Genomic DNA, 115,343 nt, shown 5'->3' with positions numbered 1-115,343 from the left:
GGAACCACAGCGGAGGATGAATACTATCTTCCCAGGCAGCTCTCCAAAGAGGTATATGAGGCGAGAATAAAAATCCACCGTGCGGAATATATCACGGAGAGGGATTTTACAAGGATCAAATCCATGGGGATGGATGCGGTCAGGATTCCGGTGCCGTATTTTATCTTTGGCGACAGGGAACCTTTCATCGGCTGTGTAGAGGAGCTGGACAAAGCATTTTGCTGGGCAGAGAAATACGGGCTGCAGATATTGATCGACCTGCACACTGCGCCGGACAGCCAGAACGGATTTGACAACGGGGGAATCTCCGGCGTCTGCAAATGGTCCCAGGAGCCGGACGAGGTGGAATTTGAGTTAAGCGTTCTGGAACGGCTGGCGAAGCGCTATGGAACCAGACCGGGTTTGTGGGGCATTGAAATTCTCAATGAGCCCATCCTGGAGGATATGTGGACAACCATGGATGTGGCAAACCGCTATAAACCGGCCGACCCGGAAAAGGCGCGGGGCAGCAGGCCGAACACCATGGAATTTATCCGCAGCTTCTATCTGGAGGCATATGACAGAATCAGAAAATATATGCCGGATGAAAAATATGTGGTGATCCATGACGCCTTTGAGTTAAAAGCCTGGAAAGAGTTCATGCGCGAAGACAAATACAAAAATGTGGTGCTGGATACACACCAGTATCTGATGGTGGCGGAGGCCCTTGGCTGTGAACAGAACGTGGAATCCTACACTGCCTACATCCGCGGGACACTGGCAAAAGACATAGAGGAAATGCAGCAGTATTTTCCGGTCATCTGCGGAGAATGGTGCCTGTTCAACTCTCTTGCCTGCGGCTGTGACACAAAGGGCGGCCAGAGTGTGTTAAACGGTGTGGAAGGAGCACCTGCGGAGGTTGTAAGCCCGGAGGAGAAAAAGCGTATCTACAGCGCGCTTGCCAAAGAACAGTTAGATGCCTGGAAAAAAGGCTCGGGATATTTTTATTGGAGCTATAAGCTTCTGGTGGATACCGTGAACGATGCCGGATGGATCGGATGGGACAGCTGGGATTTCGGAAGATGTACGGATTTCGGATGGTTTCCTAAGGAAGGATAAGCCTTTTGGATAAAATAAAATGCAGTTAAAGGAGAAAAACAGATTATGAAGACAGATATGAATCCCAATGCAAAGTTGTCATTTGTGGAGCGGTTTGGTTACGGAGTGGGAGATTATGCGGGGAACCTGGTGTACTCAGCTATCAGTGCATTCCTGCTTGTGTATTATACCAATGTAGTGGGGGCAAACGCGGCGGCAGCGGCTTCTATCATTGCCATATCGAAAATATTTGACGGGATCTCAGACCTGGTCATGGGATATATCATTGACCATACACACAGCAAATGGGGCAAGGCCCGCCCCTGGATCGCAAGACTCTGTATTCCCCTGGCGGTCTGCACGGTCCTCATGTTCAGTGTGCCTTCCTCTTTTGTGGGAAAAGCACAGCTTGCCTACATGTTTTTGACATATAATCTGGTTTCCACCATTTTCTATACCGGAATCAACGTGCCTTACGCCACCATGAACGGCCTGATGACCACTAACCAGTATGAGAGAGGGCTTCTGGGCAACTTCAGGATGCTGCTGGCAACAGCGGGAACCATGACCATCAACACAGTGGTACTGAAACTGACCACAGCCTTCGGCGGCGGTGACGCTTACAGCCAGAAGGGATGGACACTGACCTTTGTGCTCTTGATGCTGGTATTTGTAGGGCTGAACCTTTTCATGTTCGGTGTCTGCAGAGAACGCGTGGTGGAACAAAAGAAGACAGAGCAGGCCGAAAAGGAGCAGGTGTCTTTTGTAAAAGGGCTGGCAGGCCTTGTGAAGAACAAATACTGGGTCTTACTTGTCATTGCCCTGTTTGCCATGTATTTCATGATGTCAAGCTTCTTTGGCTCCGCTGTATACTATGCAAAATACAATATGGGGGATGAGAGCTATTATGCGTCCATCTCCAACTGTCTGTCTGTGGCGCAGATCGCCACCATGTTTGTGACGCCTTTTATCATGAAAAAGACAGGGAAACGCAATGTGTTTCTCATGGGCATGCTCATATCCATGGCAGGTTTCCTGCTGACAGGGTTTACCACGGATCTGACGCTGGTATGTGTGCTTTCTGTTGTAAAAGGAATCGGGTTCGGGTTCGGCGCCGCCACTATGTTCGGTGCCCTGCAGGATGCCATCACCTACGGGGAGTGGCTGAACGGCTACGGAACAGCCGGCATGGGAAATGCAGCCTCCTCCTTCTGTATGAAGGTGGGCTCCGGTTTCGGAACCGCGGTTCTCGGATGGGTGTTAAACGCCGGAGGATTCAAGGCGGATGCGGCCGTACAGTCTGCGGCATCACAGTCCGCGATCACCTGGTCTTTTGTGTGGATCCCCGCTGTATCCGTCCTGATTGCAGCCATCTGCCTGTGTTTCTTTGACCTGGATAAAAAGTACGAAAAGGCAGTAACAGACCTGGCAAAAGGAATACATAAAAGTGATTATGAAAAATAGGAGGGAATGCTATGATCCAAAATCCCATACTTCCCGGATTTCATCCGGACCCCTGTATCTGCAGAAAAGGGGATGATTACTATCTTGCGGTTTCCACCTTTGAATGGTTTCCGGGCATTCCCGTATACCATTCAAAGGACTTAAAGCACTGGGAACTGCTAACACACGTATTGACAGATGATGAGAAAGTGGATTTGAAAAAACTGCCCTCGGCAAAGGGCATCTGGGCACCCTGCCTGACTTACTGTGAGAAGGAGGATATGTTTTATGTGGTCTACGGGGTGATGAACTCCATGAATGCCAGGTACTTTGATGTGGACAATTACCTGATCTGTGCCAGTGACATAGAAGGGCCCTGGAGTGAGCCGGTCTATCTGCATTCAGCCGGATTTGACGCTTCTTTGCTGCACGATACGGATGGGCGCAAATGGATCGTCTCCCTGGAGTGGGAGACCAGAGAGGGCTATGAGAAACCGGGCGCCATCTGTCTGGCAGAGTATTCCCCGGAAAAAAAGGCAGTCATCGGTTATCCAAAACGTATCTGGAACGGCGGGACAGACAGGGGATGTATCGAAGCGCCTCATCTTACAAAAAAAGACGGGCGGTATTATATCATGTGCGCGGAGGGCGGCACGGGATACAATCACTGTGTGACTATGGGAAGGGCAGAGAATGTCTGGGGACCTTATGAGAAAGATCCTGAAAATCCCATTGTGACCTCCGCTCCCGGTGTATCCAATGAGCGTCATGACCCGGACCACTTAAAGCCCCAATACTATAACCCGGATTCCGTACTGCAGAAATCAGGTCACGGAAGCTATGTGGAGACCCCAAATGGGGAAGTGTATCTGGTGCATCTGACCGCCAGGCCGTTTGTACCGGAGCTTCGCTGCACACTGGGCAGGGAGACGGCTATCCAGAAAATGGTATGGACAGAGGATGGCTGGCTTCGCATGGCTGACGGCGGCAGGCTGGCAAAGATGCAGGTGCCTGAGAGCGGCCTTCCAAAGTGTGAGATGCCGAAGATACCGGATTACGACGACTTTGACGCGGACACCCTTGGAAACTGGTATTACGCACCCAGGATCATGCCCCAGTCCTTTGCGGATGTGACAGCCAGGCCGGGATATGTGCGGCTGAGAGGCCAGGAATCCAGAACCTCCTTAAACCGCGTCAGCATTCTGGCTAGAAAGCTCACCTCCCTTCACGCGCGCATCACCACGAAAATGGAGTTTCATCCTGAGATTTACCAGCACAGCGCAGGTCTTATCCTCTATTATGACAATATGAACTATATCAATCTGAGAAAGTATTACAGCCAGACCCTGGGACAAAGTGCCCTGTCTGTTATTTGCCTGGAGAATGGGGAGAAGACGGAATTTACAGATACCAGAACACCTGTGGGGGAAGGACCGGTCTATCTGCGGCTGTATGTGGAGCAGAGGAAAACATGGTTTGAGTGGAGCTGTGACGGAACGGAGTTTCAGAAGATCGGCCGGGTATTCGATACCTCCCATTTTTCTGATGAATACTGCAGGTACGGGGAATTTACCGGAACCATGGCAGGTCTGACCTGTGCGGACAGGATGTTTCACAGACATTACGCGGATTTTGATTTCTTTGAATACACGGAATCCTATTCCTGATAAAGATAGATTCACTGCCACATGGGCGTCCGGTCTGCCGGGCGCCTTTTGACGGTTTTCTTTTGACTGTGTGTAAGGTATTCATTGTAATTACAGAATAATTATATTATAATAATATCATATTTTTTGGTAATGCGCGCGGTGGAGAAAGCGTATGTTGGAGGTTTTATATGGAGGCAAAAGCAGTTGTCAACAGTAATAATATCAGCGGTCTGATCGAACGGACGCTGAACTATGTGGACCCGAGGCTGGTGGACCACGGAAAAAGGGTGGCATCCCTGGTCTACGGAATGCTGGCAGTGCAGAAAAAGTATTCTGCAAAAGATATCCAGGACATTTGTATCCTTGCCATGCTGCATGATATCGGCGCTTACAAGACCGAGGAGATCAACCGGATGGCCCAGTTTGAATCCGAAGATATCTGGGAACATTCCATCTACGGATATGTGTTTCTTGATAATCTCTCTCCCTTAAAAAACTGGGCCAGGGCAGTCATGTTTCATCATGTGGCAGCAGTCCATCTGCCGGATACGCTGGAAGACAGAATAAGGGAAGCAGCCCAGATGATCAGCCTTGCTGACCGAGTTGACATATACCTTCAGGAACATCCGGATTCCCATAACCTGTTTGGATATCTTGACCGGGTAAGAGGAAGCAAATTTGACGGCAGCATTCTGGATCTGTTTTATGAGGCGGATAATCAGTTCTCTATGCTTGCATGTCTGGATGAGGAGAAAGACTTTCATAAAATCCTTCCGGATGTCCGTCTGTCAGAGCAGGAATGTGAGGATTATTTGAGAATGATGATATATGCCATTGATTTCAGAAGCCAGCATACAGTGACCCACACCATCACAACGACACGCATAAGCTGCTGTGCTGCCAGACATATGGGGCTGTCAGAGGAACAGATACATAATATTTTCTATGGGGCGCTTCTGCATGATCTGGGGAAGATCGGAATCCCGGTGGAGATACTGGAGTACCCGGGAAGGCTGAGCAATCAGGCTATGGCTATCATGCGGACCCATGTGGACCGGACGGAGGAAATCCTGGGAGGCACCATAGAGGAAGGGATAACAAGAATCGCCCTCAGGCATCACGAGAAGCTGGACGGAAGCGGATATCCCAGAGGGCTTTGCGGGGAGGAGCTGACCATAGAGGAGCGGATCGTGGCGGTATCGGATATTGTCAGTGCGCTTTTGGGGACCCGCAGCTACAAGGAGGCATTTTCCAAGAACAGGACTCTGTCTATTATAGAGGAGCAGGCCCGGGAAGGAAAGATTGACAAAAGTGTGGTGGAGGTTCTGAGGGAAAACTTCGATGTGGTTCTGGAGGAAGTGGAAGAAAGCTGCAGACCGATTCTGGATACCTATTACGGCCTGCGAAAGGAATACCAGTATCTGCTGGGAAAATATCTGTATGACGGTGCCAAGACCGCAGATAAGGGCAGGAAGGAGTCATAATGCATTGGGACAGGACATAGAATATACTATCCAGAGAGAAGGAGGCACTGCCCATGTCCGTAAATTATAAAGTATCTTATTTTCTCGACCGCTTTGATTTCCCGGTTCCGCAGCAGCTTGTGGAGAAGTATTACAGGTATAAACTGGGACACCCCTGTTTTCTGATGAAACAGAACGGAAGATGGACGATCGTGCCTGTCCGGCAGTAGCAGACAAAAACGGGAGACAGCTATCAGCTGTCTCCCTTAAAATACTTTATTTTTCATGTAAAGACCGCTGTGCCAAAAGCTCCTGGAGATTTTCAATCTCCTGTTCGCTTAATCGGTCTTTTTCAATAAAATTGGCCAGCATGGAGGACAGGCTTCCGTTATAAAATCGTTTTAAAAAGGAACTGTTCTCATGATCCAGATATTCGTCCTTCTGAACCAGCGGTGTGTAGACAAATACGCGTCCTTCCTTTACATATGTCAGAGCACCTTTCTGGACCAGCCTTTTGATCAGTGTCTGGATGGTTTTGGGGCTCCAGCTTGTAGTCTTTAACAGCATTTCTGTGATTTCATTGGTGTTAATGGGAGCATTCTTCCACACAACCTTCATAACTTCATATTCGGCCTCAGATATCTGGGGTAAATCTTTCATGGTTCAGCCTCCTGGTTTGATAAAGAGATTATAAATATTATATTCTTACGGCATAAGCTTGTCAATCGCAGACGCGTATGGCGATCCTGCCCTTCTAATCCGGCAGAAGCTGCATCTGAGCCAGAATCTCAAGGGCGATCCTGCTGGCAGTCGCCCCGTCAGCGTGGTCTTCCCCCCGGATGTTTACGGCAAAGAAGCTTGGAACACCATGGGTCTCCACATAGCCTGTGAACCAGCCGTTTTTGTCTTTGCCATCAATATTGCCGGTCCCCGTTTTCCCGTAGAGCGTATAGCCGTTTTCCTCTGCAATACACAGGGCATCCTTCACTGCCTGTATGGAGGATTCCTGAAATCCGAATGTATTGTCATAGAGATCAGCAAGCAGTCTGACCTGCTCAATGGGTGAGATTTTCAGGGAGGATTCCATCCAGAAGGTTTCGGGACCTGCCGACACATCGCTGTTTCCGTACCCGATCTGATCTAAAAAGCCCTGTATGGAAGATAGACCGGCTCTGCTGTCTAACTCCTGAAAATACCAGTTGACTGAATTTTTCATAGCAGATTTTAGATCCTGGTCCTGATTCCAGCTTTCAAAAGGATACACCTCTTCCTTCCAGGGAAGGATTGAAGAATCCGGGGTGATGGTTCCTTTTTCAAGGGCGAGCAGCGCGCTGTATATTTTGTATGTGGAATCCGGGGATATACGTGTACGGCTTTCCTCCTCCCCATAGATGCTCCAGGTGTTCGAGGAGGGCTGATACAGCACGAAACTGCCTGCATAGCCTTCAAAGAAAGTATCCAGTTCCAGGGCTTTCGTTTTGCCCTTGGGGGATGTGGAAACGGTCTCTCCCCATGTGGTCACAGACAGGAAAGGCGTGTTTGCCAGTACAAGTATGGCTGCCAAAAATAAAAAGGCAGTGTTCTTTATCCGGACGGTTCCTGTTTCTTTCCGATAAGTGACAATGCCCAGGATTCTTTTCTTCATCTGTTTTTGATTCTCCGCGAATCCGGTGGTCATGGAATATTCAGAGCGGGAGGCATTTGCCGTGTGATGTAAGAGCACAGAGCCATATTCCCGGTAACACCCCTCCTGCAGGATTCCCAGCACGGACGCATCGCAGGCCAGTTCCCTGTCCGCCCGCATCTTCCTGCCTGCCAGCCATACTGCGGGGTTAAACCAGTAAATGATACAAAACAGATTCATAAAAAGATTCACCGCGTGATCCCTGCGGCGGCAGTGCTGGATCTCATGCAGCAGGATATAAGAAAGCGCTTTTGAATCTTCCTCTGACAGATACGCCATGGGAAGAATGATACAGGGGCGAAAGGCCCTGGCAGATACAGGAGATTGGATAAAAGCGCTGGCAAGCAGAGGGAACGGCCTTTTTTGGCCGCATTGCTTCAGGCATTTTTTATAAAGCGTGCGTACCGCCTTATTTTGCACAGGGAGGGCGGTTTTGAAAAGCTGATGCAGCTTTTTTGCTGAACGTGCAGTATACCAGAGCATCAGGCATGCACCCAGGAGCCAGACAGCAGATAAAACCAGCAAAAGCGTACTCCCACCGGATTTTTCTGCCTCCAGCGCGTAATCCTGTATCTGCAGGGTGCTTTTTGCTGCAGGCGCGGCAGCGGCAGTCAGAGATTCCACAGCTCTGCCTGCATTTGAAGATAATCTGTTCAGAAAGCCTGCCGGGAAAAAGGTCCGGTTCCGAAATGGCAGAAAAGGAATCGTGAGCATTATAAGATAGATGATCCAAATCTGATATTGTCCCCGTGCCGGAATCTGCTTTTTAAAAAGGCGTTTCATAAGGAAAAAGACCAGGGTGACCAGCATAATGATCACATTGCTGAGCAGAAAACGGAAAATAAATGCCTGTGATATCACCATAATTTCACTCCTTTCGGGGTGCCCGTAAATCATAACGGAATCCTGTTATATTACATTCGTAATAATAAATCTGACTCTATTATAATATAAATGCCGGAAAAGTCAAACGGCATCTGCGGCCAGGTGTTTTTTTACGGTTCAGTGCCCTCACAGTTACAGGCAGTCATCCATGCAAAACGCCCTGGTGCCATGGGATGACAGCTACACCTTTTCTACTTAAAACATCGAAAGAGTTTAAAGCAGACAGAGATGGTAAGAACCAGAGCGCCTGCGGCCACAAGAAGATACTGTACCGGAACATAATCTGCCAGAGGGCCGAAAAAGGCCATACCCAGAGGCAGCGCGCAGGAAGTGGAGATCTGCATGAAACTGAAAATCCTGCCATGCATGCCTGGTTCCACTTTTTCCTGGATGGTCACATTGATGGGGGTGTTGTAGCAGGGGGAGGTAACGCCTATCATGGTATTCATGACCAGGTATATGAAAAATACAGGCGCCGTCCCCAGACCGATCATGATCGCCCCGTACACACCTCCGGCCAGAAGAGTGGTCTGCAGATGGTTTTTAAATCCGCCCCAGGAGGCGATGAGGATGCCGCCCAGGACCATGCCGAGGCTGTAGGTCATTTCACTGACCGTGAGCCGCCATACCTCCGATCCGAAGGTCCTGCTCACCATAAGAGGTGTGAGGAAGGCGGAGGGGCTGATCAGAAACAGGATGATGATCTGAAACAGCATCAGTCTTCTGATAAAAACATGGTTCTTAATGTAGGAAATACCGCCTGTTATTTTCTGCAGACTGGATTCCTCCCCGGCAGATGATTTTGCGTAGGGCGGTATTTTAATGGTAAAAGTGATACTGATGCCGATCATGGCTGTGATCACGTCAATAAAAAGTGCCGCCTCCAGAGGCGCTGCGGAGAGAACGGCACCTCCGGCTGCCGGTGATAAGAACATCATGAAGGAGGACAGGGTACTGTTGATTCCGTTCATCCTCATGAGATGTTCTTTGGGAACAAGCTGCGGAAAGATGGCGTTCACCGCAGGTGTCTGGATTCCGGTGCCGGCTGAACGGATGATCAGCACAGCAAACAGAAACCAGATGTTCTTATGCCCTGACAAAAAAGCCAGAGCCAGTATAAGCGTAGAACATGCAATAACGCCGTCTGAGAGCATGATCAACAGCTTCCTGTCATAGCGGTCAATCCATACCCCTGCAAAAAGGGAAATGATGATCTGGGGAAGGAAGCCGCAGAGGGTGGAGATGGTGAGCATTTTTCCTGAAGATGTTGTCAGTGTAATATACCAGACAATCGCGTACTGAACCAGGGAGGAACCGAACAGGGAGATAGTCTGGGCTGTTAAAAATCGAAAGGTCTTTCCTTTCCATGTATTCAAATTCATATTGTAAATACCTCTTTCTGTAAATGATAAAATCTGCTGCCACCCGCATACGGGTACTGTACAGATGCCTCTGCCGGGCAGCAAAAAAGGCAGAGGACATCATAAGCCTCTGCCTGTCAGTCTGCAGACAAAAGGCTGCGGCGAACACATCGCCGCAGCCAGATACAGAACAAGGGTATTCACGGAAAACAGGTACACAAACAAACGCATCAGATAATCCGATACGCATCATACCTGTTTCCCGGTGAATACAGCAGCTCTGCCGCTATCTGAACTCCGTACAATGTTTCACCGGAAACGTTATCTGTACGGAGCTGATTCGTCTTCTCAATTTATCAGTCAAAATAAAGTTCATAAAAGCCACCTCATTGGGATGATTTGCTTGTCCTAATGATTACTATAGCATGTAAAAAAGTTCCTTGTCAATGAAGAGTTCGTATATGTTATAATGGACGAAAACGGACACCAGGTGTCATATCGTTCAAGATTTCTTTTTTCCGAAATGCTACAATAGTGAAAATGAAAGGAGGAGGACAAGAAATGCACGCGGAACAAGAACAAAGGCATGTGTATTATGACCATGACCTGGGAATCGAAGCATATAATTTGAGCGGGATTGTCCAGAAATTTCCAAACCATTTTCATGATTATTATGTGATTGGGTTTGTGGAGGGAGGAAAGAGGCATCTCTGGTGCAAAGGAATGGAGTATGACCTGAATGCCGGAGATTTGATCTTGTTTAACCCCAGAGACAATCACTTCTGTGCGCCCATCAATGGTGAAATTTTAGATTACCGTGCGGTCAATATTAATATGGATGTGATGCAGAGAGCTGTTAAGGAAATTACGGGAAAGGATTTTATCCCGCATTTTACTAAAAACGTGGTATATCAAAGTGACATTACGCAGTCCATCGGTGATCTGTATGATGCCATTCTCGCCCACGAACCCAAGCTGAAAAAGGAGGAGGCATTTTTCTTCCTTCTGCAGCAGATCCTGCAGGAACACGCAGCGCCTTTTGACGAGGCGGATATATCAGAGCCGAATCAGCAGATCAAGACGCTCTGCAGTTATATGGAGGAGCATTTTTCGGAAAATATCACGCTGGATGATCTGCTCTCCATGACCAGTTTCGGAAAATCGTACCTGCTGCGTTCTTTTACCAAACAGGTGGGAGTTTCTCCGTACCGCTATCTGCAGACTGTGCGCCTTAAGAAAGCCAAGGAGTTCCTGGAACAGGGTGTGGCACCCATTGACGCGGCAGATATGGCCGGTTTTGCGGACCAGAGTCATTTTACTAATTTTTTCAAAGAATTTATCGGATTGACACCAAAACAGTATCAGAAAATCTTTACAGATAAACCGCTGCCTGTCACTCCGGCAAAGGAGTGGCCGAATGAATAAGACAATACATGGGCATATAGCAGCCCTTCTTACCATTTTAATCTGGGGAACTACGTTTATCTCCACAAAAGTGCTTCTTATAAGTTTTGAACCGGTGGAAATATTATTTATCCGTTTTATGATCGGGTATTTTGCGCTCTGGTGTGTCTGCCCCCGCAGGCTGAAGGTACGCAGGAGGAAACAGGAATGGTACTTTGCCGCAGCAGGACTCTGCGGTGTGACACTGTATTATCTGTTTGAAAATATTGCGCTGACCTATACACTGGCCTCCAATGTGGGTGTCATCATCTCTATTGCGCCTTTTTTTACAGTGATTTTTTCTTGTCTGTTTCTGCACGACAGGAGGCCGAATATACGGTTCTTCGCCGGGTTTTTGATTGCCCTTGCGGGTATCTTTCTGATCAGTTTCGGAGGGGAGAAGAACCTGCAGTTAAATCCCGTGGGAGATTTGCTGGCTGTGATAGCGGCAATGATCTGGGCTGCGTTTTCGACGATCACGAAAAAGATCAGTGGGTTTGGATATAATACCATTCAGACTACAAGGCGTACGTTTTTCTATGGGCTTATCTTTATGGTCCCGGCCTTGCTTCTGATGGATTTTCATATGGAACTTCAGCAGTTTGCCAGCCTGAAAAACGTGCTGAATCTGCTGTTCCTGGGATTCGGAGCTTCTGCGCTCTGCTTTGTGACCTGGAATCTTGCGGTTAAGATCCTGGGTTCCGTGAAGACCAGTGTCTATATTTACATGGTTCCTGTCATCACGGCAGTTACGTCGGCTCTTATCCTGCATGAGAAATTAACACGGACGATCGTCTCAGGCATTGTCCTGACACTGATTGGCCTGTTCTTATCTGAGGACAGAAAAACTGAGAAGAATACAGCAAAGGAGTATAAGGCATATGCAGGCACAAAGTGATAAATGCGTCATGGTACTGGACAAAGACCTGCCCCTTGGCATTCTGGCCAACACCGCGGGAATCATGGGAATCACACTGGGAAAACACATCCCGGAGACAGTGGGGCCGGATGTGATGGATAAAAGCGGGAAGGAACATCTTGGGATCATAGAGCTTCCTGTTCCGATTCTGAAGGCGGATCAGGAGAAAATCAGAGAGATCAGGGAGCAGCTCTACCGGCCGGAATACGCGGACCTGGTGGTGGTGGATTTTTCAGATGTTGCGCAGAGCTGTAACGTCTATGAGGAGTATATAAAAAAAGCAGCAAGTGTGGCAGAAGAGGAAATGACTTACTTTGGCATCGGTATCTGCGGTGCCAGGAAGCTGGTCAATAAACTGACAGGCAGTCTGCCGCTGCTGAGATAAATAGAAGACAGAAGATAATGAGCCGGTCACGTCTGCGCGGACCGGCTCGTCTGTTATGTGCGCCTGGCGGCGCACGTTTCCAACGAGTGAAAGTCTCGAATCCGCCCGGTAGTGGGAAGGATATAGCCGAAAGCAAGGGTGTCCGCCGTGAGACGGAATCGGAAGGAAGCTGGATATGGGGAACATACTAACCCATGGGCAAATCTCCGGTCTGACGAACAGAAATCACATAAAAGGTTATGCATGAGGGTAAGGCTGCATAACAAGTCGAAGCCCAATAACTACACGGAATCATGCATGATAAATGTGGCAGATAGATGGAGAGAAGGAAACGTGTGGTACCCAGGGAGGTCTGTGTGGAATGCTCTGAAAGGAGTAACCATAACTGTAAGGTTATGCTGAACGCACAGAAGTCAGCAGAGGTCATAGTAGTCGAAAGATGAAGGACCGAATCAATAGGAGCCTTGAGTATGACCGAGAAAGGGAGGAATGACTTACAATGACAGAAAACATGAACAATGGCTGTTCGCAAAGAGATAATGCGGAACATGAAGGGTATGCGAAAGCGTCTAGGTCGTTCAATCGGATATGGAAAGAAAGAGACAGTGCACAGCCGAAACTCTTAGAGGCGATACTGTACAAGGGCAACATGAACAGAGCGTACAAAAGAGTAAAGGCAAACAAGGGAGCGGCGGGAATTGACGGAATGACCGTTGAAGAAGCACTCCCATATTTAAGGGAACATCAAAAGGAGTTGACAGACCGAATATTAAGAGGGAAATATACTCCGTCTCCAGTAAGGAGAGTTGAAATCCCAAAAGCAGATGGTGGTGTGCGAAAGCTAGGCATACCGACAGTGATAGACCGAACCATACAACAGGCAATAGCACAACAGCTAATGCCAATCTATGAACCACTCTTTAGCGAAACGAGTTACGGATATCGCCCGAACAGAAGCGCAAAAGACGCAATCCTTAAGGTAAAAGAGTATGCAGAACAAGGCTATACCTATGCGGTATCGCTGGATTTATCGAGATATTTTGATACGTTAAATCATGAACTGTTATTAAACCTTTTACGCAAGAATGTAAAAGATGAAAGAGTAATCCAACTCATAAAACGATATCTGAAAAGTGGTGTAATGGAAAATGGAGTGGTAATGGAAACGGAAGAAGGTTCTCCGCAAGGTGGAAATCTTTCGCCGTTACTGGCAAATATCTATCTGAATGAGTTTGACCAAGAGTTCTTTAAGAGAGGTGTGCCTTGTGTCAGATATGCTGATGACATAGTGTTGTTAGCAAAGAGCAAGCGAGCATCAGAAAGACTGTTGGAAAGCAGTACGAAATATCTCGAAGAGAAACTGAAACTAACAGTGAACAGAAAGAAAAGCCGTACTGTCAGTGTGTTTGCAATCCGAAAATTTAAGTTCCTTGGCTTTACGTTGGGAAGGAATGGTAGTGGCATATATGTCCGAGTTCATCCAAAGTCATGGAAGAAATTTAAGTCAAAACTGAAAACCTTATCTTCCCGTAAGAAGTGTCAGAGCATAAAACCGAGTCTTGAAGAGATAAAGGTGTATGCTAGGGGCTGGCTGAATTACTACGGAATCGCAAGCATGAAGAACAACATAGAAGATATCAACGGATGGCTCTATCACAGAATACGCATGTGTATATGGAAACAGTGGAAGCTGCCTAAAACGAAAAAGAGAAATCTAATCAGAATGGGAATTCCAGAATACTATGCACATATAGCGGCTAACAGTCGAAAAGGACATTGGTTCTCTTCAAATCTTACGACAGTAAAGAGAGCTATGTTAAAAGAAAGACTGATAAACAGTGGCTTTTATGATTTAGCCACAGCCTATCAGTCTGTGCATGTCAACTATTGAAACCGCCGTGTACCGAACGGTACGCACGGTGGTGTGAGAGGACGGGAGCTAGTCACTCCCTCCTACTCTATTTCGGAAGGAAACAACAGGGTTCTTTTGTATGGAGGAGTGTAAGACTGTGCATGGCTCTTGTGCAGGCAATATAGAGCAGGCTGCGGTCGTATTCCGAAAAATACGTTTCCTTTCCCGCATCCGGTATGAGGACCGCGTCAAATTCCAGCCCTTTTGACATGCGCACAGAGGTGATGGATATCCCGTTTTTAAAGCTTGTGCTGTGGGGGGATATCAGCTCTACAGGGTATGTGGGATGCAGGTGTTTAAAGAGCGCTTCAGCGTCTTTGTCCGTCTTCAGGATTATGCCCATGGAGGCGTCTCTGCCTTGTAAAAAATTTCGGATCTCCGATTCTATTTTCAGGAGTTCTTCCCCGGGAGTCTGACAGAAGATGACAGACGGAGCCTTTCCATGGCGCTTTACAGGCCGGATTTTTGTATCTTTCAGGATGGATTTGGCAAAGTTCATGATTTCCCAGGTGGAACGGTAACTGGTGTTCAGCTCGGTAAATTCTGCCTTTTCATACATGGCCCGCAGGTCATCCAGAGTATGGCTGTGGTTCGGGTTCAGTATCTGTCCGAAGTCGCCTAGAATGGTTTTGGAACACGGAAAAAGCAGATTTATCACTGCGTACTGGATGGGAGCGTAGTCCTGCATCTCATCAATCACCAGATGTCTGGTGATCCTGCTCTCTTTCAGGCCTTCAAAGGCAGCGTGAAGGTAGAGAAAGGGATATACGTCTGCCCATTCCAGTGTCTTTTTGGAAGGCATGACAAACAGATGAGGGATGCCGGAGTCTTGGCAGAATTTTTTATATAAGGCCAGTGTGCTGCGGACGGCAAGCATGGAGGTGAGGCTTTTTAGGATGGCACGCGGCTGCGGCAGTTCTTGTTCCATGATATTATCATCCTCAAAGCTGCGGCATATATCATCTGCGATCATGGGAAGCCTCTGTTTTATGGGATAGTTTCCATAGGCTGCAAAGCGTTTTGCAATCCAGTCTCTGTCTGCTTTGAAAGGACCGAACGTGTAGTCAGAAGGAAGAAAAATTGTGTCATTCAGCTTTTCTATATAGGAGTCCAGCATTCGTACAAATTCCAGCGTTGATTTAAAGCGGACTCTCCGGGACCATTTTTCATCCGGAACATCCGGAGGACTGCTTTCTTCCTCAAAACCAATAATACCTTCCAGCTGAATCTCTGCAATATCGGAAAAGCTGAGTTCATAGATAGGCTCCTCCCCAAGTTCCGGAATGACATTGGAAATGTAATCCCCAAACACTTTGTTCGGGGAGAGAATCGTCACATTTTGGGAAGAGAGACGGTCTTTGAAGCGGTAGAGCAAAAATGCGATCCGGTGCAGGGCGATGGAAGTTTTGCCGGAGCCGGCAGCGCCCTGGATGATCAGTGTGCCTGTATTTTCATTCCGGATAATTTTGTTCTGCTCCTTCTGGATGGTGGAGATGATGGATTTCATCTTCTCATCGGAAGTGTGGGAAAGTTCTTTTTGAAGCACATCATCCTGGATATTGGCAGCGCTTTCCAGGGCATATTCCATGATGCAGTTTTTGATCTTAAACTGTCTTTTTCTGGTCAGATATCCCTCAATCCTTCCGGCAGGGGCATCATAGCCCGCCGGGCCTGTTTCATAGTCGTAAAACATACCGGATACAGGGGCGCGCCAGTCATAGATCAGCATTTCACCCCTGCAGCGGAAGGTAAAGCGGCCGATGTATACAATCATTTCTTCCCCGTCATCGCATTTAAAATCAATCCGGGCAAAATAAGGGGAGTCTTTTAGTTTTGCCAGCCTATCCCTTGAGGCTGCGGCAATGGTGCCGGTGTGGTCTGTCTGCTTTAACAGCAGTTCGTTTTGAAACATTTCATGGGGATCTAATTCGCCCCGGTACTGTGCCATATAACGTTTGGCATTCTTATAGTCTGTGTCAATCCTCTCCACATCCGCGTCGGCTTCCTGTAAAGCGGCATCCAGTTTCTGGAGGATTTCTGCAAGGCGGGCTGTTTCATCAGGAAATGGATGCATCGGGTCCCTCCTTTGGCAGGATAAAACGCTGGGTGGGATAGCCGAATTCCACCAGCAGTTCCGCTTCGGCAAATCCCAGATTTTTAATCTCCCTGCGGTGCCCGGTATCGGCCCGGTCCCCCTCCCGGTATGTTGTTATGCTGATCTCTTTACCAGCGGCAAGCTCCTGCATTACCTTATCCAGAAACGCTTTGGGAATGCCCTTTTTCCTGTATAAAGGATGGGTGCCCATAAAGTCTATACTTCCTGTCTCCCTGGAAAAAAGCAGGATGCCGATGGCGGTTTCTTGGTCCTTCAGGATAAGGGCCTGTCTGTCGGCAATGCTTTGTTTCAACACCTGTAAGTAGTCCTTTTCCCTGAGATGCGGAAAACCGTCTATGACCAGCCGCACAAGATCCATCCAGCACGGAATGTCGGAATCCTGGGCAAATGTGATTTTTTCTGAGGCGTTTTCATAACTGTCCAGCATGTGATAGCTCCCTTCTAATTCAAATTTTAACTGCAGGGGGTAGAATTTCTCATTCTCCCGGTATCTGCTGGGAGGCTGCTTGTACATGGCGGTGAATATTTTGGTAAAAGCCTGCTGGCTTTCATATCCGGCCCCAAGCGCAATGTCCAGAACCGGTCTGTCGGAGAAAACAAGAAGCTTGGCAGCCTCTGTCAGACGACGGCGCAGAACATATTCATGTATGGTCATACCCACAGTATTTGTGAACATGCGGTGCAGATGGTATTTGGAATAGTGAAGTGCTTCCGCAACCGTATCCAAATCTGTTTTTTCCATCAAATGTGTTTCAAGATATTGAATGGCTGCGGTGATTTTTTCTATGGTTTGATTTGGCATGGTGAACCTCCTTTCAGACAGCTATTATATCCTTTCCAGATGGATCATGTTTAATCGTTCTTGCGGTTTTATACTGCGTTGCGTTTGTTCTTGAAATCGCACTTAAGGTCTTGTAATTTCTTAAATTCTATGGCGCTGACTTTTCGGTTGGCGCTGTCTGTCTTTGATTTGTTCCCATGATAACATCCGCTCTATGGATTGTGAAGAAAAATATTTCCTGTTTTGGTTGACAGAACCCGCAGGGGATGATAGTATGAACATATACCGACAGACAGTCGGTCTATAGGAGGGAAGAATGGTATGCGGGTAGTAAAAGAAGCAAATGAGAGAAAAAATGAGATATTAGACGCAGCAGCAATGCTGTTTGCAGAGAAGGGTTTTGATAATACCAGCACAAATGAGATCCTGGAGGCGGTAGGGATTGCCAGAGGAACGCTTTACCACCATTTTAAATCAAAAGAAGATATTATGGACGCGATTATAGACAGACAGAGCGGGCGGATGCTGGCACGGGCCCGGCAGATTGCAGAGGATGACAGTATCCCTGTTGAAGAACGCATGATTCGTGTTGTTATGGCTCTTCGCCTGGAAGAGACGGAAGGAGCGGGAGGGAAAGACATGATCAAACATCTGCACCGGCCTCAGAACGCATTGATGCATCAGAAGTCAAAAAGGATCATTATGAATCAGGTGCCGCCTATTCTGGCGATCGTGTTGGAGGATGGCATCAAACAGGGACTTTTTGACACGCCCTATCCTTTGGAATGTATGGAGATGGTGGTGGCGTATCTGAACACTATATTGGATGACGGTCTCGTTGTACTGACAGAGGAAGAGCGTCTTATGCGGATAGAATCATTCATTTTCCATATGGAAAGGCTTCTGGGCACAGAGAAGGGGCATCTTGATTATATTATGAAAATGTTTGAAAGCGGGGAATAGCATGAAGCAGGCAGACAGCTCTTTCAGAAAGTTTCTGACACTCTGGGCAGGGGATTTTATCTCCTCAGTAGGAAGCGGGCTGACATCCTTTGGTCTGGGTGTCTATATTTTCCAGCAGACAGGGAAGGCGTCCTATATGGCGCTTGTCACTCTGCTTGCGTTTCTTCCGTCCCTTTTGCTGAGTGTACCAGCGGGGGTGCTGGCGGACCGGTATGACCGCAGGATACTGATGGTACTGGGCGACAGTCTTTCCGCAGCCGGACTGCTGTTTATTCTGGCCTGTCTTATGGACGGGGAGGCACAGGTGTGGCAGATTTGTGTGGGTGTGACGATTAGTTCGATATTTACTTCCCTGTTAGAACCGGCATACAAGGCCACCATCACGGATCTGCTGCGGCCGGAGCAGTACAGCAGAGCCAGCGGCATGGTCCAACTGGCAGGTTCGGCGAAATATCTGATTTCCCCGGTGCTGGCAGGATTTCTCCTTGGAATCGCGGATATCCGCCTTCTGTTGCTATTAGATATGGGTACCTTTTTCGTGACAGTGGTGACGACTCTGGCGGTGCGCAGAGGAATCGAAAGCCGGGTGTCCGGAGGACGGATATCATTTCTGCCGGAAATCAAAGAAGGATGGAAGGCCCTGACGGGCAGAACAGGAATGCCTGCCCTTGTTTTCATGGGCGCGCTGATTACGTTTTGTCTTGGGATGATCCAGACTTTAGCGTCCCCCATGGTGCTCAGCTTTGCAGACAGTACATCCCTTGGGACACTTATGACAGTCATTGCTTTCGGAATGCTGGTATCCAGTATGATATTGGGAGGCTTCTCCATAGAAAAAGGGTATGTCAGGCTTCTTTCCGCGTCTTTGTTCGGGGCGGGGATTTTTATGGCACTGTTCGGACTGCGTGAAAATATGGTATGGATCGGAGCGGCCGGATTTTGTTTTTTTGCCATGCTTCCCTTTGCCAATACCTGTCTGGACTGCCTGATACGCGGTAATATAGACAATAAGATACAGGGCCGCGTGTGGGGGCTTGTGGGACTGATCTCCCAGCTTGGATATGTGGCTGCCTATGCCGTTTCCGGTGTATTGGCAGATTACCTTATGACCCCGCTGCTGCTGCCCGGAGGGAAACTGGCCGGGAGTGTGGGGAAGATACTCGGAACAGGCGACGGCAGGGGAATCGGATTGCTGATCATACTGTCAGGACTGCTGCTCTGTGTGACAGCGGCCCTTCTTCCCGGTATAAAATCTATTCGTCTGCTGGAAAACAGAGGTGTATATGAATCGTAAAATTATTCAAAGAGACATTGCAGGAAATAAAGCAGTATCCTTTCTTACCGTATTATTTATTACCGCCGCGGCTATGCTTCTGTCCCTGGCCGGAATCCTTGTCACCAATCTTTTCGGTTCTATTGACCGGCTTATGGCGGATGCGAAGACGCCGCATTTTATGCAGATGCATACAGGAGATGTGGATTTTGGAGAACTGGAAGCATTTACTGCGGGAAACAGCGCAGTAGAGGATTTTCAGGTTCTGGAGTTTTTAAATGTGGGCGGAGAAAAAATCAGGCTGGGAGAAAATTCCCTGGCACTAAGTGTTCAGGACAATGGATTCAGCGTACAGAGCAGCCGCTTTGATTTTTTGCTGGATGAGAACAACAGGCCCGCACAGCCAAAAGACGGTGAACTCTGGGTCCCGGTCTGCTATAACAGGGATCATACCGTACAGGCGGGGGATAAGGCTGTCATAAACAGAAAGACCTTTGTGGTAACCGGCTTTGTCCGGGATTCCCAGATGAATTCCACACTTGCCTCTTCCAAGCGGTTTGTTGTAAGTGCGGGAGATTATGCGCAGTTAAAAGAAGGGGGAAGCGTGGAGTATCTGATAGAATTCCGTCTGAAGGATTTGTCAGACTTAAGTGAGTTTGAGAGTGCCTACAGTGCATCCCAAATGCCGGCCAACGGGCCGACTCTTTCCTGGCCGCTGTTCCGGATGATCAGCGCGGTCTCCGACGGGATCATGATCGCTGTGATCCTGCTGGTCAGCGTGATCGTTATACTCATAGCCCTGCTCTGCATCCGGTTTACCCTGCTTGCAAAAATAGAAGATGACTACCGGGAAATCGGGGTTATGAAGGCAGTGGGAATCCGTGTGTCTGACATACAGAGTATTTATCTGGCGGTCTATGCCGTTCTCGCTGCAGCCGGATGTATCATGGGATTTCTTCTGTCACTGGCGCTGCGTGGTCCGCTGCAGGAGAGTATACGCGCTAATCTGGGGGAAAGCGGGAATGATGGGCTGTCTTTCCTTCTTGGTATGGCAGGAACCCTGCTTCTGTTCTTTTTTATCCTATTCTTCATCAGACGGATCCTGAAAAGATTCCGTAGGATATCACCGGTGCAGGCAATCCGCCAGGGAAGCGAACAGGAAAATGTCCGCGGAGGAAAAAGCCTCAGGCTTTCAAAGAACAGATGGTTAAGCGCCAACCTGTTTCTGGCTGTGAAAGATATAGCTGCGCGGAAGCGTCTCTATTTAACCATGCTGTTTGTGATCATTCTGGCGTGTTTTATCATGGTGGTGCCTCAGAATCTGTATCATACGATCTCGGACAGCAGTTTTGTCACTTATCTGGGTGTGGGGCGCTGTGATCTGCGGATGGATATACAGCAGACAGAGGAGCTGGAGGAAAAGGCAGGCAGTGTGGGAGAATATCTGGAACGGGATTCAGCGGTTGAGACGTATGCTGTTTTCGTAACAGAACTTTTTGACCAAGAGCAGGAAGACGGAACGACAGAGCAGATCAAAGTGGAGCTTGGGAATCACGGTGCTTTTCCCCTTCAGTATGTGGACGGAAGGCTGCCTTCCCGTGACAGTGATATTGCATTGTCTGTGTTATACGCAGAGGAGATGGATAAAAAAGTCGGTGATAAAATGATTCTGCTTACGGACAAAGGGGAAAAACAGCTCACAGTCTGCGGTATTTACTCAGACATTACCAATGGAGGAAAAACCGCAAAGGCGGCCTTCCAGCCGGGTACCCGGGAAGCTGCCTGGAGTACGGTCTGTGTGAATCTGAAACAGCCCGGTGTGCTGGCGGAAAAGACAGAAGAGTACAGCCGAAAGTTTCCGTATGCAAAGGTTTCCGGTATGGAAGACTATGTGGCACAGACTTTCGGACAGACGCTTCGCGCGGTTCGGACAGCGTCGGTGGGAGCCGGTTTTGTGGCTGTTGTTGTGACACTTTTGGTCATATTGCTTTTTATGAAACTGCTGACAGCAAAGGACCGGTATTCCATAGCTGTGCTTAAGTCTGTTGGATTTACCGGCTCTGATATTTCCAGGCAGTATATATGGCGTTCGGTACTGGTTGTGATCCTGGGGATTCTTCTGGGAAGCGTACTTGCCGGGACGCTTGGAGAAAGGATAGCGGGAGCTGCCATTTCCTCTCTGGGGGCAGCAGCCTTTCAATTTACAGAAGACCCTCTGTCTTTCTTTGTCCTGTCACCGGTTGTTCTGCTCTTTACCGCGCTGGCGGCAACCATAGCAGGAACGGCAAAAGCGGGGAACCTATGTATATCACAATCAATAAAGGAGTAAGGTATGGAACAGTTATTAGACGGAAAAGAAATCGTAAAATCATATGGGGAGGGCAGGGAAAAGCAGTTGGTGCTTGACCATGTATCTCTGGAAATGGAGAGAGGAGGATTCGTTTCCGTGATGGGGCCTTCCGGGTCCGGTAAATCCACCCTGCTCTACACACTGAGCGGCATGGATTCTGATTACAGCGGAACCGTAGTTTTTGACGGCAGCACCATGTCCGGTCTTAAGGAGGAAACTCTGGCGGACCTGCGCAGGACCAAAATGGGATTTGTCTTTCAGCAGCCGGCCTTTTTAAAGAATCTGAACCTTCTGGACAATATCATTCTGCCTGTCATGCGGGAAAACAGAAAGAATGGAAAAGCGATAACCGTAAAAGCCAGGGCACTTATGAAAAAGGTGGGAATAGAAGGACTGGAAGAGCGGGATATCGCCCAGGTATCAGGGGGGCAGCTTCAGCGCGCAGGCATATGCAGGGCGCTTATGAGCGAACCGGAGATTATTTTCGGGGATGAACCCACAGGCGCGCTGAACTCCAGGTCTGCTCAGGAGATCATGGAGCTTTTAAAAGAGATCAATGAGGAGGGCACTGCGGTCCTGGTGGTTACCCACGACGCGAAAGTGGCAGCAAAAACAAAACGTGTGCTGTTTATGCAGGATGGGAAGATAGTCAGTGAGCTGGTATTCGGAAAAGAGGAGGGGGATGACCTGGATATACGGGCAGAAAAGGTTATGCGGCGGATGCGGCAGATTGGAATTTAAAGGCATAGTTTCCATTGGAATGATGGATTTTGCACAGGTGCACTTCTGCTGTATAGGAAGTGCACCTGTCATGCTAGAACGTGTTTTGCCGGCAGCCAACATAAGTAGCTGTAAAATATAAAAGGTAAATCAGCAGAAACAGTCCCAAACCGATGGATACGGAGGTCCAGAAAACGGCAGTCGTAATCATTTCCAACAGGATATTCTTTACACAGGCAGCAATAAATACGGACAACGGGATGGGCAGCAGCAGCGGAATTCCGAAATAAAGAAGAAGCTGACGAAATACCAGTTTATGGATCTTTCTGTCGGATACGCCTAAGTTGGACAGAATCTTATAGCGGAAGCGATGTTTGGATGCTTCGCTTAACTGCTGGACTGCCAGTATGGTTGCCGCGGTGCAGATAAAGATCAGACCAGTATAATACAGACAGAAACCAAAAATCAAAATAGAAGCACGGCTGTCAGAGACGATTTTTCCCTTGGTGTTCCAGTTGTTAGCTCTCCGATTTTGAAAATCTTCGTCACTGCTATACAGAGAGGTCAGATAGTCATAGTCCTCCACAGTTGTCTCTTGTTCTGTTTCAATCACCAGAGTGGTTTGATCTGTAGGAAGCCCGTCGGTAAGATGGTCCGGGAGAACAATAATACAGCCGATACCAATGTTCCCGCTTTGTGAAAGTGGAGAATCATATACGGCCTGAAGGTCCAGGGTAGTGCCGTTTATGGTGTAGGGCAGGCTGTCTTTGGTATCCACGATTTTTTTGATGTTGGAATATGCGTGGATGATGTAATGGCCGTCTGTAAGGTTCACCGGTTCATATCCAAGCATTTTGCGGAGTCCGGCATAGTCACTGTAGGAAATGGCGTAATCGTCAACGGCATAGGACTGCTGGTCTAATGCTTCATACAGCGCCATCTGTCCGCATTGGTAAATGGGAACCTGCAGACTGGATTTTATTCCGCGTGTCTTCTTGAAATAATCTGCGGCTTCTGTGAGCACAGCCGGGTCCTCTGCCGACACTTGGGCATCGAAGGTACAGCGGTTTAAGGCGGAAAGTTCAAAAAACTTGTTGAAAAGCATAGCGCTTTGAATACAGGCCAGGGTGAGGGTTAAAAGCATAGCCAGCGTTCCCATGGTAAAACTCATGGTTTTCAATTTGGCGGATAGATTCCGATAGAGAAAGAGAGTATCTTTTGAAAATTTCCGCTCATTTTTTCCAAGGAATATTTTGATCAGGAAACCCGCCAGTGTAATATAAGCTCCATAGAGTCCGATGATGACCAGCAGAAAGCCGGCAAGGAGCAGGAATGGTGAAAAATTGGAGGTATTATGGAAAATAACGTATAAAATAATACATCCGGCTGCCAGCAGGCCCACTGAGGCAGCACAAAATACCCAATGGCTTTTCTTGTTGGAGATGATCGCGGCTTCATTTTGCTTCTCAGCGTACATGAGATCGTATATTTTAGTCTTTTTCAGTTTCTTTCTCATCCGCAGCATGGAGAAAGTATAGATCAGGATAACATAGAGTAAAGTTAACAGGACAGCAGGAAAGGAAATATCAGCCTTGACAGAAAAACGTACTTCAAAGAGATTCATGATGATCAAGGTAAGAATCTGATAGATAAAAGTTCCTGCAAGCAGGCCGGCCAGAAAAGCGGCTGTTCCCATTATGTTGTTTTCCAACATGATCATCCGGGAAATCTTACGGCTGCTGATACCCAGAAGCATATAAGTGCCAAGCTCCCGGCTTCTCTTTTCCAGCATGAAGCAGTTCATATAATGGACCAGCCATTCGATCACGGCAATCACGATCACAGAGATGAAGGCGATCATGATTGGCAGACTGTCCATCATCCGGTTAAGATTTTTGATATCCTTAGAAAATACGACCATATTGAAAGCGTACATAAGGGAAAAGGAAATGGTCACAGTGAGGAGATAGACAGCATAATCTCTCATGGAACGTTTGGCATTGCGCAGAGCCAGTTTACTGAGCATTGGAAACATCACCTCCCAGCAGAGTTACTATGTCCAGGATCTCAGTGAAAAAAGCACGTCTGGTTTTGTCCCCTCGTGACAGTTCGCTGAAAATTTTTCCGTCCCGCAGAAAAAGGATTCGACTGCAGTAGCTGGCGGAAAAGATGTCATGGGTAACCATCAGGATCGTTGCCTGCATTTCCCGGTTCATCTGGGTGAAACATTCCAACAGCATACCTGCGGATTTGGAATCCAGGGCACCTGTAGGTTCATCAGCCAGTATAAGGCTGGGGTGGGCAATCAAAGCCCGGGCGCAGGCACACCGCTGACGCTGCCCGCCGGATACTTCATAAGGGAATTTGGCGAGGATATTCTGTATGCCGAGACGGGCGGCCACATTTTTTACCTCGCCGGCGATTTTTTTGGGGGAGGTCCCTTGGATCACAGGTGCCAGGGCAATGTTCTCTTCAATGGTCAGTGTATCTAAAAGATTAAAATCCTGAAAGACAAAGCCCAGGTTCTTTTGGCGGAACTCTGCCAGTTTATCTTCCTTTAGCTCGGTGATATCTGTATCCCGCAGGTAAATGTGTCCTGCTGTTGCGGTATCTATAGTGGAAATGCAGTTGAGAAGAGTAGTCTTGCCGCTTCCCGAGGCTCCCATGATGCCCAGGAATTCTCCTTTTTCCACCGAAAAGCTTATATTGTCCAGTGCTTTCGTGATGAGTGTCTTTGCTCCGTAGTATTTTTCCAGTTCTTCGATTCTGAGCAGAGTTTCCATATTTTACTCCTTCTATGATGATGTTTGATTTGGTTTTTATGATGTTATCATAGCAGGGTACAGGGTGTTTTTGTACTTACAAAATTGTAATGCCTTATTTCGGACGTATGTAAGTTCCGGTAGGAAAGTCAATTGTGATCTTAGTTCCCTCCCCGCATACAGAATCTGCCCGGATGGAAAGGCCCAGTTTCAGGCAGAGTTTACGGCAGAGATACAATCCCATGCCTGTGGACTGCCGGTTTGTGCGGACAGTGCCGGTGAATCCCTTTTCAAAGATACGGGGCAGGTCCGCGGCAGGAATGCCCCGGCCGTTGTCTTCAAGGATCAGTGAGACACTGGATCCTGTATGGGCGGCGGAGATTTTAATGCAGGCGTCCTTTGTCCTGTGGTATTTTATGGAATTGGAGAGAATCTGACTGATAATGTAAGTGAGCCATTTTTCATCTGTATAGACAATGTCATCGGTCTCTTCAATCTGCAGCGCGATTTTTTCTTCCAGAAGCAGGGACCTGTTTTCCAGAAGGGCAGGACGGATAGCGTCAAATAGTTGAAATTCTTTGACAAAGTAATCTTTTTCCACGTTCTCACTGCGGGCATAATACAGGGCCTGCTCCACCAGATAGTTGATTCGGGACAGTTCTTTTCCGATGCGTTTATTTTCCGTTTCCGGATGGTTTTTGCAGATCAGGTCAATGGCAGTGATGGGGGTCTTGATTTCGTGAATCCATTCCTCAATGTATTCTTTGTACTGATACTGGGATTTTTTTAGGTGGTTTATCTTCTCCAGCATGGATTTGCAGGCTGTGCGAAGCGTTTGTTGGAAAAGCTGTTCGGAACAGGTCTTCGGTTTATCCAGCATCTCGCAGATAAGATATTTCTGGTCCAGCAGGTCTAACTGTCTGGTGATCTGTTCTGCTTTTTTCTTCTGTTTATAAAATCCGCTTCCCCAGACAATGAAAAGGATAACTGCCCAGATTATAAGTATGGGAAGGACAGAAGAGAAGCTGTTTCCAAGTAAGGCTAAATAGATCGTCATAGCGATTGCACAAAACACATTCAGAAAAAGCAGCATCAGTTTTTCATATAGATAGTTTGCAGGCGTCATAGCAGTTTCCTTTCTCAGATGTTGACCATCAGTCCTTTTTTGGGGATTGTCACAATGAAATCGCCCAGGTTCAGCTCTTTCAGACGGCGGCGCAGCCTGGAAAGATTCACATTTAATATGTTCTCATCCACATAGCATTTATTTTCCCATAGATACTCAATTAACGCGTCTTTTGTCACGATATGTCCTTTATTTAAAAAGAGATAGTAGAGGATTTTGACCTCATTTTTGGAAAGGTCCATGGTTTGTCCCTGGTAAGTGATCTGTCCCATCAGTACATTGAGAGCAGCACCGGACGCATAGATGGATGCAGAGGGGGCGGCATTTTGGCGGGCCATGATTCTGCCAATGCGGGCCAGAAGTATGGGCAGGTGGTATGGCTTGCGTATGAAGTCATCCCCGCCCATGAGAATTCCGGACAGCTCATCTTCATCGCGGGTGCGCCCTGTAACAAAGATAATAGGTACATTTGTCTGCTTACGGATATCGCGGCAGAGCTTCAGGCCGTCACAGGCGTCTAAATTAATGTCCAGAAGAATAAGCTCGATGGGAGAGGAGACCAGCAGGTACGTTACCTCTGCAGTCAATTCATCCTGGGAATGGCAGCGGCATTCCGGGCAGATGCAGGGATAGCCGTTTGCCTGAAGGTAAACAGACAGTTCCCGGCGGATATTTGGATTGTCTTCTATAATTAATATCATGGTATCTCCTTATAGTTGATGTTAAATAAGTGTGTATAGTATATGAGAAGAATAGAAAAATGTCAACGAAAGAAATGACTTTATCGTATGCCTATGATAGAATGTGATTAATAGATAAATACGAAGGAATCATACTGTATAGGAGAGATATTTTATGATAAATAGTAGAAGAGTAAAAGAGATAATGTTTGCATTAGGAGCGGATTTATGTGGGATAGCAAGTATAGACAGGTTTGATAATGCACCGAAAGGCTATCATCCTCTAGATGTCCTGCCGACATGTAAATCAGTAATTTCTTTTGGGTGCAGATTTCCGGTAGGTACATTAATCTGCAAGTCTCATATTCCATATACAAGAGTGAGAAACTCTATTACACCAAAAATGGATGCGATAGCTCTTGATTTTTGTATTGAAATGGAAAAAAATCAAATAGTATGTGTTCCCATTCCCACAAATGAAAGTCAATGGGATAAAAATACTGGCAGATATCGTTCTATTGTTTCTCAAAAGCATGCGGCTCAAGCGGCTGGATTGGGGACCATAGGAAGGCATTCGTTGTTAATAACGCCGGAATTTGGAAGTATGGTTTGGTTAGGGACAGTGTTATGCGAACAGGAGTTTGAGTCTGATGAAATGAAAGAACCTCTATGCAATAATTGTAATTTATGTGTTGATATCTGCCCTGTGAATGCTTTGGCTAATCAGGAAATAAAACAACAATCTTGTTGGGATTTTGCATTTGGAGATGATGAAGAAGAGAAGGTTTGGAGAATAGCCTGTCATAAATGTAGAGATATTTGTCCATATAATTTAGGCAGTCAAAATTCTTTTTTAAATCAAAATAAATAAGATGATTTTATTGGAGGAAATATCAATGCAAGATTTTTATGAAGTATTAACCAGTGAAAGTAAAAACATAGCATTACCAGACGAGTTTAATTATTTTGGAAAATTTATCGGCAGCTGGGCAATCGATTATATTGAGAGCGGCAATTCCATTGCGAACTTGAAGCCAAAAACAAGATAACATGATAATTCTCACCTTTATCAATGATGAAAAAAGAAAGTGGGTTTTCACTAAGATTGAGGATGATTTTTTTCATTGGGAAAATATTACTGTAAAAGATAATGGTGAATGGTACATAAATGCAGAAATATATGCCGAACGCATCAAATAATCATCGGCTTTATAGTAATGTTTATAATTGCTGGTAGTCCACAACTATTCGCGAAATGTCCATTTTACGAATAGTTGTGGACATTTTCCTCCAAATGGGCTATAATCAGGCTAAATGCAACGCTTTATTACGAATCCTATTGAGGTGCAAAATTCATGGAGAAAAAAAATATCAGCTATCACGAGAAAAAATATATTGATAATAATATCCGGCTCAGAAATATTCTGGCGGAGCTTCCGCCGTATGTACAGGATTTCTGCAGAGGCCGTCAGACAACTTTGAGCATGCAGACCCAGATTGCTTATTGTTATGATTTAAAGATTTTCTTTCAGTTTCTTACAACCGCAAATCCCACTTTGAAAAATTCGGCGCTCCGTGACATTTCCCTTGATGTCATGGAAAATCTTCGTCCCACAGATATTGAAGAATTTCAGAATTATCTGAAAGTTTACGAAAGCCAAAATACAGGTGAGGCAATGACAAACGGCGAAATCGGCATTTCCAGAAAGATTTCCGCTCTCAGAAGCCTTTTTGACTATCTGTATAAGCATGAAATGGTAAAAAATAACCCTACTCGTATTGTGGATGTTCCGAAAGTCCATGAAAAAGCCATTATTCAGCTTGATCCAGATGAAATTGCCATGATCTTGGATTCCATGGAGGAATTCAGCGACAATTTGACACCCCACCAAAAGGGCTACTATCTGAAAACAAAAACACGTGATATTGCTATTATAACACTTTTTCTCGGAACCGGGCTGCGTGTGTCTGAATGTGTGGGGCTGGATATTTCTGATGTCAATTTTAAAAACAGTGGTCTCCGCGTGATACGAAAAGGTGGAAATGAGAAAATTGTTTATTTTGGCGAGGAGGTGGAAATTGCCCTGCTCAATTACCTGGAAGAAAGAGAAAACATGGAGACAAAGCCGGGCCATGAAAACGCACTTTTCCTCTCCCTCCAGGGAACCCGCCTGAGTGTCCGGGCAACAGAGAAAATGGTAAAAAAATATACACAGCCAATCATTACAAATAAGAAAATCACTCCCCATAAGCTGCGTTCTACATATGGCACGGCTCTTTACGAGGAAACAGGTGATATTTATCTTGTGGCAGATGTTCTGGGCCATAAAAGTGTCTCTACCACGCAGAAGCATTATGCGAAATTAAAGGATTCCAGGAGGCGTGCAGCCGCCAGTGCTGTCCGCCTCAGAGAAAAAGAAAGTGACTAGGCAGGACAGGAATACAGCAGCCAAAACAGTGCTTCTCTCCTCTTCTTCTGTCATATAAGTAATATTTTGATACAGGCCAATAGCCGGAGAACCCTTACAAGGAAGACCCGGAAGATATCCGTACAATCACAATCTCACCAAACGGAGATGCGCTTGGTGAGAACGTGTATCGTACAGATATTTTGGATATTCTAAGGCATTACGGGCCTGAAAAAATGCATTTCGTTTAAGGCTTCTGATATCTGTTATGCCCATCCATGATCTTCTGTAACGAATAGATAGATTTGTTCAGATTAAATAAGTAGGCAAATGCGCAGACCACAAAGAAATGCGGAAGGTAGGAAAAGCCAAACACCTCCGTGCCGATCAATACCGGAGCCAGAAAGGTATTCGTCGCGCTTCCGAATACGCCTGCATAGCCCAGTGCCGCGGCAATTTCTACAGGAACACCGAGGACAGGGGCAATTACAGCTCCAAGACTTGCTCCGATAGAGAACAGGGGTGTAACCTCCCCGCCCTGAAATCCCGCTGCCAGTGTTACTATGGTAAGCAGGAATTTCAAGATCCAGTCATAGCTGAGAATATCTTCCCCGTAAAAGCTGGCGTGGATCAGATTGGTACCGAGTCCTGCATATCTGCCTTGATATAGGAGGAGCAGGAGGACGCTTAAAATAAGCCCTATGATAAAAATACGAATTACCGGCTGCTTCCATGTCTGGGCAAATTTCTTTTTCATATATTTCAGAGTCCATGCAAATGCGCCCCCCACAACGCCGAACAGTATGCCCAGCAGGATCATTTTTCCCATATTAGGAAAATTCATATCTATTTTTCCTGTAAGCGCAAAGGAAAATTTCTCCAGTCCTAAGAACTGTGATGTGGCGCTGGCGGTAAAGGCGGCTGTGATTGCGGGAAGCAGAGCCTGGTATTCCAGGGCTCCTGCGACCAGAACTTCCATTGCAAAGAAAACAGCGGCAATGGGTGTTTCAAAAAGCCCTGCAAATCCTGCCGCCATACCTGTTACGAGAAAAATATGGGAACTGTTTTTCAGCGGTATTTTTCTTCCGACCCAGTGGGAAAAGGTAGCGCCAATCTGCACAGCCACGCCTTCTCTGCCGGCACTTCCCCCGAATAAATGTGTGATCCACGTTCCGGTTATAATAAATGGAATCAGTTTTAACGGAATCACTTCCTCTTCCCCATGCCCTGCTTCAAAGATCAAATTCATGCCTTTACTGCTCTTCCCTCCGAATTTCAGGTAACAAAAAGCAATAAGCGCACCTGCCAAAGCCAGAAACGGAATGAGCTGCATGGGATGCCCGTTTCTGAAATCCGTGATCGCCAGCAGTACCCTTCCGAATACAGCATCAATCCCTCCGACAACCAGGCCAATGGGAATTCCCAGCAGTCCTAATAGCAACAGTTCCTTATACGTTTGAAATGTTCTCTTCACTCTTCCGTACATATCTCTTACTCCTTCCTTTTTCGCATCCTGCATTCTCATTCGTACTTTTTCATATTTTCGCATAAAAAAAGCTGATACCCCTGTTTGAAACAGAAGTCATCAGCAAACATGCGCTTTTGGAATATTTCCACGGGAGAACCTCATTCCCTTAAAATCCTACGCTAGAATCATATCATGAGTAACGTGTCTTGTCAATGTGCTGTTTCCGTATTTTGGCTCTAAATATACAAGTATACATAGTGTACTATGGTGTCAGGAACAGCGTGAACTTGCATGTTTCCTTGAAAAGAAATATAATGAATTCCAGAGAAAGTCACTGCGAAAAATCATCCTCAGGGATGTTCAGTTTTCTCCGAAGTAAACAGAAGCGGAGCTATATGATACATTTAGACCAACAGCCGCCGACGGCGGCGTTCAAGGAGGAATATAAAATGGAATTACGCGTACTGCAATATTTTCTCGCCATAGCCAGAGAGCAGAGCATTGTGCGTGCTGCTGAATCGCTTCATCTCTCACAGCCCACCCTCTCCACCCAAATCAAAAATATGGAGCAGGAACTGGGCAAACAGCTTTTGATCCGCGGGACAAAAGGTTCCAGGAAAGTAACCCTTACAGAGGAAGGCATGATCCTGCGGAAACGTGCAGAAGAAATTCTCGATCTGGTGAAAAAGGCGGAAAAAGAAGTTACCTTGTCCGACAGTGTTGTAATGGGGGATGTCTATATTGGAACAGGGGAGACAGACGCGGTCCGGCTGATCGCGAAAGCAGCCCGGAGTCTGCAGCAGACATATCCGGATATCTGCTATCATATCTCCAGCGGCAATGCGGAATTTGTATTGGAACGTCTGGATAAGGGACTGATTGACTTCGGCATTGTGTTTGGCTCCGTAGACACGGCAAAATACAATGCTCTGAAAATGCCGTCAAAAGATATATGGGGTGTACTGATGAGACGTGATTCACTGTTGGCGGAACAGGACTCTGTTTCACCGGAAGATTTGTGGGATAAACCCCTGATCATTTCCCATCAGAAAAACCAGGGCGGAGCACTGAACACATGGATGAAAAAGGAAATGTCGGAACTAAATATCGCAGCAACCTATAATCTGCTTTTCAATGCCTCACTTATGGTTGATGAGGGATTGGGCTATGCTGTCTGCTTTGATAAGATCATCAATACGGCAGATAACGGTAATCTCTGTTTTCGTCCCCTGTCTCCCAGGCTGGAAGTGGAAATGAGTATCATATGGAAAAAATATCAGGTATTTTCAAAACCTGCTGAAAAACTTTTGGAAAAGTTAAAGGAGACGTTCTGAAGATTTGCTCCGGGGGCGGTCAAACAGTCGTCCCCGGAGCCGGCTGTTAAATGACTGGGCTATGCTGTAACCACTCCCCGGCAGCCAGACACCGAAAATCTTCTGTATGGCCTGTTATCCTATGTCAAAATTTTCAGAACTGAAATTGCTGTAAAACCGTCCTTGTTCTGCAGTAAAGCGCAACACACAGTAGTCTGGATCTGTCACGCCTTCCGGATAATACATGGTATCGCCCTCCTGCCACAGCATCTCTTTACTGGCCGGATCCTCAAGCACTTCCATGGTCCCGGTCAGCATGACACCTTTAAAGAACCGCTTATCACAGAAATAAAGGCAGGCTTTTGGATTCTTTCTGTATTGCTGTACCCGCATAGAGGATGTGTTGGTATGAAAATAAATCACCCTGATACCCTCTCTTTTCCGCGGTGCCAGCATTGCCTTTGTATTTGGCATACCGTTTTCATCGACGGAGCTTATGAAAACCACACTCTGCTTATCAAGAATCGCTCCTATTGTTTTAACCGGATTTGTCATAATTTACCTCCCTATGTAATTTTCGGATTTTATTTTTCGCAGCAGCCTTTTGTTGCTGCTTTTATTATAAGCCTATATAGAGGTGTGGTAAATTAGTTACTTTTTGGTGACTATAAAAGCCCTTTGTCTCTTAAAAAGTCCTGGCGGCCGTCCTCGATCATCATTTCTATGCCAATGCTCTGCATGATGGAAACTGCTTCAAAAAGCCGCTTTCCCCGTTCTGTGAGAACATAGTCTGATTTCAGCGGATACCCCTCACCTTTTGATTTATGGATTATGCCGCATTCCAGCAGTTCGTTTAAATGCTGTATCAGCATTTTCTGGCTGATGCCGTTGATTGACTTTTTCAGTCCAGATAAAGAATGGCTGCCTTTATTAAGCTGCCATAGTATGATCGGCTTCCATTTTCCCCGGATTATGTCATGGGTCATTTCCAGTGGGCATGTATATTCATTTCTCATCTTCATTTTTTGACGCCTCATTGGTGAAAGCAGTGCAGCCTTCATTCCATGCTTTAACTTCGCTTAATAAGAACGACTGTATGAACGGATTGTTTTGAGGGCAGACCAAGAACATAAATGCACTGTTACGGCATTTTTGATAATGTTCGCCCTTTAACCAAAAATCATATCCCTTAGAACATCTGGGATTGCAGGCAGTTGGGTCAGCCAGACGTTTACAGATGGGGGCTTTCTGTATTGCACTGATCATTTCGCCGGGCAGTGTTTCCAGGAATTTTTCATACTCGTTTACGTGGACCCCATAGATACGGACAAGCATGCCTTTTTTCCGAAATACATAATTTGCGACAGTTTTTTTATGATAAAGGTAAGACACCATGTAGCCGCTTTTGGCTGTTTTAATTTCTATTTTACAGCCAAGTTCCATTAATTTGTTGTGCAGTTCCTTCACAAAATCCTGATTCTCAATCGGTACAGAAGTAATAAAATCCTGAAATTCTATTTTCTTATCCATTGTTATCCTATCCTCCGCTTTTTTCATTTTCTCTTTATTTTTCTCTTACGGCAATCCAGACTTCAACCCGGCCGTCTTTTTTGTAATATTCAATATCCGGTGCTCCGGATTTCATTCTGCCTGTGATGTACCCTTTATTTAACGGTCTGTATTTTGATTTTGGCAGCCATTTTGTGATTGCCTGGGCCTCTGTTCTCCCTATGGTTTCCCGTGTGCATGGAAAGACTGCCCAGGTCATGGCCGGAACCGTGTATTCGGCAAGATCATCCGGTGCGGCGTGGTCACTTGAGACGGCTATAATATATTCAAAAATTCTGGTATCTCCCGGGTCTGTATTATAAATATTTATGCCGAATAACCCGTCTGTCTCCCGGTCTGCCAATTTTAACAGGGATGAATCCAGATGGTTCTCCCGGAACTTTGACCAGTGCAGAGGAATCACTTTTCTGCCCTCTCCCTTCTGGTTCGTTGTCTTGATCAAATAACCGACAACGCGAAAGCTGTCTTTTTTTTCTATACGAAAAGGTTCCATTTGTTTTTCCTCCTGCTTTTTCCTATAAGACGGTTTCGTCCTTTATTGATTATATCTTATTTGCCGGAGGAATTCCTCTCTTTTGGTGCACCGTTTGGATAGCATGACTGTATGTCTGTTATCTTGCAAAAGTCTATGGCGGAGGATTGGTGAATGATTTCTGGAATGGGGATAACATCATTTTTTGCATCTTAAAAAATAATGAATCATACCTACATCATCATAGATTCCATCTTTTTTCTCTATTTCAAAATATTGTTGTAATATATTTTCAAATTCATAAGGCAATATGTTAAACATATCGGGTCTGCCTATATATTCTTCGATTTGCATCATAATACGACCGACAGAACTATTTATATTCGGAATATCTATAACAAACTTTCCAGATGGTTTTATTATCCGGTGTGCTTCAACGATTGCCTTTTGAACAAACTCCTTTTCAAAATATTCAAGAACCCCGATACATGCTCCTATATCAAAACTGCTATCTTCAAAAAGAGTTTCATGTATGCTACCGCAAAACAATTCTCCAATAGGCAGCTTTTTATTTTCCACATATTTATATAATAATTGAATGGTTTCTGGACTAATATCAACTCCATGGTACAGCGAGGGCCATGTATCATATCCCTTGAACATAAGGTTCAGAGCGCAACCAAGGTCAATAAATTTTTTATCCGCGTCAGGCTTTAGATATTCTTTGATTTCAATGTATTCACTGCCTCCTTTACCACTTTCTACTGCTGCTATGTATTTGGGATAATCAGGGTTATTTGTAATGTAATCCGGCAAGTTGTCATAATTGGGGAAATCGTGTTTCCCATGTTCACGTATACTTCTGTCGTAAGATTTTGCAATTAAATCTAATTGATTTTTCATTGTATTCAGCAGTTCCTTTTTTTGAAATATTGTATAAATAATCTCTGTTACAGTTACTAAATTCTCTCCCGGTTTCATTCAGCAATCATTCCCTGCTTTCACCTCGGTCAATTCAAGTTTGTCTTATTATACAGTATTTCAGTTCAGAAGTATAGCAATGCATATATACTTAAAAGGACTTGGCCTACAGCCCAAAGCATGCGTAAAAGAATACTGCTTATGGCAGAGCTGACACAAAAAAGACTTACTTGCTTTTATACAAATAAGTCTTTTCCACATTTAAAGTCTGTTTATCACGATAAAGAGCTGCTGGCTTTTCAAACAGGCTCTAAACTCTCAGACTTTCAAACCATGCTTTTATTTCTTTTTCACTCACATTTACATCAAATCTCTTACCATCCTTTAGTATCGCACCCGGACAGGAGGACTCCAATTCAGCGTTGGTATTACCCATACCACTGCTTCCGGATGTTGCCACCGGAATAATAATCTTGTCATTCCAATCATATTGTTCCAAAAATGTATTGATGATTGTCGGGGCTATGTACCACCAGATGGGAAAAGCGAGAATCAGAATTTTGATATTTTCTGTACTCTCCAGTTTATTCGCTATGGCCGGTCGGAATGACTTATCATTCATCTCTACACTGCTCCGGCTATTTTTATTCATCCAGTCAAGATCTGCAGCGGAATATGGTATCTCCGGATGAATTTCATGTAAATCCCCATCTACTACGTTCGCAATCTTCTTTGCCAGTTTCTCTGTTATTCCTGTTGCTGAAAAATACGCTACTAATATTTCACTCATAGTTCTATTCCTCCCTTTTTACATATATGTAACGGTTTCTGAAAGCTCCCTGCGCTGTGTATGGGTGGCAAGCGGTTTTGCATCCTCTGCTGCATAGCCGATATCCAGGATCATGAGCACTTCCTCGTTATCAGGCAGTCCCAGTTCTTTTGCCGCAGCTTCGGGGTCAAAGAAGTTGATCCAGCAGCTGTCAACGCCCACGGCTTTTGCGGCAAGCATCATATGGGTGGCAACAATGGAAGCGTCCTCGATTCCGGAATCACGCTGTTCTCCCGGGTATACAAACACGTTGTTTTTATCAAATGCCACGACTATGGCAGTGGGGGCTCCGTATCGGCAGGGTGTCACCTTATCAATTTTAGCAAGTCCTTCCTCAGATTGGACAACATAGATACGCTGTTCCTGCAGGTTCTTTGCCGTAGGTGCCAGCCTTCCCGCTTCAAGGATCACGTCCAGATGTTCTGCTGCCACCTGGCGCCCATCAAATTTCTTGCATGCATAACGGTTTTTTAATACTTCCAAAAAGTCCATTCTTTTTTCCTCCTGTTTTAGAATCGGTTCTATAATGACTATAAACCTTAAACCTAACTTCAGGTCAATACTTTTTTGACGTTTCTGACATTTTTTAATAAGAATACAAAGCATATAAGGAAAAAACTTTTACATTTGTAAAACTTTTGCAGTCGTGCTATAATCATTTATGAGGTGAAAAACAATGATCAATAAAAACGCAACAAACCCAGCAGCACTCCGTTCCCGAAAGGCTCTGGCTACAGCTTTGGTAAGTCTCCTTCTGAATCATCCGTTAAAGGATATCAAAATTGAAGATATTACCAGAACCGCCGGGTTATCCCGGCAGACTTTTTACACGAATTTCAGCCAGAAAGAAGATATCCTGGAGCATGCCTTAAATGAGCTTTTTTTAATGTTTACCGGAAGTCTCCAAAGCCTGCCGGAAACAATAAATAAAATGCTGGCAGTCTATTTTGAATTCTGGAGCGGACACAAAAAATTTCTGTCAGTACTATTTGACAATCAGCTCTCTTACATTTTTGCAGCCAATAATATGTATCTTTTCAAAAATGAGTTTTCCTTCTATGCAAAGAACGTATCAAACTCACAGGAAGAACTGCCCTATTTGGAAAATTATCTGGCCGGACTTACCTTTCATATGCTCCGTACCTGGCAGCAAAACGACTGGAATGAAGATACCGAAATGATTGTACAAATTGCCTGCCGACTTTTGAAAGGGGATATTTTTAATGGAAAAGAATTATAAAAACAGGAAACTGATTATTGGAATTATCATTATTGGAGCTTTCATCAGTTCCCTAAACCAGACAGTCATGACTGCATCACTGCCTAAAATTATGACGGAATTCAATATAACTGCAGGCGTTGGGCAATGGCTTACAACAGGCTATCTGCTGTTTATGGGCGTCATGATACCTTGTACCGGATTTCTTATGGAACATTTTTCTTCTAAAAAACTATATTTGGTATCTGTTTCTTTATTTTTTATCGGGTGTGCGGCGGCCGCCTTTTCTCCCAATGTCTATCTGCTCCTTCTCTCCCGTATTATACAGGCTCTGGGAGCGGGGATTCTTCTTCCTCTTCCACAGGTGGTAGCATTTCGGCTGTATAAACCGGAAGAACGTGGGACAATTATGGGAATTGTAGGACTTACCACGGGATTTGCACCGGCTTTCGGTCCTACCTTTGCCGGATGGATCGCAGATCTCTTCGGATGGCGGACAATTTTTTATATTATGTGCGCTCTGGCTGCTTTCGGAATTATTTTGGCCATTGTCAAACTTCCAGGTGAAAAAATGCATGCCGAAGGGAAACTTGATATTATTTCCGTTATTTTATCTACGATTGGATTCTGCGGCCTTCTTACAGGTGTATCCAACCAGGGGAATTATGGTTTTTCTTCTCCTTTAACCATCGGTCCGCTGTTAGTGGGAATTATATGTGTTGCACTCTTTGCTGTCCGGCAGTTAAAACTCTCCTCCCCCCTTCTTGAGTTAAGGATATTCAAAAGTCACAATTTCACTCTGGGCACAATTCTTTTGATCTTTGCCTATGGTTCCATGCTTTCAGTCTCCACACTGATTCCTATTTATATTCAGAATTTAAGGCATTACTCTGCCACCATATCCGGTTTGGTTCTGCTTCCGGGTGCTCTTTTCTTAGCTTTCTTAAATCCTCTCTGCGGCAGAATACTGGATAAGAAAGGCCCTTATATTCTTTCTCTTGCAGGTCTTGCCCTTTTAGGGGGTGCAACATTGGGGCTTTCTTCTATCGGAGCAGAAACACCGCTTATAACAATCATAATTATCTATGCCTTCCGCATGCTCGGTGTTGTAGCTCTTCTGCAGCCCCTGCAGACCTGGGCTGTAAATTCTGTACAGTTTAAATACGTTGCCCACGGAACTGCGCTTATGAATACAGTACGCCAGGTAGGCGGCTCGATCATCAGTGCCCTTCTGGTAACTGTTATGTCTTCCTCTGCAAAAAGTCATGGAGATATAGCTGGAATTAAGACTTCTTTTCTTGTAACTTCTATTATTGTGTTTATTTCTTTTGCTGTCTGTGCTTTTTTAATGCACCCGAAAAGAACAGCAGGGAAAGAAACCGAAAACAAAGAAAAAGTTTCCTATGCACAAAAAAATCCACCGGAACATACGATCATTACCATCGCAAGGGAATATGGAAGCGGAGGCAGGGAAATCGGGCTGAAAACTGCCCAGGCTCTCGGCATACCCTTTTACGACAGGGAACTGATTGCCATGGAGGCAAGAGAATGCGGGTTGTCTGATAATTATGTAGAATCCTTTGAAGAAGGTGTCTCTTTTAGAAATACTGCGTGGGACTGGGCTGCTCAAAGCTATGGTACTTTCGAGACCCATCTTTTTAATACCGGAAATTTAAGCGAAGTAGACCTCCTCTATCAAGCTCAGAAAAGAGTTATCCAGCGGATTAGCCAGGAAGGTTCCTGTGTTATCATTGGTCGGTGCGCAGACTATATCTTAAAAGATTATCCCGGCTGCCTCCGTATCTTCATCTGCTCAGATTTAAATCAGAAAAGGCAGCGTATACAAAGTGAATATGGAATTGCTCCTGAAAAAACAGACATAACAATGAAAATAAAAGATGGGCAAAGAGCTTTTCACCACAAACGTTACACAGGCCAGGTCTGGGGAAATCCGTCCAACTATCATATGGTACTAAATAGCTCTCTGTTGGGAATAGACAGATGTGTACGGTTGATATTGGAAGGGATACATCAATAAACCGGTCAGAAAACTGTAATTGTAAACCATAATTCCATTGACAGATTCCCAAACGTATCATATAATTACGTTGTAAATATAATTAACACTGTTAATCGGAGGCGTATATGGGAATTAAAGAACGGCGTGACGTGGAAAAAGCGGAGATGAAGCAGAAAATCATGACTGCGGCCATAGAGATCATTGAGCAGGAGGGATATGAGAAGCTGTCCATCAGAAAAATAGCTTCCAGAATTGAATACTCTCCCACTACGATTTATCTCTATTATAAGGATAAGGCGGAGATCATCAAAGATATGGCCCAAAAGCTCTACGGCAAGGTAATGGATAATCTCTCCCAACAGGATACTGTGGTGTCTGCAGACCAGAAGGTACATAAGATGATGCGGATCTTTATCCAAACGCTCTGTGAGGAACCGGAAATGGTAAAAGCTGTCATGTTCAGCGGAGTGAATGTTATATTTGCAAATGACAGTACAGATGGAAAGCCCACCAACTCCGGAATCGCCATGTTCGACGAACTCCTTGCAGACGGAATCAAACAGGCAGTCTTCAGACCTGTGACCGCCGGACATTCTTGGATGATCGTCAGTGCAATGCTGGGATTTGTCATGAGCGCCATTGAAAATCAGACATATCTGCTTGCTGGTTTTGAACAGCTTACAGAGGATTTTGTGGGAATTTTATTAGGAGGTATAAAACTGTGAAAGCATCTTCCAAAGCCCGCAGGGGCATTTTACCAAAGCTGCTTGCAGGGGCAGGTATTGTGTTCGCTGTACTTCTGGGCATAATTTTTATTGTAATGCTGACACAAAAGCCTGAGAAAATGGAAATATCAAACATGGATATCTCATCTGTCAGTGACGGTACCTATGTTGGACGCGCTGACAATGGATTCGTTAAGGCCGCTGTTTCTGTTGAAGTCAGTGATGGGAAACTAAAGAGCATCACCATACTGGAACATGATACATTGTTGGGCAGACCGGGCGAAAAAATCATCGACGACATTGTCGAACAGCAGTCACTGGAGGTAGATGCGGTCAGTTCTGCCACATACAGCAGTGATACTATACGAAAAGCTGTAGAAAATGCTTTGAAAAAAGGAGAATAAGAAATGAATACAATGATTATTTACGCAAGCAGATATGGGTGTACCGCGGACTGTGCGCAGCAATTGAAATCCAGATTATCCGGTTCTGTATCTCTTACAGATATCGACCGGGTTTCCAAGAGCCCTGCTGACCTTAAAGATTTTGATACCATCATTTTGGGAAGTTCCATTTATATCGGCGCGGTATCAAAGAAAATGAAAGCATTTTGTAAGGCAAACGAATCATTGCTGAGCAGTAAAAAAATAGGAATTTTCCTCTGCTGCGGATTCCAGGAACAGTTTGAGGAATACCTGTCTTCAAATTTTCCGCCTTCCCTCAGAAAGAACGCGGTAATAAAGTGTTTTGGCGGTGAGGCCAGAACAGAGAAAATGAAGGCTTTTGACAAGCTGATCATGAAAGCGGCCATGAAGAGACGCGGGGAAACCCTGAAGATTTCTTCTGAGAATATAGAATGCTTTTCAAAAGCCATTCAGGTCCTGTAAGAAGAATACCCGCCGCGTTCTCTAAAGAAGGCCGGAATTCTGTAGCGGCAAAAATCACAGACCTAATATTTTCAACAATTCTAAATGGGGATGTCCGGTATCTGACTGAAATACGTCAATGTGGTCCACATCTGCGCTTCTGTCTGCAAAGGCAGGGAAAAGAAACCCACACTCCGGTTTACCCGGTTCATAGTCGCCCTCTAATGGGCAGATGGCGCAGATGATGTATTCAAACACTTCTTCTGACTCCCCTACCCTCTTATGATCCGCAGCTTTTACAGGTACATCATAACGGTCGTGGTAGACAAGGACCGCGTAGCCGCCGTTTGATTCATAGGATTCCGCGATCAGGTCGTAGAATGTCTCCATCAGCACGTCGTTTTTCAGACCGCAGGATTTCATTCCCATGAGGAGCTGGCGCATACTGCCCGCTTTCATGGAATCCTCCGGAAATCGGTATCGCTTTAGATTTTTATTGGTGGCGGAAAAGGGAATGGCCTTTGCGATTGCCAGGTTTTTCCCTTTATCGGATGGGGAAAGCTTCAGAAAATTTGTATTAAAAGTGCCGTCTATATCACCGTCCGCATCCATATAGCTGCCGGCAGCTCTTGTCATGGACGTTCTGGCTGGTGTCATGCGTCTGGTTAGTTCCAGCATATCCTCTCTGTTTATCATTTCGGTCTCCTTGTGAAGAATATATTTTCTATATATTCATATCACAATCCTGGTTTGTTCACAAGATGTTTTTTGAAGAAAAAAAGGAAACGGTCCGCAGGGTTAATCCCGCGAACCGTTTTGCCTGTCGTTCGATGAATCCGACAGGCCCGACTGGTGTCTGACGCTGCAGCCGCCTTTACCGTTTAGTTTAGCCTGGTATAAGGCTTTATCGGCCTGTGATATGATATTGTCAAGGGGGACATCATTGTTCCAGATGACTGCTCCGCAGGTACAGCTTATGGGTAACTGGTCTGTAAGCGCCCCGTTCTGGAATCCGCCGCAGATTTCCTCACCTTTTTTCAGCGCTGTCTCTTCAGAGCCCATCTGTCTCATGATGACAAGAAATTCATCGCCGCCGAACCGGGCCAGAATGTCATTGCTTCTTGTCCGGGCGTGGAGAAGGTCTCCGAATTTTTTCAAAAGACGGTCACCGAGGCTGTGTCCAAGCGTTTCATTAACCTGTTTTAAATTATCAATATCGAATAAAAAGACTGCCATGGGGGCATCTTCTTTTTTCATGATCCTTACCGCGGCATTGAGACCGCGGCGGTTTAGCAGTCCTGTCAGATAATCCCGGCAGGCATCCTCATGTAAGGTCTGCCTGCTCTCGTAAGACAGAGAGCGCTCCATGGCGTTTATGAGCCGTCTTTCTATTATTTTTGCGGAACAGGGTTTATATGCGAAGTCATCGGCACCCATCTCAACTGCCTGATCTTCTGTCCGTGGATCAGGCGGGGCTGTGGCGACCACAGGGATATTCCAGACCGCCTTTTCCCTCTGCAGAATTTCCAATACGGAAAAACCGCTGAGTTCCGGTAAGGTGAGGCTTAGAACGACACCGGAAAGCTCACGCTCATAGCGGACGATAAATCCCAGAGCTTCCTTTCCGGTAACCGCTTCTATGATCTTAAATCTGTTTCTCAGCAGGCTGCAGATCTGGTTTCGGTACGCATCATCCTCCTCTGCCACGAGAATATATCCGGACAGGGATGTGCTGCCGAGGGAAGACGCTTCCGCCTCTGTTTCTTCCTTCGTGCTGTCCTGTCTCTTTAAGAGGGATTCAAATTCTTCACTGGGCATGGGCCGGGCAAAATAGTAGCCCTGTACATAGTCGCATCCGATCTCCTTCAGACGCTCCAGTTGTTCCCTGGTCTCCACGCCCTCTGCCACCACCCGCAGATCCATCCAGCGTGCAAGCCCCATGATAAAACCGAGAATGCCCTGATCCATGGGCTTTGCTGTCTCGCTTTGGATAAATTTCATATCCAGCTTCAGGATATCAAGCGGGAGCTGGTTCAGCATGTTCAGGGAGGAGTAGCCGCTTCCGAAGTCATCCATCTCGATAATGAATCCCAGTTCACGCAGATGGCGGACTGTGGAGATGATCTGGTCAGGATCCTCCGTATAGGCACTCTCTGTGATCTCCAGATGAAGGCGTGAAGGCGCAAGACCGTATCTGCTGACCATCTTCAGGAGGACATCAGCCAGATCCACCTGATAGATATCTGCCCTGGATACATTGACTGAGACAGGAATGGGCGGATAACCTATGCTGTCCCATTTCTGTAAGATGGCACAGGTCTTTTCCCAGACATACTGGTCAAGGTTGGTGATAAAGCCGTTCCGTTCAAAGAGCGGAATAAATGCCGCCGGGGACTGAAAGCCCCATTTGGGATGTTCCCAGCGCACGAGAGCCTCCGCGCCGGCCAGCCGCTCTGTGCTGATGCTGTATTTCGGCTGCAGATAGACAATAAACTGCTCCTCTGCCAGCGCGTTTTCCATAACATCCGTGATAGCCTGTTCGTGGAGCATTTGGTTGCGCAGGTCATCGTCATATTTGGAATAATACTTTCCGTATTGTCCTTTGATTTTCCGCGCAGCCAGAAGGGCGCGATCGCACATCTGTTCCACCGGCAGTAAGCGGTCTTCAACCGCATAAATACCCCATTTCATCACAATGCTGCGCATACTGCCGGTTTTACTGATCTGTGCGCCTGCCTGTATGAAAAATTCATCCCGGTAATCCTCCCGGTGTTTCATCAGACAGGCAAACTGGTCCGCGTGGAGACGGCCGCAGATTCCTTCCTCTCCCACCAGTCCTGTGTACATATCAGCCACGCTGCACAGCAGTCTGTCCCCGGCAGGTGTTCCGAATATGTCATTGACCAGTTTGAAATTCTCAATATCGGAGCATACGATATCGTACTCCTGGTCAGGGGTCTGTTCCAGGGTTTCTCTGACCCGCTGATAGAAGAATTCTTTGCTGTAGAGACCGGTAAGCCTGTCGAACTGAAACTGATTGATGATAGCGGCAGTCTCCCGCAGACGGATGATGCTTGCGACCCGGCGCAGGATCGCCTGGGGATTATAGGGCTTTGTCACAAACTCCGTTGCACCGCTGGAGAGGGCCGCAATCTCATCTGTCTCGCTGTCACTCTGTGTTGCCACAATCACGGGGATGGACGCGTAGGAGGGATTTTTTTCTATAATGGAAAGGAAGGTATGCCCATCCATGACAGGCATAATGATATCCAGCAGAATCAGGGAAATCTCCTCTTTGCATTCCTGCAGAACCAAAAGCGCCTCTTGTCCGTTCTCTGCTTCCAGGACCGTATATTCAGGAGTCAGAATTTCACATAACATCATTCGATTGATAGCATTATCTTCTACTACCAGTATATTTTTTTTGGATCTCATTCCATCGTTCCTCTTACCTCTCCGGCTGACTGCCTATCACAACAGTTATTATATTAGTATTGAGCAGTCTGTGGTTTCTGCAGAATGCGGTCCACTATGCTCATGTGTGTTCCAGATTATTTTAACATGTGACCATTTCTTTATCAAGAAAATAATCAGAGGTTCTTCGTTTTGACAGCAAAAAAAGAGCGGTACTGTCCAGTAACAGTATAACTCTTTGGAGCGGGTACCGTCAATTGCGGCTGGTATCTTTTTGATACTAGAATACTTCCCGGTGCCTTCTTGCATTTTCCCGAGGGCAGTATATAATGAAAATAAATATTGATTAATGTCTGTACATACTTTTACATACCAAGGAGATGTTTCCATGAATCAGGAAAAGAAAATACCGGACTGTCCGGTGGAAATGACGTTGCAGCTTATTGGGGATAAATGGAAGGTGCTCATTATCCGGGATCTGCTGACAGGAACAAAAAGATTTAGTGAACTGATGCGTTCGGTTTCCGGTATCACCCAGAAAGTGCTGACCAGCCATCTGCGCAATATGGAGGCGGACGGGCTTCTCACCAGGAAGGTGTACCCGGAAGTTCCGCCCAAAGTGGAATATACCCTCACGGAAACAGGATACAGTCTGAAACCGATTCTGGATTCCATGGTGACCTGGGGGACAAATTATAAGAATCGTCTGGATTAGGTAACTGCGTTTTTCAGAGACCAAAAAAGAGCCGTTTTATCCGAATCTTTTTTGATCTCTGTTAAGGCAAAAGCGGAGTCCTGTCAAAGAAATTTTCAGAATTCATAAGGCGGATTGCCGGAGAAGTCCGCGATCACGCCATGGGGTTCTTCCAGATAGAATACCACGAAGATCGGATTGTCCGCAGTATTGTACTGGCCTTTTACAATGGGATTGGCCATGCAGGCCTCTTTTACTTTCATATTGTCCTCAAAGACTGCTTTGCCGTGCAGGCGGAGCCAGGTGTATGACGCGTCGGAGACAGTAACCTCTATCTCAGGGTTCGCCTGCATATCTTTGTACACTTCTTTTGTAGTGTTGGTGCAGAACCAGAGTTTTCCCTTTTTCTCAAAGCAGAACATGAAGGGGCGGCATTTTGCCTTGCCGTCTCTGCCGACAGTTGCCAGATACTGTACCGGGTTTGCCTGTAAAAATTCCACTACTCTTTTCATTTTGTTCCATCCTCTCTGAAATGTTGTATTTGCCGGATTGTTCCTGTCCTTTGTTTGAAGCGGCCGCTTCTTATATGTTTATCATAAGGCAGTGAAAGGATTTTGCAAAGTATGCACTTTAAAGTGGGATAGGCACCGAGAGGTGTTATAGTATCTGTTCGATACTGCCGCCGCAAAGCAGGGTGTGGAGAAAATTTACAAGAGCCTCCAGTTTATTGGTATCAATCAAGTCCGGTGTATCGTGTTCCGTGTGAAGAATGCGCTCTGCCAGTCCGAATATGTTGCCGGAGGTAACAGAGACTGTGGGAACACCGGAAAAAGAAAACAGGGTGTGGTCTCCCTGAGGCCATGGCTCGATCTGTTCAAATCCATCAAGGTCTGCCGCGCAGCCGGAAATACAGCTCAACAGATTTTGGGGACACTCATAAAACGAGTATGCAGTGCTCTGCCCTTTCGCGCCCACGCCGTCCAGATTGAACGCGCAGATATATTCCTTTGGAGAAGAAAGGTAAGAGGAAAGATACACCATTTCTCCAGGGGTGGAATAATAGTCTTCACCGTTAAAGAGTACAAATTCAATGCGGTATGGCAGCTCCTGCCCTGAAAGATGCTCTGCCAGTGCAAGAAGCACAGCCACTCCGGATGCGTTGTCCAGGGCACCCGGGGTTCCCGGCCTGGTATCAATATGTGCTGAGACACAGACCTTTTGTCTGCCGCTTCCGTAGACGGCAAGGATATTGGCGGCCTTTGCGGAGTGTCTTTTTGTGTTCAGAGTAAGTGATACAGAAAGACCGCTTTTAAGCAGCGGAAGGTGTTTCGGAAGGATCACGGCACATGGAACCTGAAAGTCTCCGTCCTCAATAACCGGAACGAATTGTTCAGGGGAAAGGCTTAAGGTCAGCACAGCCTTTGCTCCGCCCCTTTCCAGCAGGGAGATGGTTTCTCTGTGCTCGTCGGGATTCCAGAACACAAAGCTTTTCGGCATCAGCGGCTCTGCTGCCAGCTCACCGCACAGTACCACTATTTTCCCGGCAGCAGGTGCGCTGCGAAGCTCCTCCAGGGAGCGGATGCAGAGAAGTTCTCCCTGCACGCTGCAGGGAAGTGAAAACGGTGCCGGGGCTGTGGGAATATCTTGTCCGTCAACTGTGAGCGTACTGCCGTTTTCTGTCCAGTCCATACAGTCAAATTCCTGTTTTGTAACGTTAAGGCCGGCGTCAGCGAATACTCTGCCGGCATATGCGGCTGCCTTCTGATTGGCCTTTGAGCCTGTGGGTCTTGCGCCGATTTCTCTGCAGAGTGTGTTCAGGTGACCTTCTATCTTTTTTTGTATCTCCATTTCTGTGACCTCCTCGTTTTTCGTTTGATCCATATGCTTTGTCAAGTGTAACATTTTCATAAAAAAATGCCTCGACTTTATTTGCTGAATCTGCCGGCAGGATAATGGTTCTAAGAGGTCAGAAATAGCCCTTATCGGTATAAGACATAGTCCATCATTTCCCGGCTAAAGCCTGCATCTTTTAAAGCGTCACCTGCATATGCCGGGTATTCTTTTATGAGAAGCCTTTTCTTTTCCGGAAAGACGGCCTTTTCCCTGAACGCGCGGACAAATTCTTTCAGTACAGCAGCTATATCCGCATGCTCCAGTATCCGCAGGATTTTTCCCTGCCGTTCCAGCACCATGACGGGAATTCCGCCGCGAAGCGCCACGGCAGTGCCGGGAACGTTGAGAAAAGAACGGCCCTCCGGATGCTCCAGTACCTTTCCCCAGAGCTGTGCGGGGTCTGATGCGTTCAGCCAGATGATCTGCTCTTCCGGATGTGCCAGAGCCTGTACGATCCCCTTATAATCCTGTTTTCGTATAAACTGGGCGCCGGAGAGTCCCCGCACAAAATACCCTCTTCTCACCTGGCCCGTGAACTCCCAGATACGGAGCACCTCCAGCGCCTGTTTCCAGTCAGGCGCGGATTCCCGGCAAAGGTCTGCATGGAGAGAGAGGGAACGCCGGAAGGTTTCCCTGCACAGAATGATATTTTCACGGAAAAAGGTTTCCAGAAGTTCTTCCGTGGACGGGGTCTTCAGAGGGTGAATGATATCCCAACGTCCTGCGGACAGAGCGGTGATCCTGGCATTGACACGCTGTCTTGCCGCTGCCTTTTGGATCTTATCCCTGTTCAGCCACTGTCTTACCGGGATAAAGCTGTCCGCGCACACCAGTCCCTTTTGGGCCAGCTCCATGAGCAGGCTGCGCACATCTTTGGATACAGGGATATTGGTCAGTGCTTTTAAAAAGCTGGCACCGCGGCGGCGCAGTTCCCGGTAAAGGGTTTGTTCCTCCTGGTCTTCGGAAGAAATCTCTTCAGCAGGCGGGGTGTCCCAGTCAATCTTATCATATTTGAGGAAACAGAGCATGCCCTGAGGCAGCATCTTCCAGAAGTAGTCCCCTTCTGTCAAAATCCGGTCAAGAAGCCCTTCGCTGTATCTGCGGACTCTACCGGCTAAGATAATGTTCTCCCAGAAGGTGACCGGGAATCCCTGACCGCAGAAAAGTTCTATGGTCTGCTTCAGCTGCTCTTCCGGTGAGGCATTTATGAGGATTCTGCCTGCCGCCAGTGCCGCGTAATGTTCCGGCGGCTGTGTGACCGCCTCTGTGCGTAAACTGCGGATTGTGGCATTTCTGGCCCGGTCATAGAGTTTGGCGTGGTAATACAGGCCTTTGTCCTCTGTCAGCTCCTTCTGGGTGCACAGTGTTTCCAGCCACTTCAGAATACAGTCCTGATCCGGCAGATAGCGCTCCTGAACCTGTGCGGCGGTCTGGGGTCCCCGGTAGTACAGCATTCGCCGGATGATATGCATCCCCTCCTCTTCGTCCAGTTCAAGGAGTGTACGTTTATATTCCTCAAGCTGTTCTGCCGCGATCCACAGTCCCGGTTCCAGATATTCCGCCAGTCCCCGGGCTGCCAGCTCCTCCAGCCAGACTGATATGCTGCCGGATTCAGGTGTCCCTGTGTACAGATCATGCAGCTCAGGGGCTGTTATATCACCTTCCATCATCAGAAAGGTATGCAGCTCTGCGGCGTCCCCGGGCAGTTTTCTGCGCTCCTGTACTTTTTTGAGTGCTTCTGCCGAGGGCTTCAATTTTTCAATATAGCGCAGTTCATCGTACACAGCCTGCCGGATGCCCGGTGTGGTTGGGGAATATTCGTACATCTCCTCAGCCTCCACGCGCCACTGCATGGGCAGAGACATGGGGGAAGGACTGTCCAGATATACCTCTCTTACAGCAATCTGCCCGCTCTGCACAGCATGGAGGATGTCAAGCATGCCTTGTATATCCCACTGATCCTCCAGGCATTCCCTCCGGGTTTCACGGATCAGGGGATGGTCTTTTTCCTGTATGAGAGATTCCAGCATTTCCGTACTGCGGAGGCGCTGCATCCAGAGCGGCTGCCTTCCGTTTCGTCTCATCCCCATCATCAGGGCCCTGGCCGCATTATAACGGAATGTTATGTTAAAGACAGGGGTTGCCGGAAGCATGGCCTCCAGGATCTCCCGCACCTTATCCACGTCTACGGAAAAAAGGAGTCCCTCCGGCAGTACATTTTCCCCATAGGGATACAGAAGGATGCCGTCTTCCTCCTCTACACTTCCCACAGGATTTCCCGTTAATTTCTGTGCGGTATCCTGCAGAAGAAGAGAAAGGGGGGTGTTGATCCTTTTTCCGAAGAGCGCGTGCAGCATGATCTGACAGCTTCCTGTGGAATCCCTGAAATGTTCCACTACGATAGTCTTATCGTCGGGCAGGATTCCGGTGGCTTCAAGCTGACGCTGTAAAAAACCGGAAGTATTTTCACAGGCAGCCCGGTCAAGTCCCAGATGTTCCAGTTCTTCCGTCAGTGTTCCCCTGCGCTCCGCCTCTGCCAGTGTTCTCATGATCCTTCCGAATGCCAGGCTGGTCCCAAGGCTGCGTCCCCTGATCTCTCCCTTCCAGAAGGGAAGCCTTGCACCCTCCGTACCTGACTGGGTCACCACCACGGTATCCTTATCCTGGCTTACGATCTTCCAGGCAAAGGAGCCCAGCAGGAACCGGTCGCCAAGCTGTGATTCGTAGACAAACTCCTCATCCAGCTCGCCTACTTTAACACCGTCCTCCGTCCGGGCTGTGTACATGCCCTTGTCCGGTATGGTGCCTCCTGCTGCCACGGCCAGCATTCTGCTGTAGGTATCAGCAAATACCTGCTCATGCAGCCTGTCGTACAGAATCCTGGGACGCACGGGGATCTCTCTTCTGTGTTCATAATCACCTGCCAGCATGGCCAGAACGGCTTTTACGTCCTCCCTAGTGACAGAGCGGAAGGTATAAGTGCGGGCAAGGATCTCCATCACTTCATCAATGGTATACGCCGTACAGGGAATCCCGCCGGAGCCCTTGCCGGGCTCCTGATCTTTCGCTGTGGCCGCCATGGAGACCAGATGCTGTGCCAGTACATCCAGGCACATGCAGGGAGGGCTGGCCTGCTCGATGCCTCCCTGTCTGGCAGCCTGGGCAGTCATGCCGCAGTACAGGGTTTCAGAGGCAGTACGGGGGTACATATACATGACACTGACCCGCCCCGGATTGTGCCCGGCGCGGCCAAGGCGCTGCATGGTACTGGATATGGTGCGGGGACAGCCAATCTGCAGTACCTGGTCAATGTCACCCACGTCAATGCCCAGCTCCATGGAGGATGTAGCGCAGAGCAGGCGCAGATTTCCCCTGCGCAGTGCATCTTCTGATTCTGCCCGCTGCTCTTTTGACAGACTGCCGTGGTGTACACGGGCAAAATCTTCACCCCCAAGCTGATTTACATAGTAGGCCAGCTTTTCTGCGTATCTGCGCCCTTCGGAGAAGGCAATGACACTGCGGCACTGCATACAGCGGCTGTATACCTTCTCCGCCAGTTCTTCCCAAACGGGGTCTTTTCTTCTTCCCGGGGCCTGGGTAATGCCGATCACCTCGATCTGTACCGCTTTCGGCATATGGGGCGCAACCATATGTGCCGGTTCGGGAGACAGATAATCGGCTGCCGTCTGCAGCGGTTCTATGGTGGCGGACAAGCCAATCCTCTGCAGAGGCGCTTTACAGAGACGGTCCAGTCTGGCGGCAGACAGCATCAGGTGGGCGCCCCGTTTTGTGTCAATGAGAGCATGGAGTTCGTCGATGACCAGTGCCCTGGCTGTCTTAAGAACCGTCCGCCCGGTCCGGCTGGTCAGCATCAGATACAGGGATTCCGGTGTGATGATGAGGATATGGGGCGGGTGTTTTACCATGCGCTGCCGTTCCTTCTGGGGTGTGTCCCCGGTCCGGATGCCCACGTTGATCCTGCCGGCGCCCTCGCCGCCCGTAAAAGCGCTGATGCCGTCCAGGGGTCTGTTTAAATTCTCCCGTATATCACCGGCGAGAGATTTAAGCGGTGAGACATAGATCAGGTACAGCTCCTCTTTCAATTCCCCTTTTCCTGCCAGATCCTGCAGGCGGTCGATAAATACCAGAAAAGCCGACAGTGTCTTGCCGGTACCGGTGGGTGCGCTGATCAGAACAGGACCTCCGCTCTGTATGGCAGGCCAGGCTTCCTGCTGCACTTTTGTGGGCTGTCCGAAGGCCTGTCTGAACCAGGAGGCTGTGGGCTGTGTAAATATATGCAGGCTGTCTTGTGTCATATCGTTCATCTGTTTATCCTCTCAAATCCCTGTTTTTTACCGTAAACGTATATAAATGTATCAGTCTTCTGCTGTGATTGTACACCAAAATGGGATGCAGGTGTAGGGTTTTGGTGGCTTTTTTCTGTAGTTTTGATATATAATGGTTACGGTTCCTGTGCACAAAAGGAACAGGATAGATACCATACACGTACACGTGCAGAGAAAAAGGATAAGGAGAACAGATTTGAAAGAAGGATATTATTTGATCGGTGAGGTGAGTAAGATCACCGGAATATCAAAGGACACCCTGCATTTTTATAACAAGATCGGTCTGCTGGTCCCGGATTACATAGATGAAAAGAATCAATACCGCTATTACTCCCGCTGGAACCTGTGGCAGCTTGACATCATAACCACATGCCGCAAATTAAGTGTGCCGCTTGATAAAGTAAAGCAGATTCTGGACTTTCATGACAATGGCAGGATCACCCAGCTTCTGCTGGATTACAGAAATGAAGCCCTCCGTCTGAGCAGATATTATCAGCAGGTGGCGGAGGATATCCTGTGGTATGACGAGGAGAACCAAAGGGTTTCCGCTGCCATCCATTCGGAAGAGGTACAAAAGAAACGGCTGAAGGAGGAAATTGTGATCGCGGGCACTATGACAAGGGACGGCACCTCCTACCACGCAAACCTTCAGGCAGCCGCCAGGGATGAACTCAGGCATGCAGATACCATACAGCGGAAATACGGATATATCCTGGATATAGACGAGATGAGGGCCGGAAATATATACAAATGCAGTGAGTATCTGAAGATTGCGGACAGCAGCTATTCCCATGTAAGCCCGGAAAACCTCCATGTGATGCCCTCAGGGGAATATGCGGTCTGTATAGTCCGTATCATACGTGAGTCTGCGGATTTCGGCCCGCTTTTTTCCTGGATGAAAGAAAACGGATACACAACGGATGCCGTCTATGCAGATGAGCTGGGGCTGCAGCTTTTTGACTATATTGACGACTATTACTGTGAAATAAAAGCCCATTTAAAAAAAATATAAAATAACACTTGACTGTGTAGTTACTCCATCCTTTATTCTTTTTTTCGTTAAGAAAGGATGGTTAAATATGAAACAGACACCTGTATGGAAACTACTGCTTAAACTGTCACCCCCGGTGATGCTGGCTCTGCTGATCCAGTCCGTCTATAATATTGTGGACAGCTATTTTGTGGCAAAATATTCGGCGGAGGGCCTGACTGCCCTGTCTATTATATTTCCCATTCAGCTTTTGATGACTGCTGTGGCAACCGGAACGGGAACAGGGATCAACATTCTGGTATCGCGTATGGACGGGGCCGAGGCATCAGGGGCCCAGAATGATATGATTAAGAGCGGGTTGTTTCTCGGAATTGTGAATTTTGCCGTTTTTACGGCAGTGGGCCTGCTGGGATTAGATGTTTACTGCCGTTTTTCCTCTGACCAGCCCTTAGTGCGGGCAGGGGGAATGCAGTACGGTACCATTGTTTTTCTTTTTTCCCTGGGCATGTTCGTGGAGGCAAACTGCACGAAAATACTGCAGGCCAGAGGGAATATGGTACTTCCCATGTGCGCGCAGATATTCGGCGCGCTGATCAACATCGTGCTGGACCCCCTTCTGATCTTTGGAAAGTTCGGATTTCCTGTAATGGGAATCCGGGGAGCCGCCATTGCCACAGTGATCGGCCAGTGGAGTGCCATGGCGGTGGTCCTGCTCTCTGTGCTGAGACACTGTCCGCTGAACGGCAGGTTCAGAGCCGGAAGCTGTATACAGATCTATAAAGCGGGAATGCCGGCCATTGTCATGCAGTCTCTCTATACCCTTTATATGGTGGGCCTGAACCTGATACTGAAACAGTTTACAGAGGACGCGGTCACAGTGCTGGGCATCTATTACAAGCTGCAGACCTTCTTCTTCATTCCGCTTATGGGACTGCAGCAGGTAATACTGCCTGTCATGAGCTTTAACTATGGGGCAGGGGATTTCAAGCGCGTGAAGGAGACACTGAAATGCTCCATTGCCGTTTCTGTGACCGTGATGGTCCTGGCCTGCGGCATCTTTTTGGCAGTACCGGCGGAGCTTGTGACAGTCTTTTCCGGAAAAAAAGAGATTCTGGAGATTGGCTGCACAGCGCTTCGCATTATTTCTATCAGCTTTATTCCCGCGGCTTTTGTGATCATGCTGACAGTCTATTTCCAGGGGGTAAATATGGGAAGAGCCAGCATCAGCGTCACTGTTTTAAGGCAGATCCTTCTTCTGGTCCCCCTGGCATGGGTCTTTCATTTTCAGGGACTTTCCTATGTATGGCTGACTTTTCCCGTCACAGAGATGATCGCCCTTCTGTTCTGTGCCCGTCTGTATGTCAAATACCCGCCGGAACATATATGGGACAGGAAAGATACATACAACTGCAAGGCAGATGCCGTATCAGGCTTCTGAGAGCCGGATGCGTTCTATCATGCTCTGTTTCCTGAAGTTTTTCATGATGAGATATGTCAGCAGCAGCTGTATGGTCAGGATGACGATGATCAGGACTACTGTCTGCGCAGCGGGATAATGATAACTCAGGATACCGAACATCCGGTTCTTTTTCGCATAGAGAAAGACAAGGTATCCCAGCAGATTTCCGAATCCGAGAGACAGGAGCAGAGTTCCCGCTGTGTAAAAGATTCCTTCTAACTGCAGCATGCGCACCAACTGTTTTTCGGAAAGGCCGATGGCCTGCATGATGCCCAGCTCTCTTCTTCTCACATAGATACTGTTGACCATGGTGTTGATCAGGTTCATGATGCCCACACCGCCCAGAACGATCATGAAGACATAACAGAGCTGGGATAAGAAGCTTGTATTTTTTTCGTTATAAGCCACCTCATCCTCATAGCTTTTCAGTTCCAGAAGCTCGTTTGTTTTTATAAGGGATTTCAGTTCTTTTTCCACACTTTGGAGCCTTTTTTGATCAGCGGCTACGGACCAGTAGTAATCCATTTCAAGTCCTGCCAGTTCATGGATGACAGAGTTTGGAAGCACCAGAAAGGATAAGTGGTTCATGCCGTAGGGCATATCGGCAATGGCCGCGATCTCAAATTCTTTTGGGATCAGATTATTTCCGGAGCGGATCACAACACGGAGGGTATCACCGATTTTGGTACCGGGTATATAACTCAGCATATTTTTATCAATCAGGATTTTATCTCCCTGCTGCAGTTCCTCATAGGTACAGGACCCCTCTTTGACGGTCTGCTGCATTTTATCGGCATATTCCTCCGGAATACCTATAATGCCGGTCTTCCAGGTCTCATCCCCATCCATCAGGTCGGGAAGCTCAACCTGAAGCAGGCTTGCTTTTGTTATTTTTTCCACACCCGGGATATTCATAACCTGTTTTTCAAAATCTCGGTTCAGAGGATTGTTCTTACACAGGACGGACCACTCAAGCTCCGGATGCATCTTGTCCCCGGTGCGGCTGTCAACAGATATCTGAAACTCGTCAAAGATACTGTCCCTGGCTATCTCCTCCGGGTCCGCGCAGGACAGTACCGTGGAGATGACCATGAAAAGAATGCCTGTGAGGCTCAGGGTGACAATGGTCATAACCGTTCGTTTTTTATTTCTGGATAGATTGGCTCCGGTCAGGCGGAACAGGGTCATTTCCGGGCAGCCTCTGCGGAGCTTTTTCTTTGTTTTCATACTGCCGTCGTAGCGCATGGCCTCCACAGGAGAAATCCTGGCAGCGATCTGCATGGGGCGGATCAGTGCGCATACCACGGTGAGCAGGGAGACGGCTGCTGCCATGACGTATATCCACGGCTTCAAAAGAGTGACTTCATGGTTTTCAATCAGCTCTATGACCACAGGACGCAGCGGGTTTTCGGTGCCATATGCAGATAGGAGAAAACGATACCCAATACTGGCTGCAATACTTCCGGCGATCAGGCCCAGGGGAATGGCAATACAGGAAGTCAGCATTCCCTCCCGAAAGACAATCTGACGAATTTGCCGTTTGGTGGCTCCAAGCGCTTTTAGCTTTCCGAATTCCTGTACCTTGTAGATCATGGTGATATAGTAGAGGCTGTAAATGGTCATGATACCGGCCAGGATAACAATGAGCATAATACCCGCAATGCCCGCGTATAAAGACGGGTCTCTGTAGTTGGCAGAAAGGTAAATAGAGTTATCTGCAATATCTGCCTCGCTAATCCCCATCTCCAGGGCAATCTGCTTATAAATATCTTTGATCTCGTCTGTAGTCATGCTTTCAGCACCCGCTACCCGAAGCATGACTCTGTATCTGCGGACAGACGCCGGCTGTTCCTGCTCCACAAAGTCCCTGGTGACCATGGCGGAATAGATTCCGGAATCATCGCTGTCCTTTTGGGTGGGAAGCAGGCCGGTGATGACAAATTCCTGCTTTTTCTCATATCCGACGCCATCTGCCTCCACGGGCTGATAGGGAAGCTCTATGGTATCCCCTATGCCTGCTGTGATTCCCATTGCTTTTAACAGGCCGTTTGAAACAGCAATTTCATTTCCGTTTTTCGGAAAATTCCCTTCCTCCAGTTTTGTTTTATTGAGCTTCCGGGCTGTGTCATCCATGTACACCATCCATCCGGTTCCATCCGGGACGGGAATCATGGCGGGGTCCTGTCGAAGTCCTGCGGTTTCCACTTCTGCGCGGTGGGAAATCGCCTCCGCGGTATCAGGCTTCACGTTGCGGTACATCACATGAAAGGTGGGATATACCTTGTTGGCAGCCGCCATGTCAATTTCTACAGTTCCAAGGCCAATCGCCGGAATGACAAAGATGAGAAGCGTGGTCAGAAGGATGGCTATGCCTGCCATGATATTTCTTCCCTTATTCAATTTCAGATTGGAGAATGCAGTACGGTTTATTGTGTTCATTGGCTCACCACCTTACCGTCCTCAATGACAAGGATCCTGTCAGCCATCTGGGCGATGGTCTCGTCATGGGTGATCATAACAAGCGTCTGTCCGTATTCATTTACACAGGCTTTTAAAAGGGAGATCACCTCCAGCTCTGTTCTGGAGTCCAGGTTGCCGGTGGGCTCATCTGCCAGTATAATGGCAGGTTTGGAGGCAAGGGCACGGGCAATGGCAACCCTCTGCTGCTGCCCTCCGGAGAGGGTGCTGGGAAGGGATTTCAGCTTGTCTGTGATCCCGATGCGCTCTGTCAGGTTCCTGACAAAGGTCTGGTCAACCTTCTTTTTATCAAGCCCCATGGGAAGAACAATATTTTCCCAGACATTTAGGGAGGGAATCAGATTATAATTCTGAAAAATAAATCCGATCTTTCTTCTTCTGAAGACAGCCAGCTCCTCATCTTTCAGTTCAAAAACGTTTTTGCCCTCTATCCGTACCTTTCCGCTGTCCGGGCGGTCCAGAGCGCCCAGCATGTGGAGCAGGGTACTCTTTCCCGAACCGGAGCGTCCCACGATGGCAGTGAACTCTCCGCGCTGTATGTCCATGGTGGTATGGTCTATGGCTTTCACCAGATTTTCCCCGCTGCCGTAATATTTGCATAAGTCTTCTGTTTCCAATAGCATTGTTTTCATAGGGGTTCTCCTTGTCTTATCTGTTATTTTATCTTATTGTCTTTATTGTACCTGTGTATTCTTACAAAAGGATTTCAAGAAGAATAACAGATTTGTAAGAAATGTGAAACGTATTCGCCCATGCAAAAAGCTGCCCTTTAGGACAGCCTGTGACTGGTTTTGGGATATGTGATTTGAAATATACATCCCTTCCTGCCGCTTTTTACACAGATGCTCCCACCCTGTTCTTCCAGAATCTTTCTGGTTAGATACAGCCCCACACCGGAGCCGTCTGTCTCCTGGACAGCAGAGGATCTGCCCCGGTAAAAGCGTTTGAATATCTGGTTTCTCTCCTCTTTCGGGATTCCTATGCCCTGGTCTTCGATTTCGATGAGATAATAACTGACCATGGGTTCCACCCGGATCTCCACTGCGGTATTCGGCGCGGAGTATTTTACGGCGTTGTCAAGTATGTTCACCAGTGCCTCCTGGGTCCAGCGGGGGTCCTGCAGGACATTCTCATCCTCAAATTCACTGACGGAAATGGCGATATTTTTCCGGTAAGCTTTCATGTAGACACTGCTGACAGCACCCTGAAGCGTCTTTTTCAGGCTTTCATATACAGGCTCCAGGCGGATCATGTTGGTTTCCAGCCGGGATAATTGTATAAGGGATTTTGTCAGGTTCTCCAGCTTGAACACCTCATTTTTCCCCTGCATGAGGAAAGAATGCTGCTCTTCTTTCGTAAATCTGCTGGTATCCGCGATCTCATAGCACATTTTCAGGGAGGCAAGGGGTGTCTTCAGCTGATGGGAAATGTCTGTGACCAGTGTCTTTGTCTCCGCAGCCTCCCGTTCAATCCTGGATTTTAAAAGGCTGTTCTCCTGCGTAAGCTGGACAGCTTTGTCTTCCAGCTCGAAGAGTTTAAGTTCCGTCCGGTTTTGCAGCTTTTTCTGGTGTAAAATAAGAAATGCCAGCAGAAGGACGAAAAAGGAGGCAGCCAGTAACAATACAGGCAGAAAAGAGGCAACCGCAGGGGATATGACCGCGTATCTTCCGCTGTAACCATATGCAGCTTCTGCTGTCTGTCCGGCAGCAAGGGCCTGTTCGCGGTCAATCTCCTCTTTTCCTTCCACTGCGCTGACATAACCGCCTTCTGTAGTGGGTTTTGTGAGAAGAAGTCTTCCCAGAAGTTCCTGGTTTTCCATATGCACCGTGTCTATCCATCGGACGGCTGTGTATAAAGTGCCGGACAGAAGCAGAACCAGCAGGCCCAGAAACACCATTATTCTTTTGTTACGTCCTTTGTCCATATGTATCCCATCCCTCTTACATTCTGTACAGCGTCTATCTCCAGCTTTGCTTTCAGGCGGCTTATATTGACCGGTACGGTATTGTCATCCACAAACTGGCCGTCAATATCCCATACCGCCTCCGCAATCTGTTCCTTTGAAAAAATCTGCTGGGGATTTTCCAGAAAGAAGATCAAAAGCTGCAGTTCTTTTTTGCTGAGTGACAGAGGCTCTCCGCCTTTCCAGACTTTCATTTCCTTAAGGGATACGCGGATGTCACTGCATTTTAAAGTGGAGGTCTTTTCTGTACCGACCCGTTTCATCAGCGCGTGAACTTTGGATACGAGGACCATCAGACTGAAAGGTTTGGTGATGTAGTCATCCGCCCCCATGTCATAGCCGGTCACTATATCAATCTCCTGGTCAAGCGCGGTCAGGAAGATAATATAAACATTGCTCTTTTCTCTTATTTTCCGGCAGAAATCAAGTCCGCTGCCCTCACTCAGGTTGATGTCACTGATAATCAGGTGGACCTCATTTTTTTCAAACAGGTCTTCCGCCCCGGAAGCGGTGAACGCAGACAGGACGCGAAAACCCTCTTTTTCCAGACGCATGGAAATCCCCCGGTTCAGGTTCCTGTCATCTTCCAGAAGTAATATGGTCTTTTTCAAGGGAGTTCTCCTTTTTCATTTGATAGTCTGATTATAGTGTACTTTCTGCCGGATTGTCAAATGAAAGGCAGCAGCCCGGAAAACAGTATGTTCACGCTTTTTTTACGATCGGTATCCAGACCTCGTACAGGGCGTTCTGCGGGTCCTGGTTTAAGTAGACTTCTATGTCCGGCCTGTCTGCGTATTCATACCCGGAGGTGGGAAGCCATTCTGTGACGATCCGCTGCTCCAGCTCCTGAATGGACAAATGGGTGCCGGAACCGGAGAAAATCGCCCAGGCGGAAGCCGGAACTTCATATTCCTCCAGATCCTCAGCTGTCGGAAGACTGCTGGCAACCGCGATAAAATATTTCCATTTTTCTTGGTCATTGCAGGCACTGACACCTAAGAGGCCCATGGGCTGCCGGTTCATCATGGCTGCCAGTTTCGGTATGGTGCCGTCGGCTGCCGCTTTGCCCCACATCCCGGGAACGATTTCAAAATTCTTTTCCACTTCTCTGTGCATGGGCTGCGAAATGCCTACAATGCGGAAGGCTTCCTTTTCTTCAATCCGATAATTCAACTCTTCCACTCCCTTTATGGTGATCGTAAAGCTGATGGGAGGATAAGATTTCAGGCAGGTGCCCGCTTTTTTGGCTGCGGAGGGTGTGATGCCGTGTACATTTTGAAAGGCACGGTTAAAGGCAGTGGGGGAAGCATAGCCGTATTTCAGGGCAATGTCCATGATTTTCGCATCGCTTCTCTGCAGGTCCGCGGCAGCCAGGGACATGCGTCTGCGGCGTATGTACTCTGAAAGGGGGATTCCTGCCATGTAGGTAAACATTCTCTGAAAGTGATAGGTGGAACAGCAGGCTATTTTCGCTGCCTGCTCATAATCGGTTTCCTCTTTGATATGTTCTTCCAGATAGCTGATGGCTTTATTGAGACGTTCGATCCAATCCATTTGTTATAGGCTCCTTTTTTTCATTATAATTGTCTCTGATTTTAATGTATTTTCTGTTGGGCTTCCTCTCCTTTTGTGCACAAAAAAGAGAGGTAATTTCAGTATAATGGAAAAACAGGTTTAGGACAATGGCGGTTTCTTCCAATGCGGCGGGGACTGGATACCGATATTCGTTTTCAGATATGTAAGCCACAGGCAGAACGGAAAAAACAGCCAGAGAATCCGTTCCTGTATAAGTGCACTGCTGTTCTGTCCATGCAGAATACAAAAAGAAAAGGAGAGCAGCAAAAAGAATCCTGTCATCATAAGAAGAGATGAAAGCTTTCTAAGCCGGAGGCTGCGCAGGAAAAAATATCCCGGCAAAACAGAAAAAATACTGAACAATCCGGAGATGAAAGCGGATGTAAAATAAGAAAGCTCCATCCCGCTTTTTTCGGCTTTAAAAAGCAGAGCAATCTCCCCGGCCTTTTGTTCTGCTGCCTCTGCCCAGAAAGCAAAATCGGACCATTGGGAGGGAAGCATATCTCCCGGAATCCGGATGCGGATATCTAAAATCCAGATACATGCCGTTGCACTCAGAATACCGACCAAAAGGGGGAAGAGACCGTCCGCCTTCCTGAATATGCCGGACAGGAGATAGAGCAGGAAAAACGCGGCAGTGATACGAAGCAGTGCCTCCGAAAAAATCCCGTACAGATGCAGAGGAAGCAGAGTACCCTGTATTCCCGTACTGCCTGAAAACCGGCGGACAGCCTCCTGCCTGCTTTCCTTTCCGGTAATGTGAAGTGTAACACGGTTCATGACAGCCTTTGTATCCCTGTCCGCCTGTATGAGGGCAGTGCCGCTGCTGCCGGGGAGAACTCCCAGAATTTCATATGGTCTTCCGTCAATCATCAGGCTCTTCCCCTGTATCTTTGTACTTCCGAAGAGAAGCCCGGACAGTTTTTCATCGATCATGCAGCCGCCGGTATCTGTCACTTCCAGTGTACGGCTGCCCGGCAGAATAAGGCCGGAGCTGCCTGCTGCTGTGATGAGGCCGGCATTGGCCTTTCTGTTCAAATCGGGTGCGGCAACCTGCACATTTTCAGACTCTCCCCAGAGGGTAAAAGACAAATCACCATCCCGGCTGTCACGGGACAGGGAAAGAGCCTGGTTCCCGTCTATCCGGTTTTCTGTCTGTATGACACAGGTGGTTTCATCTGCCTTTATGGTTCCATAGAACAGCGCCTGGGCAAGACATATGAAACAGACGGCTCCCAGCAGAAGCTGTTTCATATGCCCCTTTCTCCCCCTCATTCTTCCTCCGGGCGTATGCGGTCGCCTGCCTTCACGGTCTTTTGGGAGGAGAGAATGATCTGGCTGTCTGCGTCTAATCCATCCGCCTTCAGAGCTGCCATGGTATTATTTTTCTCCGGAACCTCCACATTGATGCGGACAGCAGTGAGCTCATTTCCCAGAATATTTTCCGTTTCCTGTACGGTGAGGACAAAATACTGGTTGTCCTCCATGCGCAGTGCTTCCAGAGGAACTACGCAGGGATAGACAGCCGAGTTCATTTCTGCATAAAGCACAGCGCTTTCATCTGCGTCAAATTCGCCTTTTTCTATATCTGCCGTGATATCTGTCAGGTCAGGATTTTCTTTATTCTCAGTAATGGATTGGATGGTGAGGCCCTCCGCCGTTTTTTTACCGTCAGCGGATTTTAAAGTGACCGCATCTCCGTCTGTGATGATTTCTGCCTGTTCCTTTGGGATGGAAGCCGTATATCTGTATCCGGAAGATAAATCCGCCAGGGTGACGGAACTTCCCTCTCCCGTTGCGCTGCCGGCTTCCACATGGACTTTTCTTACGATTCCCTCTGCGGGGGAAAGAATCTGTCCGCCTGCTTTTTGAAGGGCGGTGTATTTGTCCAGTTCCGTCTGCAGTGTTTTCATCTCCATCTCCGTGGTCTTCGGTGTACTGTCGGGTACGGTGGGTTTCCGGGTGTCCTCCATCTTTCTCTGGGCATCAGCAAGTCCTTCCTCTCTCAGCCTGAGAGCGTCCTCATAGGCGTTTTCAGCCTGTGTGCAGGCATCAGCAAGCACCTGGCGCTGTTCGCCCGCAGACTGGTTTTCCAGGGCTTCTTGGGACGCCTGCCAGGTTTCCAGGGCTTCATCGGCTGACGTGCAGGCATCTCTTGCAGACTGTACCGCGTTTTCGGCCTCCTCTGCGTCCTTTTCCAGTGCTGCCAGAATCTCTTGGGGCTTTTGCTCCGTTTTTGCCTGCTCTAAGAGCGCTTTTTTCTGGTCTGCGTCTGCCTCCGCCTGTTCCAGGAGCTGATGCTTTTCATCGCTGGCCTGTATAAGCGCCTCTTCCACAGAATCGGGAAGGTTCTCCTGCTCGCCGCTGCTTTGACTGTCAAATTCCTCCAGCCGGTTCTGCGCTTCTGCCAGGGCCTCATAAGCCTGCTGAACTTTGGCATCCAGTCTTTCTTTTGTTCTGCTGTAATCTTCCTCTGCCCTGCTTTGCTCCGTATTCTTATTTTGCTGTTCCAGCCGGCTTTTTTCCCTGCTGTCCTTAAGGCTCAGCTTTAATTTCTCCAGTTCCCGGTTTTTTAACAGGATCTTTTCTTCCAGATCCTCCATGTCCACTTCAAAGAGTACGTCCTGTTCAGAGACATGGTCTCCTTCACTGACAAGCACCTTTTTTACGCGGATGCCGGGTACGGTATTGACTGCCTGCTGCTGTTTCTCCTTCACGGTCCCTGTGGCAGTCACTTTGTATTTCAGGGCTGTCTTTTGCGGCGCGGTACATGTGACTCTGGGGGTTATGATGTTGGCTGCTGCCCGCGACAGAACCGTGAGCAAAGCCATGACCACCAGAAATGCGCCCAGAGCCTTCCCGGCTTTTTTCTGAATATCAGGTAATTGTTTTTTGTTATGAATCATGGTGTCTATCCTCTCTACTCTTTGACCGCTGCTGCAACAATCCCCTGTTCCAGATAATCCTGCCCGCACAAAAAAACCATCAGGGCAGGGAGCAGGGTTACCACAGATGCTGCAAAGGAAATTCCCGCGCGCTCCGGACTGATATTGGGCAGATACAGGGAAAGCGGCCAGAGTTTTTTACTTTTTAAGAAGGTCAGGGGCTGTTCGATCAGATTCCAGGATTCCAGAAAGCCCAGTACAACGGCAGATACAATGCCTGAGGAACCAAGAGGAATGCCTAAATGCAGAAAAATGTCCCTCTCCCCCGCCCCGTCTATCCTTGCCGCGTCCATGAGCGCCTGCGGAATCCCACAGAAAAAGCGGTACATGATAAACACGGGGAAGGTAGAGAAAGCACCCGGAAGAATTACCGCCGGAAGCGTGTCTGTGAGCTGCATTTCGGAGAGGACCAGATAGCTGGAAAGCATGGTGACCTGGAAGGGCATCATCATGAGCAGTATGTATAAAGTAAACAGCAGCTTTTTGAAAGGGAATGCATATCTGGCAAATCCCCAGGCAGCCGGAACTCCGGCCAGTAACTGTCCAGCCAGGATTCCGGCAGTGAGTGCGGCAGAATTCCAGAACATATGAAAAAATTCCGGGGAGTCCAGCAGAAGCTGCACATAATGCCTGAGGGTAGGGGTGAGGGGAAGAAGGCTCCATGACATAGGCTGTTCTCCAAGCGACAGGGCTGCCCCCAGGTGATTTTGTAATTCCCCGGTTCCCATCAGAGAACCGGTAAAAAGAAAGAAAATAGGATAACAGACAGCGGCTCCTAAAAGAAGCAGCAGAAATCCCGCTATTTTTTTGCTCATTTTATTCACTCCTCCAGATCCCAGGAACGCTTAAGCAGAGAGACAAGCCCGAAGATGACAAGAACCATCAGCACAGCCGCTGCTGCCAGCTTATCAAAATCCATTTCCCGGAACCAGTTATTGAACAGATGCTGCAGGAGATACATACTCTCATCAGGATAATCCCCTGCAGCCAGGTATCCCTCCCGGAATACCTTGAAAGAATTCAAAAATGACAGAACTGTGATGGTATAGAGGACCGGCTTCAGGCTGGGAAGGGTGATTTTAAAGAAGCAGGTCCACTCTCCTGCCCCGTCAACCCTGGCAGCCTCATACAGATTGTATGGAATACCGGACAGTCCTGCCATCCACAGCACGATATCATACCCCAGGTTCTTCCAGATATAACTGAACACCAGCACCCAGAAAGCATATCCGGAATTCATCCAGTCCACTGCCTCATGGTCTGTACTGACAGCCAGAAGGCTGAGAAACCCGTCTTCGTGAAAGGTCACTCTCCAGAGCAGGACCACAGATGCCACCGGAACAGCCATGGGAAGCAGAAATGCTGATTTTAAAAGGCTGCCCAGTCTTTTCAGCCGCTGCAGAAATACACTGATAAAGAGTGACATGCAGATAAGAAGCGGAATGCAGATACTGGTGAAGCGCAGGGTATTTTTGACTGCCAGCCGAAAGGCCGGAGTCCGGAACAAGATACGGTAATTGTCCAGACCCGTCCATGTCCTTGTGACCGCATTCTGGAAGGAACGTAGTGTTACATCCAGAAAAGGGATGAGGACAAAGATACAGACTCCGGCAAGGCTGGGCAGTAGGAACAAAATTCCTGTTAAGGCATGTTTTCTTCTACCCATAGGATATCACTCCGCCAGGTAGAGATTGATCTTTTTCAGAATGGCATCCACAGTATCGGAAACGGACACCTCCCCGGAAAGGCATTTTACCCCTTCTGCCATGACGGTTCTGTTTATGATCTCATCTGTGACTGCAGGCGTTTTCAGTGTTTTTATCATTTCCTTGAGTGCGTCGTAATCCTCCTGGGCAGGTGGGATCATTTCCAGATCAAGTACACTACCATCCACATCACTTTCCATATGTGTCATCCCCAGAGGGAAATTGGAGGGAAGTGTAAGCCTGCCATCAAAAGCCGTCCGGCTCACCGGCCAGGAAGCCGCAGCAGAACTGTACTGCCCCTCTGTCAGAAGAAAGCTTACAAATTCTCTGGCAGTCTCTTCGCTGCCGGTCTTGGAACTGATCCCAACAGGTGACAACGGAATAAATACGTTTTCCGACTGACCCGGCGTGCTTTTATATCCGCCGCTTCCGAAATATTTTGCCATGGAGAGGATATGAGAAAGCCCCTCTGCACTCATGAAGTTGCCTATGGTCATATGGGAATCCGTATACCCCATCTCAATGGTATTGAGCTGTGCGCTTGTCATAAAGGGAGACAGTTCAAACGGCTGGGATTCTGTGTCGGAGTATTCCATACTGTCCGGCGCATTCTGGGCGTCTGCTATCTTTTTTGCGTTTTCAAAAAACGCTGTCAGTCTTTCTTCATCCAGCGTTCCGTCCTCTGCCATCCAGGATGGGGAAGAAGAAGGAATCAGAGTCAGTAAAAGTGTGGAATTCGTCATACTTCCCAGAACATGGCTGACCTCCGGACGGTTTTCCCTGTCCGCTTCCGCTGCCTCTGCCAGCTCTTCCAGACTGCCGATCCGGTCCAGCACGGACTGTTCACCTACGAGGACCGGTATGGAAAAACCGGTGGGCACTGCGCGGAGTGCGCCGTCTTTTTTGTAAGCGTTTACAATATTGTCAAAGAATTTTTCCTTCTGATCTGCTTTTTCCACCAGGTCCCCAATATCCATGAGCAGCCCTTTTTCTATATAGGAAGAAATGGGCAGGCCGTCCAGGATCAGCACATCCGGTCCCTCGCCGGCCATGATATTCGTATTCAGTGTCTTCAGCGCGTCGAATCTGGTCACAGCATCCTTTCCTGTCATGCCGGTTTCATACTCCACCATCACATCAGAGTGCCGGCCCTGAAAGGCTGTGATGGACTGGCGGATATTCGGGCTGTCATACAGTGAATACACGGTGATGGTATGCTCCGGCTGAAGAGATGCCTCGGTATCGAACATATAGCGGAACAGGCGTCCCTGCTCATCCATATAATAGGGGATGAAAATGGTTCCGTCCGTCAGGGCAGCGGATATGTCGGCAGAAAACGAATTGCTGTTCATCTGTCCCATGGAGCCATTGAAAATTTTCTCTATGGCAGTTCCGTCTGTTTTGTAGCGGTAAATACCGGACTGGCTGACAAAATACAGGGATTTGCCGTCAGCACCCGGCAGTATGGAGAAATCCATGGATCCTTCCTGCAGGAAACTGCTGAGGGCCTCCTGCTCTCCCTCGGGTTCCTGTGTCTGCAGATCGTATGATATGACTTTTATATTTTCATATTTGAGAGAGCCATCATCCAGAACACGGATATCACTGGAAAATTCAAAAAGCCTGTCGCCCACACAGGCGTACATGGCCATCCCCTGGATTTCCTGTCCCTCTGCTGTCTCCTGGCCATAAGTGTGTTTCAGCGAAAAGGTTTCACCGTCCAGTTGATAAACATTTGTGTCATCCATACACAGAACATCACCGGAATCTGTAAAAACGGCATTTCTCACTATATTGACACTGCCTGAGTCTTCAATGGACGTCTGGGGAAGTTCCGGGTCAACTGTGCGTACGCTTCCGTCCGCTGTCACCATCTTATACTGGCGCTGCTCACTTCCCATACCGTAAAAGATATCACCTTTGCCGGAGATAGCAAAAAATGCGGAGCTGTCTTGGGATGCCAGATCATCCCTCAGTTCCTGAGGCGTTTCCGCCCAGGAGACCCAGCTTTCCCCCTTGTCGTCAGAGTCAAAGATCCCGTTGGCAGAAGCTATTCTCAAACTGCCGTCTTCCAGCCCCTTCATTGCCAGAAGCAGGTCATCGAGAAAAGGCGCGTCTGCGCTGTTTGAATCTGCAGGTTTTAAAATATCTGTGTCGTGGAGCTTTATTTCCTGTTCCGTATATCTGCCTTTTGCGGCGCTTTGGCTGCCTGTATCCTTCTCTTTCTCATCCTGCGCTTTCCCGCATGATGCAAGCGTAAATACGAGGCAGAGGGAAAGCACGGCAAGAATCCGTTGTGTCCATCTCTTTTTTTGGTTCATTTCATCTATCCTTTCTCTCAATACTCCCTTGTAAGACCGGTCTTTTTACATGAATCAGTATAGCATAGCAAACCTCTACGTTACATCTATTCAATCTCTAATTTACCTCTAAATTACTGGAAATAGTGTCGAATGTTCCTATAAAATGTTATACTGACCAGAGCAGATATGAAAGGGGATATATATTATGCGGATTCTGATCATTGAGGACGATATACAGCTATGTCAGACACTGGCCTATCGGCTGAAAAAAGAAGGAATTCATGCGGATCACTGCCATGACGGCGCAGAAGGACTGATGGCTGCAAGAGAAAATGCCCATGATCTTATATTACTGGACCGTATGCTGCCGTCTCTCTCCGGGACGGAAGTGCTCAGCCTCCTTAGAAAAGAGGGAAACAGCACGCCGGTGATACTGGTCACAGCTCTTGGGGAAGTGAAGGAGCGTGTGCAGGGGCTGGACTGCGGCGCAGACGATTATCTGGTCAAACCGATTGCGTTTGAGGAGCTGATGGCCCGGATACGGAGTATTGGACGAAGGCCGAGGAAGATGGACAGTGGAATGGAGCTGCATTATCTGGATTTATCTTTTGATATCCGCTCAAAGGTTCTCTCCTGCGGGGAAAATACCTGCAGGCTGTCGCGCACAGAAGGGGATTTGATGGAAGTTTTTCTGAAAAATCCCGGGCAGGTGCTGGCAAGAAAGAATATTGTCACAAAGGTATGGGGAATTGACACGGAAATTGAGGACGGCAATCTTGACAATTTTATTCATTTCCTGAGAAGAAGGCTGAAATCTGTGGGAAGCAGCCTGTCCATCCGGACCATTCGCGGCGTGGGCTACAGTCTGGAGGAATAGATGTATAAAAAACTCCGAAGAAAAATGACCCTGTTCTGTACAGCGGTCACCGGGATCATTCTTCTGGCTATGACATTTGCCGGGCTTCTGGCTTTTAAAAACCTGCTTGAGGCCAATGACGCGGCAGTGCATGACAAGGATATCAATTCTGTGCTGACTTATCTGGAAAACGGGGGCATGATCGATTATGAAAAGATCAGTGCAGTGGCAGACCCGCGTTTCTACACAATAGTTCTGTATGAAAACGGTGTGAGCTATACTTACAGTCCAGAAAAAGAAAAACAGAAGCTGATGGAAAAGGTGATTCAGAGGGCAGAGAATGCCTACGGATTTGACGTGTATGATCCGCCTGCAGGCAGAGGAAAAGAAAAACCCCTGGAATTTTCCATGAAAATAAATCATACAGAACATATGATAACGTTTGCGACAGTACCCTACCGGCACGGTACTTTCTGTGTCGCGGTCTCCTATGCAAGAGAGACACTGAATCATCAGATTTGGTACCTGTACCTTGTTTTTGCCGTCATAGATCTGACGGCCTTGGTACTTCTGCTTCTCTTTTCCTGGTTTTACACAGGCCGTATGCTGTCTCCTATTGAAAATAACAGAACAAAGCAGATGCAGTTTGTGGCATCTGCCTCCCATGAACTCCGTTCCCCGCTGGCTGTGATGCTGTCCAGCGCAGACGCCATGGCTGTGGCTGATGAGGAGGACAGACCCGGGTTTCACGAAATGATAAAGGCAGAGGGACAGAGAATGTCCCGGCTGGTGAATGATATGCTTTCTCTTGCAAGTGCGGACAATCAGTCCTGGTCCATGCATTTTGAAAAGGTTTCCCTGGATACCCTGTTCTCAGAAGTATATGGGAGGTATCATATGCTGGCAAAGAAAAAGGGTCTTAAGCTTCACATCAGCCTTCCGGAATGTGAGGAGAATCCAATAGTCCTCTGTGACGGGCAGCGTCTGGAGCAGGTACTGGACATACTGCTGGACAATGCTGTCAGTTATACACCGCAAGGCGGAACGATTTTGCTGGGATATGAAAAGGATGGGACAAAGTGGAAGTTCTTTGTGGCGGACAGCGGCCCCGGAATCCCGGACAAATGGAAGGAACGGATTTTTGACCGTTTCTTCAGAGGGGATGCCTCAAGAAAAGAGAAAAAGCATTTTGGCCTTGGCCTCAGTATTGCAGGGGAGATTGTCAGGCTTCATAAAGGGAAAATCTGGGTGGAGGACAGAAAAGGAGGAGGGAGTGTTTTTTATTTTACGGTTCCGGGATACAGAAATGGTTCAGAAAAAGCAGATGGTTTACTATAATTATATTATGTAAACTATATTGTGCTTATATAGGTAAGCGTCACGGCAGCGAGTATTTGATGATTAAAAAAACACACTGGAGAATTGTCACGGAAATCTCCAATGTGTTTTTTGTTTATATGAATAGAGATATGTCAGAGCATATTTTCTATTCTTTCTGTCTTACATGCCGTTTGGTCTGTGGATATAATCCCATGGATTTTTGTAAACACCGTTTACGCTTACGCCAAAGTGCAAATGATATCCTGTGGCAGCCCCTGTCATGCCCACATAGCCGATGAGCTGGCTTGCCTTGACTGTCTGTCCTTTTTTGACAACCGGATTGGAGATCATATGCATATAGATGGTGTGAAGGCCGTTTCCGTGGTCAATCTCCACGTAATTGCCTTCTCCGCCCCAGCCGTACCCTGCGTTGACCACTGTGCCTCCGGCAGCGGCAAGAATCCTGGAGTTGGCAGGTGCAGCCAGATCCACGCCCTTGTGATTGGTGGAACCAATTCCGCCCGGGCTGTCACGGTTCCCGAATTCACTGGATACATAAGTGATACTCGGACAGGGGAAGCACCACTCCCCGTTGCCATATTCCACTTCTGTGCGGACACCGTTTTCATCCAGGTAGTAGCCGTCCATGTAGGTATTCACAGCCATAGCACCGTTTGATTTGAAATAGTAGTAATTATCACCGATTTTCTGCCAGCCGGTCTGCATGACACCGTTTTTATTCAGATAATATTTGCTGCCTCCGACCGTAACAGAGCCGGTCTGCATGACACCGCTATTGTTAAAATAGTACCACTTTCCTCCTATTTGCTGCCAGCCGGTAAGTGTGATTCCGCTGCTGCTGAGATAATACTTCTTTCCTTTGATCGTCACCCATCCTGAGGACATGGCGCCGCTTGTGGGATTAAAGTAATAGGAGCAGCCTCCGATCTTCTGCCACCCTGTAAGCATGGCACCGCTGCCGTTCATATAGTACCAGGTATTCCCTAATCTGAGCCATCCGGTCTGCATGGCACCGCTGCCGTTAGAATAATACCAAGTTTTTCCCACTTTGTACCATCCGGTCTGCATGGCACCGCCTGAGGGATTCAGATAATACCAGGTGCCGCCCAGATTCAGCCAGCCAGTAGCCATGGCACCACTGCCGTTCAAATAATACCAGGTACCGCCCAGATTCAGCCATCCGGTCAGCATGGCACCGCTGCCGTTAGAATAATACCAGGTTTTTCCCACTTTGTACCATCCGGTCTGCATGGCACCACCTGAGGGATTCAGGTAATACCAGGTGCCGCCCAGATTCAGCCAGCCAGTAGCCATGGCACCACTGCCGTTCAAATAATACCAGGTACCACCCAGATTCAGCCAGCCGGTCAGCATGGCACCGCTGCCGTTAGAGTAATACCAGGTTTTACCTATCTTGTACCATCCGGTCTGCATGGCACCGCCTGAGGGATTCAGGTAATACCAGGTGCCGCCCAGATTCAGCCAGCCGGTCTGCATAGCACCACTGCCGTTCAAATAATACCAGGTACCGCCCAGATTCAGCCAGCCGGTCTGCATGGCACCGCTTCCATTGGAGTAATACCATGTTTTACCTACCTTGTACCAGCCTGTTTTCATAACTCCGTCTGAGGGGTTGAGATAATACCAGGTACCATTCAGATTCAGCCAGCCGAGAGCTGCCGCACCATTTCCCTGCAGATAATACCAGCGATTATTGATATACCGCCATCCGCCGGCTTCCATGGCACCGCTGCCGTTTAGATAATACAGACCTCCGCCTATTTTCTGCCATCCGGTGAGCATCACGCCTTTTTTGTTGAGATAATACCAGGTGCCGTTCAAATTCAGCCAGTTATTAATATGCAGAGAGCCATTTGGATATATGTAATACCATTGCTTGTTGTATTTTGTCCAGCCATTGCCGGTCAGCATGGCACCGTTTGATTTTAAAAGATATTTCTTTCCGTCTGCACTTAACAGGCCTGTCTTCATCTTTCCGTCTGTGCCCAGATAATACCAGGCACCGTTTAAATTCAGCCAGCCTTTGTTGTAAAGGGTTTGATTTTTGTTTACATAGTAATATGTCTTTCCACTTTTCAGCCATCCGGTTTTTGTATACAGACTGCCGTCGTCTGTTATATAATACAGCTTGCCGGAAAGTTTCAGGATAGTCTTTTGGTACATCAGGCCATCTTCCTGAAAGTAATATTTCTTTTTCTCTATGGTCTGCCAGCCTGTAGTTTTCAGACCCTGTTCATCCAGGTAATATGTGCCCTCTTCTAATGTAAGCCATCCGGTTGCAAGAGTACCGTCTTCCCTGTAGTAGTGAGTGCCGTCCTCCTCCTCTATCCAGCCTGTTTTCACAGGAACAGCCTGATTGTTCTCATCCGTGGGGACTTCAGGTGTTGGTTCGTCAGAAGGGGAATCCGCATCCTCCTTTTTTTCATCCGGGTCCTCCGCGGCATCACTGTCCGGATTGGGATCTGGCGGCTGTTCTTCATCTTTTATGATATCTTGTTCTGCACCGGGTTCGGGGACATTTTGGGAGGCTTCCTTTTCGCCGGTCTCGGCGTTTATGATATTCTCTTCCTGGGCCGCATAAATATTCTGCTGGCTCACCATCAAAGAAGCACTCAGTATCGCTCCGCACACCGCTGTCTTGATCAGTTTCTTATTCCTCATATTCTCCCCCTTACGCAAATGTACTTTCATCCAATATAATGGTAAAAGGTCCCTCGTTTACAAGCGATACCTGCATCAGGGCACCGAATCTGCCGGTTCTGACTACAGGGACTTGTTCTCTTGTCTTCTCGATGATATATTCATAAAGCGCTTCCGCCATCTGAGGTTCTCCTGCGCCAAAGAAGCTGGGCCGGTTGCCTTTTCTGCAGTTGGCGTACAGTGTGAACTGGGATATCAGAAGCACCTCCCCGCCCACATCGGCCAGAGACAGGTTTGTCTTTCCTTCTGCATCCGTAAAGATCCGGAGATTGACCATTTTCTTAATGTACTGGTCTGCAGTCTCTTTTGTGTCCTCCCTGCCGATTCCCACTAAAACAAGAAATCCGCGGTTGATTCTGCCGATGCACTCCCCTTCCACATGGACAGACGCCTCACTGACTTTTTGAATTACAAATTTCATTTACGCAAAAAACTCCTTTTTTTCTTTTCTTTCTCGTCTTTCTCTTCCTCAGGAACCATTTTTACCGGCTCCAGGGTTTCCGGATTGATAAAATCCACATTCTGATACCTATTCTCCTCTGTAGGCAGATCCTTCTTTTTCAGCCAGGAATTGCGCAGGTATTTAAGGCCTGCCACAATAACAGCCCACACCGGCACACCGATGATCATGCCCGGAATGCCAAGCAGTCCGCCGAACAGCAGAATAGCCACAATGACCATGAAACTGGAAAGGCCTGTGGAGCCGCCCAGAATCTTTGGGCCAAGAATATTACCGTCAAACTGCTGTAGCAGCAGGATGGTGATCAGGAAGTACAAACACTGCATGGGATTGACCAGCAGTATGATAAAGGCACTGGGTATGGCGCCCAGGTACGGTCCGAAGAACGGGATCACATTGGTCACACCAACGATCACACTGACCAGGATTGCATAGGGGGTTCCGATGATGGAGGTAAGGATATAACACAGAACACCGATAATGGCAGAGTCTACGATCTTACCGTTGACAAAACCGCCGAAGGTCCTGTTCACAAAACGGCAGCCTTTGATGATGTCATTGGCTCTCTCCGCATCAAACGCAGCGTAGATGAACATTTTTCCCTGTGTGAGAAATCCTTCTTTGTCAGCCATCAGATAGACGGAAATAATGGCACCGATCAAAAAGTTCTTGATAAAGACCAGCGCGCCGAACACACCTGTGGTAAACTGCTGCAGAACCTCTTTCACCTGGGGAAGAAGCTGGACATTCATCCAGGTCTCCACCTTAGAGGAATAGCTGTTGAAGAAATCAATGGCTGTGGAACGCAGCTCAGGATTGTTCTTCAGAATGGAATTCAGCCAGTTTCCCACATTCTGCACGTATCTGGGCATGTCATTGATGATGCTGATGATACTTTCCACAATAGACGGCACAATCATGGCCATCAGGGAATAGATGATCAGCAGCGCAAACAGCAGCGCAAAAAAGACAGAGATATAGCGGACTGCTTTTTTCTTCTTTTTATTGATATCCATCTTCTTTCTCTTCATAAGAGGAAAGAAGATCTTCCGTTCCTGAAAATTCACAACCGGTGTCAGCAGATAGGCGATGACCACTCCGAAGATTACCGGCATCATGACACTGCTCAGAATACGAAATCCCCGTATGAGCACGTCCATATGAAAAATCCCAAAATAAAAGAGCATACTGGCACAAATAACTGCAAATGCTGTAACGCCCCAATACAAATATTTTTTATCCCAACGAAACTTCATGTTAAGCCTCCGATTATGCATAAACTGGAATCATTATAACATGAAATTTATTATTTGTGTCATAATTCTGTAAAAAAGTTATTTATTTTTTTAAATTTCTATGATATATTCAATTATGCTACGGAGGATAATGATATGAAATTACAGAAATTACTGAGTCTCACCAGAAAAGCGGTGGATGAGTTCTCACTCATAGAGGACGGGGATAAGATCGCTGTGGGTGTATCAGGAGGAAAAGACAGCCTGACCATGCTCTATGCACTCCACGGGCTGATGCGCTTCTACCCCCATCCCTTTTCCATAGAAGTGATCACTGTGGACCTGGGGCATCCCGGGTTCCATGTGGAGAAAATAAAAGAACTGTGTGATTCCCTGGGGCTGCCGTTCACGGTGGTGAAGACAGACATCGCGCAGATCATCTTTGATGAGCGGAAAGAGAGCAATCCCTGTTCCCTCTGCGCAAAGATGCGGAAAGGAGCCCTCAACGAGGAGGCGAAGAAACTGGGCTGCAATAAGGTGGCGTATGCCCATCATAAGGATGATGTGGTGGAAACCATGCTCCTCTCCCTGATTTTTGAGGGAAGGTTCCACACTTTCTCGCCCAAAACCTATCTGGACCGCATGGATTTGACGGTGATCCGTCCGCTGCTCTATGTGGAGGAGGCAGACGTCATTGGATTTAAAAATAAATATGACCTGCCGGTGGAGAAAAGTCCCTGCCCGGTAGACGGATATACCAAAAGGCAGTATGCCAAGGAACTGCTCCGGGACCTTACAAAAGAACATCCGGGGACAAAAGAGCGCATGTTTACCGCCATTTTAAACAGCAATATAAACGGATGGGATAAAAGAATACCGAAATAAACACAGAAAATAAGGAGCTGTGCAGAATTTATGTTCTGCACAGCTCCTTCTAGATAGTATCGGCAGAAATCGGAATCTGCCTTATTTCGCTCTTCTGCCTTCTTTGATCTCAATGGCTCTCTTGATCATTTCCACACAGCCATCAATGCCCAGTACGCCGCTGTTCAGGCATAAGTCATAACTGGTGGCATCTCCCCATTTTTTGCTGGTGTAGTAATTATAGTAGCTGGCTCTTCTCTTGTCTGTCTTCTGGATTCTGTCTTTTGCAGCAGAATCTGTCAGTTCATGCTTTCTTGCGATCCTCTTGATCCGTTTATCCAGATCAGCATGTATAAATACGCTGATCGCACCTTCATAATCGGAAAGCGCATAATCCGCGCAGCGGCCCACAATCACGCAGGGCGCTTCGGAAGCCAGCTTTTTGATGGTGTCAAACTGTGCCAGGAATACCTTGTGGTTGATGGGCATATCGGTAAATGCCGCAGAGGAATAGCCAAAGGAATATGTATCCATGACCAGGGAATACAAAAAACTGTTGGTTGGTTTTTCATCGTTGTTCTCGAATAACTCCTGACATAATCCGCTGTCCTTGGCTGCCCTGTCAAGAAGCTCCTTATCATAACATTTGATGCCCAGTTCTTCAGCCAGACGCAGGCCCACTTCTTTACCGCCGCTTCCGTATTGTCTTCCAATTGTAATTACCGTATTTGCTGCCATAATCAAACACTCCTCTCTATTCGATAATCCCCTCTCTCTGACATTGTTGTAGCAATGCATCAGACAAATGTGGAATTATTATCTTACTATAACTATTATAATCTATTTTATCCAATCTGTATATAAAATTTATATTATTTTATCGGAATTTTATGAGAAGTTTTTCAAAATATTCCGGCAGAGGTGCTGTAAACTCCAGGTACTCTTTCGTGGCCGGATGGATAAAGCCTAAAACCATAGCGTGCAGTGTCTGGCCTTCCAGTCCGGATACCGGACATTTTCTGGGGCCATACACCAAATCTCCTAAAAGGGGATGCCCGATGCTGCTCATATGCACACGGATCTGGTGGGTACGCCCTGTTTCCAGGCGGCATTCGATATACGTGTAGTTTCCGAAACGCTCCAGCACCCTGTAATGTGTGACAGCCGGTTTGCCGTTTTTCTGGTTGACTGCCATTTTTTTGCGCTCCGTGGGATGACGGCCGATGGGACCCTCTACAGTACCCTCATCTTCTGTCAGGTTTCCGTGTACGATCGCCCGGTACCGCCGTGTGATGCTGTGGTCTTTTAACTGCTGTGCCAGATCTCTGTGTGCCAGGTCTGTCTTGCACACAAGAAGGGCGCCGGTAGTGTCCTTGTCAATGCGGTGTACAATGCCGGGACGGAGCACGCCGTTGATACCGGATAAATTACCTCTGCAGTGATGCAGGAGGGCATTCACCAATGTGCCGCTGTAATGGCCCGCACTTGGGTGCACCACCATTCCCTTTGGCTTATCCACCACAAGCAGATGCTCGTCTTCATATAAAACGGACAGGGGAATATCTTCCGGCAGAATATCCGGTTCTCTGTTGTCCGGGATAAAGACACAAATCTCGTCATCCTCAGCCAGTTGGTAGCTGGACTTTACCGGTTTATCTCCCACTGTGACATTTCCGTCTTTTAACTGCTTCTGAAGGAAGGAACGGGAGTAGCCGTCAAGTTCCAGGGCCAGATATTTGTCAATACGCTCCCCTGCCTGTGAGGGGTCAGCCAAAAGGCAGATTCTTTTCATTTTACATTCCCTTTCCATGATAAAAACGCAAAATCTTCCTCCTTGTAGAGGAACAAAAAGGAGATCAAAAATAACGCCATGGAGACTACCACATAGATATCCGCCACATTAAAGACAGGAAAATTAATGGGGGAAAAGTAAATAAAATCCACAACATAATTCAGCCGGACACGGTCAAGGAAGTTTCCGATTGCCCCGGCGGAGATGACAAAGCAGATTATCCGCAATAGCAGATACTTTCTTTTTACAGGCATACGCCAGAGGACATAGAGCACAGCGCACAGTATGACAACGGTTATAATGCCAAAGAAAATAAACTGGTTCTGGAAAAGGCCAAAAGCAGCGCCCCTGTTTTCCAGATAATGCAGATAGAGCACATTGGGGATCAGGGGAATATCCGTCTGGTCCTTCAGATGCCGGACAGCCAGGTATTTTGTCCACTGGTCCAGTCCGGTCAAAAGAGTTACGCTGATGAGAAACTGCATCAGCACAGTTATTTTTTTTGTTTTCTGATTCATGTTCATCTCCCTGCGGCTACTCCAGTATTTCCCGGATAGCGGTGAGCAGTTCTTCATCTGTCACGGTCTTATCCACCACCGCGTATCCCGGTTCTTTCATAAGAATGAATTTGATCCTGCCCTGCTCCATTTTTTTATCGGACTTTGTGACGCTTAATACTTCCTCTGCGCGCAGCCCGTTTGTGGAAACGGGCAGGCCAAAAGCCTCCAGAAGCTGCTTTACATTTTCATACTCCTCCACTGTGATCATGCCGCGCCGCATGGATAAGTATGCGGCGGCCACCGTGCCGACTGCCACGCACTGACCGTGGAGCAGGCGGAAATCCTTTAGCTTTTCAACTGCATGGCCAACTGTATGGCCCATATTCAAAACAGCCCGTTCTCCCTGTTCTGTGGGGTCATTTTCAACCACAGTCTTTTTGATGACACAGCTTCTGCAGATCATCTCGGAAAGGGTATCCGTGTCAAGGGCAAGTATTTTGGCACGGTTTTCATACAGCCAACGGGAATAGGAGGCGTCACGGATAAATCCGTGTTTCACAACCTCCCCCATACCGCAGGAAAACTGCTCCAGGGGCAGCGTGCACAATGTGCTCACATTCATATATACCATGCGGGGCTGATGGAACGCACCCACCATATTTTTGTATTTTAAGAAATCCACACCTGTCTTGCCGCCGATACTGCTGTCCACCTGGGCCAGAAGTGTGGTGGGTACCTGAATAAAGTCAATTCCCCGCAGATAGGTAGCCGCCGCAAATCCAGTCATATCACCTACCACACCGCCCCCGAGGGCAACCAGAAAATCCTTCCGGTCAAAGTGCATTTCGATCAAATGCTGGTATATCCCCTGGACCTGTTCCAGTGTCTTATTCTCCTCCCCGGCGGGAAGCACATGGGAAGTCACAAAGCAGGCACACCGTTCCAGCTCTTTTTTTACGGTATTTAAATACAGCGGAGCAACCGTGCTGTCCGTCACAATGCAGAATTTTCTCCCGGAGAATTCCAGTCTCTTAAGCTGCGCGGATAAATCCGAAAAATCCTTGCGGAATATAATGGGATAGGAAAAATCCCCGTCTCTTCTAACCTGTAATATGTCTGCTGTCATTCTTTTCACTCCTGTCTTAACAATATCTGGCCAGGCTTATATGATACCTGTTCTTTTTTGTGATGCCTCCCACTTCCTCAAAACGGAACTTTCCTCTGCCGCGCACAGACACAATATCCCCTTCCTTCAGGTTATATCCGTTGGAGAGAATGTTTTTTCCGTTCACAAATACCTTTCCCCCTTCGATCAGAGAGATGATACTGCTTCTGGAAGTGGAAAATGCCAGTGCGATGACACTGTCCAGCCTCACAGAGGAAACCGTGCCGGAAACTTTTTCTGTTTTCAGGACAGGCACATCCTCCAGCGCATCAAGAAGCTTTGGCACTACGTTCGTATGGCGGACGCGGCACAATTCCTGCATGAGAAACGGCGCCATGTTCTCATGGCAGAAGACATGGGCTGTCTTCCCGTCCACCAGGATATCCCCGATCTTGCTTCTCTCAATACCCAGGTTTAATATGGCTCCCAGATAATCCCTGTGCGTCAGGCTCTCTGCGAATTTCTCCGCCGCAGGCCGGATCTGGATGCAGGAGATGGGATAATCCTGCTGAAAGAAAAGAGCATCAGGGATGAATGCTGCCATCTGACGCTCTGCCAATGCATAGCCTCCGAAGGTCTCCACTTTGACCCCTGATTCATTCTTTGGCAGGCTGTGCAACATATGCAATTCATTTAAGTCCAGAAAATCAGAGAAAGTAAGAACACCGCGGTAATAGGCATTCTTACTTAACTCTTTCATACGTTTTTCAAATAAAACTTCTTTTTCCATGGTTTGTCCACTCTGTCCTTAATATTCGGTCCGTATGGACGGGATGTCAAAAGCACCGCTTAATATCTGCTGATAGTCTCCTGTAATGTCCACGCTTGCCGGTGTCAGAATAAATATGTAGCTGGACACTTTCTGCAGGCTTCCGCCTATGGAATAGCAGGAACCTGAAGTAAAATCAATGATCCTCTGTGCAACTTCCATATCCAGGCCTTCCAGGTTCAGGATAACGGTGCAGTTGGCGATCAGTGTATCTGCAATCTCTCTGGTATCTTCCATATTGGTGGGCTTGATCACGCAGACTTCCATCGCGCTGCCTGTTCTTTTTACCTGACGCATCGGGGTAACCTTGGAGGAGGAAGCGGAAGCTGAAGATGGGGACTTGACCGTCTTTTGCGGTTTGGCTGTCTTGGCAGCTTTGGGAGCAGGCTGTTTCTCCGCTCTTCTGCGCGGTTCGTAGTCATCTAAGTCGTCATCATCTTCCTCTAATTTTTTGAAGAAACGTCTCTTGGGTTTTTCGTCATCGAAGTCGTCATCGAACTCATCATCCAGAAATTCGTCATCGTCGTAATCGTCGTTCACTTTGATTGCATCTAAAAACTTATCTAAAACACCCATGATAAAATCTCCAATCTTATTTGCTATAATCTCTTTCTCCGAAGATGCCGGTTCCTACACGGACCATGGTGGCACCCTCTTCAATGGCAACCTCATAATCACCAGTCATGCCCATGCTGAGCACGGCCATAGTAACATTATTAAATTTTTTCTCTTCAATGTCAACACTTAATTTTCTTAAATTTCTAAAAACTTCCCTGTTTTCTTCAGCATTTTCAACAAATGGGGCGATGGTCATCAGGCCCTTCACCGAAATATTCGGAAGTTTTGAAATGGACTCTGCCAGTGCTGCCGTCTCTTCCGGGCGTACACCGAATTTGCTGTCCTCACCGGCCACATTGACCTCAATGAGAATATTGGCTGTGACGTTTTTCTTTCCGGCTTCCTGGCTGATTGCCTCTGCCAGGCGCAGGGAATCCACGGAGTGGATCAGAAAGGATTTGTCCACAATGTATTTTACTTTATTTCTCTGCAGATGCCCGATCATGTGCCAGCGGATATGGGAGGGAAGTGCCTCCTCCTTGGCGGTCAGCTCCTGTACCTTATTCTCGCCGAAATCCACTACGCCCAGAGGGAGAAGCTCCTCTATCATGGACATGGGTTTTGTCTTGCTCACTGCGATCAGGGTAACTTCATCCCGGCTCCTTCCGGCACGCCGGCAGGCTTCTTTTACTTTTTCTTCCACTGCAAGATAATTTTCACATACACTCATGTTTCATCTCTCCTTACTTTCCTGTCAGTATATCTTCTTCTTTTACGCTCTCTCCGTCCTCCACAATTCTGTCAAAGGCTTCCAGACCGTAAGAAGTGTTGGTTTTTACAATACAGTATTCTTCATTCTGGTCAATGATATCAATCTGCCGGAACACCGCGTATCCTTTGTTCATGCTGTAGACGCCCTCCAGATAATCAATCTCACCGACCACAAAGGTTTCCTCTGTTTCCGGCTTACGGAGTACGTCCCCGTCCTTAAAGGTCTGCTTGTCCACATAACAATAACCGTCCTTGGAGCCGGTGTCATCGGTGTTTTCGGATACCTCTGTATCCTGACTCTCTTCCGCTGTATTTTTATAAATCGTGGCTGATACAAACTCTGTTGTCTTTTCGCCGCCCTTGGTGACTGTCTCCCGGAGAAATCCGGCGGAATCCTCGTTGCCGCCTTTCGTCAGAAAAGAAGAGGGAATCATATAGAATTCTTTGGTGACAATAGAGCTCATGGGTATTTTTAAACCGCTCTGGGTGTTGATGACCAGTTCTATCTTCAGAAACCGGTCAGCAGCATAGCGCACCATGCCGTTTTTCAGGGCGATCTTCGCCACTTTTTGGCTTCCCACATTCATTATGGAGAGCTGTCCTGTCTGTGTCTCGCCGTCCTTTAAAAACTTCACTTTGATGCTGCTGCGGTCTGCAAGCTTGGCAGCCAGTTTATCGGAGAGAGGGACCATAAGGGTCCAGTTATCATCCCGGATCAGTTTATAGACCGGGTCTCCGGCCTTGATCTCTTCGTCTGTGAGAAGGTCATTTTTCTCGTAGGCTTTCTGGCTGAAATCCTCCTCCGTCAGATCCTCCACGGTCTTTCCCTCATACCCGTCTGTGGAATACACCACAAGACCGGCATTCGGCGCTGTATGTACCACCTGGTTTCCAAAAGTCTTGGACCCCTGGATGACAGTTACGCCGCTCTCCTCTTCGTCATCCTCCACAGCGTCAGCCGGCGCTTTCTGGGAAGATAATGCCTGTTGGAAGATAAGACCCTGCATCTCATATTTGAAGCTGTAGGTATCGTAGAAATCCGTACCGCTGAAGTTGTTGGAAAAATCCGCGATCCTAGCGCGTACTTCCTCCAACTGGTCTTTGGACAGTGTGATGTCAGCCTTGACATTTTTGGTATCACTCAGAGCATAGACATTGCCGTTCTTGCGTACTTTCATTCCCTCCCTGGCATAGTAGCGCACATATCCGGGGCTTTCCGCAGTGACGATCTCCTCATCTCTGACAGCTAAGGCTGTGCTGACCGGGTTCCTGGACAAGGGTCCGGCTGTCACCTGATAGGAAGTGACATGGGTGGAGGTGATATAGAGCAGAACCGTTATCAGCATATAAATGAACAGTGCCCCGAAAAGCAGTGTGGCGATATTAAAAGTAAAAATCTTTTTTATGATTTTCAGCAGGTTTTTTATGAATGTCAATATTTTTTCTCTCAATTGGAATGAAAATCTCCTTTCATTATCGTTTTCCATTTTAACATTTTCAGCATTTAAGTACAATAGCCAATTTTATTGTATAAAAATTATAAATAATGCAGAAAATAGAAAAAGATAAAGGAGGAATTATCATGAAATCAAATGGATTAGATTATACCGCATTGGTTATTACCGTTATCGGTGCCCTCAACTGGGGATTAATCGGACTGTTCCGTTTTAATCTGGTTACATTCCTGTTCGGAGACATGACATGGCTTTCCAGAATTGTATATGTCATCGTAGGAATCTGCGGACTCTATCTGCTGAGCCTCTTCGGAAGGATCACATCTCTGGGTGACCGCTGAGCACGCACAAAAAGAAGCCGCCGCACGCCTGGTTTTTTCAGGGTGTGCAGCGGCTTTTTGCTCTTTTGTTTTGTTTATTTTATAAGGATGTAACGATCATATGCTTTACATCTTCAGGAAGATCCTTTTCGTCTTTTGAAAGGCTGATAATAAAGGAAATCTTATAAGTCTCTGAAATCTTTTCAAGGCTGGCCATAACTTTTGAAATATTCTCCGGACAGGATTCCAGTCTGGAAATCTTCAGGAAACCATCCAGGTACATCTGCTCCAAATCATGATCCTGGGAAACAATACCGCGGATAAAACCAACGAATTCATCACTGTTCTCAATACCGTATTCCATCACATCAATCAGACGGATTTTATTATTCAGCTCATACATGTGCTTTGTACTCTTATCTAAGTAAACAACTGAGCCGTTCGCGTTCTTGACCTCAGCATTAGCCTTGTCTAGAAGAATTTTTGTCTTTCCTTTACCTTTTTCACCTACAATTAACTGAACCATCGCATTTTCCTCCTTAGCCGCACGTAATATGTATATTTACTAAAAACGTGGTTATCTTGGAATTAATTATAGTGCATTTCGTTCAAAAATACAATGGTAAAATAAAAAATTTCTGCTATTTTTTGAAATTTCATTTTTTCTTCAGGAACGGTTCACTTTCTCCAGAAGCTGGTTCATTCGCTCATACAAAACAGGTTTGTTTTCTGCATCCAGAACGATGGACACATATGGTTCCCCATAGTTATTCTGTACCATTAAAGCCAGGCAGGCGCCTGCTTTTCCCGTGGTACCGGTCTTGCCGCCCAGGATGGTAACGCCCTTTGGTGCGCTGGACTCGCCTGTCAGATACTGGTCTGTGGCATCCAGCCACTTCTGCATGGCAGTTCCGTCCGCTGCTTTGTAATTAATGGTATAATTGCTTAACTGGGTGATATCTGTGAACTCCTGATGTTTCATGGCTTCATTTAACATCAGATAAATGTCGTAGACCGTGGTGTAATGGTCATCATCGTGAAGACCGTGTGGGTTCACAAAATGTGTTCCCGTCATACCGAGACGCTGGGCCTCCTCATTCATCATATCCACAAAGCTTTCCACACTGCCGCCTACGGTTCTGGCAATAGCCATGGCCGCGTCATTGGCGGAATAGACAAGAAGCGCATGGAAGAGCTGGTCCATGGATATCTGGTCTCCCTCCAAAAGCCCGCAGACCTGGGAATCTGCCTCAAGCTGGACGTCCTGTGCCTGAATGGTCACAACCTCATCCATGTTCGCCTTATCAAGAGCTACCAGTGCTGTCATGATCTTGGTGATACTAGCCGGATAGGATTTCTCGTACAGAGATTTTGAAAAAAGCAGTTTTTTATCTTTGATATCAAAGAGCGCTGCCCTCTCCTCCCCCTGTGTCTCAATCCCTTCCAGAGGTGTGTCACCTGCGCCCACGCACAAATCCGCTGCCACGCCTTCCGCCACCAGGGAATCCTCGCCTATGGTCTGACCGAATACTTCGGTGGTCAGCTTAAAAGCCATGGGTGCATCCACCGCCTGTTTTCCCTTCAGCATGAAAATCCCCAGGACACCTGCCAGAAGCAGGATGACGAAAAACATACTGAGAAACAGGGTGCGTCTGATCTTACGTTTTCTCTGTGCTTTTTTGGAAAGCCTTTTTTTCGGTTTATTTGTACATTTCACGCCAGTCTAACTCTCCTCTGTCAAGTGATTTGATCATCATTTCTGCTGTTGCAAGATTGGTTGCCAGCGGGATATTATGTGTATCACACAGATGAAAAATCCGTTTTACATCCGGATCATGCTTCTGCGGTGCCAGCGGCTCACGCAGATAAATGATAAGGTCCATCTGGTTCTGCTCGATCAAAGCGCCCATCTGCTGTTCCCCGCCCAGGTGTCCGGCCAGGAATTTGTGTACTGTTAGATTGGAAGCCTCCTCAATGAGCCTGCCTGTTGTGCCGGTGGCGTACAGGTCATTTTTTGACAGGACGCTCCTGTAGGCAATGCAGAAGTTCTGCATTAATTTTTTCTTAGAGTTGTGTGCGATTAATCCGATGTTCACGATTTTTCTACCTCCCTGTAGGTTCTGTTTTTCTGAAGACTGACATTTAACACCAGTCCCATACCGATATAAAGGCTTACCATGGAAGAAAGCCCATAGCTGACAAAGGGAAGCGGCGTACCTGTGTTGGGGCCAAGTCCCGTTGCCACGCAGATGTTGATAAAGCTCTGTACTGCTATTATGGAAGCCATACCGTAGCATATAAGGCTGCCGGATAGATCTTTGGCCCTCCTGCCCGTCCTCATACATTCAAAGATGATCAAAAACATAAGCAGCAGTAGCGCCGTACAGCCCAGAAATCCCAGTTCCTCACCTGCAACGGAAAAGATAAAGTCTGTCTGGCTCTCCGATACAAAGTTTCCCTTGTTGGCAGTTGCCACCTCATTGTTGTTTAATCCTTTTCCTGTCAGTTTTCCGGAACCGATGGCCATGATGGAATTCTGCTGCTGGAGGACATCGTCGGAATATTCTTCCTCCTCAGGATACAAAAATGTCATGATTCGGTCTCTCTGGTAATCTTTTATGAGCTTCTGGTCCGGCTGTATAACGATGAACAGAAATACAACCACCAGAGGTATGGCAATCAGCAGCGCCCCACCTATAATTTTATAACTCAGTCCTGCGAGATACAGCAGTATACAGAAAAGTATAGCAATTGTGATGGTATTTTTCAAGTCCGGCTGGTTATAAATCAGAAGCAGAGGTATGGCGATCAGCACCACTGTCTTCAATATTGTCTTAAATGTATTCAAATCTTCCTCGTGTTCCATTAAGTAGCGTGCGAGAAACAGAATGATGATGATCTTCGACAGCTCTGTGGGCTGGAACTGGAAACTTCCGATACTCAGCCATCTGGCGGCACCTTTTGATTCCGTACCGAACAGCCGTACCAGAAGAAGCATGAGGATATTGCCCACATACATGATCCAGTAAAAGTTCAGGATCCAGCTGAAATCCATCAGGGATATGATCACCATGACGATAAACCCCAGCATCATACCGAAGAACTGCTTTTTCTGCAGATCCGGTTCCGCACTTCCTACCAGCAGCACTCCCATAAAGGTGAGCACAACCAGAAACAGCACCAGTCTGAAATTATAGTCGCGTAGTTTATATTGTTTAATCATGAAAACACCTAGTTTTATCCTTAAAGTCCTTTTTTACCTGTTCCTAAAAACCGGGATAGGATTCCTGTATATCTGCTTTCAGAGGAATCTTTGCCAAAACGGTGGTGGTATCCTTCAGATAACGGATTTCCACTTTCTGTTCCTGTACGGTGAAATATCTGCTCACTGCACGGATCATATCGTTTTGAAGCATGGTCATCATTTGTGGAGAACAATCCAGCCTCTCGGATACGAGGAGAAGCTTCAGCCGGTCTTTTGCTACATGACCGGAACGTTTATTCCGAAAATGAATCAACACGCAGGCCCTCCCTTACCTTATTATTTTTTAAAGATACCGGACAGCCTTTTGAATACACCCTGCTTTGCCTGGAAATTCAGGAAAGGTACATCCTCTCCCGCTATCCTGCGGCAGATGTTCAAAAATGCCTGTCCTGACATGGAATCCTGCCCGCAGAGAGGTTCCCCCTGATTCGTGGCAATGACCACAGCCTCGTCATCCGGGATCGCGCCCAGAAGCTCCACTGCCAGAATCTCCGTGACATCTTCCACGGACATCATCTCCCCGCGTCTTATCATATCCATGCGCAGACGGTTGATGATAAGCTGTACTCTTGGCATTTCATTTGCCTGGAGAAGCCCGATGATACGGTCAGCATCACGGATGGCGGAGACTTCCGGTGTGGTTACCACAATGGCCCGGTTCGCCCCTGCAATGGCGTTTTTGAAGCCCTGTTCAATACCTGCAGGGCAGTCCAGCAGAATATAGTCAAATTCTTCTGACAGATCATCTGTCAGCTTAATCATCTGTTCAGGCGTGATAGCTGTCTTGTCTCTGGTCTGGGCCGAGGGCAGAAGGCAGAGATTGTCACACTGTTTGTCCCGGATGAGCGCCTGCTTCATACGGCAGCTCCCCTCAATGACATCGATCAGGTTATAGACAATCCTGTTCTCAAGCCCCAGAACCACATCCAGGTTCCGAAGCCCGATGTCTGTGTCCACCACGACAACCTTTTTGTTGAGCTTTGCAAGTCCAAGGCCCAGATTTGCCGTAACGGTGGTTTTTCCGACCCCGCCTTTTCCGGAAGTCACTACAATAATTTCACTCATATCCTATCCTCCTAAATCCTTTTTGAAACCGCGCAACAGTTCAGACAAGCTGAACCGCTGCGAAACTGCGGTATTAACCGCCTTTACTTTTCATGCGTATTTTCAAGACTCAAAAAAGGTTTAGTCTGTCTGCTGTGTACTTCCGCCTGCGGATGCCGTTCCGGTCACGATCGCATCTTTATCCACAAGATTGTACTTATAGCTGATTACATCTTTTGCTACTGCTGCCGCATTGGTGGAACTGTAACCATTGGCAATGCGGACTGCCATGGCGATCTCCGGATTGTCCGATGGAGCAAATCCGATGAAAAGTCCGTGGCTGGGCCGGGTCGTAACCTCCTGGGCGGTACCGGTCTTACCGGATACCGGGTAATCAAAATCCTGGAAGGCATCATTGTTTTCTACTACTTCCCGCATTCCTGCGTGGATGATATCCCATTCATTGTTGGGAATATCCATAGTAGCCTTCAGCTCCGGTGTGTAGTCTTCGATGAGGTTTCCTTTGGAGTCTGTAACTTTATCAAGAAGGGACAACGAATAAATGTTTCCCCGGCTTGCGATTGTGGTGGCGTAGCGCGCCAGCTGTGAGGTTGTGTAGTTGTTGGTACCCTGTCCGATGGCAGATGCCACGGCAGCCTCGTCTGTGATCTGCGGTTCGGCCTCTGTGATCTCAAGGCCCGATTTCTGGTCAAGCTGGAACAGTTCTGCATATTTGCGGAGCTTTTCAAGTCCCAGAGAATCCGAGAAATTCCCGTCGGAGTCCGTGCCCAGGTCATAGACCACCTGGTTAAAGAAGGTATTACAGGAATTCTTGATGGCCCCCTGTATTCCCAGATAGCCGTGTCCGGTGTGCAGCCAGCACTTGATGGGCGGCGTAACTTTTGTAAATTCACCGGTACAGGTCACACCATAATTATCGTCCACAAGTCCCTCTTCCATTCCTGCTACTGCCGTCACAATTTTAAATGTGGAACCGGGTGCAGTCTTCTGCTGTGTGGCCTTATTAAAGAAGGGCCTTGAAAGGTCAAGGGAAAGCTTCGCGTAATAATCTACATCCATCTGATTGGCCAGACGGTTATTGTCATATCCGGGATAGGTGACACAGGCCAGCACTTCCCCGGAATTTACATCTGTCATCACAAGAGAGCCGGAGCAGGGATCAAGGGCCAGCTGTGCCGGCGTGATCTCCAGACTGCTGATCTTCTCCTTCAGAAAATCATAGGATTTCTTCTGTCCGGAGGCAAGGGCGTTATAGGTCTCCTCGTCAGCCTCAAGAATTCCCTGGTCAAAGAGAACCAGACAGAGCTGGTTTCCGGATATGGTATCCGACAGGATCATGTATTTATATATGATCTTGGAGAATTCCGAATCATTTGTCAGGGACTCTGTCAGATATTCGGAAAGTGCATTATACACTTCTGTGGAATCCAGATAATCTCCCTCCGCGTAGAACTGGGAGATATCGATCCAGTTCTGGCTTGCCGCGTAAGTCAGAAATTCTTTTAAGCTGATGGAACTGTCTTTTGTCCATGCGATATAGGTCGGGTCCGAAGCATCTATGGCGTCCAGAGAGAGGATTCCCTTTTTGTTCATAAGGAAATCGTTGACAATATAACTCTGATACTCCTGCATTTCTTTTGGAAGGTCCTTATAGGCCTCCGGTGCAGCAGCGGTCAGCTCCTGCCGGATGGATTCAAAGACCTCTGCCTGTTTCTGGGTGAACAGGCCGTAGATGGTCTGCTCAGTCTCAGAGGCATCTTCTTCCTTAAAGTGACTGGTATCTATGACGCTGTTGCCGATCAGGGCATTATATACATCATAGATTGGTGTCCGGATGTTGCTGGTATCATTGTTGGTGGAATCCTGGTCGAACTCCTTAGCCATAATAATATTATCGGAAAGGATACCTGCGATCTTCTGCTCCAGTACATGATAAGCCAGCTCCTGCAGGTCCTTGTCAATGGTCAGGTAAACATCATCACCGGATACAGGCTCAATCCTGGAATCCTCATTGATCTGCAGTACTTTGCCCAGGTTGTCAACCGTTACCTGCTCCTGCCCGTCTTTTCCCTGCAGGGTGGTCTCCATGTACTGCTCAATTCCTGTTTTGCCGATCACAGCATCTGTGGAGTAGTCCGCATTATCTTTTTTTAACTCTTCCAATTCCTCTGCGGAGGCTTTGCCGGTGTATCCGATAATGGGGGCAAAATACACGCCGTCGTCATACACGCGGATGGAGTCTTCCATAATATCAACGCCCTGCAGCTTGTCCTTATTCTCCATTACCATGGCAACGGTCTCCTCGCTCACATTGGTGGCGATGGTGGCCGGCACATATTTTTTGAAGCTGTTGGCAGACAGCGCATAACGGATGCGGACAATGGCCAGGGTTTCCTCCGGGGTGAAGGATTCCGGCAGGTCATGTTTTTTCAGCTCTTCCGCTGTGTACGGGTCATCTTTATTTACAAGGCCGAAGCGCTCCGCGCTGCACAGATAATCCATGATCTTTTTGGCGGAAGCATTCAGCTGGTCTTCTTCCAGGGAATCGATCTTAGCCTGTCCGTAGACATCGGCCTTAAAACGGTTCAGTGTGAAATCCGTGGCGTCGAAGGCATATTCCCCGTTTTCATCCACCACAATGTGAAAGGAGGTGTCCAGGGACTCGCCGTTGGCCTCCAGAATCTTCATCAGGGAATAGGCCACATAATTGAGGGTCAGGTTTTTCTCCCGGTTGGAGTCATAGGTCCCGTTATCCTCCAATATAATGGAATAGGACAACTGGTTATGAGCAAGAAGCTGGCCGTTCCGGTCACGGATATTTCCGCGGGTGCTCTTGATGGTACGTGTTTTTGTGGTGCTCAGATTAAAGTTGTCGGCGTATTCGTCTCCCTCTATGATCTGTAGTTTGAAAAGATGCTGTATCAGGATGAAAAACATAAGAATGAATACCAGAAACAGCACAGTGGTACGTTTGATACAAATTTTCTTTAAAAAGTTTTTTATTTTCTTAACCAAATAGAATCTCTCTCCTTCATTTCCAGTTCTGTCAGCCGCTTGTTAATGTTAAAGAGTAACCTGTAGAGAAGAACAGTCATAAGAACCGTATAGATCATTTCCGGGATGATGATCCTTCCGAAATAATAGTAAAATTGTACGCGTCCCCGCATCAGATACTGCATCCCGTAAACCAGGCCGCCGTAAACCAGATCGCCTGCAGCCGTGAGTATGATGGGAACACGCAGCTCCTCGTCATAAAACAGCTTGCAGCAGCAGCCCGCCGCGTAGCCGATACACAGATAGACTAAGGCGTAAAAGCCCAGCAGTCCGTCCGAGAGCAGATCCTTCAGTAAGCCACAGCAAAATCCAATCCAGATGCCGTTTTTCTTTCCCCGCATAAAGCCAAAGGAAATGGTCAGAATCAACAGCAGGTTCGGCGAAATGGAGCCGATGGAAAGGGCCTTGAAAAGGGTTCCCTGAAGGATGGCACAGATCAGAATCAGAAGGAGGGTTACCACTTTCCTTTGAATTCTCATTTATGAATCTCCCTTCTGCTGTTTCAGTTCTTTGATCACAAGTACCTCCTGCAGATGTTCAAAGTCCACCGCAGGTGTCAGAGTTCCTGTCTTAGTAAGATTGTTGGGGTCTTCTTCTATCTCACTTACATATCCTATCAGAATTCCCTTCAGAAATTTGTCGCTCACTGCGGATGTAACAATTTTTTCGCCTTCCTGTATTTTATCGTCCTGGTCTTTGAGATGGATAAACTGCAGTTTGCCCTCATCGATCAGACGCATGTCACCTGAAACAATGCAGGTGTCGGAGGTGGTCATGGTCATGGCACCCACGTTGCTGGTGTCATCAATGATGGACCGAACGGTTGCCCAGTTTTTCCCCACCTCTGTGACTATGCCGACCAGTCCGCTTCCTGCAATGACATTGCAGTCTTTCTGGATGCCGTCATCGCTGCCTTTATTGATGGTAAAGGTGGAAAACCAGTTGCCGGAATTCTTGCTGATGACCTCAGCGCCTACCTTGTCGTACTCGCTGTACTCTTTGTCAAGGTCGTAAAGCTTTTTCAGACGGTCCAGTTCACTGATGGACTGGGTCAGGCGGCTGTTCTCAGCGGTGAGTTCATCCACCTTGCTCTGAAGCTTTTTATTCTCCTCCACCAGCTTTTTTTTATTGCGGAAGCCGGAGGTCATATCGCTTAGGGCGGTTCCTACTTTATTGATGCCGTTCTGGAAAGGTACAACGGCGTAGCTGGCTGCCTTCCTGACCGGTGCGGCCGGAAATTTTCCTGCGAAGGTGAGGAGCATCAAACTGATGCACACCAGAATCATCACAACCAGGATGTGTTTACTTTTTATGTTCCAATCATGCTTTTTTTTCATTCTATAAAACCTCAGCTTTTTATTCATGTCAGCAGAAAGTCCACGGGATGTGCTTTCTGTTATTTCACCCATTTTCTGAGAGACTTGCTTCCTATGATCTCCTTAATACCGTATATGGTGCACAGATCATAGAACCGTGACAGACAGACTTTTTGTCCTGTCTGTCTGCTGATGAACCATTCGATATCCGGAATTTTTGTAGTGCCTCCGGTGAGATTGATGCCTTCCCTGGAAATATTCTGGCGAATCTGGGGCGGCGTCCGCTCAAGAAAAAAGCGTATTTCCTCGCAGATAGTGCCAAGAGGCTCTAAAATGGCCTCATAAACCATTCGGGAAGACACGACACCCTCCTGGGGCAGACCCGTGAGGCTGTCCACTCCCACCACTTTCCTGGCCTCTTTTTTGTCTTCTTTTAAGTAGGCCAGGGAGAATTTCAGACGCCTGGCAGTACGGCTTCCGATATTCAGATTGCACCGGCGGCGAACCATATTTTGTATGGATTCATTTAACTGCTTACCGCCGATCTCCACAATTTTACTCAGAACCACTCTGCCCTTTTCAATGACAGAGATCTCACAGCTCTGCGCCCCGATATTTACCACCATGGAGCCTTTTGTCTTGTTGATGGGTATTCCCAGCGCTACCGCATCGGCGATGGTCTTTTCTACCATATATATCTTATTTTTTCTACTGGAATTTCCTATTGTATAGTAGGCCCTCTTTTCTATCTCGGATAAATCTGCGGGAACTGCAAGGTACAGTGTATTTCCGAAAACCGTACCGGCGCCCGCTTTCTCCAGAAGCGAATGCAGAACCATCTCCGTATGGTTGATATCTGCAATTTTGCCGAATGTCATGGGAGTGATGACCGAGACATTTGAGGGGTTTTTTTCAAAAATCTCATAAGCATCATTGCCTGTGGCCAGGATCTGTTTTCCGTTCCGAATGGCAATCATGTTCTTTTCCGTTAAGATGGTGTCCTGCTGGCAGGAATAGATTTTCACCATACTGGTGCCTAAATCCACACCGAACGTTTTATGAAATGGCATATTGTGCTCCCCTTTATTTATGACCAAGAAAGCCCGCTGCGCGTTCTTTCTATATATCTATTTATTCAAATAAACCCTGCTCCCGGAAGCTTATGTAACGGCAGTCTCCGATAATGATGTGATCCAGAAGCGGGATGCCCAGCATTGCGCCGGCATTCTGAACTCTCTTCGTAATGTTAAGATCCGCCTTACTTGGGGTCGGGTCTCCGCTTGGATGGTTGTGTACCAGCAGGATTCCCACCGCGTGATAGGAAAGAGCGGCAAGAAAAATTTCCCGCGGGTTTACCAGGGACATATTCACAGTCCCCTTAAAAACAGTTTCTTCCCCCAGGCGATGATTTTTGCAGTCCAGCATCATACAAAGCAGCAGCTCCTGTTCCTGATGGCGGAGCTGCTCCATGTAGAAATTGGCAATGGATGCCGGATGATCAAAGGAAACACCCTTTTCTGCCACAGAGACTGCAATCCTCTTGGAAAGTTCACCGATACATTTGAGCTGTACGGCTTTCACTGTTCCGATTCCCCGTATACTTTTTAACTGCTGGAGGCTCAGCTGGTGAAGGCCGGGCAGGCCTTCTTTGTCCCGGGAAAGGTGTAGCACCTCCCCTGCAAGCTCCAGTGAGGAGTTGCCGCTTGAGCCGGAGCGCAAAAGCACTGCCAGCAGTTCTTCATCAGTCAGTGCCTGAGCTCCAAGCTTCAGACACTTTTCGTATGGCCGGTTTTCATTTGGTATTTCTTTGATTTTTCTATTGTCATTCATATGATTTTCCACATACTCTCTTCAGCATGGTATGGGCATCATAAAAAAATTTAGCAGATTTAATTGTAGCACAGATTAAAAACGATGTATATGCCTTAACAAAAATTTATCACTTTTTTCACAATTACTTCCCCAATTTTTAAGCCGTCCATGGCTGCTGAGGTGATTCCTCCCGCATATCCGGCACCCTCCCCACAGGGATAAACACCGCGGATACTGCTCTCCATCTCTGCATTTCGCTCTATGCGCACAGGGGAGGAGGTACGGCTCTCCACACCGGTGAGAATTGCGTCATCCCTGGAAAAGCCGGGGATCATGCGGTCAAAATATGTGATTCCCTCCTGCAGGGCGCTGCTGATACCGGCGGGCAGAAGTTCTCTTAGATTGGCAAAGGACCAGTCTCCTTTCAGGCAGGGAGTGATCTGTCCAAGTCCGGTACTCTTACGGTTCTCCTTAAAATCACCGAAAAGCTGGAGGGGAATTCTGCCTCCGCCCAGACGCCAGGCGGCCCGTTCTAACTCTCTTTGGAATTCCACGCCGGAAAGGGGGCCGGTATTTCCGTAGTCGTCAGGTGTTACGGTGACGATCATGGCACTATTGGCGTTTTTTGAGGCGCGGTCCTGGTAGCTCATGCCATTGACTGCCAGCATGCCCTCCTCTGAGGAGGCATTGACCACATAGCCGCCGGGACACATGCAGAAGCTGTACACACCCCTTCCCCCCGCTGCCTTGTGGGTTAGCTTGTAGGCTGCCGCCCCTAAGGTTTCATGTTCTCTGCAGCCGTACTGGTACTGGTTGATGAGCGTCTGGGGATGTTCAATGCGCAGTCCGACTGCGAAGGCTTTGGCCTGCATGGAAAATCCGCTTTTCTCCAGAAGGGAAAACGTATCCCGGGCGCTGTGCCCCACGGCGAGGACCAGTGTGGAAACAGAAAGCTGTTCTCGGTGATTGATCTCAATGCCCGTAAGCTGTCCTTTTTCTGTATGGATACCGGTCAGTGCACTTCGGAAACGGATCTCACCGCCCAGCGCTTCGATTTTTTTTCTGAGATTTTTTACAATCGTCACCAGAAGATCCGTGCCCAGATGGGGTTTCTGCACATACAAGATTTCATCCGGTGCTCCGCATTCCACAAAGAGACGGAGGACCTCCAGGTTTCTGCCTGCAGGGTCCTTGACCAGGGTGTTCAGTTTTCCGTCAGAAAAGGTTCCCGCACCGCCCTCCCCGAACTGCACGTTGGATTCTGTATCCAAAGCTTTGCCGTCCCAGAAGGACTGTACTTTTTTCATGCGGCTGTCCACATCGTCCCCCCGTTCGATGACAAGGGGAGAAAGACCTGCACGAGCCAGATAATAGGCACAGAAAAGACCTGCCGGACCGCTGCCCACAACTACCGGGCGCTGCAGTCTGTCTCTGTTGTCCGTGTGCAGATAGGTATAGGGCACTCTTTTGGTTGACATAACAATTTTATGGTCAACTCTTTTAAGGACAGTGCTCTCTTTTTTTACCTCTGCGTCAATGGTATATACGAAAAAAAGATCCGGCTTTTTTCTGGCATCCAGGGATTGTTTCCGGATGGACCAGGAAAGAAGCTCTTCTTTTTTTATTTTCAATGTTTTTATAATCTTTTTTTCCAGTTCGTTTTCAGTGTGTGAGACCGGAAGCTTTAATTGTTGTATGGTGAGCATGTATCTACCTTTCTGTTATAAAGCGGCATGAGTGCCTGCCATGGCTGCACTGGACCAGGCCCACTGCAGGTTATATCCTCCGCAGATACCGTCTGTGTCCACCACTTCCCCCGCGAAAAAGATACCGGGATGAAGGGAAGATTCCATGGTTCCTGCGGATAACTCCTCTGTGGAAACGCCGCCGGAGCATACCTGCGCCTGCCCGAGGGAACGAGGCCCCTTGACATCCAGTTCCAGGCATTTGATTTTCTGTACCAGAGATGCTGTGTCAGTCTTGTCATCCTGAGTCAGCACATCAATGAGTTTTTTCGGAAAAAGTCCCACAAGGCTTTCCTTCAAAGTCTTGTAGGGGCAGTTATCCATACGGGTTTTCAGAAATGCCTCCAGGGCTTCCTCTGTGAAATCCGGCATAAAGTCAAGCAAAAGCCGTACGGGCACACCCTCATCCAGAAGCCGCACCGCATAGCCGCTCAGCTGGAAGACCGGGATTCCGGAGACGCCGTATTCTGTGAGCTGCAGCTCGCCTCTCTCCTCCCGGAAAATCCGGCGGTCAACGGCAAGGGAGACGCAGCCCTCTGCGCGGACGCCTGCCCACTTTTTAAAGAAGCTGCCTTTGCAGACCAGAGGCACCAGTGCGGGGAGCGGTTTTATAAGCGTATGGCCCAGCTTTTTTGCAAGCTCGTACCCGAAAGTACAGGAGCCTGCAATCTCAGATGCCGGTGAACCGCAGGCGATGATCACACTGTCGGCGGGATACTGCCAGGACGCGGTTTTGACCAGCCATCTGCCCTGCTCCCGGTCCGGGCATGCACAGATATCTGTTACCTGTTCCCTGCATTTGATCTTCACTTTCAGATAACGGGCCTCCGCTTCCAGAACCTCCAGCACACTGGATGCCTGCAGACTCGCGGGGTAAAGGTAGCCGTCACGGTTCCTGGTGTAGATACCCAGCTTGGAAAAAAAGGCCACTGTCTGCTGCATGGGAAACTGCTGTATGACCTCCCAGGCAAATTCCGGGTGCCTGCCGTGGTAGCAGGAGGGGTGCTGGTAAGTGTTTGTTAAATTGCATCTGCCGTTTCCTGTGGCCAGAAGTTTTCTTCCCGGTTTTTCATTTTGTTCCAGCAGAATAACGGATGCGTGGTTTCTGGCGGCGAAGATGGCGCTTACCAGTCCGGCAGCGCCTCCGCCGATGATGCAGACAGTTTTTTTCTCCATGGATCTATGCCTCCTGTATTGGCAGTACCGCTATTTTTTTATCTATAAGTTTCTGTAAGGACATGAGGATTCCCAGTTTTGCGTGGTACCAGGTAAGACCGCCCTGAAAATATACGGCGTAAGGAGGCTTAATGGGGCCGTCCGCGGACAGTTCAATGGAGGAACCCTGTACAAAGGCGCCTGCCGCCATAATGACATCGCTGTCGTATCCGGGCATAGCCCAGGGTTCCGGCTCCACATAGCTGTCCACAGGTGCTGCCGCCTGAATGCCTTTGCAGAATTCTATGACGCCTTCCGGTACACCGAAGGTAACTGCCTGAATAATATCATGGCGGCTTTCCGTTCCGTTCGGTACCACTCCAAAGCCCAGGCGCTCATAGATATTGGCTGCAAAGACAGCGCCTTTCAGCGCTCCGGCCACCACGGTCGGTGCCAGGAAGAAGCCCTGGAAGAAGGGCTGGTTCACGCCAAGAGTGGCACCGACCTCTTTTCCGAGACCGGGAGAGGTGAGACGGTAAGCCGCATTTTCCACATATTCTTTTTTGCCCGCAATATAACCGCCGATGGGGGCCAGGCCGCCGCCGGGGTTCTTGATGAGGGAACCTACGATCAAATCCGCACCTACGTCAGTGGGTTCTATGCGTTCCACAAATTCACCGTAGCAGTTGTCAACCATGCAGATGACATCCGGCTTGATATTCTTTACAAACGCGATCAGTTCTCCGATGCGTTCCACAGACAATGTGGGACGGGTCTGGTATCCTTTGGAGCGCTGGATCGTGACCAGTTTTGTCTTCTCATTAATGGCCTTTTTGATGTTTTCATAATCAAAGCTGCCGTCAGGAAGCAGGTCCGTCTGTCTGTAGGTGACTCCGTATTCTGCCAGGGAGCCTCTGGACGGGCGGATGCCGATGACCTCCTCCAGGGTGTCATATGGCTTGCCCACAGGGGAGAAGAGTTCATCACCGGGGCGCAGGTTGCCGGAAAGAGCAACCGCAAGGGCATGGGTGCCGCAGGCGATTTGGGGCCGTACCAGTGCTGCCTCCGCGTGGAAAGCGTCTGCATATACATCTTCCAGGGTATCTCTTCCCAGGTCATTGTATCCGTATCCGCTGGAGGCGTAGAGACATGCCTCGCTGACTTTGTTTTTCTGCATTGCCAGGAGCACCTTCATCTGGTTATATTCCGCGTTATCGTCGATGGCTGCAAAGCGTTCCTTCAGTTCCTGTTCTATTTTATTTCCATATGCCAGTACCTCACTGCTGATTCCCAGTTCCCGGTACACTGCATTCATTTCCTGCATCACAAATTCCTCTTTCCTTACATATTTTCAGCATGTATTCCAAAATGGCATTCTCATTGTAGGAGAATTCCGGTTTGTTTACCCATATCACGTCTTTTTCCCTGCGGAACCAGGTAAGCTGCCGCTTGGCAAAATGGCGGGTATCTCTTTTCAGAATGTAGACTGCCTCCTCCAGGGTGATCTCTTCGTCCAGATAGGACAGGATCTCCTTGTATCCAAGGCCCTGCATGGAGACCATATTTTTGGTGTAGCCCATGTTTTTAAGTTTTTTTACTTCAGGGACCAGACCGGCATCCAGCATTTCATCTACCCGCTGGTCAATACGGGCATAAAGTTTCTCTCTGTCATCGTTTAAGACAAAGTAGGCTGTATTGTACGGGGAAGTTTTCTCTGCCTCCCGCTCATTGTGTTCGGAGATGCGTTCTCCTGTCAGTTCATAGTATTCCAGGGCACGTATGACACGTTTTATATTGTTTTCATGTATTTTTTTTGCGGAGGCAGGGTCGACTTCCCGGAGGCGTCCGTGCATCCAGGCGGCTCCTTTTTCCCTGGCTTCCTGCTCAAGCTGCTGTCTCACCGGGCTTTTTTCCGTGTCCTCGGAAAAATCAATGTCTTTTACCACGGCCTGGATATAAAATCCTGTACCGCCGGTTAAAATAGGAATCTTTCCCCTGGCGTAAATTTTTGCCATGGCCTCTTTTGCCATCTGCTGGAACCGGACCACATGGAACTCCTCTTCTGGATTCAGCACATCAATGAGATAATGGGGGATGTTGTCCATCTCTTCTTTCGTGATCTTGGCGGAACCGATATCCATATGGCGGTATACCTGCATGGAATCCGCGGAGATGATCTCCCCGCCAACAGCGTGAGCCAGCCGGACAGACAGGTGGGTCTTGCCCACCGCCGTAGGTCCGGTCAGTATGATCAAAGGTTTTTTCAAGCTATTCACCTACACAATCCGTTTGAATTTCTTTTCCAGTTCGTATTTTGTCATGGAGACAATGGTGGGTCTTCCATGCGGGCAGTGATAAGGATTTTCCAGTCCCAGAAGCTCGTCGATCAGTTTGTCCGCTTCCGGGACGGAGAGCATCTGGTTGCCCTTTACAGCGGCTTTGCAGGCGGCTGTGGCGATTCTGTGGGTTATCAGTTCAGGGGTCTGTCTCCTGCCCTCTGTTTCCAGGCTGTCCAGAATCTCTATGAACAGTTCCTGAACCGTGACGCCGTACAGATTGGCCGGAACAGCGCTGATGCTGTATTCCCTGCCGCCGAAGGAAGAAATCTCAAAGCCAAACTGTTCAAATATCTCCATCTGCTCTTTTAAAAGCTCTGCCTCCTGAAGACTGAGCGCGATGATCTCCGGTGGACTTACCATCTGGGAGATGATCTCCCGCTGGCTGAATTCTTTCATGAAGCGCTCATAAAGCACTTTTTCGTGGGCGGCGTGCTGGTCAATGATGTAAAATTTCTCATCGTATTCCACCAGCCAGTATGTGTCAAAAAGCTGGCCGATGATGCGGTGGCGCAGTCTGGCTTTTTTGGAGAGAAGCCGGTCGTCAAACAGCTCCATCTGCCGGGGGCTTTCCGGTATTACGGATACTGACTCCTGTACCGCTGTGGCCGCCGGGTCTGCTGCTGCGGTTTGCGGCAATGGTTGTATTTCATCGGCGGGCTGTGCAGTATTTGATGGTGATGTTTCATTTGCAGGCTGTGCGGCATTTGATGGTGATGTTTCATTTGCAGACTGTGCGTCATTTGAAGGCATCGCTTCATTCGCAGGCTGCACAGCAATTGATGCCTTGGTTCCATTTGCAGACTTTATGGCAATGGATGACGGTTCTTCTGCGTTCATGTTGGAAATGTCCTGCGCTCCATGTTCGGGTGCAGGGAAAGTTGTGGCTGGCCGCACACCGATGCCGGAAGGCGGAGTATTTACGGAAGGCCGAATATCCGCATCCGGGGAGGACGGTACAACAGCGGGGCGCACGCCTGCAGGAAGGGGAGCGGGCACAACACCTTCGGTCCCCCGTTCGGAACCGGATTTTGAAGTCTCAGGTCCCGTTCCGTACTTATACGGACGTTTTTCCTCTGCTATAAAACCGGTATTCTGCTGTGGTGTGTAAATGTGTGATTTCTGCTTCTGCGGTGTATTGGAAATGCCTGCTCTTCGTCTCTGTTCAAAGGGTTCCGGGCCGTTTGGTTTTCTGCCGCCGCGTTCCTGCTCCTCCTTGTCCTTTCCCTGGTCAAAATCAATGTCGGGGATCAGTTCCCTGTGCGCCAGCACAGAAGTGAGCGCCTCATAAGTGGCCTGATAAACAGCCTGCTGGTTCTGAAACCGGACTTCCATTTTTGTGGGATGTACGTTTACATCCACCTCATCTCCCTGAATGTTGTACTGCAGGCAGACAAAGGGGTATTTATGCTGCATCATATAGGGCTTATAGGCATCCTCTATGGCCTTCATGAGCACCTTGCTTTTTACATATCTGCCGTTAATATAATAATTTTCAAAGGTTCGGTTGCCTCTTGCAATGACAGGCTTTCCCGCAAATCCCTCTATGGAAATCCCGTTCTTTTCATACTTCACGGCGGTTACCTCACGGGCTATATCCCTGCCGTAAATGCCGTAGATGACATCCTTCAGGCTGGCATTGCCGGAGCTGTGAAGCTTTGTCTGTCCGTTTACCATGAATTTAAAAGAGATGTCCTGATGGGACAGAGCGAGCTGTTCCATATAGGAACTCACATAACCGGCTTCTGTCATGGCTGTCTTTAAGAATTTTGCCCTGACCGGCGTGTTGAAAAACAGGTTGCGGACAATTATGGTAGTGCCGCAGGGCGCGCCGATCTCCTCCAGAGACTTTTCTTTTCCGCCTTCTATGAGATAGCGCACACCTGTGAGGGCTTCCGGTGTTTTGGTTATCAGCTCCACCTGTCCGACTGCTGCAATGCTTGACAGAGCCTCACCGCGGAATCCCAGGGAGGATATCCGCATCAGGTCTTCCACCTTCTCAATTTTGCTGGTGGCATGGCGCAGAAAAGCAAGGGGCACCTGTTCCCGCACCATGCCGCCGCCGTTGTCGGTCACACGTATGAAGGAGATGCCGCCCTCTTTGATTTCCACGGTAATGGCGGAGGAACCGGCGTCGATGGCATTCTCCACCAGCTCCTTCACCACGGAGGCGGGGCGTTCCACCACCTCGCCGGCCGCTATTTTATCTATAGTATTCTGATCTAAAACAGCAATTTTTCTCAATTCTATCACCATCTGTTCTTCAGTTTGTTCTGAAGCTTATAAATTGTGTTCAGCGCGTCAATGGGTGTTAAATTAGAGACATCAATATTTTTCAGTTCCTCCAGCACATCATCATCCTTCACGGTGTCAAACAGGGATATCTGCTCTAAGTCCAGTTCATCCAGATGTATCTGGGGCTTTGTCCTCGTCTTTTTATTTTCCGAGGCGATATCCTTGACCGCTGCAGTGATGTCCGCACTGACCAGTTCCTCCACCAGCTCTTTTGCCCTTTCAATGACCACATCCGGCACACCGGCCAGCTTTGCCACCTGGATACCGTAGCTCTTGTCCGCGCCGCCTTTTACGATTTTCCGCAGAAAGACAATGTCGTCTCCGCGCTCCTTCACGGCAATGCAGTAATTGTTCACACCGGCCAGTTTGCCTTCCAGTTCTGTCAGTTCATGGTAATGGGTGGCGAAAAGTGTCTTGGCCCCCAGAATCTTCGTGTTGCTGATATATTCAATGACTGCCCAGGCAATGGAAAGTCCGTCAAAGGTGCTGGTTCCGCGCCCGATCTCATCCAGGATGAGAAGACTTCTGGACGTGGCGTTCCGCAGAATATTGGCAACCTCGGTCATCTCCACCATAAAGGTACTCTGACCGCTTGCCAGGTCATCGGAAGCGCCCACACGGGTAAAGATACGGTCCGCAATGCCGATATTGGCCTTTTCGGCAGGCACAAAGGAACCGATCTGTGCCATCAGGACGATCAGGGCGGTCTGGCGCATATATGTGGATTTACCTGCCATATTGGGGCCGGTGATGACAGATACTCTGTTTTTGCTGTTGTCCAGGTATGTGTCATTGGGGATGAACATGTCGTTGGGAATCATTTTTTCCACCACCGGGTGGCGGCCGTTTTTGATGTCAATGACGCCCTTTGTGTTGATCTTGGGGCGGACGTAATTGTTCCTGGATGCCACCAGCGCAAGGGAGATATAGGTGTCCAGCTTGGCTATGGCCTTGGCTGTCCGCTGGATCCGCTCCACCTCCCTGGAGATGGTATTGCGCACATTCACAAAAAGTTCGTATTCCAGGGCGTAGAGCTTATCTTCTGCCCCCAGGATCATATCTTCCAGCTCCTTCAGTCTTGGAGTGATATAGCGCTCTGCATTGGTGAGGGTCTGCTTTCTGGTATAATATTCCGGCACCATATCCTTAAAAGAATTGGTCACTTCCAGATAATAGCCGAATACCTTGTTGTATTTGATCTTCAGATTGCGGATGCCTGTCTTTTCCCTCTCTTCGGCCTCCAGTTCCGCCAGCCAGGATTTTCCTTTTGTTTTGGCCTCGCGGAAATGGTCCACATCTTCATTATAACCATCTTTGATGATGCCGCCCTCCTTCATGGCAAGAGGCGGTTCCTCCACAATGGCGGATTCCAGAAGGGTATACAGATCTCTTAAGTCATCCATATCCTCATAGACGCACTGCATCTCTTCTGTGGAGAAGCTTTTGACAAGCTGTTTGATATACGGGATCATGGAGATGGAGGATTTGAAGGAGATCATATCCCGTGGATTGGCGGACTGATAGCTGACACGCCCGATCAGACGTTCCATATCATAAATGGGATTTAGATATTCCCTTATCTCCTCCCGGTCCATTTCTCTGGAATTGATCTCTTCCAGGGCATCCAGACGCCGGTTGATGGCATCCTCGTCAATGAGGGGCTGCTCAATAAAGGAGCGCAGCATTCTGGCTCCCATAGCAGTTTTTGTCTTGTCCAGAACCCACAAAAGGGAACCCCTCTTCACTTTCTCCCGGAGGGCTTCCGTCAGTTCCAGATTCCTTCTGGAGGAGCTGTCAATGACCATGAAACGGTCTGTGATGTATGGGGTGATGGCACGCATATGCTCCAGGGAATTTTTCTGTGTTTCCAGCAGATAGGTCAAAAGGGCGCCTGCTCCGATGACAGCACATTCATAATCCTTCAGTCCCAGGCCTTCCAGTGTCCCCACACGGAAATGCTCTTTCAGGGTTCTCACGCACAGGTCATCATCAAAGTACCAGCTCTCCAGCGGATACAGGGAGATGTTCAGCCGGTTCCTGATCTCTTCCAGGTCCACGCCGCTCATACAGAATGCCTCATTACAGATGATTTCCGCCGGTGAGAACTTGTATACCTCATCCAGAAGGGTTCGGATCTTATCCACCTCTGTCACCATAAAATCACCGGTGGTCACATCCGCAATAGCGATGCCGAAACGGTTGGACAGATAGACAACTGCCATAATATAGTTATTTTTTGTCTCATCCAGTGCCTGGGTATTCAGATTGGTTCCCGGTGTGACCACGCGGATGACCTCTCTTCTCACCATCCCCTTGGCTTCCTTGGGGTCCTCCATCTGCTCGCAGATCGCCACCTTGTAGCCCTTCCCCACCAGACGGTTTATGTAGACTTCTGCCGCGTGGTAGGGGACGCCGCACATGGGCGCCCGCTCGGACAGGCCGCAGTCCTTACCGGTCAGGGTCAGTTCCAGTTCCCGGGATGTTGTGACCGCATCGTCAAAAAACATCTCGTAAAAGTCGCCCAGGCGGTAAAATATAATACAGTCTTTATTTTCCTCTTTGGTCTTCACGTAATGCTGCATCATCGGTGAGAGTGATGCCACATCCACGTCTTTAAATGTAAGTCCCATATATTGTCATCCTACTTTCGTACCCATGTAATAGAATCCTCTGCACTCATCAAGCCGCACACGGACCAGACTGCCGATCAGAGAGCTGTCTCCCGGAAAATGCACCAGTAAGTTGTTGGAAAGCCTTCCGGTCATAAGGGTTTTATCGTGTTCATTCTGTTCCTCCACCAGAACCTCCTGTACGGTTCCGGTGTCTCTGGCAGACATTTCCCTGCCTATGGTCTGCACTCGCACAAGAAGCCTGTCAAAACGGTCTTTTATGACCTCCTCGGGAATCTGGTCTTCCATGACAGCAGCGGGCGTTCCGGTCCTCTTGGAATAAATGAAGGTAAAGGCACTGTCATAGCGCACCTTTTCCACCACATCCATGGTCTCCTGAAAATCCTCCTCTGTCTCACCGGGAAATCCAACGATAATATCCGTGGTAAGAGAAATATCCGGCACTGCGGCACGAATCTTCTCCACAAGGGCCAGATACTGTTCCTTGTCATATCTTCGGTTCATCAGTTTCAGGATGCGGCTGCTGCCTGACTGCAGGGGCAGATGAAGGTGTCTGCAGATTTTTTTGCTGTTTTTCATCACCTCGATCAGCTCGTCCGACAAATCCTTTGGATGTGAGGTCATAAAGCGGATACGGCGAAGCCCTTCTATCTTTTCAATTTCCTGCAAAAGCTGTGCAAATGTCATGGGTTCTTCCAGGTTCCTGCCATAGGAATTTACGTTCTGGCCCAAAAGCATTACCTCCACAACGCCGTCTGCCACAAGCTGTTCAATCTCTCTTACAATATCTTTCGGGCTTCGGCTTCTCTCACGGCCGCGCACATAGGGAACAATGCAGTAGCTGCAGAAGTTGTTGCATCCGAACATAATATTGACACCGGATTTGAAGGAATACTTCCGCTCCGCGGGCAGGTCCTCCACGATTTTATCCGTGTCTTTCCAGATATCTATGACCATGCGGTCAGAAGTGAGGGCGTTTACGATCAGCTCTGAAAATTTATAAATATTGTGTGTGCCGAAAATGAGATTTACAAAAGAGTAGCTCTTTTTCAGCTTTTCCACCACGTGAGCCTCCTGCATCATACAGCCGCAGAGGGCGATCATCATGTGGGGATTTTTCTTTTTCCTGGCATGAAGCTGGCCCAGACGGCCGTACACACGGTGGTTGGCATTCTCACGGACGGTACAGGTGTTGAAAATAACAAAATCCGCATCTTCATCCTGCTTCTCCACATATCCGATATTTTCCAGCACACCCACCAGTTTTTCCGAGTCTCTGGCATTCATCTGACAGCCGAAGGTATTGACGCAGAAGGTCAGAGGACGGCCCAGCTCTTCACTTTTTTCTTTCACCAGCGCCTGTGCTTTTTTCATGAAATAATACTGGCGGTCCGGCTCCTTAGCCGGCGCTTCGCCGCCTGCATCTATATTTCCCAGAATTTCTTCCAAATTTTTCTGATTCATTCCATATCCTTTCCAAAATGCAAAATCAAAGCATTCACGATTCCTTGTCACTGCTCTTATACACGTTTTAAACATTCACGACTTATTTTACTATAACGGATTTTAATTTTCAATCATTAAAATTTACATAATATCGGAACGGAAACGGAAAAAAGGGCGGAATGTATCAAAATTTGTCATACATTCAACCCTTTTCTCTATGTATACGGCAAATCTGCAAATCTGCCTGCTGCCCTTAATGCTTTGTTTTCAGTCCGTATTTCGTGCCTAAGTTTGTGACGGTTCCGTCTTTTTCCTGGATATCAATATTGTCCAATTGGGCGCGCATGTTCATGCGTATGGTGGCAATATATTCTGTGCGGAGCTTTTTCTGCTCCTCTTTCTCTTCCGGGGTCAGTTCTGTGACCTTTGATTTTCTTGCAAGCTCGTTGATCCTGTCGATCTGTTCCTGTTTCATGTGTATGGTCTCCTCTCTTATGGTCTCAAAGGGGCGGCATCACAGCTTCTGGATAATGTCATCCAGGTAAAAGCCTTCTTTTTTGTCCGCTAAGAACAAAGTGCCATGGTTTCTTCCCTGCATTATTTTATGTATCACGTGGAAATCCTCTCCGTTGGCGATCACCATGTCAGCGCCTGCGCTGGTGGCAATATGGGCGGCGGTGAGCTTGGTCGCCATGCCTCCGGTTCCCACAGAGCTGCCGGTGCTGCCCTTTGCCATCTTCTCCAGATGGCTGTCTATCTTCTCCACTACGTCAATGAATTCGGCATCCGGGTTCTGGTTGGGGTCATCCGTGAAAAGCCCGTCAATGTCGGACAGCAGGATCAGCATGTCCGCGTCCACCAGGGCTGCTACCAGAGCGGAAAGGGTGTCGTTGTCACCGAACTCGATCTCATCTGTGGAGATGGTGTCATTTTCATTTACAATAGGAATGGCTCCCATGTCAAACAGCTTGTTAAAGGTGTTCATGGCATTGACTCTGGTGGCGGCATTGATCATGGTGTACTTTGTCATGAGCACCTGGGCTGCGGTCTGGTTGTACTCAGAAAATAGCTTCTGATAAATCATCATAAGCCTTGCCTGGCCCACTGCAGCACATGCCTGCTTCTCCGCCAGTTCATCGGGACGCCTGTGGATGCCCATGGCGCTTCTTCCCACCGCAATGGCACCGGAGGAAACCACGATCACATCCTTGCCCTGGTTGTGAAGGTCTGCCAGTTCCCTGACCAGAATCTCCAGCTTTGTCAGATTTAAACGTCCTGTCTGCTCATGGGTCAGGGAGGAGGAGCCGATTTTTACTACGACTCTTTTTTTATCTTTTAATTTTTCTCTTATGTTCATCATTGATCACTCCATCATTTTCATGTTCTCTTATATTACACCATTTTTAAGAGTTCGTCCAGAGCGGCTTTTTCTTTAGCTGGAATAATTCTCAAGGAAGCTGTAGAGTTCATCTGTCCCCACGATTTCTTTGCCTCCCAGCACCTCCGCCTGTTCCTCGCTTGGCAGTGCTTCCAGAGGGATGTCCGTGTACTCAAAGACTTCCTTTCCATCTTCCAGATAAACGACCAGGCTGCCGTTTTCCATACGGACACAGTAGCGTGTCTCCTGATCGGATGCGGACACATCGCCAAGCTCCTGCCGCAGAACCACCTGGTCATCAGCGTAGGAGGATACCCGGTAACGTTCCTTCACCAGTTTGCCTGTATCCGAATTGAAGGATTCAAAGACATAGTCACTGTCCCTGGAAAACGGATTGGCGGAGACCTGCTTTCCCATCAGAGCACTCTCCTGTTCCAGCCGGTTCATCCTGTCTCTCAGAGATGTGAGCTGATAACTCAGGAAAAACCCGCAGCTCAGGAAAAAAATGGCAAAGACAAGGCCGATACTATAAAAAATTCTTTTCATGAAAGAATCACTCCTTTATTCATATAAACTATCTATGAATATTAGTATCGGCCTTTTTTTCCACTTTATTCAGTTATTCCCTGCATTTTCAAAAGCGCAGCAGAGATTTTTCTTATTGGGCGGGCACTTCGGCTGCACCGGTATCTTCCGGAGTCTCTGCGGGCGCTTCTGTTCCCTGTGCCGCATCCGGGTTTTCCGCTGCATCCGGATTCTCAGCAGCTTCCGGGGCTGCCGGTTCCGGGCCTGAGATTTCCACCTGGTCCGCATTGGTATCCTGGATAATGCAGATCCAGGTCTTTCCGGGATTCAGGGTGATCTCATTGCCACCGGCATCGTAGTAATGGGTCGGTTCCCATTCGGAATCTTTCTTCCAGGTAATGTCAATGGCCTGACCTTCCGTGATATACTTGCCGCTTCCTCCTGCCATCACGTTGATGTTCAGATATCCGTTATCGTCATAATTTTCCCAAGGGCAATACTGGAGGATGACATTTTTGTAGCCCAGCTGGCTGCCTGTCAGCTCGTCAATCTGCGGTTCCCCGTACTGGGAACGGTAGTAAAGCTTATCCTCCGCGTTATAGTCAAACCACGGGTCATTGACGGAGTAATGGGGCTTTATCAGGGTTGCGGGTGTGCCCCCTGCGGGAGCTGTCTCCTTGCCCACCCATGCGAACTGGAAATGTCCCTTGTACTCCGGGGAATACTCCTGGCTGTAGGCATTGATCTCAATTCCCTTCTGCAGTCCCGCAAAGCTTGTGTATGCGTTGTGGGGTGCCACACGGTCTGTAGTACGGTAGTAGACATCCGCACCGTATCCTGAGAGGCCGCTTAGATTATTGACTTCCGGCAGTTCCAGATAGGGAAGGGCGTAAGCCGCCTGTCCATAATGAGCGTAGATCGCTTCAAATTCCATGGCATAGAAAATATAGTAATCCCTGCAGCTTCTCACAGAGCCGATTTTCTCCAGATTGTCGTAATCCTCAAAAATACCCATAAGCCTGGTAATACCGCCCTCCACAGGTGCCTCATACACAACACCTGCATTGGCAATTCCCGCCTGGGGGACCGCTGCCTGGATATTGTTCAGCATAACAGCCACGGGCCTTCTCTGTCCGATGGCAGGACTTACATACTCTCCTGTCAGGTAACTTTTCATCATGCCCTCAGGGATCTGTTCCGTCTCCGGTTCTTTTGGCTGCAGTACAATCTCCTTGACCTCTTCTTTTTCCTCAGGCTCCTCTACCGTCTCCTGCGGAATCTCCTTTTTCTCAGCCTCTTTCTTTTTCCCGCATCCTGCAAGCAGTGTGGACGCACAGACAGCTCCCACCAGCAGCCATGCGAGATATTTTTTTGTTCTCATAATTTTCCTCCAATTTCTTATCTGCGGATTCCAAGCCCTTCAAGGATGGCCTCCTGTTTTGCTTCCATGACAGCAGCCTCTTCCTCTGACATATGGTCATAGCCCATCAGATGCAGCATGCTGTGGGCTACAAGAAACGCAAATTCCCGTACAGCGCCATGTCCGTACTGCACGGCCTGCTGAAGCATTCTGGGCACTGCGATCATAATATCCCCTAAAATCAGCTCCCCTGTCTCAGGATGGAATGCGTCCTCGGATTCCTCTAAGAAGGAAAAATCCCCCGGTGTATCATAATCCAGCATGGGAAAGGACAGCACATCTGTCACCCTGTCTATCTCACGGAATTCCCGGTTCGTTCTTTGGATGTCCTCATCTGTGGTGAGTACTAAGCTCACTTCGGCCTCATAGGGACAGTTTTCAGAATCCAGGGCTGCTTCCACAACCTGCCGGGCAATGGACTCATAATCAAAATCCACATTTCCGGGATATTCCTTGTCAATATTCAGTGTCATACATTTTCCTCCCCATTATTCTCTTTTGTATGAGTTTCTATCGGTTATTATTCATTTATTTTCTGCGCATATGCGTCTGTCTGCCGGACGGTCCCGGCTTTTTATCCGCCTCTGCTTTCTCAAATGCCTTCACAATATCCTTCACAAGCCTGTTTCTGACCACATCCCGGTTATTCAGCCGCACTATACCGATCCCGTCAATGGAACCCAGGATAGCGGCGCATTTTTCCAGTCCGGAATCTGTGTTCTTTGGAAGGTCAATCTGTGTCACATCTCCGGTCAGGACCATTTTTGATCCTTCTCCGAGCCTGGTCAGGGCCATTTTGAGGGTTGAGAGTGAGGCGTTCTGACTTTCATCTATGATAATGCTTGCCCGGTTCAGGGTTCTGCCCCGCATATAGGCAAGCGGTGCGATCTCGATGGTTCCCCGCTCCAGATATTTCTGGACCTGTTCATTTCCCAGAATATCGTTGAGGGCGTCATAGAGAGGGCGAAGATAGGGGTCTACCTTCTGGGATAAATCTCCCGGAAGAAAGCCCAGCCGTTCCTCCCCGGCCTCAATTGCCGGACGGCTCATGATGATACGCTCAATATTACCGTTTTTCAGATCTGCCACAGCCTGGGCAACCGCCAGATAAGTCTTTCCGGTACCGGCAGGACCGATGCAGATATTTACCGTATTTTCCTTTAGGGCTTTGGCATAGTTCTTCTGGCCGATGGTTTTGCATTTAATGGGACGGTTTCTGTGGGCAAGGACAATGACATCGGACATGGCCTTCATGGTTTCCTCAATCTCTCCTGCCTGGATGGATTCCAGCACGCGGTAGACTACATCCGTGTCAATCTTCTCTTTTCTGTCATGAATGTCCCGGAGGGATTTGAGAGTACGCACTGCACTCTGTACAGCCTGCTCAGAATCTCCGAGAATCTCCACATGGGAGTTTCTGGCGTTTATTGAAACAGACAGGGCATTTTCAATGAGCTTTGCATTGCTGTCCTGAACACCGAAAACATCCATCTGCTGATCTAGTGTAAATTCTAGTTCCTGCTCCTGCAAATAATTTCTCCTCGCTTTCCTGCAAATTACAAAAATCCAAATTAAATTATACTGCAACTCTCCGGCTTTTTCAAGCCCCGGGGATTTTGAGGTGCGCAAACCAGCCAGTAAACGGTTGATTTTCGCACCTGTTATTTATCTTTCTATGCAGAGGCTATGATAATACCTCAACCTGATCATACACTACCATAGCTGAGAAGGTTTCTTCTTTTGTCTGCAGGTTCATAGAAGCTGCCGCATATCCCCATATTCTTACCGGAACAGCCATTCCTGCTGCCATCAATGCCAGGTCACCACGGACAGCTGCTGCATTGTACAGCCTCTTGCCGAATTTCGAGTAATACCCGCCATACCAATTTGATACCCCCGCAAACTAAAATAAACAAGTCAGCTTAAACACCATTTCACAATATTTTCAATCAATTTTGTAGGTAATGCTTTATCATAAGGAAAATATATTGCATTTTTCTTAGTGACAAATTCGTTTAACTCCAATGCAAACTTTCCAATAGCTTCAACCCCTACATAGAAACTGATGTGCTTTTTACAAGCAGAAAATGAGATGGATTTTCCTTCTTTCTCATAATATGGCATACTCCATAATATACGTTCATTTACACATGGAACACTGTTTTGTAATATAATCATCAGTTCTGTTAAGTGGGGGTGTGTTTCTATGGGCTGCGAATCTATATATTCTAATACTGTTTTGGGTGCTTTCCCGCAGTAATGACCTTGATTTATTCTTTTAAATTCTCTCCCGCATTTGGGGCATATCCACATATTCCGTTTCCTCCGTAAATTTAAATTTTTCAGTTTACCATACTGGGGTTCTATAATTCCATTCTTCCCGTAGTATGTTGGCCATTTTTGATCCGACAAAGAACCATCTGAATAAAATCCATTCCCTCAGGCCGATTTGAATATGCTGTATCCAATTTCGATACTGGAAATGATAGGCTCTGTTCCATCCACTGCCCCTCCTAACACCACACTTTTAAACTTGCCTTATTATACTATATATCAGTTCAGATGTATAGGCTCTGCTGTTTTCCGGCTCCCGCTTCTTTTCCACACTATCCGGGGCATTCTTATGCGGCATGTCTTTCCGGTTTGCTTTCAATCCGCTCAATGAATTTCCCCTGTACCTCTGCGGTATACCGTTCTTTCAGTTGTTCGGCCTCATCATGTCCCGGGGCAAAACTTAAGATCATTACTTCAAATGTGGGATGACAAACGCAAGCATTTTCTGACATGGCAAATGATTTATGAAAATGGTATAATAAAAACATTATATCCTATTAGTTTCATTGCAATTTTTATGGAATCGAGGTGAACACATGGACTGGTTACAGCGCATCAACGAATCGATCAATTATATGGAAACACATTTAATGGAAGAGTTAAGCATTGAGCAGATATCAAATTATGTATTCGCTTCAAAGTCTAATTTTCAGCGCGTGTTTCATATGGTGACAGGTGTGACGATTGGCGAATATATCCGAAACCGCCGCTTAAGCCTGGCCGGGCAGGATCTCCTGCTTACGGACAAAAAAGTTGCTGACATAGCGCAGAAATACCGTTATGACACTTCTGAGAGCTTTTCTAAGGCGTTTTTGCGTTTTCACAGCATTTCACCTTCAGATGTCAAAACATCCGGCGCTGTGCTTCGATTTTTTCATCCTCTCTCTATTAATATTTCAATCCGTGGTGGATTCAACAGGGCTTATCAACAGATTGATGAATTTTGTTGGAATAATCTTGACGAACAAACAATTAAAACGCTGACCGATGCAGAGAAGTATCAAGAACTCGTTCATTGGGCGATAACAGCGAGAGGGAAAAACCCAGGTGTTTTTGATGCGTTGACGGAATGGCTGCTGGATGATATTGAATGGTGCGAAGATAAGCTCAATGAAAACGAACAGATTTTGATGCAGGGTGTATTCGCGCGGTTTTCAGAACAGAACAAACAGCTCCGCCGATACTTGTCGGAATTAAGACCGGCAGGGGTGGTCAACGAAGCGGTGTTCAAAGCCCTGGATCAATTTAATGATCAGTTGTCAGGACAGGTTCCAGACGAGCAGCTGCAGAAAGTTGTGGCACAAGTATTGGATGATTTTTCCCTTATGAAACAGCGCGGCATCAGAGAGCAGATTGCAGGAAGCATAACAGGCCCCACCGGCACGGATCATGCGGACATATACGGCTTTATCAATTATCTGAAAGAATGTGACGCGGAGGTGCAATGGGCGCTGTTTATGCCGGATAAAGTAAAGCGACAGCAGAACGGCTTCAAAGTAGTAAACTATGAATATAAAGAAATGCCCGGTATGCGGTTCATCGGATGGGAAGACGACGATTTGACCGACAGCGAATTGCAGGGGGAGCGTTTTCGTGTACTGGATGCCATGAATGGTGATCCGTCAGGTTTTGACTATGATATTCTGCTCTCGCATCATGAGGGCTTGTCTATCGATGTGGAGCCCGCACATCTTTTTTGGGGACGGTTTATGAGGGCAGACACCCCTGTGCCAAAAGGATTTCTCTCATTTGATTTTCTGCCATATCATGATGGCAGGGCAGGCATCCCATATATTTCTCAATTTGCCTATGCGGAATTCTCGGGAGATTATGAAGCTATGCACAAAACGGAAGGATATGACATCAGTGCCATGTACGACGTCACCAGAAACATTATGCTCAGCCAGGGAATAACGATTCCGTATCCGGATAAATATTGGACAGCAGAAGTATTTAAAAATGGATACGACAAAGGCAGCACTGCTTATATGTTCAGCGCAGAGCTTATTGACACATAAAATTGTTCAAAGCGGTGTTATCAATGTCTCGTTCAGTGGTGAAGACACCCCGACAAACTTGAATTTGGAGGAAGAAATAATAATGTCAGGATTAGAAGTGAAGCTAGAATATATCGAGCAGCAAACAATATACGGATTGTGGCAAAAGTCAAATGATAAAACTATTTCCAGAGATATAAAGGCTCTGTCTAAACAGTATCATGCCGTGGTTTCCATGCCGGAGGGAAAGGTGTTACCCTATTTTGTCCTGTCCAGAAATTACAATGAGCAAAGCCGCGATTTTGAATTGTTTATTGGCAGTATGATTGACAAAAGCGGTTTAGAAAGCTGCATCCTCTCAGCCTGCGAGTACGCCAAAATCACAGTAAAGCCTAAATTGGGCTTTTTGTGGGGGGCTTCTATCGGAGAGGCAAAACAATATTTCTATACAAAATGGTTACCCAAAAGTTCTTTTGAAGCATTGAATTTGGAATATGAGTATCACACAGAACGAAGCACGGAAAAGCAGCCGACGATTGACATTATCTTTGCCATTCGACGCAAAGCGATCAATTAAAATCAGACAAATCTCATTTTTTTAACTTAATGCTATTGGTAGAAAGAAAAATAAGCAATTCCCAGTTCGTTGAGCTGCACTAATGCAGCCTTTTGGGATAAGGTGTATCATCAAATAGTAATTTGGAGGACTTGAAATGGCATGTTATTTTTGTGTTGATGTATATTTTAATAAAGATAATGAACGTAATGAATATGATGAATATATTGCAATGGTAAAACCAATCGTAGAAGCTTATGGCGGTAAGTATCTTGTTAGAAGTGAAAATGTAATGGCACTCTCAGAAACCAGAACACCAAATAGAGTGATTCTAATTCGTTTCCCTAATAAGGAAACATTGGATAAATGTTTTGGATCTAAAGAATATATCTCCATTATGCATAAGAGAACATCAACAGTGGATGCAAGGGCTGTTGTGATTAATGAGGAAATATTATGAAGATACATCAAATTGTATCGCTGTTCGTTGAAATTCGGTCGGGGAGACTCTGACCGTGCCGACGGGGGTCCTCCTTGTGATAGGCCGCTCTTGTATTCTAACCTAAAGGAGAAATCGTATGTATGAAAGAATGTTAAATAAGCAAGTTGTGCCGACCATTGAGGAAATGACATCGTATTGTGGAGTAAACGCCGAATTATTTACAATGCTGAATCAGTGGTTATCAAATCAATATTGCACTTTGCAGGAAACGGTTTTCCCATATGGCAATCATTATGGATGGGGAATTGCTCACAGATCAAAGAAAAAGCTGCTCTGCAATATTTTTCCGGAAGATAATGCTTTTACAGTAATGGTCCGGCTTTCTGACCGGCAGTTTGCTTCGGTCTATGGAAATATGCAAAAATACACGCAGGAATATATGGATCATAAATATCCCTGCGGCGATGGCGGATGGATACATTATCGTGTGAAATGCAAAGAGCATTTGGAAGATATAATGAAATTGTTGATTGTCAAATCGGAATAGAGGATCTGGAGATTTTAGACACGCTGTCTGACGGCGCTTTCATGTTCCTGTTAGACGAAAAAAGCAGATCCCATGTGAAATCTCTGCTGTTCCAGCGAACTTTGATTGGAGTCGTTGCTGTCCATGCTGACAAAATCCAATTCTGTCAGGATTTTTTGTCCGTTATTGAACACGCTTAATCCGGCACCCTCATAAATATCAACGGCGGGCCTGCACAATAATCCGCCGCTCTGAGATTTCGCACTCATATTCATCTGCTGAACAAGTATCGGTACAAATAGATGCGCCCGTGTCCCAGGTATTGACATAACCCTGTGGGAGCTTACCATGATCCTCTGAAACTTTTTTCATTACTCCTCTGTACTGTTTGCGCATTTCTTTTCTTGCGTCTTCCTTATTCCAAAACAAATCCATCACAATAAATACTTCTGCTGTCGTCATCCTTTATGAGAGACATCAGGACAAACAATGTTTTCCCTATCTGCTTTGCGTGATTCATCTTGTTTACCTCCCATCGTCTTTTTTGTTTCATACTAAATATGCCGGATGATGAATATATGGAATAAAGAAAAAAGCCATCGGCATATGCTGGATAGCGCCAAACTGCTATACAATCACATTAAAATACTGTATGATGAAACAAATGGAAACTGAGGAGGCAAGAAAATGATAACAGGGTACTATTGTACAAATACTTTTTCAGAGTAAGTATTCCAGTTTACCAAGCCGAAAAAATAGAATTTGGGAGTAATACATGGAATACAAAGAAAATATGCTATGCTACGAAGATTATTATAGGTTAAGAAAAAGCGTCGATTGGTTAAATTTTTCAGAGCAACAGGCTCAAAAAGCTCTTGACAGGAGCTTATATACAGTAATTGCAGTTGAAAATGACCAAACTGTTGGCATGGGAAGATTGATCGGAGATGGTCTGTATTATATGATTATTGATATTATAGTCCATCCTGCCTATCAAAAAAATGGCGTGGGAAGTCAAATAATCAATATGATAATCAAATATGTTGATGATGAAACACCAGTCAACGGGCGTTCCAGCATACAGCTAATCGCAGAAAAAGGAAAGGAAACATTCTATCAAAAAATGGGATTTAAGTTAATCCCTCATGATTATTGCGGTTCTTGTATGAGAAAAGTAATTCATAAATAAATCCCGGGTTGTTGAACTTAAAAAATTAGAATTTGGAGGAATATTAAATGAATAAAAGATTTGAGTTTACAGAAAAAGAAGGGGTTTCAGAAGGTGCTAAAATCGTTGTTGATAAAGAAACGGGAGTGCAATACTTACTGGCTCATTGGACAAATGTTGGAGGGCTTACTGTACTGGTAGATAAAGACGGAAAACCATTATTAGACCCACGATATGCTAAATGATATAAATCCCGGTTTTTCTGTCTGGAAAATTTGAAATTCGGAGGGATGTATATGTATGAAAGAATGTTAGAGAAATAAAATGAGCCTACCATCGAGGAACCGCGTCACATGCAGGGAGCGGTTTGATGATATTCAAATGCTTTTATCGGTCAAATGTACATAGGCTGGTTTAGGTAACGAGATGCTTGGACGGAATGGAAGGAGAAATCATGGAAATATTTGAATCACCAATTTACAAGGATGATATAGGGAGACGAACCTTTCTTGAAATCCCGTTCGATGCAAGGGAGCAGTTTTGTAAACCGAAGGGTACGATCTATGTAAGCGGAACGATCAACGGCACCCCGTACCGAGGCAAATTATTATCCCGTGGCGGCGGAAAATTTCTTATGGTTTTAGATAAGGCGTTACAAAAGTCCCTTGGATTTGAAGGACAGACCATGAACGCGCATGTCACCATGTCCTCCGAAGAGCTGGAGCCTGCTGGCAAGAAACGGGAAGAGCCTGTTGCTGTCAGCAGCGGTATGGATGTACTGGCGGCGATCAAAACGCGGCAAAGCATACGAAAGTTCGCCTCAAGGCCCGTCGGGGACGATATGGTTACGACAATACTTTGCTGTGGAATGTATGCGCCTACGGCGAAAAATAAGCACCCCTGCCATTTCATCGTTATAAGGAACAAACAGCTTCTGGCAGAACTTGCCTCACAAAACTCACAGGCCGCTATGCTTGAATCTGCCGCTGGTGCCATCGTCATTTGTGGTGATAAGAATATAGAGGGAATGAAAGAGTTTTTGTATGCAGACTGTGCTGCTGCCACGCAGAACATCCTGCTCGGTATTCATGGCCTTGGGCTGGGAGGTGTTTGGTGCGGAGTGGCGTTAAACTCTAATTGGCGGAAGCGGATGATCGCTGCGTTAGAACTTCCCGCTAAACTGGAGCCCGTCGCGGTGATCGCATTCGGCTGGCCCGAAGAGGAGAAGGAATTACGGGACCGCTGGGAACCGGAAAAGATTCATTATGACAAGTGGTAAAGGATCTGCAGGAAACACAGCCCCGGCGGGCCATCACTCAGCTATTTTGATCAATCCCAGCTTGTCGGGAAGAAAAAATTGGAATTTGTGGAGGTAATAATGGTTAAAGAAGATTGTCCGTGTAAAAAGAAAAGTTGTGAACGGCACGGTAATTGTGATGCTTGTAAAGCATATCACGCAGAGTCTAAACGAAAGCGCCCGTGTGAAAGAAAAAAGAAGGCTTT

The 115,343-nt window shown here is 47.5% G+C and carries 106 protein-coding genes, 1 pseudogene and 1 riboswitch (1 of these 108 cut by a window edge); of the genes and pseudogenes, 37 read left to right on the top strand and 70 right to left on the bottom strand.

From position 1 onward, the window contains the following. The 5 genes from V8Q34_RS04215 to V8Q34_RS04195 form a co-directional block, all read left to right on the top strand. A protein-coding gene (locus V8Q34_RS04215; RefSeq protein WP_033139608.1) for a glycoside hydrolase family 5 protein crosses the window boundary here: on the top strand, nt 1-1,098 show its 3' portion. Its footprint begins 72 nt before the window's first position; the window shows 1,098 of its 1,170 coding nt (coding positions 73-1,170); the start codon falls outside the window, past its left edge; it ends in the stop codon at nt 1,096-1,098. Between the two features lie 45 nt (nt 1,099-1,143). Continuing rightward, the gene (locus V8Q34_RS04210) at nt 1,144-2,541 is read left to right on the top strand and encodes an MFS transporter (protein ID WP_335834886.1); all 1,398 of its coding nucleotides are present in this window, start codon (nt 1,144-1,146) and stop codon (nt 2,539-2,541) included. Nucleotides 2,542-2,552: 11 nt separating this feature from the next. Further along, complete coding sequence (locus V8Q34_RS04205) at nt 2,553-4,187, top strand: glycoside hydrolase family 43 protein (protein WP_335834885.1); 1,635 nt, start codon at nt 2,553-2,555, stop codon at nt 4,185-4,187. 170 nt (nt 4,188-4,357) lie between these two features. Next, nucleotides 4,358-5,653 carry an HD-GYP domain-containing protein gene (locus tag V8Q34_RS04200; RefSeq protein ID WP_103732552.1) on the top strand — a complete coding sequence of 432 codons (1,296 nt, stop codon included), beginning with the start codon at nt 4,358-4,360 and terminating at the stop codon, nt 5,651-5,653. A gap of 53 nt (nt 5,654-5,706) precedes the next feature. After that, entirely contained in the window at nt 5,707-5,862 is a 156-nt protein-coding gene (locus tag V8Q34_RS04195) for a hypothetical protein (protein WP_156120802.1), read from the top strand. Between the two features lie 46 nt (nt 5,863-5,908). Here V8Q34_RS04195 and V8Q34_RS04190 read toward each other — a convergent pair whose 3' ends face one another. The 3 genes from V8Q34_RS04190 to V8Q34_RS04180 all read right to left on the bottom strand — a co-directional run bounded on the left by V8Q34_RS04190 (nt 5,909) and on the right by V8Q34_RS04180 (nt 9,583). Then, on the bottom strand, nt 5,909-6,292 hold the full coding sequence (locus V8Q34_RS04190; RefSeq protein ID WP_033139611.1) for a BlaI/MecI/CopY family transcriptional regulator: 384 nt from the start codon (nt 6,290-6,292) through the stop codon (nt 5,909-5,911). Between the two features lie 94 nt (nt 6,293-6,386). Continuing rightward, nucleotides 6,387-8,180 carry a BlaR1 family beta-lactam sensor/signal transducer gene (locus tag V8Q34_RS04185; RefSeq protein WP_335834884.1) on the bottom strand — a complete coding sequence of 598 codons (1,794 nt, stop codon included), beginning with the start codon at nt 8,178-8,180 and terminating at the stop codon, nt 6,387-6,389. 212 nt (nt 8,181-8,392) lie between these two features. Further along, nucleotides 8,393-9,583: an MFS transporter gene (locus tag V8Q34_RS04180; RefSeq protein ID WP_335834883.1), complete on the bottom strand. Its 1,191-nt coding sequence runs from the start codon at nt 9,581-9,583 to the stop codon at nt 8,393-8,395. A 540-nt stretch (nt 9,584-10,123) separates the two neighbouring features. Here V8Q34_RS04180 and V8Q34_RS04175 point away from each other — a divergent pair. The 5 genes from V8Q34_RS04175 (at nt 10,124) to ltrA (ending at nt 14,200) form a co-directional block, all read left to right on the top strand. Beyond that, nucleotides 10,124-10,987, top strand: a complete 864-nt coding sequence (locus tag V8Q34_RS04175; protein ID WP_227210536.1) for an AraC family ligand binding domain-containing protein — start codon at nt 10,124-10,126, stop codon at nt 10,985-10,987. Beyond that, complete coding sequence (locus V8Q34_RS04170) at nt 10,980-11,903, top strand: DMT family transporter (protein ID WP_244806631.1); 924 nt, start codon at nt 10,980-10,982, stop codon at nt 11,901-11,903. The genes V8Q34_RS04175 and V8Q34_RS04170 overlap by 8 nt, the downstream gene beginning before the upstream one ends. Further along, nucleotides 11,887-12,309 carry a DUF2000 domain-containing protein gene (locus tag V8Q34_RS04165; protein WP_033139616.1) on the top strand — a complete coding sequence of 141 codons (423 nt, stop codon included), beginning with the start codon at nt 11,887-11,889 and terminating at the stop codon, nt 12,307-12,309. Before V8Q34_RS04170 ends, V8Q34_RS04165 begins: the two co-directional genes overlap by 17 nt. 317 nt (nt 12,310-12,626) lie before the next feature. Beyond that, nucleotides 12,627-12,752 (top strand): hypothetical protein, encoded by a 126-nt coding sequence (locus V8Q34_RS04160; RefSeq protein ID WP_255611085.1) that lies wholly within the window; start codon nt 12,627-12,629, stop codon nt 12,750-12,752. 56 nt (nt 12,753-12,808) lie between these two features. Beyond that, on the top strand, nt 12,809-14,200 hold the full coding sequence (gene ltrA, locus V8Q34_RS04155; RefSeq protein WP_291587187.1) for a group II intron reverse transcriptase/maturase: 1,392 nt from the start codon (nt 12,809-12,811) through the stop codon (nt 14,198-14,200). 67 nt (nt 14,201-14,267) lie between these two features. On the opposite strand, the gene V8Q34_RS04150 is transcribed toward ltrA, so the two are convergent. Both V8Q34_RS04150 and V8Q34_RS04145 read right to left on the bottom strand, forming a co-directional pair. Beyond that, nucleotides 14,268-16,295, bottom strand: coding sequence for a HelD family protein (locus V8Q34_RS04150; RefSeq protein ID WP_244806995.1), 2,028 nt, complete (start codon nt 16,293-16,295; stop codon nt 14,268-14,270). Then, entirely contained in the window at nt 16,279-17,139 is an 861-nt protein-coding gene (locus tag V8Q34_RS04145) for a helix-turn-helix domain-containing protein (protein WP_227212044.1), read from the bottom strand. Before V8Q34_RS04145 ends, V8Q34_RS04150 begins: the two co-directional genes overlap by 17 nt. A 300-nt stretch (nt 17,140-17,439) precedes the next feature. Between V8Q34_RS04145 and V8Q34_RS04140 the strand changes: the two genes are divergently transcribed. From V8Q34_RS04140 to V8Q34_RS04125, 4 genes are read left to right on the top strand one after another with little or no spacing between them, the layout of a single operon-like run. Then, nucleotides 17,440-18,081, top strand: coding sequence for a TetR/AcrR family transcriptional regulator (locus V8Q34_RS04140; protein WP_335834881.1), 642 nt, complete (start codon nt 17,440-17,442; stop codon nt 18,079-18,081). A gap of 1 nt (nt 18,082) precedes the next feature. Then, nucleotides 18,083-19,375 (top strand): MFS transporter, encoded by a 1,293-nt coding sequence (locus V8Q34_RS04135; protein ID WP_335834880.1) that lies wholly within the window; start codon nt 18,083-18,085, stop codon nt 19,373-19,375. Next, nucleotides 19,365-21,683 (top strand): ABC transporter permease, encoded by a 2,319-nt coding sequence (locus V8Q34_RS04130; RefSeq protein ID WP_335834879.1) that lies wholly within the window; start codon nt 19,365-19,367, stop codon nt 21,681-21,683. Before V8Q34_RS04135 ends, V8Q34_RS04130 begins: the two co-directional genes overlap by 11 nt. A gap of 3 nt (nt 21,684-21,686) precedes the next feature. Then, nucleotides 21,687-22,445 carry an ABC transporter ATP-binding protein gene (locus tag V8Q34_RS04125; protein WP_033142258.1) on the top strand — a complete coding sequence of 253 codons (759 nt, stop codon included), beginning with the start codon at nt 21,687-21,689 and terminating at the stop codon, nt 22,443-22,445. 73 nt (nt 22,446-22,518) lie between these two features. On the opposite strand, the gene V8Q34_RS04120 is transcribed toward V8Q34_RS04125, so the two are convergent. From V8Q34_RS04120 to V8Q34_RS04105, 4 genes are all read right to left on the bottom strand, one after another. Next, nucleotides 22,519-24,450: an ABC transporter permease gene (locus tag V8Q34_RS04120; RefSeq protein ID WP_335834878.1), complete on the bottom strand. Its 1,932-nt coding sequence runs from the start codon at nt 24,448-24,450 to the stop codon at nt 22,519-22,521. Continuing rightward, entirely contained in the window at nt 24,440-25,207 is a 768-nt protein-coding gene (locus V8Q34_RS04115) for an ABC transporter ATP-binding protein (protein WP_335834877.1), read from the bottom strand. Before V8Q34_RS04115 ends, V8Q34_RS04120 begins: the two co-directional genes overlap by 11 nt. A gap of 94 nt (nt 25,208-25,301) precedes the next feature. After that, nucleotides 25,302-26,312, bottom strand: coding sequence for a sensor histidine kinase (locus V8Q34_RS04110; protein WP_335834876.1), 1,011 nt, complete (start codon nt 26,310-26,312; stop codon nt 25,302-25,304). A gap of 14 nt (nt 26,313-26,326) precedes the next feature. Next, nucleotides 26,327-27,013 carry a response regulator transcription factor gene (locus V8Q34_RS04105; protein ID WP_227212037.1) on the bottom strand — a complete coding sequence of 229 codons (687 nt, stop codon included), beginning with the start codon at nt 27,011-27,013 and terminating at the stop codon, nt 26,327-26,329. A 154-nt stretch (nt 27,014-27,167) separates the two neighbouring features. Here V8Q34_RS04105 and V8Q34_RS04100 point away from each other — a divergent pair, with 154 nt between their 5' ends. The 3 genes and pseudogenes from V8Q34_RS04100 to V8Q34_RS04090 all read left to right on the top strand — a co-directional run bounded on the left by V8Q34_RS04100 (nt 27,168) and on the right by V8Q34_RS04090 (nt 29,421). Continuing rightward, on the top strand, nt 27,168-27,863 hold the full coding sequence (locus V8Q34_RS04100; protein WP_335834875.1) for a 4Fe-4S binding protein: 696 nt from the start codon (nt 27,168-27,170) through the stop codon (nt 27,861-27,863). A gap of 25 nt (nt 27,864-27,888) precedes the next feature. Further along, a pseudogene (locus V8Q34_RS27500) lies at nt 27,889-28,192 on the top strand (hypothetical protein). 155 nt (nt 28,193-28,347) lie between these two features. Then, nucleotides 28,348-29,421, top strand: coding sequence for a tyrosine-type recombinase/integrase (locus V8Q34_RS04090; RefSeq protein WP_033142263.1), 1,074 nt, complete (start codon nt 28,348-28,350; stop codon nt 29,419-29,421). Nucleotides 29,422-29,647: 226 nt separating this feature from the next. On the opposite strand, the gene V8Q34_RS04085 is transcribed toward V8Q34_RS04090, so the two are convergent. Continuing rightward, the gene (locus tag V8Q34_RS04085; protein WP_335834873.1) at nt 29,648-30,886 is read right to left on the bottom strand and encodes a chloride channel protein; all 1,239 of its coding nucleotides are present in this window, start codon (nt 30,884-30,886) and stop codon (nt 29,648-29,650) included. Between the two features lie 83 nt (nt 30,887-30,969). Further along, nucleotides 30,970-31,043, bottom strand: a riboswitch (Fluoride riboswitch). A 274-nt stretch (nt 31,044-31,317) separates the two neighbouring features. Between V8Q34_RS04085 and V8Q34_RS04080 the strand changes: the two genes are divergently transcribed. Further along, nucleotides 31,318-32,202, top strand: coding sequence for a LysR family transcriptional regulator (locus V8Q34_RS04080; RefSeq protein ID WP_033142264.1), 885 nt, complete (start codon nt 31,318-31,320; stop codon nt 32,200-32,202). 114 nt (nt 32,203-32,316) lie between these two features. Here V8Q34_RS04080 and V8Q34_RS04075 read toward each other — a convergent pair whose 3' ends face one another. The 7 genes from V8Q34_RS04075 to V8Q34_RS04045 all read right to left on the bottom strand — a co-directional run bounded on the left by V8Q34_RS04075 (nt 32,317) and on the right by V8Q34_RS04045 (nt 36,464). Continuing rightward, on the bottom strand, nt 32,317-32,736 hold the full coding sequence (locus V8Q34_RS04075; RefSeq protein WP_033142265.1) for a pyridoxamine 5'-phosphate oxidase family protein: 420 nt from the start codon (nt 32,734-32,736) through the stop codon (nt 32,317-32,319). 110 nt (nt 32,737-32,846) lie between these two features. Beyond that, the gene (locus tag V8Q34_RS04070; protein WP_054352656.1) at nt 32,847-33,203 is read right to left on the bottom strand and encodes a winged helix-turn-helix transcriptional regulator; all 357 of its coding nucleotides are present in this window, start codon (nt 33,201-33,203) and stop codon (nt 32,847-32,849) included. Then, nucleotides 33,187-33,711: a hypothetical protein gene (locus tag V8Q34_RS04065; RefSeq protein ID WP_054352715.1), complete on the bottom strand. Its 525-nt coding sequence runs from the start codon at nt 33,709-33,711 to the stop codon at nt 33,187-33,189. Before V8Q34_RS04065 ends, V8Q34_RS04070 begins: the two co-directional genes overlap by 17 nt. A 34-nt stretch (nt 33,712-33,745) precedes the next feature. Then, nucleotides 33,746-34,243: a GyrI-like domain-containing protein gene (locus tag V8Q34_RS04060; RefSeq protein ID WP_103731368.1), complete on the bottom strand. Its 498-nt coding sequence runs from the start codon at nt 34,241-34,243 to the stop codon at nt 33,746-33,748. Between the two features lie 177 nt (nt 34,244-34,420). Further along, on the bottom strand, nt 34,421-35,203 hold the full coding sequence (locus V8Q34_RS04055) for a class I SAM-dependent methyltransferase (RefSeq protein WP_118594112.1): 783 nt from the start codon (nt 35,201-35,203) through the stop codon (nt 34,421-34,423). Between the two features lie 250 nt (nt 35,204-35,453). Continuing rightward, nucleotides 35,454-35,933: a flavodoxin gene (locus V8Q34_RS04050; RefSeq protein WP_118743696.1), complete on the bottom strand. Its 480-nt coding sequence runs from the start codon at nt 35,931-35,933 to the stop codon at nt 35,454-35,456. Nucleotides 35,934-35,951: 18 nt separating this feature from the next. Next, the gene (locus V8Q34_RS04045; protein WP_227211820.1) at nt 35,952-36,464 is read right to left on the bottom strand and encodes a nitroreductase family protein; all 513 of its coding nucleotides are present in this window, start codon (nt 36,462-36,464) and stop codon (nt 35,952-35,954) included. Between the two features lie 184 nt (nt 36,465-36,648). Here V8Q34_RS04045 and V8Q34_RS04040 point away from each other — a divergent pair, with 184 nt between their 5' ends. The 5 genes from V8Q34_RS04040 to V8Q34_RS04020 all read left to right on the top strand — a co-directional run bounded on the left by V8Q34_RS04040 (nt 36,649) and on the right by V8Q34_RS04020 (nt 40,823). Then, nucleotides 36,649-37,212 carry a TetR/AcrR family transcriptional regulator gene (locus tag V8Q34_RS04040; RefSeq protein ID WP_033142271.1) on the top strand — a complete coding sequence of 188 codons (564 nt, stop codon included), beginning with the start codon at nt 36,649-36,651 and terminating at the stop codon, nt 37,210-37,212. Then, entirely contained in the window at nt 37,196-39,229 is a 2,034-nt protein-coding gene (locus V8Q34_RS04035) for a DHA2 family efflux MFS transporter permease subunit (RefSeq protein WP_335834872.1), read from the top strand. The genes V8Q34_RS04040 and V8Q34_RS04035 overlap by 17 nt, the downstream gene beginning before the upstream one ends. A 107-nt stretch (nt 39,230-39,336) precedes the next feature. Then, a complete protein-coding gene (locus V8Q34_RS04030) occupies nt 39,337-39,936 on the top strand; it encodes a TetR/AcrR family transcriptional regulator (protein WP_033142272.1) in 600 nt (199 codons plus the stop codon). Next, nucleotides 39,933-40,340 carry an FMN-binding protein gene (locus tag V8Q34_RS04025; RefSeq protein WP_225305319.1) on the top strand — a complete coding sequence of 136 codons (408 nt, stop codon included), beginning with the start codon at nt 39,933-39,935 and terminating at the stop codon, nt 40,338-40,340. The genes V8Q34_RS04030 and V8Q34_RS04025 overlap by 4 nt, the downstream gene beginning before the upstream one ends. Before the next feature lie 3 nt (nt 40,341-40,343). After that, on the top strand, nt 40,344-40,823 hold the full coding sequence (locus V8Q34_RS04020) for a flavodoxin domain-containing protein (protein ID WP_033142273.1): 480 nt from the start codon (nt 40,344-40,346) through the stop codon (nt 40,821-40,823). 54 nt (nt 40,824-40,877) lie between these two features. Here V8Q34_RS04020 and V8Q34_RS04015 read toward each other — a convergent pair whose 3' ends face one another. Together V8Q34_RS04015 and V8Q34_RS04010 are read right to left on the bottom strand one after the other, a co-directional pair. After that, entirely contained in the window at nt 40,878-41,498 is a 621-nt protein-coding gene (locus tag V8Q34_RS04015) for a DUF4317 family protein (RefSeq protein WP_335834871.1), read from the bottom strand. A gap of 102 nt (nt 41,499-41,600) precedes the next feature. Then, nucleotides 41,601-44,237: an EAL domain-containing protein gene (locus V8Q34_RS04010; RefSeq protein WP_335834870.1), complete on the bottom strand. Its 2,637-nt coding sequence runs from the start codon at nt 44,235-44,237 to the stop codon at nt 41,601-41,603. A 367-nt stretch (nt 44,238-44,604) separates the two neighbouring features. On the opposite strand from V8Q34_RS04010, the gene V8Q34_RS04005 reads away from it, so the two are divergent. Next, a complete protein-coding gene (locus tag V8Q34_RS04005) occupies nt 44,605-44,931 on the top strand; it encodes a winged helix-turn-helix transcriptional regulator (protein ID WP_148391376.1) in 327 nt (108 codons plus the stop codon). Between the two features lie 95 nt (nt 44,932-45,026). Here the strand turns inward: V8Q34_RS04005 and V8Q34_RS04000 are convergent, their stop codons facing one another. The 3 genes from V8Q34_RS04000 to V8Q34_RS03990 all read right to left on the bottom strand — a co-directional run bounded on the left by V8Q34_RS04000 (nt 45,027) and on the right by V8Q34_RS03990 (nt 51,119). Continuing rightward, on the bottom strand, nt 45,027-45,422 hold the full coding sequence (locus V8Q34_RS04000) for a pyridoxamine 5'-phosphate oxidase family protein (RefSeq protein ID WP_033142276.1): 396 nt from the start codon (nt 45,420-45,422) through the stop codon (nt 45,027-45,029). A gap of 145 nt (nt 45,423-45,567) precedes the next feature. After that, nucleotides 45,568-46,758, bottom strand: a complete 1,191-nt coding sequence (locus V8Q34_RS03995; RefSeq protein WP_335834869.1) for a M28 family peptidase — start codon at nt 46,756-46,758, stop codon at nt 45,568-45,570. Between the two features lie 131 nt (nt 46,759-46,889). Beyond that, the gene (locus tag V8Q34_RS03990; protein ID WP_335834914.1) at nt 46,890-51,119 is read right to left on the bottom strand and encodes a DEAD/DEAH box helicase; all 4,230 of its coding nucleotides are present in this window, start codon (nt 51,117-51,119) and stop codon (nt 46,890-46,892) included. A gap of 226 nt (nt 51,120-51,345) precedes the next feature. Here V8Q34_RS03990 and V8Q34_RS03985 point away from each other — a divergent pair, with 226 nt between their 5' ends. Further along, a complete protein-coding gene (locus tag V8Q34_RS03985) occupies nt 51,346-52,161 on the top strand; it encodes a MerR family transcriptional regulator (RefSeq protein WP_335834868.1) in 816 nt (271 codons plus the stop codon). 67 nt (nt 52,162-52,228) lie between these two features. Next, entirely contained in the window at nt 52,229-53,578 is a 1,350-nt protein-coding gene (locus V8Q34_RS03980; protein WP_256129645.1) for an MATE family efflux transporter, read from the top strand. Here the strand turns inward: V8Q34_RS03980 and V8Q34_RS03975 are convergent. The 10 genes from V8Q34_RS03975 to V8Q34_RS03930 all read right to left on the bottom strand — a co-directional run bounded on the left by V8Q34_RS03975 (nt 53,567) and on the right by V8Q34_RS03930 (nt 66,587). Further along, a complete protein-coding gene (locus V8Q34_RS03975) occupies nt 53,567-56,038 on the bottom strand; it encodes an ABC transporter permease (RefSeq protein WP_335834867.1) in 2,472 nt (823 codons plus the stop codon). The two genes, V8Q34_RS03980 and V8Q34_RS03975, sit on opposite strands and share 12 nt — an antisense overlap. Further along, entirely contained in the window at nt 56,035-56,709 is a 675-nt protein-coding gene (locus V8Q34_RS03970; protein WP_103731639.1) for an ABC transporter ATP-binding protein, read from the bottom strand. Before V8Q34_RS03970 ends, V8Q34_RS03975 begins: the two co-directional genes overlap by 4 nt. Before the next feature lie 137 nt (nt 56,710-56,846). Then, nucleotides 56,847-58,001, bottom strand: a complete 1,155-nt coding sequence (locus V8Q34_RS03965) for a sensor histidine kinase (protein ID WP_052099575.1) — start codon at nt 57,999-58,001, stop codon at nt 56,847-56,849. Then, entirely contained in the window at nt 57,974-58,651 is a 678-nt protein-coding gene (locus V8Q34_RS03960) for a response regulator transcription factor (protein ID WP_033142281.1), read from the bottom strand. Before V8Q34_RS03960 ends, V8Q34_RS03965 begins: the two co-directional genes overlap by 28 nt. A 91-nt stretch (nt 58,652-58,742) precedes the next feature. Beyond that, entirely contained in the window at nt 58,743-59,594 is an 852-nt protein-coding gene (locus V8Q34_RS03955) for an AraC family transcriptional regulator (protein ID WP_033142282.1), read from the bottom strand. A gap of 120 nt (nt 59,595-59,714) precedes the next feature. Further along, nucleotides 59,715-60,869 carry an ABC transporter permease gene (locus tag V8Q34_RS03950; RefSeq protein WP_335834866.1) on the bottom strand — a complete coding sequence of 385 codons (1,155 nt, stop codon included), beginning with the start codon at nt 60,867-60,869 and terminating at the stop codon, nt 59,715-59,717. A 17-nt stretch (nt 60,870-60,886) separates the two neighbouring features. Continuing rightward, the gene (locus tag V8Q34_RS03945) at nt 60,887-62,521 is read right to left on the bottom strand and encodes a hypothetical protein (RefSeq protein WP_335834865.1); all 1,635 of its coding nucleotides are present in this window, start codon (nt 62,519-62,521) and stop codon (nt 60,887-60,889) included. Between the two features lie 14 nt (nt 62,522-62,535). After that, nucleotides 62,536-63,375, bottom strand: a complete 840-nt coding sequence (locus tag V8Q34_RS03940; RefSeq protein WP_033142285.1) for a carbohydrate ABC transporter permease — start codon at nt 63,373-63,375, stop codon at nt 62,536-62,538. A gap of 5 nt (nt 63,376-63,380) precedes the next feature. Continuing rightward, nucleotides 63,381-64,226, bottom strand: coding sequence for a carbohydrate ABC transporter permease (locus tag V8Q34_RS03935; protein WP_335834864.1), 846 nt, complete (start codon nt 64,224-64,226; stop codon nt 63,381-63,383). 6 nt (nt 64,227-64,232) lie between these two features. After that, the gene (locus tag V8Q34_RS03930) at nt 64,233-66,587 is read right to left on the bottom strand and encodes an extracellular solute-binding protein (RefSeq protein WP_335834863.1); all 2,355 of its coding nucleotides are present in this window, start codon (nt 66,585-66,587) and stop codon (nt 64,233-64,235) included. A 187-nt stretch (nt 66,588-66,774) separates the two neighbouring features. On the opposite strand from V8Q34_RS03930, the gene V8Q34_RS03925 reads away from it, so the two are divergent. Beyond that, the gene (locus V8Q34_RS03925; RefSeq protein WP_033142288.1) at nt 66,775-67,446 is read left to right on the top strand and encodes a response regulator transcription factor; all 672 of its coding nucleotides are present in this window, start codon (nt 66,775-66,777) and stop codon (nt 67,444-67,446) included. Then, the gene (locus V8Q34_RS03920) at nt 67,447-68,763 is read left to right on the top strand and encodes a sensor histidine kinase (protein WP_335834862.1); all 1,317 of its coding nucleotides are present in this window, start codon (nt 67,447-67,449) and stop codon (nt 68,761-68,763) included. Nucleotides 68,764-68,925: 162 nt separating this feature from the next. Here V8Q34_RS03920 and V8Q34_RS03915 read toward each other — a convergent pair whose 3' ends face one another. Genes V8Q34_RS03915 through V8Q34_RS03905 form a run of 3 tightly spaced genes read right to left on the bottom strand, consistent with a single transcriptional unit; the run spans nt 68,926 to nt 73,203 of the window. Then, on the bottom strand, nt 68,926-71,448 hold the full coding sequence (locus tag V8Q34_RS03915) for a peptidoglycan DD-metalloendopeptidase family protein (protein ID WP_158588602.1): 2,523 nt from the start codon (nt 71,446-71,448) through the stop codon (nt 68,926-68,928). A 10-nt stretch (nt 71,449-71,458) separates the two neighbouring features. Next, nucleotides 71,459-71,908 (bottom strand): D-aminoacyl-tRNA deacylase, encoded by a 450-nt coding sequence (gene dtd / locus V8Q34_RS03910; RefSeq protein ID WP_335834861.1) that lies wholly within the window; start codon nt 71,906-71,908, stop codon nt 71,459-71,461. Continuing rightward, nucleotides 71,905-73,203, bottom strand: coding sequence for an AI-2E family transporter (locus V8Q34_RS03905; protein ID WP_033142404.1), 1,299 nt, complete (start codon nt 73,201-73,203; stop codon nt 71,905-71,907). Before V8Q34_RS03905 ends, dtd begins: the two co-directional genes overlap by 4 nt. 135 nt (nt 73,204-73,338) lie before the next feature. On the opposite strand from V8Q34_RS03905, the gene V8Q34_RS03900 reads away from it, so the two are divergent. Then, on the top strand, nt 73,339-74,067 hold the full coding sequence (locus V8Q34_RS03900; RefSeq protein ID WP_033142405.1) for a tRNA 2-thiocytidine biosynthesis TtcA family protein: 729 nt from the start codon (nt 73,339-73,341) through the stop codon (nt 74,065-74,067). Nucleotides 74,068-74,148: 81 nt separating this feature from the next. On the opposite strand, the gene V8Q34_RS03895 is transcribed toward V8Q34_RS03900, so the two are convergent. The 8 genes from V8Q34_RS03895 to V8Q34_RS03860 form a co-directional block, all read right to left on the bottom strand. After that, a complete protein-coding gene (locus tag V8Q34_RS03895) occupies nt 74,149-74,784 on the bottom strand; it encodes a cytidylate kinase-like family protein (protein ID WP_033142406.1) in 636 nt (211 codons plus the stop codon). Nucleotides 74,785-74,923: 139 nt separating this feature from the next. Beyond that, on the bottom strand, nt 74,924-75,838 hold the full coding sequence (locus V8Q34_RS03890) for an RluA family pseudouridine synthase (RefSeq protein WP_335834860.1): 915 nt from the start codon (nt 75,836-75,838) through the stop codon (nt 74,924-74,926). Then, nucleotides 75,835-76,356: a signal peptidase II gene (lspA, locus tag V8Q34_RS03885; protein WP_335834859.1), complete on the bottom strand. Its 522-nt coding sequence runs from the start codon at nt 76,354-76,356 to the stop codon at nt 75,835-75,837. The genes V8Q34_RS03890 and lspA overlap by 4 nt, the downstream gene beginning before the upstream one ends. 16 nt (nt 76,357-76,372) lie before the next feature. Then, nucleotides 76,373-77,464: a 3-dehydroquinate synthase gene (gene aroB / locus V8Q34_RS03880; RefSeq protein WP_335834858.1), complete on the bottom strand. Its 1,092-nt coding sequence runs from the start codon at nt 77,462-77,464 to the stop codon at nt 76,373-76,375. Nucleotides 77,465-77,480: 16 nt separating this feature from the next. Next, entirely contained in the window at nt 77,481-78,233 is a 753-nt protein-coding gene (locus V8Q34_RS03875) for a YlmH family RNA-binding protein (protein WP_033142409.1), read from the bottom strand. An 18-nt stretch (nt 78,234-78,251) separates the two neighbouring features. Further along, a complete protein-coding gene (locus V8Q34_RS03870; protein ID WP_033142410.1) occupies nt 78,252-78,848 on the bottom strand; it encodes a cell division protein SepF in 597 nt (198 codons plus the stop codon). 16 nt (nt 78,849-78,864) lie between these two features. Then, nucleotides 78,865-79,560, bottom strand: coding sequence for a YggS family pyridoxal phosphate-dependent enzyme (locus tag V8Q34_RS03865; protein WP_335834857.1), 696 nt, complete (start codon nt 79,558-79,560; stop codon nt 78,865-78,867). Nucleotides 79,561-79,573: 13 nt separating this feature from the next. After that, nucleotides 79,574-81,037 carry an HlyD family efflux transporter periplasmic adaptor subunit gene (locus V8Q34_RS03860; RefSeq protein ID WP_335834856.1) on the bottom strand — a complete coding sequence of 488 codons (1,464 nt, stop codon included), beginning with the start codon at nt 81,035-81,037 and terminating at the stop codon, nt 79,574-79,576. 146 nt (nt 81,038-81,183) lie between these two features. Between V8Q34_RS03860 and V8Q34_RS03855 the strand changes: the two genes are divergently transcribed. Beyond that, nucleotides 81,184-81,396: a DUF378 domain-containing protein gene (locus V8Q34_RS03855; protein ID WP_033142413.1), complete on the top strand. Its 213-nt coding sequence runs from the start codon at nt 81,184-81,186 to the stop codon at nt 81,394-81,396. A gap of 79 nt (nt 81,397-81,475) precedes the next feature. Here V8Q34_RS03855 and V8Q34_RS03850 read toward each other — a convergent pair whose 3' ends face one another. The 26 genes from V8Q34_RS03850 to V8Q34_RS03725 all read right to left on the bottom strand — a co-directional run bounded on the left by V8Q34_RS03850 (nt 81,476) and on the right by V8Q34_RS03725 (nt 109,130). Continuing rightward, nucleotides 81,476-81,901, bottom strand: coding sequence for a hypothetical protein (locus V8Q34_RS03850; RefSeq protein WP_033142414.1), 426 nt, complete (start codon nt 81,899-81,901; stop codon nt 81,476-81,478). Nucleotides 81,902-82,042: 141 nt separating this feature from the next. After that, nucleotides 82,043-83,092 carry a D-alanyl-D-alanine carboxypeptidase family protein gene (locus V8Q34_RS03845; RefSeq protein WP_033142415.1) on the bottom strand — a complete coding sequence of 350 codons (1,050 nt, stop codon included), beginning with the start codon at nt 83,090-83,092 and terminating at the stop codon, nt 82,043-82,045. Then, nucleotides 83,076-83,471, bottom strand: coding sequence for a methylglyoxal synthase (locus V8Q34_RS03840; RefSeq protein WP_033142416.1), 396 nt, complete (start codon nt 83,469-83,471; stop codon nt 83,076-83,078). The genes V8Q34_RS03845 and V8Q34_RS03840 overlap by 17 nt, the downstream gene beginning before the upstream one ends. Next, complete coding sequence (locus V8Q34_RS03835) at nt 83,468-84,598, bottom strand: FtsW/RodA/SpoVE family cell cycle protein (protein ID WP_033142417.1); 1,131 nt, start codon at nt 84,596-84,598, stop codon at nt 83,468-83,470. Before V8Q34_RS03835 ends, V8Q34_RS03840 begins: the two co-directional genes overlap by 4 nt. 43 nt (nt 84,599-84,641) lie before the next feature. Further along, nucleotides 84,642-84,896, bottom strand: a complete 255-nt coding sequence (gene minE, locus V8Q34_RS03830; protein WP_225305322.1) for a cell division topological specificity factor MinE — start codon at nt 84,894-84,896, stop codon at nt 84,642-84,644. 20 nt (nt 84,897-84,916) lie between these two features. Beyond that, nucleotides 84,917-85,705 carry a septum site-determining protein MinD gene (minD, locus tag V8Q34_RS03825; protein WP_033142419.1) on the bottom strand — a complete coding sequence of 263 codons (789 nt, stop codon included), beginning with the start codon at nt 85,703-85,705 and terminating at the stop codon, nt 84,917-84,919. Nucleotides 85,706-85,825: 120 nt separating this feature from the next. Then, nucleotides 85,826-88,720, bottom strand: coding sequence for a penicillin-binding transpeptidase domain-containing protein (locus V8Q34_RS03820; RefSeq protein ID WP_033142420.1), 2,895 nt, complete (start codon nt 88,718-88,720; stop codon nt 85,826-85,828). Beyond that, complete coding sequence (gene mreD / locus V8Q34_RS03815; protein ID WP_081960454.1) at nt 88,705-89,238, bottom strand: rod shape-determining protein MreD; 534 nt, start codon at nt 89,236-89,238, stop codon at nt 88,705-88,707. Before mreD ends, V8Q34_RS03820 begins: the two co-directional genes overlap by 16 nt. Then, entirely contained in the window at nt 89,239-90,096 is an 858-nt protein-coding gene (mreC, locus tag V8Q34_RS03810) for a rod shape-determining protein MreC (RefSeq protein ID WP_033142445.1), read from the bottom strand. A 59-nt stretch (nt 90,097-90,155) separates the two neighbouring features. Continuing rightward, complete coding sequence (locus V8Q34_RS03805) at nt 90,156-91,145, bottom strand: rod shape-determining protein (RefSeq protein ID WP_054353440.1); 990 nt, start codon at nt 91,143-91,145, stop codon at nt 90,156-90,158. A 61-nt stretch (nt 91,146-91,206) separates the two neighbouring features. After that, nucleotides 91,207-91,905 carry a RadC family protein gene (radC, locus tag V8Q34_RS03800; protein WP_335834855.1) on the bottom strand — a complete coding sequence of 233 codons (699 nt, stop codon included), beginning with the start codon at nt 91,903-91,905 and terminating at the stop codon, nt 91,207-91,209. 95 nt (nt 91,906-92,000) lie between these two features. Then, complete coding sequence (locus V8Q34_RS03795) at nt 92,001-93,593, bottom strand: FAD-dependent protein (RefSeq protein ID WP_033142423.1); 1,593 nt, start codon at nt 93,591-93,593, stop codon at nt 92,001-92,003. Nucleotides 93,594-93,608: 15 nt separating this feature from the next. Then, nucleotides 93,609-94,808: an NAD(P)/FAD-dependent oxidoreductase gene (locus V8Q34_RS03790; RefSeq protein ID WP_033142424.1), complete on the bottom strand. Its 1,200-nt coding sequence runs from the start codon at nt 94,806-94,808 to the stop codon at nt 93,609-93,611. A gap of 4 nt (nt 94,809-94,812) precedes the next feature. Further along, the gene (locus V8Q34_RS03785; RefSeq protein ID WP_033142425.1) at nt 94,813-96,111 is read right to left on the bottom strand and encodes a methionine gamma-lyase family protein; all 1,299 of its coding nucleotides are present in this window, start codon (nt 96,109-96,111) and stop codon (nt 94,813-94,815) included. After that, nucleotides 96,065-97,054 (bottom strand): tRNA (adenosine(37)-N6)-dimethylallyltransferase MiaA, encoded by a 990-nt coding sequence (gene miaA / locus V8Q34_RS03780; protein WP_033142426.1) that lies wholly within the window; start codon nt 97,052-97,054, stop codon nt 96,065-96,067. The genes V8Q34_RS03785 and miaA overlap by 47 nt, the downstream gene beginning before the upstream one ends. A 9-nt stretch (nt 97,055-97,063) precedes the next feature. After that, nucleotides 97,064-99,379, bottom strand: a complete 2,316-nt coding sequence (gene mutL / locus V8Q34_RS03775; RefSeq protein ID WP_033142427.1) for a DNA mismatch repair endonuclease MutL — start codon at nt 99,377-99,379, stop codon at nt 97,064-97,066. Continuing rightward, complete coding sequence (mutS, locus tag V8Q34_RS03770) at nt 99,373-102,048, bottom strand: DNA mismatch repair protein MutS (RefSeq protein ID WP_335834854.1); 2,676 nt, start codon at nt 102,046-102,048, stop codon at nt 99,373-99,375. Before mutS ends, mutL begins: the two co-directional genes overlap by 7 nt. A gap of 6 nt (nt 102,049-102,054) precedes the next feature. Continuing rightward, entirely contained in the window at nt 102,055-103,512 is a 1,458-nt protein-coding gene (miaB, locus tag V8Q34_RS03765; RefSeq protein WP_335834853.1) for a tRNA (N6-isopentenyl adenosine(37)-C2)-methylthiotransferase MiaB, read from the bottom strand. A gap of 235 nt (nt 103,513-103,747) precedes the next feature. After that, on the bottom strand, nt 103,748-103,969 hold the full coding sequence (locus V8Q34_RS03760; protein ID WP_033142430.1) for a DUF896 domain-containing protein: 222 nt from the start codon (nt 103,967-103,969) through the stop codon (nt 103,748-103,750). A gap of 39 nt (nt 103,970-104,008) precedes the next feature. Further along, complete coding sequence (proB, locus tag V8Q34_RS03755; protein WP_033142431.1) at nt 104,009-104,851, bottom strand: glutamate 5-kinase; 843 nt, start codon at nt 104,849-104,851, stop codon at nt 104,009-104,011. Nucleotides 104,852-104,926: 75 nt separating this feature from the next. Next, a complete protein-coding gene (locus V8Q34_RS03750) occupies nt 104,927-105,418 on the bottom strand; it encodes a hypothetical protein (protein ID WP_335834852.1) in 492 nt (163 codons plus the stop codon). 112 nt (nt 105,419-105,530) lie between these two features. Continuing rightward, nucleotides 105,531-106,778 carry a DUF3048 domain-containing protein gene (locus tag V8Q34_RS03745; protein WP_052099591.1) on the bottom strand — a complete coding sequence of 416 codons (1,248 nt, stop codon included), beginning with the start codon at nt 106,776-106,778 and terminating at the stop codon, nt 105,531-105,533. A gap of 17 nt (nt 106,779-106,795) precedes the next feature. Continuing rightward, nucleotides 106,796-107,290 carry an rRNA maturation RNase YbeY gene (gene ybeY, locus V8Q34_RS03740; RefSeq protein ID WP_033142433.1) on the bottom strand — a complete coding sequence of 165 codons (495 nt, stop codon included), beginning with the start codon at nt 107,288-107,290 and terminating at the stop codon, nt 106,796-106,798. A gap of 55 nt (nt 107,291-107,345) precedes the next feature. After that, complete coding sequence (locus V8Q34_RS03735; protein ID WP_033142434.1) at nt 107,346-108,347, bottom strand: PhoH family protein; 1,002 nt, start codon at nt 108,345-108,347, stop codon at nt 107,346-107,348. A gap of 154 nt (nt 108,348-108,501) precedes the next feature. After that, complete coding sequence (locus tag V8Q34_RS03730; protein ID WP_255786267.1) at nt 108,502-108,627, bottom strand: hypothetical protein; 126 nt, start codon at nt 108,625-108,627, stop codon at nt 108,502-108,504. A 107-nt stretch (nt 108,628-108,734) separates the two neighbouring features. Beyond that, nucleotides 108,735-109,130, bottom strand: coding sequence for an iron chaperone (locus tag V8Q34_RS03725; RefSeq protein WP_033142435.1), 396 nt, complete (start codon nt 109,128-109,130; stop codon nt 108,735-108,737). A gap of 527 nt (nt 109,131-109,657) precedes the next feature. Between V8Q34_RS03725 and V8Q34_RS03720 the strand changes: the two genes are divergently transcribed. The 4 genes from V8Q34_RS03720 to V8Q34_RS03705 all read left to right on the top strand — a co-directional run bounded on the left by V8Q34_RS03720 (nt 109,658) and on the right by V8Q34_RS03705 (nt 112,693). Further along, complete coding sequence (locus tag V8Q34_RS03720; protein WP_335834851.1) at nt 109,658-111,169, top strand: helix-turn-helix transcriptional regulator; 1,512 nt, start codon at nt 109,658-109,660, stop codon at nt 111,167-111,169. Then, a complete protein-coding gene (locus V8Q34_RS03715; protein WP_335834850.1) occupies nt 111,111-111,725 on the top strand; it encodes a GyrI-like domain-containing protein in 615 nt (204 codons plus the stop codon). The genes V8Q34_RS03720 and V8Q34_RS03715 overlap by 59 nt, the downstream gene beginning before the upstream one ends. A 136-nt stretch (nt 111,726-111,861) precedes the next feature. Then, nucleotides 111,862-112,164, top strand: coding sequence for a DUF1330 domain-containing protein (locus V8Q34_RS03710; RefSeq protein WP_335834849.1), 303 nt, complete (start codon nt 111,862-111,864; stop codon nt 112,162-112,164). A gap of 118 nt (nt 112,165-112,282) precedes the next feature. After that, nucleotides 112,283-112,693, top strand: coding sequence for a DUF3788 domain-containing protein (locus V8Q34_RS03705; RefSeq protein ID WP_256138297.1), 411 nt, complete (start codon nt 112,283-112,285; stop codon nt 112,691-112,693). A gap of 50 nt (nt 112,694-112,743) precedes the next feature. Here V8Q34_RS03705 and V8Q34_RS03700 read toward each other — a convergent pair whose 3' ends face one another. Then, on the bottom strand, nt 112,744-112,941 hold the full coding sequence (locus V8Q34_RS03700; RefSeq protein WP_148391403.1) for a hypothetical protein: 198 nt from the start codon (nt 112,939-112,941) through the stop codon (nt 112,744-112,746). A gap of 506 nt (nt 112,942-113,447) precedes the next feature. Between V8Q34_RS03700 and V8Q34_RS03695 the strand changes: the two genes are divergently transcribed. From V8Q34_RS03695 to V8Q34_RS03685, 3 genes are all read left to right on the top strand, one after another. Next, nucleotides 113,448-113,861 (top strand): GNAT family N-acetyltransferase, encoded by a 414-nt coding sequence (locus tag V8Q34_RS03695; protein WP_033142441.1) that lies wholly within the window; start codon nt 113,448-113,450, stop codon nt 113,859-113,861. A 47-nt stretch (nt 113,862-113,908) separates the two neighbouring features. Next, entirely contained in the window at nt 113,909-114,085 is a 177-nt protein-coding gene (locus V8Q34_RS03690) for a DUF6440 family protein (protein ID WP_187370506.1), read from the top strand. A gap of 209 nt (nt 114,086-114,294) precedes the next feature. Continuing rightward, on the top strand, nt 114,295-115,119 hold the full coding sequence (locus V8Q34_RS03685) for a nitroreductase family protein (protein ID WP_335834848.1): 825 nt from the start codon (nt 114,295-114,297) through the stop codon (nt 115,117-115,119). Nucleotides 115,120-115,343: the final 224 nt, after the last annotated feature.

It is taken from the genome of Blautia sp. JLR.GB0024 (assembly GCF_037000545.1).
GTDB classification, from domain to species: Bacteria; Bacillota; Clostridia; order Lachnospirales; family Lachnospiraceae; genus Blautia; species Blautia celeris.
Note: the sequence above shows the minus strand (reverse complement) of the source record. Positions and strands in the feature narration are given on the sequence as shown.

Bases quoted from the DNA above. Each gene is read 5' to 3' on its own strand.
- V8Q34_RS04210 (WP_335834886.1), top strand. From the start codon at position 1,144: ATGAAGACAGATATGAATCCCAATGCAAAGTTGTCATTTGTGGAGCGG.
- V8Q34_RS04000 (WP_033142276.1), bottom strand. From the start codon at position 45,422: ATGAAAAGAGTAGTGGAATTTTTACAGGCAAACCCGGTACAGTATCTG.
- mreC (WP_033142445.1), bottom strand. From the start codon at position 90,096: ATGAAAAAAAAGCATGATTGGAACATAAAAAGTAAACACATCCTGGTT.
- minD (WP_033142419.1), bottom strand. From the start codon at position 85,705: ATGAGTGAAATTATTGTAGTGACTTCCGGAAAAGGCGGGGTCGGAAAA.
- V8Q34_RS03855 (WP_033142413.1), top strand. From the start codon at position 81,184: ATGAAATCAAATGGATTAGATTATACCGCATTGGTTATTACCGTTATC.
- V8Q34_RS03935 (WP_335834864.1), bottom strand. From the start codon at position 64,226: ATGGGTAGAAGAAAACATGCCTTAACAGGAATTTTGTTCCTACTGCCC.
- V8Q34_RS04055 (WP_118594112.1), bottom strand. From the start codon at position 35,203: ATGAAACCGGGAGAGAATTTAGTAACTGTAACAGAGATTATTTATACA.
- V8Q34_RS03940 (WP_033142285.1), bottom strand. From the start codon at position 63,375: ATGAGCAAAAAAATAGCGGGATTTCTGCTGCTTCTTTTAGGAGCCGCT.
- V8Q34_RS03990 (WP_335834914.1), bottom strand. From the start codon at position 51,119: ATGACACAAGACAGCCTGCATATATTTACACAGCCCACAGCCTCCTGG.
- V8Q34_RS03730 (WP_255786267.1), bottom strand. From the start codon at position 108,627: ATGGCAGCAGGAATGGCTGTTCCGGTAAGAATATGGGGATATGCGGCA.
- V8Q34_RS03955 (WP_033142282.1), bottom strand. From the start codon at position 59,594: ATGGATTGGATCGAACGTCTCAATAAAGCCATCAGCTATCTGGAAGAA.
- V8Q34_RS04080 (WP_033142264.1), top strand. From the start codon at position 31,318: ATGGAATTACGCGTACTGCAATATTTTCTCGCCATAGCCAGAGAGCAG.
- V8Q34_RS04145 (WP_227212044.1), bottom strand. From the start codon at position 17,139: ATGCCAAATCAAACCATAGAAAAAATCACCGCAGCCATTCAATATCTT.
- V8Q34_RS03965 (WP_052099575.1), bottom strand. From the start codon at position 58,001: ATGGACAAAGGACGTAACAAAAGAATAATGGTGTTTCTGGGCCTGCTG.
- V8Q34_RS04205 (WP_335834885.1), top strand. From the start codon at position 2,553: ATGATCCAAAATCCCATACTTCCCGGATTTCATCCGGACCCCTGTATC.
- V8Q34_RS03805 (WP_054353440.1), bottom strand. From the start codon at position 91,145: ATGCCATTTCATAAAACGTTCGGTGTGGATTTAGGCACCAGTATGGTG.
- V8Q34_RS03710 (WP_335834849.1), top strand. From the start codon at position 111,862: ATGGCATGTTATTTTTGTGTTGATGTATATTTTAATAAAGATAATGAA.
- V8Q34_RS04120 (WP_335834878.1), bottom strand. From the start codon at position 24,450: ATGCTCAGTAAACTGGCTCTGCGCAATGCCAAACGTTCCATGAGAGAT.
- ltrA (WP_291587187.1), top strand. From the start codon at position 12,809: ATGACAGAAAACATGAACAATGGCTGTTCGCAAAGAGATAATGCGGAA.
- V8Q34_RS03970 (WP_103731639.1), bottom strand. From the start codon at position 56,709: ATGAAAACAATGCTATTGGAAACAGAAGACTTATGCAAATATTACGGC.
- V8Q34_RS03995 (WP_335834869.1), bottom strand. From the start codon at position 46,758: ATGGAGATACAAAAAAAGATAGAAGGTCACCTGAACACACTCTGCAGA.
- V8Q34_RS04195 (WP_156120802.1), top strand. From the start codon at position 5,707: ATGTCCGTAAATTATAAAGTATCTTATTTTCTCGACCGCTTTGATTTC.
- V8Q34_RS03760 (WP_033142430.1), bottom strand. From the start codon at position 103,969: ATGAAACAGGAACAGATCGACAGGATCAACGAGCTTGCAAGAAAATCA.
- V8Q34_RS04085 (WP_335834873.1), bottom strand. From the start codon at position 30,886: ATGTACGGAAGAGTGAAGAGAACATTTCAAACGTATAAGGAACTGTTG.
- V8Q34_RS04075 (WP_033142265.1), bottom strand. From the start codon at position 32,736: ATGACAAATCCGGTTAAAACAATAGGAGCGATTCTTGATAAGCAGAGT.
- V8Q34_RS03975 (WP_335834867.1), bottom strand. From the start codon at position 56,038: ATGAACACAATAAACCGTACTGCATTCTCCAATCTGAAATTGAATAAG.
- V8Q34_RS04030 (WP_033142272.1), top strand. From the start codon at position 39,337: ATGGGAATTAAAGAACGGCGTGACGTGGAAAAAGCGGAGATGAAGCAG.
- V8Q34_RS04105 (WP_227212037.1), bottom strand. From the start codon at position 27,013: ATGATATTAATTATAGAAGACAATCCAAATATCCGCCGGGAACTGTCT.
- V8Q34_RS03875 (WP_033142409.1), bottom strand. From the start codon at position 78,233: ATGGAAAAAGAAGTTTTATTTGAAAAACGTATGAAAGAGTTAAGTAAG.
- V8Q34_RS04175 (WP_227210536.1), top strand. From the start codon at position 10,124: ATGCACGCGGAACAAGAACAAAGGCATGTGTATTATGACCATGACCTG.
- V8Q34_RS04140 (WP_335834881.1), top strand. From the start codon at position 17,440: ATGCGGGTAGTAAAAGAAGCAAATGAGAGAAAAAATGAGATATTAGAC.
- V8Q34_RS04070 (WP_054352656.1), bottom strand. From the start codon at position 33,203: ATGAAGATGAGAAATGAATATACATGCCCACTGGAAATGACCCATGAC.
- V8Q34_RS03700 (WP_148391403.1), bottom strand. From the start codon at position 112,941: ATGAGTGCGAAATCTCAGAGCGGCGGATTATTGTGCAGGCCCGCCGTT.
- V8Q34_RS04190 (WP_033139611.1), bottom strand. From the start codon at position 6,292: ATGAAAGATTTACCCCAGATATCTGAGGCCGAATATGAAGTTATGAAG.
- mutL (WP_033142427.1), bottom strand. From the start codon at position 99,379: ATGGTGATAGAATTGAGAAAAATTGCTGTTTTAGATCAGAATACTATA.
- V8Q34_RS04170 (WP_244806631.1), top strand. From the start codon at position 10,980: ATGAATAAGACAATACATGGGCATATAGCAGCCCTTCTTACCATTTTA.
- V8Q34_RS03685 (WP_335834848.1), top strand. From the start codon at position 114,295: ATGGAAATATTTGAATCACCAATTTACAAGGATGATATAGGGAGACGA.
- V8Q34_RS03745 (WP_052099591.1), bottom strand. From the start codon at position 106,778: ATGAGAACAAAAAAATATCTCGCATGGCTGCTGGTGGGAGCTGTCTGT.
- radC (WP_335834855.1), bottom strand. From the start codon at position 91,905: ATGAATGACAATAGAAAAATCAAAGAAATACCAAATGAAAACCGGCCA.
- V8Q34_RS03900 (WP_033142405.1), top strand. From the start codon at position 73,339: ATGAAATTACAGAAATTACTGAGTCTCACCAGAAAAGCGGTGGATGAG.
- V8Q34_RS04180 (WP_335834883.1), bottom strand. From the start codon at position 9,583: ATGAATTTGAATACATGGAAAGGAAAGACCTTTCGATTTTTAACAGCC.
- V8Q34_RS04005 (WP_148391376.1), top strand. From the start codon at position 44,605: ATGAATCAGGAAAAGAAAATACCGGACTGTCCGGTGGAAATGACGTTG.
- V8Q34_RS03725 (WP_033142435.1), bottom strand. From the start codon at position 109,130: ATGTGGATATGCCCCAAATGCGGGAGAGAATTTAAAAGAATAAATCAA.
- V8Q34_RS04035 (WP_335834872.1), top strand. From the start codon at position 37,196: ATGGAAAAGAATTATAAAAACAGGAAACTGATTATTGGAATTATCATT.
- V8Q34_RS04185 (WP_335834884.1), bottom strand. From the start codon at position 8,180: ATGGTGATATCACAGGCATTTATTTTCCGTTTTCTGCTCAGCAATGTG.
- V8Q34_RS04135 (WP_335834880.1), top strand. From the start codon at position 18,083: ATGAAGCAGGCAGACAGCTCTTTCAGAAAGTTTCTGACACTCTGGGCA.
- V8Q34_RS04150 (WP_244806995.1), bottom strand. From the start codon at position 16,295: ATGCATCCATTTCCTGATGAAACAGCCCGCCTTGCAGAAATCCTCCAG.
- V8Q34_RS03865 (WP_335834857.1), bottom strand. From the start codon at position 79,560: ATGAGTGTATGTGAAAATTATCTTGCAGTGGAAGAAAAAGTAAAAGAA.
- V8Q34_RS03870 (WP_033142410.1), bottom strand. From the start codon at position 78,848: ATGGGTGTTTTAGATAAGTTTTTAGATGCAATCAAAGTGAACGACGAT.
- V8Q34_RS04200 (WP_103732552.1), top strand. From the start codon at position 4,358: ATGGAGGCAAAAGCAGTTGTCAACAGTAATAATATCAGCGGTCTGATC.
- V8Q34_RS03715 (WP_335834850.1), top strand. From the start codon at position 111,111: ATGGATACGACAAAGGCAGCACTGCTTATATGTTCAGCGCAGAGCTTA.
- mreD (WP_081960454.1), bottom strand. From the start codon at position 89,238: ATGAGAATTCAAAGGAAAGTGGTAACCCTCCTTCTGATTCTGATCTGT.
- V8Q34_RS03945 (WP_335834865.1), bottom strand. From the start codon at position 62,521: ATGATTCATAACAAAAAACAATTACCTGATATTCAGAAAAAAGCCGGG.
- V8Q34_RS03890 (WP_335834860.1), bottom strand. From the start codon at position 75,838: ATGAAAAGAATCTGCCTTTTGGCTGACCCCTCACAGGCAGGGGAGCGT.
- proB (WP_033142431.1), bottom strand. From the start codon at position 104,851: ATGAACATAAGAGAAAAATTAAAAGATAAAAAAAGAGTCGTAGTAAAA.
- mutS (WP_335834854.1), bottom strand. From the start codon at position 102,048: ATGGGACTTACATTTAAAGACGTGGATGTGGCATCACTCTCACCGATG.
- V8Q34_RS04100 (WP_335834875.1), top strand. From the start codon at position 27,168: ATGATAAATAGTAGAAGAGTAAAAGAGATAATGTTTGCATTAGGAGCG.
- V8Q34_RS04010 (WP_335834870.1), bottom strand. From the start codon at position 44,237: ATGAGATCCAAAAAAAATATACTGGTAGTAGAAGATAATGCTATCAAT.
- V8Q34_RS04045 (WP_227211820.1), bottom strand. From the start codon at position 36,464: ATGGACTTTTTGGAAGTATTAAAAAACCGTTATGCATGCAAGAAATTT.
- aroB (WP_335834858.1), bottom strand. From the start codon at position 77,464: ATGACAGCAGACATATTACAGGTTAGAAGAGACGGGGATTTTTCCTAT.
- V8Q34_RS03895 (WP_033142406.1), bottom strand. From the start codon at position 74,784: ATGGCAGCAAATACGGTAATTACAATTGGAAGACAATACGGAAGCGGC.
- V8Q34_RS04060 (WP_103731368.1), bottom strand. From the start codon at position 34,243: ATGGAACCTTTTCGTATAGAAAAAAAAGACAGCTTTCGCGTTGTCGGT.
- V8Q34_RS04020 (WP_033142273.1), top strand. From the start codon at position 40,344: ATGAATACAATGATTATTTACGCAAGCAGATATGGGTGTACCGCGGAC.
- V8Q34_RS03920 (WP_335834862.1), top strand. From the start codon at position 67,447: ATGTATAAAAAACTCCGAAGAAAAATGACCCTGTTCTGTACAGCGGTC.
- V8Q34_RS03690 (WP_187370506.1), top strand. From the start codon at position 113,909: ATGAATAAAAGATTTGAGTTTACAGAAAAAGAAGGGGTTTCAGAAGGT.
- V8Q34_RS03925 (WP_033142288.1), top strand. From the start codon at position 66,775: ATGCGGATTCTGATCATTGAGGACGATATACAGCTATGTCAGACACTG.
- V8Q34_RS03905 (WP_033142404.1), bottom strand. From the start codon at position 73,203: ATGAAGTTTCGTTGGGATAAAAAATATTTGTATTGGGGCGTTACAGCA.
- V8Q34_RS04090 (WP_033142263.1), top strand. From the start codon at position 28,348: ATGGAGAAAAAAAATATCAGCTATCACGAGAAAAAATATATTGATAAT.
- V8Q34_RS03790 (WP_033142424.1), bottom strand. From the start codon at position 94,808: ATGGAGAAAAAAACTGTCTGCATCATCGGCGGAGGCGCTGCCGGACTG.
- V8Q34_RS04125 (WP_033142258.1), top strand. From the start codon at position 21,687: ATGGAACAGTTATTAGACGGAAAAGAAATCGTAAAATCATATGGGGAG.
- V8Q34_RS03930 (WP_335834863.1), bottom strand. From the start codon at position 66,587: ATGAACCAAAAAAAGAGATGGACACAACGGATTCTTGCCGTGCTTTCC.
- V8Q34_RS04110 (WP_335834876.1), bottom strand. From the start codon at position 26,312: ATGACGCCTGCAAACTATCTATATGAAAAACTGATGCTGCTTTTTCTG.
- ybeY (WP_033142433.1), bottom strand. From the start codon at position 107,290: ATGACACTGAATATTGACAAGGAATATCCCGGAAATGTGGATTTTGAT.
- V8Q34_RS03980 (WP_256129645.1), top strand. From the start codon at position 52,229: ATGAAACAGACACCTGTATGGAAACTACTGCTTAAACTGTCACCCCCG.
- V8Q34_RS04065 (WP_054352715.1), bottom strand. From the start codon at position 33,711: ATGGATAAGAAAATAGAATTTCAGGATTTTATTACTTCTGTACCGATT.
- miaB (WP_335834853.1), bottom strand. From the start codon at position 103,512: ATGAATCAGAAAAATTTGGAAGAAATTCTGGGAAATATAGATGCAGGC.
- V8Q34_RS04050 (WP_118743696.1), bottom strand. From the start codon at position 35,933: ATGAGTGAAATATTAGTAGCGTATTTTTCAGCAACAGGAATAACAGAG.
- dtd (WP_335834861.1), bottom strand. From the start codon at position 71,908: ATGAAATTTGTAATTCAAAAAGTCAGTGAGGCGTCTGTCCATGTGGAA.
- V8Q34_RS03835 (WP_033142417.1), bottom strand. From the start codon at position 84,598: ATGATTAAACAATATAAACTACGCGACTATAATTTCAGACTGGTGCTG.
- V8Q34_RS04130 (WP_335834879.1), top strand. From the start codon at position 19,365: ATGAATCGTAAAATTATTCAAAGAGACATTGCAGGAAATAAAGCAGTA.
- V8Q34_RS04160 (WP_255611085.1), top strand. From the start codon at position 12,627: ATGGAGAGAAGGAAACGTGTGGTACCCAGGGAGGTCTGTGTGGAATGC.
- V8Q34_RS03795 (WP_033142423.1), bottom strand. From the start codon at position 93,593: ATGCTCACCATACAACAATTAAAGCTTCCGGTCTCACACACTGAAAAC.
- V8Q34_RS03915 (WP_158588602.1), bottom strand. From the start codon at position 71,448: ATGAGGAATAAGAAACTGATCAAGACAGCGGTGTGCGGAGCGATACTG.
- V8Q34_RS04040 (WP_033142271.1), top strand. From the start codon at position 36,649: ATGATCAATAAAAACGCAACAAACCCAGCAGCACTCCGTTCCCGAAAG.
- V8Q34_RS03750 (WP_335834852.1), bottom strand. From the start codon at position 105,418: ATGAAAAGAATTTTTTATAGTATCGGCCTTGTCTTTGCCATTTTTTTC.
- V8Q34_RS03695 (WP_033142441.1), top strand. From the start codon at position 113,448: ATGGAATACAAAGAAAATATGCTATGCTACGAAGATTATTATAGGTTA.
- lspA (WP_335834859.1), bottom strand. From the start codon at position 76,356: ATGAATCAGAAAACAAAAAAAATAACTGTGCTGATGCAGTTTCTCATC.
- V8Q34_RS03705 (WP_256138297.1), top strand. From the start codon at position 112,283: ATGTATGAAAGAATGTTAAATAAGCAAGTTGTGCCGACCATTGAGGAA.
- V8Q34_RS04015 (WP_335834871.1), bottom strand. From the start codon at position 41,498: ATGATAAACAGAGAGGATATGCTGGAACTAACCAGACGCATGACACCA.
- V8Q34_RS03785 (WP_033142425.1), bottom strand. From the start codon at position 96,111: ATGCAGGAAATGAATGCAGTGTACCGGGAACTGGGAATCAGCAGTGAG.
- V8Q34_RS04165 (WP_033139616.1), top strand. From the start codon at position 11,887: ATGCAGGCACAAAGTGATAAATGCGTCATGGTACTGGACAAAGACCTG.
- V8Q34_RS03850 (WP_033142414.1), bottom strand. From the start codon at position 81,901: ATGGTTCAGTTAATTGTAGGTGAAAAAGGTAAAGGAAAGACAAAAATT.
- V8Q34_RS04115 (WP_335834877.1), bottom strand. From the start codon at position 25,207: ATGGAAACTCTGCTCAGAATCGAAGAACTGGAAAAATACTACGGAGCA.
- V8Q34_RS03950 (WP_335834866.1), bottom strand. From the start codon at position 60,869: ATGAAACAGCTTCTGCTGGGAGCCGTCTGTTTCATATGTCTTGCCCAG.